This window comes from Pediococcus acidilactici, assembly GCF_016127815.1.
Taxonomy (GTDB): Bacteria; Bacillota; Bacilli; order Lactobacillales; family Lactobacillaceae; genus Pediococcus; species Pediococcus acidilactici.
Map to the genome: position 1 here is coordinate 403,700 of NZ_CP066046.1, position 115,343 is coordinate 519,042.

The 115,343-nt window shown below is 42.8% G+C and carries 113 protein-coding genes, 10 tRNA genes, 3 rRNA genes and 1 other annotated feature (2 of these 127 running past the window's edge); of the genes, 110 read left to right on the forward strand and 16 right to left on the reverse strand.

The window, feature by feature from the left end:
- The 17 genes from ruvB to I6H64_RS02080 form a co-directional block, all read left to right on the forward strand.
- On the forward strand, window positions 1–666 hold the 3' portion of the coding sequence (gene ruvB / locus I6H64_RS02000) for a Holliday junction branch migration DNA helicase RuvB (protein ID WP_002832078.1). Its footprint begins 348 nt before the window's first position; 666 of the gene's 1,014 nt are visible here — the last part of the coding sequence; the start codon falls outside the window, past its left edge; the stop codon is at window positions 664–666.
- Window positions 667–678: 12 nt separating this feature from the next.
- Window positions 679–1,713 (forward strand): tRNA preQ1(34) S-adenosylmethionine ribosyltransferase-isomerase QueA, encoded by a 1,035-nt coding sequence (queA, locus tag I6H64_RS02005; protein ID WP_002832077.1) that lies wholly within the window; start codon window positions 679–681, stop codon window positions 1,711–1,713.
- Between the two features lie 19 nt (window positions 1,714–1,732).
- A complete protein-coding gene (gene tgt / locus I6H64_RS02010; RefSeq protein ID WP_005917623.1) occupies window positions 1,733–2,875 on the forward strand; it encodes a tRNA guanosine(34) transglycosylase Tgt in 1,143 nt (380 codons plus the stop codon).
- 64 nt (window positions 2,876–2,939) lie between these two features.
- Window positions 2,940–3,314, forward strand: a complete 375-nt coding sequence (gene yajC, locus I6H64_RS02015) for a preprotein translocase subunit YajC (protein ID WP_005917621.1) — start codon at window positions 2,940–2,942, stop codon at window positions 3,312–3,314.
- Between the two features lie 230 nt (window positions 3,315–3,544).
- On the forward strand, window positions 3,545–5,032 hold the full coding sequence (gene zwf / locus I6H64_RS02020) for a glucose-6-phosphate dehydrogenase (protein WP_008841156.1): 1,488 nt from the start codon (window positions 3,545–3,547) through the stop codon (window positions 5,030–5,032).
- Between the two features lie 21 nt (window positions 5,033–5,053).
- Window positions 5,054–6,178 carry a DNA polymerase IV gene (dinB, locus tag I6H64_RS02025; RefSeq protein ID WP_005917615.1) on the forward strand — a complete coding sequence of 375 codons (1,125 nt, stop codon included), beginning with the start codon at window positions 5,054–5,056 and terminating at the stop codon, window positions 6,176–6,178.
- A gap of 80 nt (window positions 6,179–6,258) precedes the next feature.
- Window positions 6,259–7,194, forward strand: a complete 936-nt coding sequence (locus I6H64_RS02030; protein ID WP_008841158.1) for a DHH family phosphoesterase — start codon at window positions 6,259–6,261, stop codon at window positions 7,192–7,194.
- A 253-nt stretch (window positions 7,195–7,447) separates the two neighbouring features.
- On the forward strand, window positions 7,448–8,809 hold the full coding sequence (locus I6H64_RS02035) for a DEAD/DEAH box helicase (RefSeq protein WP_056985095.1): 1,362 nt from the start codon (window positions 7,448–7,450) through the stop codon (window positions 8,807–8,809).
- 271 nt (window positions 8,810–9,080) lie between these two features.
- On the forward strand, window positions 9,081–11,726 hold the full coding sequence (gene alaS / locus I6H64_RS02040; protein ID WP_056985097.1) for an alanine--tRNA ligase: 2,646 nt from the start codon (window positions 9,081–9,083) through the stop codon (window positions 11,724–11,726).
- Window positions 11,727–12,039: 313 nt separating this feature from the next.
- Entirely contained in the window at window positions 12,040–12,321 is a 282-nt protein-coding gene (locus I6H64_RS02045; RefSeq protein WP_008841164.1) for an IreB family regulatory phosphoprotein, read from the forward strand.
- Window positions 12,321–12,761, forward strand: a complete 441-nt coding sequence (ruvX, locus tag I6H64_RS02050; RefSeq protein WP_002832059.1) for a Holliday junction resolvase RuvX — start codon at window positions 12,321–12,323, stop codon at window positions 12,759–12,761. Before I6H64_RS02045 ends, ruvX begins: the two co-directional genes overlap by 1 nt.
- Before the next feature lie 9 nt (window positions 12,762–12,770).
- Window positions 12,771–13,052, forward strand: coding sequence for a DUF1292 domain-containing protein (locus I6H64_RS02055; RefSeq protein WP_002832058.1), 282 nt, complete (start codon window positions 12,771–12,773; stop codon window positions 13,050–13,052).
- A 96-nt stretch (window positions 13,053–13,148) separates the two neighbouring features.
- On the forward strand, window positions 13,149–15,506 hold the full coding sequence (locus I6H64_RS02060) for an endonuclease MutS2 (protein ID WP_056985099.1): 2,358 nt from the start codon (window positions 13,149–13,151) through the stop codon (window positions 15,504–15,506).
- 98 nt (window positions 15,507–15,604) lie between these two features.
- Window positions 15,605–15,916, forward strand: coding sequence for a thioredoxin (gene trxA / locus I6H64_RS02065; RefSeq protein ID WP_002832056.1), 312 nt, complete (start codon window positions 15,605–15,607; stop codon window positions 15,914–15,916).
- A gap of 490 nt (window positions 15,917–16,406) precedes the next feature.
- Window positions 16,407–18,806, forward strand: a complete 2,400-nt coding sequence (ppsA, locus tag I6H64_RS02070) for a phosphoenolpyruvate synthase (RefSeq protein WP_056985101.1) — start codon at window positions 16,407–16,409, stop codon at window positions 18,804–18,806.
- Between the two features lie 249 nt (window positions 18,807–19,055).
- Entirely contained in the window at window positions 19,056–19,853 is a 798-nt protein-coding gene (murI, locus tag I6H64_RS02075; RefSeq protein ID WP_008841169.1) for a glutamate racemase, read from the forward strand.
- Between the two features lie 9 nt (window positions 19,854–19,862).
- Window positions 19,863–20,456 (forward strand): XTP/dITP diphosphatase, encoded by a 594-nt coding sequence (locus I6H64_RS02080; protein WP_002832053.1) that lies wholly within the window; start codon window positions 19,863–19,865, stop codon window positions 20,454–20,456.
- 151 nt (window positions 20,457–20,607) lie between these two features.
- On the opposite strand, the gene I6H64_RS02085 is transcribed toward I6H64_RS02080, so the two are convergent.
- Window positions 20,608–21,453 (reverse strand): mechanosensitive ion channel family protein, encoded by an 846-nt coding sequence (locus I6H64_RS02085; protein ID WP_004165409.1) that lies wholly within the window; start codon window positions 21,451–21,453, stop codon window positions 20,608–20,610.
- A 124-nt stretch (window positions 21,454–21,577) separates the two neighbouring features.
- On the opposite strand from I6H64_RS02085, the gene I6H64_RS02090 reads away from it, so the two are divergent.
- Both I6H64_RS02090 and I6H64_RS02095 read left to right on the forward strand, forming a co-directional pair.
- Entirely contained in the window at window positions 21,578–22,000 is a 423-nt protein-coding gene (locus I6H64_RS02090; protein ID WP_002832051.1) for a DUF948 domain-containing protein, read from the forward strand.
- Window positions 22,001–22,351: a hypothetical protein gene (locus I6H64_RS02095; protein ID WP_005917597.1), complete on the forward strand. Its 351-nt coding sequence runs from the start codon at window positions 22,001–22,003 to the stop codon at window positions 22,349–22,351. It begins immediately after the preceding gene.
- A 98-nt stretch (window positions 22,352–22,449) separates the two neighbouring features.
- Here I6H64_RS02095 and I6H64_RS02100 read toward each other — a convergent pair whose 3' ends face one another.
- A complete protein-coding gene (locus I6H64_RS02100; protein WP_008841170.1) occupies window positions 22,450–23,544 on the reverse strand; it encodes a M24 family metallopeptidase in 1,095 nt (364 codons plus the stop codon).
- Between the two features lie 163 nt (window positions 23,545–23,707).
- On the opposite strand from I6H64_RS02100, the gene ccpA reads away from it, so the two are divergent.
- Window positions 23,708–24,709 carry a catabolite control protein A gene (ccpA, locus tag I6H64_RS02105; protein ID WP_002832047.1) on the forward strand — a complete coding sequence of 334 codons (1,002 nt, stop codon included), beginning with the start codon at window positions 23,708–23,710 and terminating at the stop codon, window positions 24,707–24,709.
- Between the two features lie 260 nt (window positions 24,710–24,969).
- Here the strand turns inward: ccpA and I6H64_RS02110 are convergent, their stop codons facing one another.
- Window positions 24,970–25,701 carry an MIP/aquaporin family protein gene (locus I6H64_RS02110; protein WP_002832045.1) on the reverse strand — a complete coding sequence of 244 codons (732 nt, stop codon included), beginning with the start codon at window positions 25,699–25,701 and terminating at the stop codon, window positions 24,970–24,972.
- Between the two features lie 264 nt (window positions 25,702–25,965).
- Between I6H64_RS02110 and I6H64_RS02115 the strand changes: the two genes are divergently transcribed.
- Entirely contained in the window at window positions 25,966–26,796 is an 831-nt protein-coding gene (locus I6H64_RS02115) for a hypothetical protein (RefSeq protein WP_176594873.1), read from the forward strand.
- 90 nt (window positions 26,797–26,886) lie between these two features.
- Here the strand turns inward: I6H64_RS02115 and I6H64_RS02120 are convergent, their stop codons facing one another.
- A complete protein-coding gene (locus I6H64_RS02120) occupies window positions 26,887–27,258 on the reverse strand; it encodes a winged helix-turn-helix transcriptional regulator (protein WP_036685869.1) in 372 nt (123 codons plus the stop codon).
- 127 nt (window positions 27,259–27,385) lie between these two features.
- Between I6H64_RS02120 and I6H64_RS02125 the strand changes: the two genes are divergently transcribed.
- Window positions 27,386–28,225 carry an aldo/keto reductase gene (locus I6H64_RS02125; protein WP_008842326.1) on the forward strand — a complete coding sequence of 280 codons (840 nt, stop codon included), beginning with the start codon at window positions 27,386–27,388 and terminating at the stop codon, window positions 28,223–28,225.
- A 22-nt stretch (window positions 28,226–28,247) separates the two neighbouring features.
- Window positions 28,248–29,042 carry an SDR family NAD(P)-dependent oxidoreductase gene (locus tag I6H64_RS02130; RefSeq protein ID WP_008842327.1) on the forward strand — a complete coding sequence of 265 codons (795 nt, stop codon included), beginning with the start codon at window positions 28,248–28,250 and terminating at the stop codon, window positions 29,040–29,042.
- 88 nt (window positions 29,043–29,130) lie between these two features.
- On the opposite strand, the gene I6H64_RS02135 is transcribed toward I6H64_RS02130, so the two are convergent.
- On the reverse strand, window positions 29,131–30,423 hold the full coding sequence (locus I6H64_RS02135; protein ID WP_036685871.1) for an adenylosuccinate synthase: 1,293 nt from the start codon (window positions 30,421–30,423) through the stop codon (window positions 29,131–29,133).
- A gap of 182 nt (window positions 30,424–30,605) precedes the next feature.
- Here I6H64_RS02135 and purB point away from each other — a divergent pair, with 182 nt between their 5' ends.
- The 19 genes from purB to I6H64_RS02230 all read left to right on the forward strand — a co-directional run bounded on the left by purB (window position 30,606) and on the right by I6H64_RS02230 (window position 44,889).
- Window positions 30,606–31,907, forward strand: a complete 1,302-nt coding sequence (gene purB, locus I6H64_RS02140; RefSeq protein WP_024863049.1) for an adenylosuccinate lyase — start codon at window positions 30,606–30,608, stop codon at window positions 31,905–31,907.
- A 32-nt stretch (window positions 31,908–31,939) separates the two neighbouring features.
- Entirely contained in the window at window positions 31,940–32,494 is a 555-nt protein-coding gene (locus I6H64_RS02145) for a cysteine hydrolase family protein (RefSeq protein WP_002832038.1), read from the forward strand.
- A 287-nt stretch (window positions 32,495–32,781) separates the two neighbouring features.
- Window positions 32,782–33,339 (forward strand): elongation factor P, encoded by a 558-nt coding sequence (gene efp, locus I6H64_RS02150; protein WP_002832037.1) that lies wholly within the window; start codon window positions 32,782–32,784, stop codon window positions 33,337–33,339.
- A gap of 242 nt (window positions 33,340–33,581) precedes the next feature.
- Window positions 33,582–33,755: a hypothetical protein gene (locus I6H64_RS02155; RefSeq protein ID WP_163925361.1), complete on the forward strand. Its 174-nt coding sequence runs from the start codon at window positions 33,582–33,584 to the stop codon at window positions 33,753–33,755.
- Window positions 33,752–35,185: a multicopper oxidase family protein gene (locus tag I6H64_RS02160; RefSeq protein ID WP_008842334.1), complete on the forward strand. Its 1,434-nt coding sequence runs from the start codon at window positions 33,752–33,754 to the stop codon at window positions 35,183–35,185. Before I6H64_RS02155 ends, I6H64_RS02160 begins: the two co-directional genes overlap by 4 nt.
- A gap of 216 nt (window positions 35,186–35,401) precedes the next feature.
- Window positions 35,402–36,139: a YebC/PmpR family DNA-binding transcriptional regulator gene (locus I6H64_RS02165; RefSeq protein ID WP_002832031.1), complete on the forward strand. Its 738-nt coding sequence runs from the start codon at window positions 35,402–35,404 to the stop codon at window positions 36,137–36,139.
- A gap of 142 nt (window positions 36,140–36,281) precedes the next feature.
- Window positions 36,282–37,193: a ribokinase gene (rbsK, locus tag I6H64_RS02170; RefSeq protein ID WP_008842336.1), complete on the forward strand. Its 912-nt coding sequence runs from the start codon at window positions 36,282–36,284 to the stop codon at window positions 37,191–37,193.
- A 295-nt stretch (window positions 37,194–37,488) separates the two neighbouring features.
- Window positions 37,489–38,451, forward strand: a complete 963-nt coding sequence (gene comGA, locus I6H64_RS02175) for a competence type IV pilus ATPase ComGA (RefSeq protein WP_036685874.1) — start codon at window positions 37,489–37,491, stop codon at window positions 38,449–38,451.
- Window positions 38,405–39,436, forward strand: coding sequence for a competence type IV pilus assembly protein ComGB (gene comGB / locus I6H64_RS02180; protein ID WP_005917572.1), 1,032 nt, complete (start codon window positions 38,405–38,407; stop codon window positions 39,434–39,436). Before comGA ends, comGB begins: the two co-directional genes overlap by 47 nt.
- Window positions 39,436–39,744 carry a competence type IV pilus major pilin ComGC gene (comGC, locus tag I6H64_RS02185; RefSeq protein WP_005917570.1) on the forward strand — a complete coding sequence of 103 codons (309 nt, stop codon included), beginning with the start codon at window positions 39,436–39,438 and terminating at the stop codon, window positions 39,742–39,744. The genes comGB and comGC overlap by 1 nt, the downstream gene beginning before the upstream one ends.
- On the forward strand, window positions 39,728–40,174 hold the full coding sequence (locus I6H64_RS02190) for a type II secretion system protein (RefSeq protein WP_008842340.1): 447 nt from the start codon (window positions 39,728–39,730) through the stop codon (window positions 40,172–40,174). The genes comGC and I6H64_RS02190 overlap by 17 nt, the downstream gene beginning before the upstream one ends.
- The gene (locus I6H64_RS02195; protein WP_004166002.1) at window positions 40,155–40,343 is read left to right on the forward strand and encodes a hypothetical protein; all 189 of its coding nucleotides are present in this window, start codon (window positions 40,155–40,157) and stop codon (window positions 40,341–40,343) included. Before I6H64_RS02190 ends, I6H64_RS02195 begins: the two co-directional genes overlap by 20 nt.
- Complete coding sequence (locus tag I6H64_RS02200; protein ID WP_008842342.1) at window positions 40,321–40,755, forward strand: ComGF family competence protein; 435 nt, start codon at window positions 40,321–40,323, stop codon at window positions 40,753–40,755. Before I6H64_RS02195 ends, I6H64_RS02200 begins: the two co-directional genes overlap by 23 nt.
- A complete protein-coding gene (locus tag I6H64_RS02205) occupies window positions 40,715–41,038 on the forward strand; it encodes a hypothetical protein (protein WP_005917559.1) in 324 nt (107 codons plus the stop codon). Before I6H64_RS02200 ends, I6H64_RS02205 begins: the two co-directional genes overlap by 41 nt.
- A gap of 16 nt (window positions 41,039–41,054) precedes the next feature.
- Window positions 41,055–42,059 (forward strand): class I SAM-dependent methyltransferase, encoded by a 1,005-nt coding sequence (locus tag I6H64_RS02210; RefSeq protein ID WP_005917557.1) that lies wholly within the window; start codon window positions 41,055–41,057, stop codon window positions 42,057–42,059.
- A 198-nt stretch (window positions 42,060–42,257) separates the two neighbouring features.
- Entirely contained in the window at window positions 42,258–42,866 is a 609-nt protein-coding gene (locus I6H64_RS02215; protein ID WP_036685877.1) for a metallophosphoesterase, read from the forward strand.
- Between the two features lie 99 nt (window positions 42,867–42,965).
- A complete protein-coding gene (locus I6H64_RS02220) occupies window positions 42,966–43,499 on the forward strand; it encodes a YutD family protein (protein ID WP_002832021.1) in 534 nt (177 codons plus the stop codon).
- Window positions 43,499–44,272, forward strand: a complete 774-nt coding sequence (locus I6H64_RS02225; protein WP_008842344.1) for a TIGR01457 family HAD-type hydrolase — start codon at window positions 43,499–43,501, stop codon at window positions 44,270–44,272. The genes I6H64_RS02220 and I6H64_RS02225 overlap by 1 nt, the downstream gene beginning before the upstream one ends.
- Window positions 44,263–44,889: a TIGR01906 family membrane protein gene (locus I6H64_RS02230; RefSeq protein WP_036667886.1), complete on the forward strand. Its 627-nt coding sequence runs from the start codon at window positions 44,263–44,265 to the stop codon at window positions 44,887–44,889. Before I6H64_RS02225 ends, I6H64_RS02230 begins: the two co-directional genes overlap by 10 nt.
- 26 nt (window positions 44,890–44,915) lie before the next feature.
- Here I6H64_RS02230 and I6H64_RS02235 read toward each other — a convergent pair whose 3' ends face one another.
- Window positions 44,916–45,563: a VTT domain-containing protein gene (locus I6H64_RS02235; protein WP_008842346.1), complete on the reverse strand. Its 648-nt coding sequence runs from the start codon at window positions 45,561–45,563 to the stop codon at window positions 44,916–44,918.
- A gap of 187 nt (window positions 45,564–45,750) precedes the next feature.
- Between I6H64_RS02235 and I6H64_RS02240 the strand changes: the two genes are divergently transcribed.
- From I6H64_RS02240 to I6H64_RS02305, 14 genes are all read left to right on the forward strand, one after another.
- Window positions 45,751–46,125 (forward strand): S1 RNA-binding domain-containing protein, encoded by a 375-nt coding sequence (locus I6H64_RS02240; RefSeq protein ID WP_002832018.1) that lies wholly within the window; start codon window positions 45,751–45,753, stop codon window positions 46,123–46,125.
- A gap of 323 nt (window positions 46,126–46,448) precedes the next feature.
- Window positions 46,449–48,025, forward strand: a 16S ribosomal RNA gene (locus I6H64_RS02245).
- Between the two features lie 221 nt (window positions 48,026–48,246).
- A 23S ribosomal RNA gene (locus I6H64_RS02250) occupies window positions 48,247–51,168 on the forward strand.
- A 96-nt stretch (window positions 51,169–51,264) separates the two neighbouring features.
- Window positions 51,265–51,381: ribosomal RNA gene (gene rrf, locus I6H64_RS02255) — 5S ribosomal RNA — on the forward strand.
- The 16S, 23S and 5S rRNA genes sit together here with 10 tRNA genes alongside, the layout of an rRNA operon.
- A 6-nt stretch (window positions 51,382–51,387) precedes the next feature.
- Window positions 51,388–51,460: transfer RNA gene (locus I6H64_RS02260), tRNA-Asn, on the forward strand.
- 12 nt (window positions 51,461–51,472) lie between these two features.
- Window positions 51,473–51,564: transfer RNA gene (locus I6H64_RS02265), tRNA-Ser, on the forward strand.
- A gap of 13 nt (window positions 51,565–51,577) precedes the next feature.
- A tRNA-Glu gene (locus I6H64_RS02270) sits at window positions 51,578–51,649 on the forward strand.
- A gap of 4 nt (window positions 51,650–51,653) precedes the next feature.
- Window positions 51,654–51,726 (forward strand) — tRNA-Val (locus I6H64_RS02275).
- A 15-nt stretch (window positions 51,727–51,741) separates the two neighbouring features.
- Window positions 51,742–51,815: transfer RNA gene (locus I6H64_RS02280), tRNA-Asp, on the forward strand.
- 25 nt (window positions 51,816–51,840) lie between these two features.
- Window positions 51,841–51,913 (forward strand) — tRNA-Phe (locus tag I6H64_RS02285).
- A 53-nt stretch (window positions 51,914–51,966) separates the two neighbouring features.
- Window positions 51,967–52,040, forward strand: a tRNA-Trp gene (locus tag I6H64_RS02290).
- A gap of 5 nt (window positions 52,041–52,045) precedes the next feature.
- Window positions 52,046–52,118, forward strand: a tRNA-His gene (locus I6H64_RS02295).
- 44 nt (window positions 52,119–52,162) lie between these two features.
- A tRNA-Leu gene (locus tag I6H64_RS02300) sits at window positions 52,163–52,246 on the forward strand.
- A 76-nt stretch (window positions 52,247–52,322) separates the two neighbouring features.
- A tRNA-Cys gene (locus I6H64_RS02305) sits at window positions 52,323–52,393 on the forward strand.
- 171 nt (window positions 52,394–52,564) lie between these two features.
- Here the strand turns inward: I6H64_RS02305 and I6H64_RS10080 are convergent.
- Both I6H64_RS10080 and I6H64_RS02310 read right to left on the reverse strand, forming a co-directional pair.
- A complete protein-coding gene (locus I6H64_RS10080; RefSeq protein ID WP_036686809.1) occupies window positions 52,565–52,786 on the reverse strand; it encodes a hypothetical protein in 222 nt (73 codons plus the stop codon).
- A 51-nt stretch (window positions 52,787–52,837) separates the two neighbouring features.
- A complete protein-coding gene (locus I6H64_RS02310; RefSeq protein ID WP_008841374.1) occupies window positions 52,838–53,293 on the reverse strand; it encodes a hypothetical protein in 456 nt (151 codons plus the stop codon).
- 121 nt (window positions 53,294–53,414) lie between these two features.
- On the opposite strand from I6H64_RS02310, the gene I6H64_RS02315 reads away from it, so the two are divergent.
- The 4 genes from I6H64_RS02315 to I6H64_RS02330 all read left to right on the forward strand — a co-directional run bounded on the left by I6H64_RS02315 (window position 53,415) and on the right by I6H64_RS02330 (window position 56,990).
- The gene (locus I6H64_RS02315; protein WP_002830543.1) at window positions 53,415–54,152 is read left to right on the forward strand and encodes an MBL fold metallo-hydrolase; all 738 of its coding nucleotides are present in this window, start codon (window positions 53,415–53,417) and stop codon (window positions 54,150–54,152) included.
- A gap of 253 nt (window positions 54,153–54,405) precedes the next feature.
- Window positions 54,406–54,804, forward strand: a complete 399-nt coding sequence (gene spxA / locus I6H64_RS02320; RefSeq protein WP_002832011.1) for a transcriptional regulator SpxA — start codon at window positions 54,406–54,408, stop codon at window positions 54,802–54,804.
- Between the two features lie 248 nt (window positions 54,805–55,052).
- Window positions 55,053–55,775, forward strand: coding sequence for an adaptor protein MecA (locus tag I6H64_RS02325; RefSeq protein WP_002830539.1), 723 nt, complete (start codon window positions 55,053–55,055; stop codon window positions 55,773–55,775).
- Between the two features lie 165 nt (window positions 55,776–55,940).
- Window positions 55,941–56,990 carry a competence protein CoiA gene (locus I6H64_RS02330; RefSeq protein WP_036685256.1) on the forward strand — a complete coding sequence of 350 codons (1,050 nt, stop codon included), beginning with the start codon at window positions 55,941–55,943 and terminating at the stop codon, window positions 56,988–56,990.
- Between the two features lie 163 nt (window positions 56,991–57,153).
- Here the strand turns inward: I6H64_RS02330 and I6H64_RS02335 are convergent, their stop codons facing one another.
- Window positions 57,154–57,744, reverse strand: coding sequence for a DsbA family protein (locus I6H64_RS02335; protein WP_008841372.1), 591 nt, complete (start codon window positions 57,742–57,744; stop codon window positions 57,154–57,156).
- A 165-nt stretch (window positions 57,745–57,909) separates the two neighbouring features.
- Here I6H64_RS02335 and I6H64_RS02340 point away from each other — a divergent pair, with 165 nt between their 5' ends.
- The 4 genes from I6H64_RS02340 to mgtE are packed head-to-tail and all read left to right on the forward strand — an operon-like array spanning window position 57,910 to window position 61,579.
- Window positions 57,910–58,524, forward strand: a complete 615-nt coding sequence (locus tag I6H64_RS02340) for a GTP diphosphokinase (RefSeq protein WP_002832006.1) — start codon at window positions 57,910–57,912, stop codon at window positions 58,522–58,524.
- Between the two features lies 1 nt (window position 58,525).
- Entirely contained in the window at window positions 58,526–59,335 is an 810-nt protein-coding gene (locus I6H64_RS02345; protein WP_002830534.1) for an NAD kinase, read from the forward strand.
- Window positions 59,325–60,230 (forward strand): RluA family pseudouridine synthase, encoded by a 906-nt coding sequence (locus I6H64_RS02350; RefSeq protein WP_008841371.1) that lies wholly within the window; start codon window positions 59,325–59,327, stop codon window positions 60,228–60,230. The genes I6H64_RS02345 and I6H64_RS02350 overlap by 11 nt, the downstream gene beginning before the upstream one ends.
- The gene (gene mgtE, locus I6H64_RS02355) at window positions 60,230–61,579 is read left to right on the forward strand and encodes a magnesium transporter (RefSeq protein WP_002830532.1); all 1,350 of its coding nucleotides are present in this window, start codon (window positions 60,230–60,232) and stop codon (window positions 61,577–61,579) included. Before I6H64_RS02350 ends, mgtE begins: the two co-directional genes overlap by 1 nt.
- Window positions 61,580–61,659: 80 nt before the next feature.
- Here the strand turns inward: mgtE and I6H64_RS02360 are convergent, their stop codons facing one another.
- Complete coding sequence (locus I6H64_RS02360; protein ID WP_005918593.1) at window positions 61,660–62,289, reverse strand: copper homeostasis protein CutC; 630 nt, start codon at window positions 62,287–62,289, stop codon at window positions 61,660–61,662.
- A 14-nt stretch (window positions 62,290–62,303) separates the two neighbouring features.
- The gene (locus tag I6H64_RS02365) at window positions 62,304–63,317 is read right to left on the reverse strand and encodes a lactonase family protein (protein WP_008841367.1); all 1,014 of its coding nucleotides are present in this window, start codon (window positions 63,315–63,317) and stop codon (window positions 62,304–62,306) included.
- A gap of 131 nt (window positions 63,318–63,448) precedes the next feature.
- Here I6H64_RS02365 and I6H64_RS02370 point away from each other — a divergent pair, with 131 nt between their 5' ends.
- From I6H64_RS02370 to I6H64_RS02385, 4 genes are all read left to right on the forward strand, one after another.
- Window positions 63,449–63,805 (forward strand): PTS glucitol/sorbitol transporter subunit IIA, encoded by a 357-nt coding sequence (locus tag I6H64_RS02370; protein WP_002830528.1) that lies wholly within the window; start codon window positions 63,449–63,451, stop codon window positions 63,803–63,805.
- A 17-nt stretch (window positions 63,806–63,822) separates the two neighbouring features.
- A complete protein-coding gene (locus tag I6H64_RS02375) occupies window positions 63,823–64,968 on the forward strand; it encodes an AI-2E family transporter (protein WP_008841366.1) in 1,146 nt (381 codons plus the stop codon).
- A gap of 169 nt (window positions 64,969–65,137) precedes the next feature.
- Window positions 65,138–65,656, forward strand: a complete 519-nt coding sequence (locus tag I6H64_RS02380) for a tRNA (cytidine(34)-2'-O)-methyltransferase (protein ID WP_004165988.1) — start codon at window positions 65,138–65,140, stop codon at window positions 65,654–65,656.
- An 8-nt stretch (window positions 65,657–65,664) separates the two neighbouring features.
- The gene (locus tag I6H64_RS02385; RefSeq protein WP_008841364.1) at window positions 65,665–68,016 is read left to right on the forward strand and encodes an FtsK/SpoIIIE family DNA translocase; all 2,352 of its coding nucleotides are present in this window, start codon (window positions 65,665–65,667) and stop codon (window positions 68,014–68,016) included.
- Window positions 68,017–68,293: 277 nt separating this feature from the next.
- Here I6H64_RS02385 and I6H64_RS02390 read toward each other — a convergent pair whose 3' ends face one another.
- Complete coding sequence (locus tag I6H64_RS02390; protein ID WP_002831993.1) at window positions 68,294–68,422, reverse strand: DUF4044 domain-containing protein; 129 nt, start codon at window positions 68,420–68,422, stop codon at window positions 68,294–68,296.
- Window positions 68,423–68,666: 244 nt separating this feature from the next.
- On the opposite strand from I6H64_RS02390, the gene mraZ reads away from it, so the two are divergent.
- The 30 genes from mraZ to I6H64_RS02540 all read left to right on the forward strand — a co-directional run bounded on the left by mraZ (window position 68,667) and on the right by I6H64_RS02540 (window position 101,670).
- Window positions 68,667–69,098, forward strand: coding sequence for a division/cell wall cluster transcriptional repressor MraZ (gene mraZ, locus I6H64_RS02395; protein ID WP_002831992.1), 432 nt, complete (start codon window positions 68,667–68,669; stop codon window positions 69,096–69,098).
- A 5-nt stretch (window positions 69,099–69,103) separates the two neighbouring features.
- The gene (gene rsmH / locus I6H64_RS02400; RefSeq protein ID WP_056985184.1) at window positions 69,104–70,057 is read left to right on the forward strand and encodes a 16S rRNA (cytosine(1402)-N(4))-methyltransferase RsmH; all 954 of its coding nucleotides are present in this window, start codon (window positions 69,104–69,106) and stop codon (window positions 70,055–70,057) included.
- A gap of 6 nt (window positions 70,058–70,063) precedes the next feature.
- Window positions 70,064–70,453, forward strand: a complete 390-nt coding sequence (gene ftsL / locus I6H64_RS02405; RefSeq protein ID WP_004165986.1) for a cell division protein FtsL — start codon at window positions 70,064–70,066, stop codon at window positions 70,451–70,453.
- Complete coding sequence (locus I6H64_RS02410) at window positions 70,450–72,615, forward strand: penicillin-binding transpeptidase domain-containing protein (RefSeq protein ID WP_036685253.1); 2,166 nt, start codon at window positions 70,450–70,452, stop codon at window positions 72,613–72,615. Before ftsL ends, I6H64_RS02410 begins: the two co-directional genes overlap by 4 nt.
- A 15-nt stretch (window positions 72,616–72,630) precedes the next feature.
- Window positions 72,631–73,587, forward strand: coding sequence for a phospho-N-acetylmuramoyl-pentapeptide-transferase (mraY, locus tag I6H64_RS02415; RefSeq protein ID WP_005918608.1), 957 nt, complete (start codon window positions 72,631–72,633; stop codon window positions 73,585–73,587).
- Between the two features lie 12 nt (window positions 73,588–73,599).
- A complete protein-coding gene (gene murD / locus I6H64_RS02420) occupies window positions 73,600–74,994 on the forward strand; it encodes a UDP-N-acetylmuramoyl-L-alanine--D-glutamate ligase (protein WP_008841357.1) in 1,395 nt (464 codons plus the stop codon).
- Window positions 74,991–76,082, forward strand: a complete 1,092-nt coding sequence (gene murG, locus I6H64_RS02425) for an undecaprenyldiphospho-muramoylpentapeptide beta-N-acetylglucosaminyltransferase (protein ID WP_002830517.1) — start codon at window positions 74,991–74,993, stop codon at window positions 76,080–76,082. Before murD ends, murG begins: the two co-directional genes overlap by 4 nt.
- Before the next feature lie 12 nt (window positions 76,083–76,094).
- Window positions 76,095–77,195: a cell division protein FtsQ/DivIB gene (locus tag I6H64_RS02430; protein ID WP_065124254.1), complete on the forward strand. Its 1,101-nt coding sequence runs from the start codon at window positions 76,095–76,097 to the stop codon at window positions 77,193–77,195.
- Between the two features lie 156 nt (window positions 77,196–77,351).
- Entirely contained in the window at window positions 77,352–78,707 is a 1,356-nt protein-coding gene (gene ftsA / locus I6H64_RS02435; protein ID WP_002830515.1) for a cell division protein FtsA, read from the forward strand.
- A gap of 23 nt (window positions 78,708–78,730) precedes the next feature.
- Entirely contained in the window at window positions 78,731–80,053 is a 1,323-nt protein-coding gene (gene ftsZ / locus I6H64_RS02440) for a cell division protein FtsZ (protein ID WP_002830513.1), read from the forward strand.
- 75 nt (window positions 80,054–80,128) lie between these two features.
- Window positions 80,129–80,410 (forward strand): YggT family protein, encoded by a 282-nt coding sequence (locus I6H64_RS02445; RefSeq protein WP_002830512.1) that lies wholly within the window; start codon window positions 80,129–80,131, stop codon window positions 80,408–80,410.
- Window positions 80,403–81,188 carry a YlmH family RNA-binding protein gene (locus tag I6H64_RS02450; protein WP_008841353.1) on the forward strand — a complete coding sequence of 262 codons (786 nt, stop codon included), beginning with the start codon at window positions 80,403–80,405 and terminating at the stop codon, window positions 81,186–81,188. Before I6H64_RS02445 ends, I6H64_RS02450 begins: the two co-directional genes overlap by 8 nt.
- A 23-nt stretch (window positions 81,189–81,211) precedes the next feature.
- A complete protein-coding gene (locus I6H64_RS02455) occupies window positions 81,212–81,940 on the forward strand; it encodes a DivIVA domain-containing protein (RefSeq protein WP_002830508.1) in 729 nt (242 codons plus the stop codon).
- Window positions 81,936–82,152: a binding site (T-box leader), on the forward strand. (Overlaps the previous gene by 5 nt.)
- Before the next feature lie 65 nt (window positions 82,153–82,217).
- Window positions 82,218–85,019 carry an isoleucine--tRNA ligase gene (gene ileS, locus I6H64_RS02460; RefSeq protein ID WP_036685262.1) on the forward strand — a complete coding sequence of 934 codons (2,802 nt, stop codon included), beginning with the start codon at window positions 82,218–82,220 and terminating at the stop codon, window positions 85,017–85,019.
- Window positions 85,020–85,174: 155 nt separating this feature from the next.
- On the forward strand, window positions 85,175–85,387 hold the full coding sequence (locus I6H64_RS02465; RefSeq protein WP_002830506.1) for a cold-shock protein: 213 nt from the start codon (window positions 85,175–85,177) through the stop codon (window positions 85,385–85,387).
- Window positions 85,387–85,926 (forward strand): NUDIX hydrolase, encoded by a 540-nt coding sequence (locus I6H64_RS02470; protein ID WP_002831982.1) that lies wholly within the window; start codon window positions 85,387–85,389, stop codon window positions 85,924–85,926. The genes I6H64_RS02465 and I6H64_RS02470 overlap by 1 nt, the downstream gene beginning before the upstream one ends.
- 8 nt (window positions 85,927–85,934) lie before the next feature.
- On the forward strand, window positions 85,935–86,186 hold the full coding sequence (locus tag I6H64_RS02475; protein ID WP_002831980.1) for a hypothetical protein: 252 nt from the start codon (window positions 85,935–85,937) through the stop codon (window positions 86,184–86,186).
- Between the two features lie 12 nt (window positions 86,187–86,198).
- Window positions 86,199–86,903 (forward strand): 5'-methylthioadenosine/adenosylhomocysteine nucleosidase, encoded by a 705-nt coding sequence (locus tag I6H64_RS02480; protein ID WP_005918628.1) that lies wholly within the window; start codon window positions 86,199–86,201, stop codon window positions 86,901–86,903.
- Window positions 86,900–88,060 carry a cysteine desulfurase family protein gene (locus tag I6H64_RS02485; protein WP_008841350.1) on the forward strand — a complete coding sequence of 387 codons (1,161 nt, stop codon included), beginning with the start codon at window positions 86,900–86,902 and terminating at the stop codon, window positions 88,058–88,060. Before I6H64_RS02480 ends, I6H64_RS02485 begins: the two co-directional genes overlap by 4 nt.
- Window positions 88,061–88,072: 12 nt before the next feature.
- Window positions 88,073–88,414 (forward strand): DUF1831 domain-containing protein, encoded by a 342-nt coding sequence (locus I6H64_RS02490; RefSeq protein ID WP_002830502.1) that lies wholly within the window; start codon window positions 88,073–88,075, stop codon window positions 88,412–88,414.
- A gap of 126 nt (window positions 88,415–88,540) precedes the next feature.
- Window positions 88,541–89,674 (forward strand): tRNA 2-thiouridine(34) synthase MnmA, encoded by a 1,134-nt coding sequence (mnmA, locus tag I6H64_RS02495; RefSeq protein WP_056985188.1) that lies wholly within the window; start codon window positions 88,541–88,543, stop codon window positions 89,672–89,674.
- Window positions 89,675–89,878: 204 nt separating this feature from the next.
- Window positions 89,879–90,553 (forward strand): histidine phosphatase family protein, encoded by a 675-nt coding sequence (locus I6H64_RS02500; protein WP_036686821.1) that lies wholly within the window; start codon window positions 89,879–89,881, stop codon window positions 90,551–90,553.
- Window positions 90,554–90,562: 9 nt separating this feature from the next.
- The gene (locus I6H64_RS02505) at window positions 90,563–91,222 is read left to right on the forward strand and encodes a tetratricopeptide repeat protein (RefSeq protein ID WP_008841346.1); all 660 of its coding nucleotides are present in this window, start codon (window positions 90,563–90,565) and stop codon (window positions 91,220–91,222) included.
- Entirely contained in the window at window positions 91,222–93,732 is a 2,511-nt protein-coding gene (recD2, locus tag I6H64_RS02510; RefSeq protein ID WP_008841345.1) for an SF1B family DNA helicase RecD2, read from the forward strand. Before I6H64_RS02505 ends, recD2 begins: the two co-directional genes overlap by 1 nt.
- A gap of 90 nt (window positions 93,733–93,822) precedes the next feature.
- On the forward strand, window positions 93,823–94,773 hold the full coding sequence (locus I6H64_RS02515; RefSeq protein WP_171461288.1) for a ribose-phosphate diphosphokinase: 951 nt from the start codon (window positions 93,823–93,825) through the stop codon (window positions 94,771–94,773).
- A gap of 96 nt (window positions 94,774–94,869) precedes the next feature.
- The gene (locus I6H64_RS02520) at window positions 94,870–95,922 is read left to right on the forward strand and encodes an AI-2E family transporter (RefSeq protein ID WP_008841344.1); all 1,053 of its coding nucleotides are present in this window, start codon (window positions 94,870–94,872) and stop codon (window positions 95,920–95,922) included.
- A gap of 355 nt (window positions 95,923–96,277) precedes the next feature.
- Window positions 96,278–97,027 carry a DeoR/GlpR family DNA-binding transcription regulator gene (locus tag I6H64_RS02525; protein WP_002831974.1) on the forward strand — a complete coding sequence of 250 codons (750 nt, stop codon included), beginning with the start codon at window positions 96,278–96,280 and terminating at the stop codon, window positions 97,025–97,027.
- A complete protein-coding gene (gene pfkB, locus I6H64_RS02530) occupies window positions 97,024–97,935 on the forward strand; it encodes a 1-phosphofructokinase (RefSeq protein WP_008841341.1) in 912 nt (303 codons plus the stop codon). Before I6H64_RS02525 ends, pfkB begins: the two co-directional genes overlap by 4 nt.
- 10 nt (window positions 97,936–97,945) lie before the next feature.
- Window positions 97,946–99,889 carry a PTS fructose transporter subunit IIABC gene (locus tag I6H64_RS02535; protein ID WP_008841340.1) on the forward strand — a complete coding sequence of 648 codons (1,944 nt, stop codon included), beginning with the start codon at window positions 97,946–97,948 and terminating at the stop codon, window positions 99,887–99,889.
- 362 nt (window positions 99,890–100,251) lie between these two features.
- On the forward strand, window positions 100,252–101,670 hold the full coding sequence (locus I6H64_RS02540; protein WP_008841339.1) for a LysM peptidoglycan-binding domain-containing protein: 1,419 nt from the start codon (window positions 100,252–100,254) through the stop codon (window positions 101,668–101,670).
- 209 nt (window positions 101,671–101,879) lie between these two features.
- On the opposite strand, the gene rnjA is transcribed toward I6H64_RS02540, so the two are convergent.
- Window positions 101,880–103,556: a ribonuclease J1 gene (gene rnjA, locus I6H64_RS02545; protein ID WP_002830488.1), complete on the reverse strand. Its 1,677-nt coding sequence runs from the start codon at window positions 103,554–103,556 to the stop codon at window positions 101,880–101,882.
- Between the two features lie 3 nt (window positions 103,557–103,559).
- Complete coding sequence (locus I6H64_RS02550; RefSeq protein ID WP_002830487.1) at window positions 103,560–103,775, reverse strand: DNA-directed RNA polymerase subunit epsilon; 216 nt, start codon at window positions 103,773–103,775, stop codon at window positions 103,560–103,562.
- A gap of 152 nt (window positions 103,776–103,927) precedes the next feature.
- On the opposite strand from I6H64_RS02550, the gene I6H64_RS02555 reads away from it, so the two are divergent.
- Window positions 103,928–104,386 carry a hypothetical protein gene (locus I6H64_RS02555; RefSeq protein WP_008841338.1) on the forward strand — a complete coding sequence of 153 codons (459 nt, stop codon included), beginning with the start codon at window positions 103,928–103,930 and terminating at the stop codon, window positions 104,384–104,386.
- A gap of 70 nt (window positions 104,387–104,456) precedes the next feature.
- Here the strand turns inward: I6H64_RS02555 and def are convergent, their stop codons facing one another.
- On the reverse strand, window positions 104,457–105,011 hold the full coding sequence (def, locus tag I6H64_RS02560; protein WP_002831966.1) for a peptide deformylase: 555 nt from the start codon (window positions 105,009–105,011) through the stop codon (window positions 104,457–104,459).
- A gap of 82 nt (window positions 105,012–105,093) precedes the next feature.
- On the opposite strand from def, the gene I6H64_RS02565 reads away from it, so the two are divergent.
- The 11 genes from I6H64_RS02565 (at window position 105,094) to holA (ending at window position 115,269) form a co-directional block, all read left to right on the forward strand.
- Complete coding sequence (locus tag I6H64_RS02565; RefSeq protein WP_002830483.1) at window positions 105,094–105,390, forward strand: UPF0223 family protein; 297 nt, start codon at window positions 105,094–105,096, stop codon at window positions 105,388–105,390.
- Window positions 105,377–106,159, forward strand: a complete 783-nt coding sequence (locus I6H64_RS02570) for an inositol monophosphatase family protein (protein WP_005918651.1) — start codon at window positions 105,377–105,379, stop codon at window positions 106,157–106,159. The genes I6H64_RS02565 and I6H64_RS02570 overlap by 14 nt, the downstream gene beginning before the upstream one ends.
- Window positions 106,160–106,236: 77 nt before the next feature.
- Window positions 106,237–108,081 (forward strand): translational GTPase TypA, encoded by a 1,845-nt coding sequence (gene typA / locus I6H64_RS02575; RefSeq protein WP_005918654.1) that lies wholly within the window; start codon window positions 106,237–106,239, stop codon window positions 108,079–108,081.
- Window positions 108,082–108,235: 154 nt separating this feature from the next.
- Window positions 108,236–109,438 carry an FtsW/RodA/SpoVE family cell cycle protein gene (locus tag I6H64_RS02580; protein ID WP_008841335.1) on the forward strand — a complete coding sequence of 401 codons (1,203 nt, stop codon included), beginning with the start codon at window positions 108,236–108,238 and terminating at the stop codon, window positions 109,436–109,438.
- A complete protein-coding gene (locus I6H64_RS02585) occupies window positions 109,439–109,702 on the forward strand; it encodes a YlbG family protein (RefSeq protein ID WP_002830479.1) in 264 nt (87 codons plus the stop codon).
- Window positions 109,699–110,253: a 16S rRNA (guanine(966)-N(2))-methyltransferase RsmD gene (gene rsmD / locus I6H64_RS02590; RefSeq protein ID WP_056985190.1), complete on the forward strand. Its 555-nt coding sequence runs from the start codon at window positions 109,699–109,701 to the stop codon at window positions 110,251–110,253. The genes I6H64_RS02585 and rsmD overlap by 4 nt, the downstream gene beginning before the upstream one ends.
- Before the next feature lie 32 nt (window positions 110,254–110,285).
- Entirely contained in the window at window positions 110,286–110,768 is a 483-nt protein-coding gene (gene coaD / locus I6H64_RS02595; protein ID WP_005921945.1) for a pantetheine-phosphate adenylyltransferase, read from the forward strand.
- A 59-nt stretch (window positions 110,769–110,827) separates the two neighbouring features.
- Window positions 110,828–111,508: a helix-hairpin-helix domain-containing protein gene (locus I6H64_RS02600; RefSeq protein ID WP_008841332.1), complete on the forward strand. Its 681-nt coding sequence runs from the start codon at window positions 110,828–110,830 to the stop codon at window positions 111,506–111,508.
- A gap of 14 nt (window positions 111,509–111,522) precedes the next feature.
- Window positions 111,523–112,005, forward strand: coding sequence for a ComE operon protein 2 (locus tag I6H64_RS02605; RefSeq protein WP_005921939.1), 483 nt, complete (start codon window positions 111,523–111,525; stop codon window positions 112,003–112,005).
- Window positions 111,995–114,253 (forward strand): DNA internalization-related competence protein ComEC/Rec2, encoded by a 2,259-nt coding sequence (locus I6H64_RS02610; RefSeq protein ID WP_008841330.1) that lies wholly within the window; start codon window positions 111,995–111,997, stop codon window positions 114,251–114,253. Before I6H64_RS02605 ends, I6H64_RS02610 begins: the two co-directional genes overlap by 11 nt.
- Window positions 114,250–115,269, forward strand: a complete 1,020-nt coding sequence (gene holA / locus I6H64_RS02615) for a DNA polymerase III subunit delta (RefSeq protein WP_002830472.1) — start codon at window positions 114,250–114,252, stop codon at window positions 115,267–115,269. Before I6H64_RS02610 ends, holA begins: the two co-directional genes overlap by 4 nt.
- A gap of 26 nt (window positions 115,270–115,295) precedes the next feature.
- Here holA and rpsT read toward each other — a convergent pair whose 3' ends face one another.
- On the reverse strand, window positions 115,296–115,343 hold the final stretch of the coding sequence (rpsT, locus tag I6H64_RS02620; RefSeq protein ID WP_002830471.1) for a 30S ribosomal protein S20. It continues 207 nt past the right edge of the window; 48 of the gene's 255 nt are visible here — the last part of the coding sequence; its start codon lies off the right edge, out of view — the gene reads right to left on this strand; its stop codon occupies window positions 115,296–115,298.

Consider the following 115,343-nt stretch of genomic DNA (forward strand, 5'->3'; position numbering starts at 1 on the left):
CGGCTTCCTAAAGTAGTCGAAGAGATGCTTTATTCGGCAATGGAAGATTTCTTTGTTGACATCGTGGTCGGACAAGGACCTACGGCACATCCGATCCACTTTCCTCTGCCACCGTTTACGTTGATTGGGGCAACTACCCGAGCCGGATTGCTTTCGGCGCCGCTGCGGGATCGCTTCGGGATTGTAGAGCACATGAACTACTATACCGAAGATGATTTAGCGAACATTGTCAAACGATCGGCGGAAATTTTTAAAACAAACATTGACGATCAGGGAGCTCACGAAATTGCCCGTCGCTCACGGGGAACTCCCCGAATTTCAAACCGTCTCTTAAAACGGGTCCGTGATTTTGCGGAAGTGGAGAATGATGCCCATATCGACCGCACGTTAGTCCAAACCTCCTTGAAGTTGCTTCAGGTGGACGATCGGGGGTTGGATCAAACCGATAAAAAGGTTCTCACCACGATGATTGAACTATACGGTGGGGGGCCGGTGGGATTAACCACCATTGCCGCTAACATTGGTGAAGAGCCGGATACAATTTCGGAAATGTATGAGCCATATTTATTGCAAATTGGCTTTCTAAAGCGGACCCCTCGCGGCCGGATGGTTACTGAGCGCGCATACGCTCATTTAGGATTAGAAAATTTATATATGAATAAATGAGGAATGGAAAAAATGACATTAACAACCGAAGACTTTAACTATGATTTACCACACGAATTAATTGCCCAAACTCCGATTAAAAAGCGGGACGCTTCCCGGATGCTGGTATTAGACCATAAAACTGGCGAAATGGCGGATAAACATTTTTACGACATTGTTGATCAGCTTAATCCAGGAGACGCGATCGTAATGAACGATTCCCGGGTCATGCCAGCACGGATTTACGGGGTCAAGGAAGAAACTGGCGGCCACCTCGAAGTTTTACTGCTGCACAATATTGAAGGTGACCGTTGGGAAACGTTGGTAAAACCAGCGCGACGTGCCAAAGTAGGTACCAAGATTACGTTCGGAGATGGCAGTTTAACGGCGACCGTTAAAAAGGAACTTGACCATGGCGGACGTGAAATTGAATTTGAATACGATGGCATTTTTATGGAGATTTTAGAAAAACTTGGAGAAATGCCATTACCACCATACATTAAAGAAAAGTTAGATGACCCAGAGCGTTACCAAACGGTTTACTCAAAGGAACCGGGTTCAGCTGCAGCACCTACCGCAGGACTGCACTGGACTAAGGAACTGCTTCAAAAAGTTCAAGATAAGGGCGTTAAGCTGGTTTATCTAACCTTGCACGTTGGGTTAGGAACTTTCCGGCCGGTTGATGAAGAAAATATTGAAGATCATAAGATGCATAGTGAATTTTACCGGTTATCTGAGGAATCAGCCGCTACTTTAAACGAAGTCCGGAAGAACGGTGGTCGAATTATTGCTACTGGAACGACATCAATTCGGACTTTGGAAACGATTGGTACTAAATTTAATGGTGAAATTAAGCCAGATAGCGGTTGGACCGATATTTTCATTAAACCAGGTTACGAATGGAAAGTGGTCGACGCCTTCATCACTAATTTCCATCTCCCAAAGTCAACTTTAGTAATGTTAGTTGCCGCATTTACTGGTCGTGAAACGATTTTAAACGCGTATAAGCATGCTGTTGAAGAAAAGTATCGCTTCTTTAGTTTTGGCGACGCGATGTTTATTAAATAAATAACGAATGGAGAATACTGTGGAACCTGCAATCAAATACCGACTAATTAAAAAGGATAAGCATACCGGTGCCCGACTGGGAGAGATTATTACCCCACACGGCACTTTTCCTACACCAATCTTTATGCCGGTAGGAACGCAAGCAACCGTTAAAGCAATGTCACCTGAGGAACTAGAAGACTTGGGTGCGGATATTATCTTGTCAAACACTTACCACCTCTGGGTCCGCCCTGGTGAAGACATCGTCAAAGAGGCGGGGGGCCTGCATCAATTTATGAACTGGCACAAGGGGATTTTGACAGATTCGGGCGGCTTCCAGGTATTTTCACTAGCGAAGCTGCGCGACATCACCGAAGAGGGGGTCCATTTTCGAAACGAAATTAACGGTGCGAAGATGTTCTTGTCACCCGAAAAGGCCATTCAAATTGAAAATGATTTAGGCCCTGACATTATGATGAGTCTGGATGAATGCCCGCCATTTTTTGAAAGTTACGACTATGTCAAACATTCGGTAGCTCGCACAAGTCGTTGGGCTGAACGGGGATTAAAGGCTCATCGTAATCCTGATACCCAAGGATTGTTTGGAATTATTCAGGGAGCTGGCTTTGAAGATTTACGTCGCCAAAGCGCCCATGATTTAGTTAGCATGGATTTCCCTGGATACTCAATTGGGGGGCTTTCGGTTGGAGAATCCAAAGCAGAAATGAACCGGGTGCTTGAATTTACCACTCCATTAATTCCCGAAAATAAACCGCGTTACTTAATGGGAGTGGGATCGCCCGACGCATTGATTGATGGAGTAATTCGGGGAGTGGATATGTTTGATTGCGTATTACCAACTCGAATTGCCCGGAACGGAACCTGCATGACCAGTCACGGACGACTGGTAGTTAAAAATGCGAAGTATGCGCGAGACTTTACCCCAATTGATGAGCAGTGTCACTGCTACACTTGCCGGAACTTCACCCGCGCGTACGTGCGCCACCTCTTAAAGACGGACGAAACTTTTGGGCTCCGGCTAACCAGTATTCATAACGTTTACTTCTTAGTACATTTAATGAAGGACGTTCGGCAAGCAATTATGGATGATAATTTACTAGAGTTCCGGCAAAACTTCTTTGACGAGTACGGTTACGGCAAAGAAAATAGTAAGAATTTCTAACACCACTGGTTTAGTAGGTATATTTTTGGTACAGTTAATATAAATGAATTAGCGAGGTGAAAAAATGTTATTAGCAGCCGCAAATGGTGGTTTTGGGATGAGTACGATTGTTTTCTTCATCTTGATCTTCGGTTTAATGTATTTCATGATGATTCGTCCACAACGTAAGCAACAACAAAAGCGCCAAGAAATGATGAACCAATTAAACGTTGGTGATGAAGTAGTTACAATTGGTCGTTTGCACGGCGTGGTTGATTCGATCGACAACGAAGCTAAGACGGTTACGTTAGATTGTGACGGGATTTATTTGGTATTTGACCGAATGGCAATCATGCGAGTTGAAAAGAAGCAAAACGTTGCCCCAGCATCAACAACTGAGCCAACTAATGCAGATACAACTGATGATGAAAAATCTGATTCAACTACGGAAGAAAAGTAGTTTTTTAAAAGCTAGGAGCGCTCGTTAAGTGGGTGGAATCCTAGCTTTTTATAGTCTAATAATATTCACGAGCGCTTTATTAGCAAGACGTCGGGGCCAAGAAGTCCTTAGTTAATTAATAGTTGGGCAAGCGGACAATGTTTTGCATGCAGCGGAATGTTTTTACTTGTTCGGTGAGGCAAACTGATTCATAATATAAAACATTGAAGACTGAAAGTGAGGAGTCAAAAATGGAGCAAAAGGCATTATTTATTATTTTTGGTGGTACAGGGGACTTAGCTTACCGCAAGCTATACCCGGCACTTTTTAATCTATACGAAAAAGGGTATTTAAAAGAAAACTTTGCCGTAATCGGAACTGCTCGCCGGCCGTGGTCAAATGATCATTATCATGAAGTAGTCATGAGTGCGATTGAGGATTCGGGTCGAGACGCGGGGCGGACGAATAGTGAACTGCCTCGTAAATTTGCTAGCCATTTTTATTATCAATCTCACAATGTTGATGATGCAGAACATTACGTAGCTTTGCGTGATCTCGCTGATCAATTAGACGAAAAGTATCAATTAAACGGAAACCGGATTTTTTATTTAGCGATGGCACCCCGTTTCTTTGGCACAATTGCGGGCCATCTAAAGGACCAAAAACTCTTGACTGAAGGATCAGGTTTTAACCGGTTAATTATTGAAAAGCCGTTTGGGCGAGATTATCAAAGTGCAAAGGAACTCAATGATTCAATTTCTGGGTCGTTTGACGAAGAACAAATTTTTCGGATTGACCACTACCTAGGTAAGGAACCGATTCAATCAATTGCGGGACTTCGCTTTGGAAATGCCTTATTTAACTCGTTATGGAATAAGGAGCATATTGACAACATTCAAATCACTTTAGCAGAATCACTGGGGGTTGAAGAACGCGCTGGTTATTACGAAACGGCTGGAGCAATGCGGGATATGTTGCAAAACCATATCATGCAAATCGTGTCGTTATTAACGATGGAACGGCCGGAAGTATTTGATTCCAAACATTTGCAAGACAAGAAAATTGAAGCATTAGAAAATATCCAAACGTACAGTAAGGAAGAAGCTGCGCAGAACTTTGTCCGTGGTCAATATGGTGAAGATGTTGCACATACCCAATTAGCCTACCGTGAAGAAGAAGGAACGGCGGATGATTCTAGCATTGAAACCTTTGTAGCTGGAAAATTAATTACCCACAATCCTTCTTTAGATGGGGTGCCAATTTACGTACGGACGGGGAAGCGGTTGGCAAAGAAGTCAACGCAAATTAACGTGGTCTTTAAAAATGACGACCAGAATATTTTCAATAGCGACCCTAACCAAAAACTAGAAACCAACGTGTTGACCTTGCATATTGAACCTGACCAAGGATTTACGCTGCAATTCAATACTAAGAAGGGTAATCAAGGTTACCAACTTTCACCAGTGCACTTACGCTACCGGAAGTCAGCTTCAGAAAAGGCTAAAACCCCGGACGCATACGAAAGTTTAATTCGGGACGCCTTAATGGGTAATAAAACTAACTTTGCCCACTGGCACGAAGTTCGTAAAGCTTGGCAAATCGTGGACGTTATTCGTCAGGTTTGGGATGCTGAAACTCCTGATTTCCCTAATTACGCAAGTGGCAGCATGGGCCCCCAGGCTGCGGATGACTTATTAGTTCGGGACGGCCGGCAATGGATTTTTAACCCCCAAAAATAGCCAAGGTGGGAGGTGACCGTTTTGGCAAACCAGGTGTCAACGCCGCTAATAATTGATGATTCTCGAAAAATTATTCATGTTGACATGGACGCTTTCTACGCTTCAATTGAAATGCGTGATCATCCAGAACTTCGTATTAAACCGCTAGTGGTGGCCCGCGATCCCCGAAAGACTGGCGGTCACGGGGTGGTGGCAACGGCTAATTACGTTGCCCGTCAGTCAGGAGTTCATTCTGCAATGCCAGCTGCTAAAGCGTTAGAACTATGTCCCCAAGCGGTTTTTAAAACTCCTGATTTTGAAAAATATCGGGCGGTGTCGGACCAAATTCACCATATTTTTCACGAATTTACCGATAAAATTGAAACGGTTGCCCTCGATGAAGCTTACCTTGACGTAACCGATGATAAGAAGGGGATGCAAGATGCGGTACTGATTGCCCATGAAATTCAAAAGCGAATTTTTAACCATACTCAGCTGACCTGTTCTACCGGAATTTCTTATAATAAATTTTTGGCAAAAATGGCGTCTGAATATGCTAAGCCAGTCGGGGTGGCAATTATTGAAAAAGATGACGTCGGAGCATTTTTAAAAGAAATGCCTATTGAACAGTTTCGGGGAGTCGGCAAGAAGACGATCCCTAAAATGCACGAATTGGGTGTGTTTAAAGGCGCGGATTTATTAAAACTAAGCGAAAACGACTTGATTCACCATTTTGGTAAATTTGGGTATACACTCTATCGACGAGTACGGGGGCAAGACGACCGTCCGGTTGCTTACCAGCGCGAACGAAAATCAATCGGTAAAGAAGAAACCTACGGCAAACCGTTGGTGACGGAAAACGAAGTCGACCAACGGCTTCGCTTAATTGCCAAGAAACTAGCTCAAGCGGTTACCAAGCGACAAAAGCATGGTAAAACGTTAGTCTTAAAGTTACGGTATAGTGATTTTGAGACTCTTACTAAGCGAATCACTCGTCCGGAATTTTTACCAACCGATAGTGAGACTTACTACTTTTATGCTAAGCAGATTTTTGACGAGATTGCTGATTTTTCGCGTGGGATTCGTTTGCTGGGAATCACCATTACCAACCTTTCTGATCAGAGTTTCCAAGAAGTTTCTTTACCGCTGTTTAAGCATGAGGACTGATTTTATGGTATGCTTAAACACGCGAGTAAACAGACTGAGCCGGGGGCGGCTTAGTTGAGATATAGTGAATGAGGTTAAAAATGGATACACAGGAAAAAATTTTAGCACAAATTAAAAAGTACAACCGGATTGTGATTCATCGACACCAACGTCCGGATCCGGATGCAATCGGGTCACAGGTTGGGCTAGCAAAGATTTTGCAAGCATCCTTTCCCCACAAACAAATCAAGGTCGTGGGAAAACAGATTGATGGATTAAGCTGGCTAGGGCAAATGGACGACGTTGACAATGATTTTTTCGATGACGCTTTGGTAATTGTCATCGATACGGCGAATGCTCCCCGAATCGATGATCGGCGGTTCGATCAAGGAGCCTATTTAATCAAAATTGACCACCATCCTAATGACGAACCTTTTGGGGACTTAATGTGGGTGAAGGAAGCTGCTTCCAGTAGCTCGGAGCTAGTTTATGATTTTTACAATCAGTTTAAGGCAGAGCTAGTATTGCCCCAAGATGCTGCTAGTGATCTATATGCCGGAATTGTGGGTGATACGGGACGCTTTATGTATTCAGCAACGAGCGCCCACACTCATGAAGTGGTGGCTGGCTTAATGACGACCGGTTTTGACATGGTCAAAGTTAACCAAATCCTGGACGAAATTCCGGTTTCGGTTGCCCATTTGTCAGCCTACCTTTATGACCATCTCACGATTAGTGAACAAGGGGCGGCCCACTTAGTACTAACCAAGGAAATCTTGGAAAAATTCGACTTGAAAGACGCCGGAACGGCGGGAATTGTGCCGTTACCTGGACACATTGCGCAAGTTAAATGCTGGGCAATCTTTGTTGAACAAGATGACCACTCCTTCCGGGTGCGGTTACGTTCGAAGGGTCCGGTCATCAACGAATTAGCTAAGCGGCACCACGGAGGCGGCCACCCGCTCGCCAGTGGCGCAAAGGCGGCGGATCGTGATGAGGTTGCTCAAATCGTTAAAGAATTAGAAGAATTAGTTTAAAAGTTTGTAAAGCGGTAGAAAACTCGGATATCTTCGGTGAACGCCAAAAATACATTTTGGGTTTGTGAACTTTAGTAAGACCAGAACGTATGCCACAAATTAGTTTGGCTTAATTCAAAATCGGCTGTTATGCCAGATTCAGGCATGATGGCCGATTTTACGTTAACGCTCAAAATTACCTGACTTAAGCGTACCTTCTGTAAGGATGCCCGAACGCTTACCGCTTTCTGCAATAATATAGTAAGGAGCTAGTATGAACGAATTTCAAAAGTTTAATCTAAAACCATTTCTCATGCAGGCTTTGGATCAAATTGGTTTTGTGAAACCGACTCCGGTCCAAGAGCGTGTCATCCCGCTAATTGCGGAGGGCCAAAGCGTAGTGGGCCAATCCCAAACCGGAAGCGGGAAAACCCACGCGTTTTTGCTACCGATTTTTAACCAAATCGATCCGGACAAAAACGCGATTCAAGCGGTAATCACCACGCCTAGTCGGGAATTAGCTTACCAAATCTACGAAGCGGCTAAGCAGTTAGCAGCCGCTTCAGAAACCCCAATTGAAATCGGTAATTACGTTGGGGGGACCGACAAAAAACGTCAAATTGCTAAATTAGAACACCACCAGCCGGCAATCGTCATCGGTACTCCGGGACGGGTGCTGGATTTATTACAAGCCCGGGCACTTAACTTTCGGCAAGTTCGGTATCTGGTAATTGACGAAGCGGACATGACTTTGGACATGGGCTTTTTAAGTGCCGTCGACCAAATTGCGGCAAGTATGCCCGAGGACTTACAGATGTTGGTCTTTTCTGCTACGATTCCACAGCAATTAAACGTCTTTTTACAAAAATATATGAAGCACCCGGCAATTGAAGAAATTCCGGTGGCGACTACGATTAGTCCCACGATTAAAAATATTTTGATTTCTACCAAGAGTCAGGATAAAAACAACTTGATTTACCAGTTGTTGACGATGGGGGAACCGTACTTAGCCTTAGTATTTACTAATACAAAGGAACGGGCGGACGAATTAACTAACTACCTTAAGTCGCAAGGACTACCGGTGGCTAAAATTCACGGTGGAATTCCGCCTCGGGAACGGAAACGAATCATGAAAGACATCCACCGCTTACGTTACCAATACGTGGTGGCGACCGATTTAGCGGCGCGGGGAATTGATATCGAAGGGGTCTCGCTAGTAATTAACGACGACATTCCAACTGATTTAGAATTCTTCATTCACCGGGTAGGGCGGACCGGCCGCAATGGTTTACCAGGGACGGCCATTACGTTGTACATGCCTAACGAAGAAGCCGAAGTAGCGGAAGTTGAAAAAATGGGGGTTAAGTTTATTCCCCAACAATTGCGTAATCACGAACTGGTGGATACGTACGATCGTCAACGGCGGCAAACCCGGCGGCTAAGTCAGAAAAAACTGGACCCTACTTTGGTCGGGTTAGTTAAAAAGAAAAAGAAAAAAGTTAAACCAGGTTACAAACGGCGCATTAAAAAGGCGATCTCTGAAAAGGCAATTCGCGACCGGCGGATGGAACAGCATCAAGCAGTTCGCGAAGCGAAGAAAGCTAAAATGCGGCAATCGCGTTCGAAGCGAAGATAAATTGACAATCTTAATTTGGTTTTCTATAATTAGCTGTGATATTTAGAATCATTAGGGACATGTGGCCGCGCAATGCTTAGTGTAGAGACGTTCTGGTTGGTGAAAAGAGCGAAGCGTCGTGGTTGTGCTACCCGATTAATAATGAATCGTCTTCTCAGCGTTAATGAGACTCAAGAGGTATACGATCTAAACATCGTTGCAAGTAAAGTGGTACCGCGTTTCGGCGTCTTTATTTTACGAGCAACGGTGTTTTTTATTTTAGGAGGAAAAAATGGAAAGAAAATCAAGTAGTGAAATTCGGCGCATGTATTTAGATTTCTTCAAAAGCAAGGGCCACGTGGTGGAACCTAGTGCGTCGCTAATTCCAAAGGACGACCCCACTTTGTTATGGGTTAACTCCGGAGTTGCCACAATGAAAAAATACTTTGATGGTAGCGTAGTTCCCGAAGTTCCCCGGCTAACTAGTTCACAAAAGAGTATCCGGACTAACGATATTGAAAACGTTGGCCACACTGCGCGACACCACACGCTTTTTGAAATGTTAGGAAACTTTTCGGTTGGCGACTACTTTAAAGAAGAGGCCATCCACTGGGCGTGGGAACTTTTAACTTCTAAAGAATGGTTTGACATGGATCCGGAAAAGCTTTACGTGACGGTTTACCCGAAGGATGAGGAAGCAAAGAAGATCTGGTTAGAGACTGGCGTAGATCCAAGCCATATTGTGGAAGCGGAAGATAACTTCTGGGATATTGGGGAAGGTCCTAGTGGTCCCGATTCTGAAATCTTCTACGATCGCGGTGAGGAGTTCAATAACCTTGCCGATGATGACCCAGAAAACTACCCTGGTGGAGAAAATGAACGCTGGTTGGAAATCTGGAACATCGTCTTTTCTCAATTTAACCATAAGCCGGACGGAACCTACGAACCACTCCCACATAAAAACATTGATACGGGGATGGGCTTAGAACGGGTGGTTTCCGTATTCCAAGATGCACCGACTAACTTTGAAACGGACCTCTTCTTGCCAATTATTCACGAAGTAGAAAAGCTCAGTGGTAAGAAATACGGCGTTGATAAAAATGACGACGTTTCCTTCAAGGTGATTGCTGACCATGCGCGGGCAATTACGTTTGCAATTGGGGACGGTGCCATTCCGTCTAACGAAGGTCGCGGATACGTAATTCGGCGCTTACTCCGGCGGGCAGTTATGCATGGTAAGAAGTTGAACATTAATAAGCCATTCTTGTATCAAATGGTGCCAGTAGTCGGTAAAATTATGGAAGACTACTATCCGGAGGTACTTGCGGACAAGGATTACATTGAAAAAGTAATCAAGTCAGAAGAAGACCGTTTTAACGAAACGCTAACGGATGGTTTGGAATTATTAAATTCAATCATTGCTGACACCAAAGCAGACCATTCTAAGGTAATCTCTGGTAAGGATGCTTTCCGGTTATTCGATACCTACGGATTCCCATTGGAATTAGCGAAGGAATACGCGGAAGACCAAGGAATGGAAATTGACGAAGCTGGTTTTGCGGACGAAATGCAAAAACAAAAGGAACGGGCTCGTTCAGCACGTTCTAACGCTAAGTCAATGGGCGTGCAATCCGACCTATTAACGGACTTGAAGACGCCAAGTGAATACGTTGGCTACGACACCTTGAAAGTAGACGCTGCAGTGCTTAAAGATATTATCCAAGACGATCAGCTAACCGATACGGTAAATCCGGGGGAAGCTCGCGTACTATTTGACGTAACCCCATTCTATGCGGAAATGGGTGGTCAAGTAGCTGACCAAGGGGTAATCGAGGACGCTGACGGCAACGTGGTAGCCGAAGTTGTGGATGTGCAACACGCTCCTAACGGACAAAACTTGCACACCATCAAGGCTAAACGAGAAATGCACACCGGTGAATCGTTTACCCTCATTGTGGACCGGGCTTTCCATTTGAAGGTGGAAAAGAACCATACCGCGACCCACTTGCTCGACCAAGCGCTCCGGGATGTTTTAGGGGAACACACTCACCAAGCCGGTTCCTTAGTTGAACCAGGCTACTTACGGTTTGACTTTACCCATTTTGGACAGGTTACTGACGAAGATTTGCAAAAAGTCGAAGAGATTATTAACGATAAAATCTACGATGAAATTCCCGTAACCACCGTCGAAACGGACTTAGAAACCGGTAAGAAAATGGGTGCCATTGCCCTGTTTGATGACAAATATGGTAAAAAGGTTCGGGTAGTTAGCGTTGGTGATTACTCAAGAGAATTCTGTGGTGGTACCCACGTAAAGAACACTAATGAAATTGGTTTATTCAAGATTGTCTCTGAATCTGGTGTGGGAGCTGGAGTTCGGCGGATCGAAGCCGTTACTTCCCAAGCGGCACTAGAGTTCTTAAACGGTGAAGAAGCGCTCTTACAAAAGGCAGCGGGATTGCTGAAGAGTGCTCAAATGAAGGATGTTCCTGCAAAAGTTGAACAATTACAAGCACAAGTTAAGGATTTGAACCAAACGATTAACCAACTCGAAGCTAAGATTGCTCAAGCTGAAGTTGCCAACATCTACGATCAAGTACAAGAAATCAACGGAATTCGGTTAATTACTGCCGAAGTGCAGGTTTCCGGCATGGACCAATTGCGGCAAATGGCGGACGATTGGAAAACTAAGGACCAATCTGACGTATTGGTCTTAGGTGCTAAGATTGGTGAAAAGGCTAATTTAATTGCTGCCGTAAAGGATCCGCTCGTAAAGGAAGGCTTGAAGGCTGGCGATTTGATCAAAGCAATCGCACCGAAGGTTAACGGTGGTGGTGGCGGCCGTCCAAACATGGCCCAAGCCGGTGGTTCTGCGCCAGAAAAAATTAACGAAGCGTTGCAAGCTGCTAGCGAATGGCTAGAGACCCAAGGTAAATAATTTTAAATCCTACTAGCAGTAAAATTTGCAACATAACTAAAAGGGTTTCTCAAGAAATGATAGTTCTTGGGAAATCTTTTTAATTTGGTTACTTTAAGGATTGGTAAGTCGTAAACCTGAAGTTAGTTTGTGCGGCTAATTTAAAAAGCATTTGCAACTACCGTTTATATGCGTCAAAAAAGACACATTTGCCAAAAAACGCCCCTAATTTGGTAGTTGAATATTACACTTCAGTTACGAGCGGCCCCTTTTATTGTGATTTTGCGGTTAATCAAGTAAAATTAATCATAGTATGTGAAGAGGGGTGCTAACAGTGGGAAAACTTGATGAAACCATGTTCTTCGATTTTGGCGATAATAAGCCAAATGACGTTCGGGGAACGTTAAAAACCGTATACGATGCTCTTGAAGAAAAGGGTTATAACCCAATTGATCAAATCGTGGGATATTTGATTTCTGGTGATCCAGCTTACATCCCGCGGCTAAACGATGCGCGGAATTTAATTCGTAAGCATCAAAGAGACGAAATTATTGAAGAATTAGTAAGATACTATTTAGCAGATCAAGTTGCTGGTGGCAAGAAGGAAAAGAATTAATGCGGTTAATGGGAATGGACGTTGGATCACGAACCGTGGGAATTGCGGTAAGTGACCAGTTAGGTTGGACAGCTCAGGGAGTAGAAATTATTCCAATTAACGAGGACGAGGGCGAATTTGGCATTAGTCGAGTTAAGGAGTTAGTCAGCCAGTACGAGGTAGCCGGTTTTGTAATTGGCTTACCTAAAAATATGAATAATACCGAGGGCCCCCGGGTGGAAGCTGCGCGTAATTATGGTAAACTACTAACGGAAACGTTTGGGTTACCAATTGATTTTCAAGACGAGCGTTTGACCACTGTGGAAGCGGAACGTATGTTGATTGAACAAGCGGATACTTCGCGCTCCAAGCGCAAGAAAGTAATTGATAAATTAGCAGCTAGTTTGATTTTAGAGAACTACCTCAATGGTCACGGTAAATTAATCGATAAATTAAAGTGAGGGCACGCAATGGATAACGAAGAACAAAAAATTACCCTAGTAGACGAACACGGCAACGAAGAACTATATAACGTATTGTTTACGTTTGATTCAGAGGACTATGGTCGTTCGTACGTCCTACTTTATCCGGCTGAAGCAGAAAATGATGAAGAAGTGGATATTCAAGCTTACGCCTTTGAACCTGATGAAAATCACGATTTAGGCGAAGGTGAATTAATCCCAATTGAATCTGATGAAGAGTGGGATATGGTTGAAGAAGTCTTAAATACCTTCTTAGGTGACCAAGACTAAGTTTTATAATCCAAGTAACGGCCGCGGTTTGGTGTGCAGATATAATGTCTGACCACCAAACGGGCCGTTTTTGATTTGAAATGAAATGAGATTATGATGAACAGTAAAATTTTAGAAGTTTTAGAATATGAAAAAGTGAAAATTGCGGTTAAACAGTTCATTGCGACCGAAAACGGGGCCAAGGAGCTTCGCCAATTAGTTCCAATGACGGATACCGCCAAAGTACAAAACGCCCTTAAGGAAACTCTGGACGCGGTTAACATTTACCGGGTGAAAAGTGGAATTCCCATTCCGCGTTTAGAAGATATTGACGAACCATTGCAACGTTTAAAAATTGATGCAATCCTCAACGGTCGCGAAATTGCGCAAATTGGGCGAGTGTTGCGAGCAACCCGGGAAGTAATTAATTTCTTTGCGGATTTACCAGATACGGAAGTAACGGTAGAAACCTTGAACGGCGTAGTGGATCAGTTAGAAACGATTCCAGAAATTGAAGAACGGTTAAATAGTTCAATCGAAGGAAATGGACATTTATTAAACTCCGCATCAAGTGAGTTGCGGCGGATTCGGGCCGCAATTACGCGGGTGGAGGGTGAGATTCGGCAGCGAATGGAAAAGTTTACCCGGGGAAGTCAAGCAAAGTACCTAAGTGAACCCATTGTCACGATTCGAAGCGAACGGTACGTAATTCCGGTTCGAGCCGATTCCCGGTCCCGTTTTGGCGGGGTGGTACATGACCAAAGTTCCTCGGGGCAAACCCTCTATGTGGAACCCGAAGCGGTGGTTGATTTAAATAATCAGCTTCGGCAAGAACAGGTTGCTGAGGTACACGAAGAACAGCGAATTTTGCAAGAACTCAGTGCGCTGATTGCTCCGTATGTGGACACGTTAAAAGATAATAGCAAGGTGCTTGGTCACCTTGACTTGCTTAACGCTAAGGCGCAATACGCGCATAAGTTAAAGGCTACGGAGCCACAGATTTCAACGAATAACCGGATTAATTTGCGACAGGCCCGGCACCCCTTAATCGATCCAAAAAAGGTGGTTCCTAACGACATCAGGCTGGGTGGGGAGTACTCCACCTTAGTAATTACCGGACCAAATACCGGTGGGAAGACCATCACTTTAAAAACCGTGGGCTTGCTCCAACTAATGGCCCAATCGGGAATGTTTATCCCGGCCAACGAGAATAGTACGGTGCGAGTTTTTGAAGAGATTTTTGCTGACATTGGTGATGAACAATCCATCGAACAGAATTTGAGTACCTTTTCGTCACACATGGATAACACCATTCATATTTTGGAGCACCTTAACGAACGTTCGCTAGCGCTCTTTGACGAATTAGGCGCAGGAACCGATCCTAAAGAAGGAGCGGCCTTAGCAATCGCGATTTTAGACCGGGTGCGACAAAGGGGCGCGGCTTCGATTACCACCACCCATTATCCAGAACTGAAAACGTATGGGTACGAGCGTTCAGGAACGATTAACGCCAGCATGGAATTTGACGTAGACACGTTGCAACCCACTTATAAGTTATTGCTGGGAATCCCTGGACAGAGTAACGCTTTTGAAATTTCACGACGTTTAGGCTTAGACGAGGACATCATTACTCAAGCACGAGGGGTGGTAGACCAAGATAGTCAAGATTTAAATAACATGATTAAGGATTTAACTACCCGGCAAAAACGGGCCCAGAAGTTAAACGAGCGGGTCCAAACCTTGTTGTCACAAACTGAAGAGTATAACGATACCCTGGTTAAGGGGGTGGAGCGGCTTAGTCAACAAAGGGACCGTTTGTTAGAAAGTGCCAAAGAATCAGCTAACCAGATCGTTAACGATAGCCGTAGCAAGGCCGACCAGATTATTAAACGGTTGCGGCGCCTAGAAAAATCGGCGGGAAACTTCAAAGAAAACGATTTGATCGAAGCTAAGAGTAAGCTGAACGCCTTACACCAAGATACTAACTTGAAGCGCAACAAGGTGCTCCGTAAGGCTAAAGAGGCACAGAAGCTCCACGTTAACGACGAAGTGATTGTGTTAACCTACGGACAACGCGGTGAGCTATTACGGCAAGTGGACGCTCATCATTGGGAAGTCCAAATGGGGATTTTGAAAATGAAGGTGGCTACCGACGAATTAGAAAAGGTTAAACCAGAACGGACCACTAAACCAGCTAGCCACAACGTGGTTCACCGGACCAAATCTGCTGGGGTGAAAACTAGCTTGGATCTCCGCGGAAAACGCTACGAAGAGGCAATTACCGAAACTGACCGTTATATTGACGCGGCACTGTTGGCTGGTTACGACGAAGTCACCATTATCCATGGTAAGGGAACTGGAGCGTTACGAAGCGGCATTACAAAGTATTTAAAACAAAATCGGCGAATTAAAAGTTTTGAGTATGCCCCGGCTAATGCGGGAGGTAATGGCGCTACAATCGTGCATTTACGATAATTCTTATTATTCGTAAGCAAAATAATTCAATTTTTGATTGAAAACTGCTATAGTTACTATATCAACATGGTTACTTTTTGAGAAAGAAGGTTAAAAATATGGTTGAAGCAATTACGGACGCAAATTTTGAAGAAAAAACTGGTACTGGCGTAACGTTGACCGATTTTTGGGCGACTTGGTGTGGTCCATGTCGGATGCAGTCCCCGGTAGTGGAACAATTAGCCGACGAAATGGGCGACCAAGTTAACTTTACGAAGATGGATGTTGACCAAAATCCGGAAACTGCCCGGAAATTTGGGATTATGAGCATCCCTACGCTAATGGTAAAGAAGGATGGCGCGGTAGTTGATACTATCGTGGGTTATCATTCTAAAGAACAGTTAGCAAAGATTTTAAATCAATACCTATAATTAGGTGAATGATTAAGGGGCTGTGATAAAAGTCTCTAAACAAAAAAACGGTTCATGAGGTGAAACTTCCTCATGAATCGTTTTTTTTGGTTAATGTTCGCAAACTATCCGACTTTTGTCGCACTCTCTTTTTAGTTAAATGGGCTTATTAAGACGACTGGCCCCGATTATTAAGTTAATCAGATCTACTAATAATTAGGGTGGTTTAGCAAATGATTGTGTTATTTTTCACTTTAATAAATTAACGATGCCAACGCCAGTTGCTTACTAGCTTCGAACGGCTAAATCCTTGAATTAATGCGAGTTAACGTCCCTTGACGAGCATTAGTAAACGCTGATATTCAACATACTAAATTTAAAAAATTGCCAGGAACTCTTTTACTTTGTGCAGAAATGAACTACAATATAGGCGTAGAATGTAAACGCTTCCATCGATTATTTAGAATTGTTTGATTAAAGTTAAGTTTCTGTTGATGAGGAGGTAATTTTTATGAGTAGCCGTGAAAATGCAAATGTATTGTGGTTTGACGAACTGCACCGTGAAGACGTAAATCTGGTTGGTGGTAAATCATCATCATTAGGGGAAATGACGTCGGCAATGGACGTTCCGGTGCCGTATGGTTTTGCAACTACTGCGCGGGCGTACCGGTACTTTATGGAGCAGACGGGCTTAAATGATCAAGTTAACGAGTTGCTAGAAAGTATTCAGGATTACGAAAATTCTGAAGAATTGCATTCAGCATGCGAGCAAATCCGGAATTTAATTGTTAACGCCACCATGCCTGCAGATTTGGCAAAGGACATTGAACAAGCGTACGCGGATTTGGCCAAAAAAGTTGACCAAGACGCCCCCTTCGTTGCGATTCGTTCTTCCGCAACGGCCGAAGATTTACCTAATGCGTCGTTTGCTGGCCAGCAAGAAACTTACTTAAATATTAAGGGGGCTGCCGACGTTGTTAACCGGGTCCAACTTTGTTATTCTTCGCTCTTTACCGACCGGGCAACCTACTACCGGCATAAACAGCATTTTCCGCACGAAAAAGTTGCCCTTTCAGCAGCGGTTCAAATGATGGTCTTCTCTAAAGCTTCGGGGATTATGTTCTCGGTTAACGTCGCTGATGGAGACGACTCTAAAATTGTGATCGATGCGATTTATGGTCTTGGTGAGTACGTTGTTTTAGGAAAGGTAACACCGGATCACTTTGTAATTGACAAAGAAACGATGAAAATTGTTGAAAAGAACATTATTAAGCAACCAATTCAGCTAGTCCGGGTTGCCGATGGGGGAACGGTGGAAGAAAAGGTTCCCGAAGAACTTCAGGGGCAACCAGTTTTGTCAGATAGCCAAGTAATTGAGTTGGCGGGTTATGCGAAGGCAATTGAAGAGCATTACGGCTGCTACATGGATATGGAATTTGCTTTGGATGCCAATACCGACCGCTTATGGATTGTGCAAGCACGGCCTGAAACAGTTTGGTCCCAACGGAAGGCGGCGGATCACGCGGATGAAGAAGATGCCGACGTGGTCAAAGAAGCAGATGCTAAGGTTGCAGTTCGGGGCCTTCCAGCTAGCCCGGGATTAGCAAGTGGCGTAGTACACGTCATTGACAATCCTAAAGACATTGACCAATTTAAACAAGGCGAAGTCTTGGTAACGGTGATGACCTCCCCAGACTGGGTTCCAGCGATGAAGAAGGCGACCGCGATCATTACTAATGACGGTGGGATGACCTGTCATGCAGCAATTGTTTCTCGGGAAATGCAGATTCCATGTATCGTAGGAACTAAGAGTAAAAATCTGGCTGCCACCGACGCCCTTAAGACTGGAGACGTGGTTACGATTGATGCTAAAAATGGGGTGGTTTACCATGGCAAAGTCGCCAGCATGTTAAAGAAATCTGCCTCCGCACAGCAGGAGGGCAACCAAATGGTAGCGGCCGAGACCTTTGCACCAACCGCTACCCGAGTAATGATGAACCTTGGCGATCCTGAGTTAGTTGAAAAGTACTCTAGCTTACCGGCTGACGGAATTGGTTTAATGCGTGAAGAATTCCTCTGGACCACTTATATTCACGAGCATCCGCTATACCTAATCGAGCAGGGCCACCCCGAAAAAGTGGTTAACATGCTCGCAGAGGGGATTGCTAAAGTAGCCCGGACAATGGCACCTCGGCCAGTAGTGCTCCGATTATCCGATTTCAAGTCTAGCGAATACCGGAAACTAAAGGGCGGCGATAAATATGAACCGCACGAACCTGCAGATTTGTTGGGGTGGCGGGGAGCTTCCCGGTACTACGATCCAAAATACATTGACGCCTTTAAGCTTGAACTAGCGGCAATCAAGAAGGTCCGTAATGAATTTGGGTTGAAGAACCTGAACGTTATGATTCCATTTGTACGGACGGTTGACGAAGCGCAAAAGGTCACCGAAATTATGCAAAACGAAGGGTTAGTACGGAGTGCGGACTTTAAGGTTTACATGATGGCAGAAATTCCATCCAACATTATTTTAGCTGACCAGTTTAACCAGTTCATAGATGGATACTCAATTGGTTCAAACGACTTAGCAATGTTGATTTTAGGATGTGACCGGAATAACGACACGGTTGCGCGACTCTTTGACGAGCGGAATTTAGCAGTTAAACGTGCAATCCATCACCTGATTGAGGCTGCCCATAAGGATGGTAAGACGGTTTCAATTTGTGGGCAAGCACCATCTGAATTCCCAGAGTTCACCAACTTCTTAATTCAAAGCGGAATTGATTATGTTTCAGTTAACCCCGATATGGTTAAAGAAACTAAGCGAAACGTGGCCCACTTTGAACAACGGATTATGTTGGATAAAGCAACCGGTCGGGGAATTCAAGATTCTACCGATTACGATTGGTAGAAAAACGGGTTAACTAATAATATTAATAGACGTACACTAAAAATCAGTTTTTTCCCTTAACCCCCAAGCGATCATTATGCCAAATTAGGCGTAATGGTCGTTTTTTAGTTAATCCGCACAACCTATCCGACTTTTATCTCATACGCTGGTTTGATACTTTTTTAGTTTCTTACGGAGCGTTTTTTCCTTTTTTATCCAAAATTTAGTATTATAGACAATGTGTAATTGATTTGTCTGGGGGTAAAGAACATGGATAATCGTCCAATTGGATTTATGGATTCCGGAGTCGGCGGATTAACCGTGGTAAAGGCGGCTAAGGAACTAATGCCTAACGAAGCAGTCGTTTTTATTGGGGATGAAGCTCGGGTACCGTACGGGCCACGTCCCACGACGGAAGTAATCAAGTTTTCGCAACAAATGGCGGATTTCTTAATCAAACAGGATGTTAAAGCGTTGGTAATTGCGTGCAATACGGCTACGAACGCGGCTTTTCAGATTTTAAGTACAACGTTACCAATTCCAGTGATTGGAGTTATTCAACCGGGAGCGCAAGCCGCAGTGGCAACTACACGTAACAATCGGATAGGAGTAATTGCGACTGAGGGAACCATTAAATCACAAGCGTATTCAACAGCGTTAGCAGCTTTAGCACCACAAACAGAGGTTTTCCCGGTTGCTTGCCAATCATTTGTGGAATTGGCGGAACATAACCAGTTGACGACACCCGAAGCTTTGGAGGTGATTGATCAACAACTTGTCGGATTAAAGAACCAAGGGATTGATACATTGGTCCTAGGATGCACCCATTTTCCACTCTTAGCGAAGGGAATTCAAACAGCGGTAGGCGACCAGGTTAAACTAGTCGATCCAGGTGTAGCAGTGGTTCAGCAATTAAAGGACGTTCTTGAACGACAAGGTCTTCTACGAGAAGCCACTAGTACACCTGATGAACAGTATTTTGCTACGGCAAATATTGCAAGTTTTCGGACCATTGCTCAAAACTTCCTCGCTCCGGATATACAAGTAAATTTAGCAAAAATTGATTAGGAGATTAAAATGAGTAATCAAATTTTAATAGCGACCAAAAATGAAGGTAAATTAAAAGAATTTAAACAGATTTTTACTGCGAAGGGAATTGAAGTTCTGTCGTTAAAGGACGTTGATGAAGATGTTGACGTTCAAGAAAATGGTTTAACATTTGAAGAAAATGCGCGTCTTAAGGCAGATAGCTATGCTAAAACTATTGGAATTCCGGTCCTCGCAGATGATTCTGGGTTAGAAATCGATGCACTTAACGGCCGCCCCGGAATTTTCTCGGCACGGTATGCTGGGGACCATAACGATGCTGCTAATAACGCCAAAGTGCTTACTGAATTGGGAGGGGTTCCTGACGAAAAGCGGACCGCAACCTTCCACACCACCGTGGTGGTTCGGAAACCGGATGGCACCGAATTAGTGGCTAACGGGAACCTCCGTGGTCGGATTCTGAGCGTTCCACGCGGGGACAACGGTTTTGGCTACGACCCGCTTTTTTACGTTGAAGAAAAGCAAAAGACGTTGGCTCAAATGACCCGGGAAGAAAAAAATCAAATTAGTCACCGGGCGTTAGCCATCCAAGATTTATTAACTAAGTTTGATAAATTCTGGTAATTTAAAAAGCAATCTCTAAGGGGCTTCCTTAAAGATTGCTTTTTTTGGTAATAAAAATCAACGTACATTTTACTGTTGAAAATTGATGATGAAGAAGTACTTAGTTTTCTGAAGGGAAATTTCCGGTCATATAATCAATGAAAAAGTAGCGTTAGTTTTCCACTTCAATTTGAGCTTCCCGTAGAATTTTCAAGGTCCGGTCAAGAATCATCGTTTGCATCGCTGCTTGATAGCCGGGTGCCACCTTCGTGGAGATTTGGACTCCGAGGTAACCATGGCTTTTTTCGGCAACCGGAGCTTGGATAACGATTCCCGCCTTCAGTTTGGTGGTGTGGTGTTTAGCTTTGGGTAGTTGATCTTGTAGCAAGTCCTTGGCTTCATCAATCCTAAACGGATCTTTGATCCGCAAGAAAATGGTAATATTCTGGTTTTCTTGCGAATGGTTAGAAATGGTTGTAATGCTCCGGTTCGGCAAATAATGCAAGGTGCCGTCTAAGGCTCGCAGTTCAATGGTCCGTAACCCGATGGAGACCACCGTTCCATCAATGCTTTGGATGGTTACGCTGTCGCCTACCCGTAATTGGCCCTCAATCAAGATGGTCAAGCCGTTAATTACGTCAGAAACCAGCCCTTGAGTTCCTAAACCAATTGCCACACTAAGGATTCCAGCTCCAGCAACCAGTGTACCAACCGGGACCCCCAAGTTGGAAAGAATCGTGTAAACGTAGAAAAACATTACGGAATATTTGAAAATGTTTCTTACTACTACGAAAATGGTCTGAGAACGAGCAGATTGCTTTTCAGGGGCTTGATAGGGACCGAAACTTTTGTTAATTAAGTGTTTACCAATCCGGTTAATCACCCAAAAAATAATACTGATGAGAATTATTTGTAAAAAATGTTTAAGAAAATTAGCGCCAATTTGACTCCAATCAATCCGCGATAATTCTCTTTGGAGCGGCTGAAAAGCAGCGCCGATAAGTAAGGTTTGGGGCATGTTAAAAATCCTTTCTGGTTCGGTTAAGTAAGTTTATTTTACCAGAGATTAAGGGTGTTTTCATTGCACATCATGGGCCACAATGCTATTCTGGAGACATAAACTAACGGGAGGGGATTATTGCATGACAGGAGGCGGAATTGCAGCCATCATCGCGGCGATCGCGTTGTTGATTTTGGTATTGTTTATCGGCTTAGTGCTGGTGAATGCTTCAAAGACCTTGGCAGAAATAAATCGTAGTTTAGCAATCATTACTAGAGATGTGGATTTGATTTCACATGAAGCAGAAGGCATTATGGCTAATGCAAACGAGTTGCTGGAAGACGTTAACGGTAAGGTCGCAACGATTGACCCACTTTTCCAAGCGGTTGCGGATTTGAGCGAGAGTACCTCGGACCTAAACCAAGCTACCCGGCGACTTGCTGGGAAAGTCAACCATACCGCAAAAACTAAAAAAACGGGAAAGGTTGCCACAGCTATGAACGTTGGCAAAGGTGCGGTTAATTTATACAAAAATCGGCAAAAAAACAAGCAGGAGGTTAAATAAATGTCAAAAAGTAGTTTCTTATTAGGTGTAATCGTAGGTGGAGCAGCGGCTACAGCAGCAGCAATTAAATTAACGGACACGACTCCGGCAGAATTAAAGGAAGCCGCTATGAAAAAAGTTGACGGCTTCATGGAAGCTAACGACTTTGATATGGCGAGCCTTAAAGAACAGGCAGCAGCTTCGGTAGACGAACTTAAGCAACGGGGAATGGACTTAGCTAACCGTGCTAACGAAAAGTTCAATGGTGATGATGAAATTGCTGAAGAAGAGGACGTAATCCTCGACAAAATGGCAACGGCACCTTATGAAAAGCCAACTGAGGTTTTCATGCCCCATAAACTAGAAGATTAATTGTTTACGTAGCATAGTAGTAAAAAAGTGGGAACTAGAAATTATGAAACAGATTTCTAGTTCCCACTTTTAGTCTAAGCTGGGTAAATATTCAAATTTTATAGGTATTTTAGTTCTTTAGAAGTATGGGTAAATGGTTCACAGCCATCCTTGGTAATGTGAACACAGTCTTCAATTCGAACTCCGGCAAAGCCGGGGATATAAATTCCTGGTTCGATGGAGAAGCACATGCCTTCTTCAAGGACTAAATCATTTCCTTCCATAATTGAAGGGAATTCATGCTCGCCCATGCCCATTCCATGGCCTAAACGGTGAATAAAGTATTCGCCGTAGCCAGCTTTATCAATAATGTCACGAGCTACTTTATCCAAACTAGCAGCTGTAATTCCTGGCTTAGCGTAGTCTTGCGCCGTTAATTGCGCTTCAAGACATACCTTGTAAATGTCAGCCTGTTTATCGCTTAGTTGTCCTAAGGCAACCGTCCGCGAAGCGTCACTGATGTAACCATCATGTACGGTTCCAAGGTCGAAAAGAATTAATTCGTTATTTTCAATCTTGTTCATGGCAGTTGCTCCATGAGGTTCGGCAGCGTGCGCACCCGCCTGGATAAGGGTGTCGAAACTCATTTCCATTACACCGCGTTTTTTAAGGGCGTATTCTAGTTCAGCAGCCACTTCAGCTTCAGTTTTACCCGCAGCAACGGCATCAAAACCAACTTGGAAAGCAAAGTCAGCTTCAGCACCGGCAGCCTTTAGCTTTTCAATTTCATCCGCAGTTTTCACCATTCGTAATTTTTCAAAAACGGGGGTGAGATTTGCTTCAAATTTAGCATTTGGAAACTCAGAACGTAAAACTTCGTACCGATCTACGGTGAGATTGTCTTCTTCAATGCCCCAGTGGACCGGGTTGGCGTTACGTTCCCGAATATAGTTTGCAATTAAATGGAAGGGTTGTTCATGGTCGAGGTAGCCATAAACGGGGTACTTCCAGCCGGTGTCTTTAATTGCTTCAACTTCCAAAGCGGGAGCAAATAAGAATGGATCTTGGTCAGGGAAAACAAATAACGCGAGAACCCGTTCAATCGGATCACTCCCAAAACCTGTCAAATACTTGATACTTTCAAAATTACTGATGTAAGCAACGTCCAATCGGTGATCAGCAACCCACTTTTGGACTTTTTCTAGTTGTGACATTTGATCGCTTCTTTCTTTACTTAAGGTACTTCGATTATATCACACAAAAAAATTGGGCTACAGACGAAAAAAAGCTTGCAAGAAGGTACAAAATTTGATAACGTATTCATGGCGTTGAAAACAGTATGAAAACAAATCAAATCAATATGGAGAGGAAATTATCATGTCAAAACAAACTATTACAATTTACGACGTTGCTCGTGAAGCCGGCGTTTCCATGGCAACCGTTTCTCGGGTAGTTAACGGAAACCCTAACGTTAAGCCCGACACCCGTAAGAAGGTTAACGAAGTAATCGAACGCTTAGATTACCATCCTAATGCGGTTGCGCGCGGATTAGCAAGTAAAAAATCAACCACTATCGGGGTTATCTTACCTGACATCACCGAAATGTTCTTTGCTGCATTAGCACGGGGGATTGACGATATTGCTTCAATGTACAAGTACAATATCATTTTGGAAAATTCTGATGAAGATGTCGATAAGAAAGTGGAAGTACTTGAAAACTTGCTTGCCAAGCAAGTTGACGGTGTTATTTACATGGGGAACGCAATCGACGATCGGTTACGGGAAGCGTTGAAGTCAGCACGGACTCCCGTGGTTTTTGCGGGTTCCGTTGATGACAAGCATGCGTTACCGTCCGTTAGCATTGACAACGAAGCGGCCGTTTACGAATCAGTTCGAAAACTAATTGAAAATAAAAACAAGAAGGTTGCTTTTGTTTCTGGACCACTTTCACAACCGGTAAACGGAAAGTTCCGGATCGAAGGATACAAGCGTGCTTTAGCTGAATCAAACATTGACTTTGATGAAAGCCTCGTATTTGAAACTACTAACACTTACGAAGACGGAATTAAGTTAGCTTCGCAAATTGCTTCAAGCGATATCACGGCTGCTTTCGTTGCTAACGACCGTTTAGCAGTTGGACTTTTAAATGGGTTACAAGACCTTAACGTAAAAGTACCTGAAGAGTTTGAAATCATGACCAGCAACAATACTAACTTAACTAAGATGGTGCGCCCACAAATTAGTTCAATTGGCCACCCAATGTACGACACTGGGGCGGTAGCAATGCGGCTATTGACTAAGTTAATGAACAAAGAAGAAGTTGAAGAACGGAACATTACTTTGCCATTTGACATGGTGTTCAGACAATCAACTAAATAAGCTTAAAACGAGCGGGTGTAGAAAGTCGGGGAGTTTGGGAAAGTTAACGGAAATTTAGCGTTACGCTAGGTTCGGGTTAAGCAGAATAAACCAGCTTTGACCCCTAAGTAAAGCAAATCAAAATGCTTTTCAAGAATTTTTAATCCTTGAAAAGCATTTTTTATTTTAATTAAACCAAAAAAGGTGAAGATTGTTTTTCATTACGAAAATAACAATCTTCACCTTTTTAATATTATATGGACTATTTATGTATAAGTCTTTTATAAGAAAATCCCTTTGTATAACGCTACGGCACAGATTCCCGCTAAAATAGGGGCAATTACTGGAATTGGTGCGTAGTTCCATTGGGAAGAACCCTTATGTTTAATTGGTAAAATAGCGTGGACTAACCGTGGACCTAAATCCCGTGCGGGGTTTAAAGCTGGACCAGTTGCACCACCAAGTGAAGCAACCAAAGTTCCTACAAGGAAACCGAGGGCGATAAATACCGAGCTCATGTTTTCCTTGAAATATGGGGCATGCGTAAAGGCAGTTGCACCGAAGAAGAGGATGAACGAACCAACAAACTCGTTAACAAAGCCGTTCCATAAGCTATCACTTGCATCAATGGTACCAAAAGTTCCTAAAATTGATTCTGGGTCAGTGGTTTGATCGTAATGTGGTAAGTAAGCCCAGTAAACAACTAGTTGACCAATAATCGCACCCAGCATTTGAGCAATTATAAATGGGATAACTTGTGACCAGCTAAACATTCCGGAGACGGCTAACCCAATTGTAAATGCGGGGTTGATTTGGGCTCCTGACACGGTTCCAAACATTAATGCCGGAACCATGACTCCACAACCGTAACCAACGGCGATTACAAGCCAGTCACTACCGTTTCCCTTAGTTCCTTTAAGTTCCACGTTGGCAACCGAACCATTTCCTAAAATGACTAAAATAGCTGTACCCAAGAATTCAGCAGCTAATTTAGCAAAAAAACTATATTCCATCATCTAACTCCCTTAAAAAGTATTTTAATGAGACACACTGTTTAAAAGTATATCTTATCTAAAAGGGGATATGCAATACCAATTTTGCAAGCTTTCGGAGGAGTTTTCAAAAATAAAAATAAATTACATCTGCTTTCATTGAAGAAAAAACAGGCGAAATGATAAACTAAGAAGTGGATGAAGCTGTTAACCAATGCAAAGCGTTGAAAACGCACGTTTAATTATGATTGAGAAGGGGAAGTGGTTAAAATTCAAGAAACCAGGATGAGCAGGCAAAGTCATTTAGCAGAAAAGAAAGTTGATCAAACGGAGGTGCCCGTTCGACCGCCACGCCTTGTGGTAGCAAGGGTGTTAATGATTTTATTTGGGTTATTCTTCTTTGGCGCGGTTTCGGCTAAACAGACCGTGTTTAATGCAAATTACGTACAGCAGCAAATTGAAAAGTCTAGTGCTGCCGAAGTAATTAATCAACAGTTGGATACCCAGTTACAGCAAGCGGGGATTAACCAAAGCAACCTAATTCCAGATGATCTAGTTAACGACGAGTTAAAAACGATGGTTCAGCAATTTTACGATGGGCAGCAAGTGCACATTGACGAAAATATCATTACTAACGCAATCAACCAAAGCACCCAAGCTACGGGGGCTTTCCAACAAATGGTTAACGCAATGGTAGTTAGCAAAGTAGTGGCCGTTTTTAATAGTCAGCTAGATACCCAGAAACTTTCCCGATACGCCGGCCAGGTGCAAAAATTATCGCGGATTGACCAAACCGTAATTTGGGTTAGTGGCGTGGGGCTAGTTTTGACATTGGCATATGCGTTGCTACGTAAACGACTGCTCAGTACCATCAGTTCTACCTTGCTAGTAGTCGGCGGATTTGTAGCCATTATTTGCGGAATTGGATACGTAAGCAACGTATTGAGTAATTTACCGATTCAGTACCCAGTGGTTAAGCAAATCGTACAGACTGCTGGACAAGATTTATTGGTACGAGAATTTACGATCGCGCTAGGGCTATTCTTATTGGGCGTTATTTTAACGGTGTTTAGCACAGGACTTGCTAAAGTCCAGCAACGGCTTACTCGACGGTAAACTAAACAAGCTCTTGACTAGTAATTCAAAGAATTAAATTTATAAAAACACGGAGCTGGATCGCACTGACGACGATTCAGCTCCGTGTTTTTAATTTCTGCCAGAGATGCCGGTTGAGTTTAGTTTAACATCTACGCCATTTTTCTGTAAAGTCTGCACGTGCATTTCCCCCCACGAACATAACTGGTCTAACAGAGTGGACAAAGTCTGTCCATAGTCGCTAAGGTAATACTCTACCTTGGGAGGAATTACGTTGTAAGTTTTCCGGTTGACGATGTGGTCACGTTCTAGTTCGCGTAATTCTTGAGTGAGCATTTTTTGGCTGATGCCAGAAATTTGCCGACGCAATTCGCTTGGGCGTTGTTTCCCGTGGCGAAGGTTGCACAGGATAATTGGCTTCCATTTTCCGCCAATCACGTCCATCGTTGCTTCAACCCCGATATTGTATATTTTTTTCTCCATTAATTGCACCCCTGTAGTTATTAAAAGTAACTTTTAGGCAAGTATAGCACAATAAAGTCGGTACTAGATTAAATGAAACTTTGTTTCTATAATTGCTTTACTAATTTAATTAAGGAGCATTGTTAATATGATTAAATCTTTAGACGATCGCGTAACTTTAAACAACGGCACGACCATGCCAGGTTTGGGGATGGGAGTGTTTCAGATTCCTAATGAGCAAACTGCGCAAGTGGTTGCCGAAGGAATCAAAGCGGGGTACCGCTTGATTGACACCGCCCAAGTATACGACAATGAAGCGGGGACCGGAGCCGGGATTAAAGCCGGCTTGGCCGCAACCGGGCTAAAGCGAGAAGACTTATTCATCACTTCTAAGGTGTGGAATGACCATCTTTCTTATGATGAAACGCTCCGGGCTTTTCAAGATAGCTTGGCTAAATTGGACTTGGATTATCTTGATTTGTATTTAATCCACTGGCCGGGTCAAGACGCTTTCCGGGATTCTTGGAAGGCGTTAGAAAAACTTTATCACGACGGTAAAATCAAGGCGATTGGGGTAAGTAATTTCCAAATCAGCCATTTAAAAGAGCTGGCTGAATTTGCGGAAGTCATGCCGGTGGTTAACCAAGTGGAGACCCACCCTAAGCTAAGCCAAACGGAGTTGATCGAATTTGCGACCGCCCACAACTTGAAAATTCAAGCTTGGTCGCCGTTAATGCAGGGAAAAATTTTGAATAATCCTGTTTTGATCGAAATTGCGCAAAACCATCAAAAGAGCGTTGCTCAAATTATTTTACGGTGGGACATCCAACGGGACGTTTTGTTGGTAGTTAAATCGGTCAAGCCCGCCCGAATTAAGAGTAACGCGGAAGTCTTTGACTTTGAACTAACCGCCGCCGAGATGGCTAAAATTAATGAGCTAAATGAAAACTTACGGGTTGGTCCCGATCCGGACACGTTTGATTTTTAATTTGGAAAGCGAGGATAATTAAATGGAACTACATTTAGATGGTAAATTAGCGTTAATAACTGGTTCAACTAAGGGAATTGGAAAAGCAATTGCGATGGAAATGGCCCGGGAGGGGACTAACGTAATTATTAATGGTCGTCGAGCTGCTGACGTGCAGAAGGTAGTCGATGAAATTAAAACACAGTTTCCTAAAACCCATCCGCAGGGAGCGCCTTTCGATATTACTGATGATAAAAGTCGGCAAGTGTTGTTTGAAAAATTTCCCGAAGTCGATATTTTAGTGAATAACATGGGGATTTTTGGCACCATGGAGTATTGGAATATTGATGATGAGACTTGGGAACGTTATTTCCGGACCAACGTTTTGGCTGGCAATGCACTAGCTAAATTTTACATGCCCCACATGCTAAAACAAGACTTTGGTCGGGTAATTTTTATTGCTAGCGAAGAAGCCGTTATGCCTTCGGGAGAAATGCCCCAGTATAGCATGACAAAGACCATGAACTTATCTTTGGCAAAGAGCCTATCGAACCTGACCGTGGGTACTCACGTAACGGTAAATACGGTGATGCCGGGTTCAACCCTTACGGAAGGTGTTCAAAAGATGCTTACCGAAATGTATCAGGATAGCGGAATTCCTGAAGAACAATGGGAAGCAGACTTCATGAAGAACCACCGCTCTAGATCACAAATTCAGCGTCTTATTCGTCCTGCAGAAATTGGACGGTTCGTAACCTTTGTGGCTAGTCCGGATTCGTCATCATTTTCTGGAGAAGCTTTGAGAATTGACGGCGGACTAGTACCGACTATTTTTTAAATTAAAAAAGGCCTTGCAACATCCTGGTCGGGTGTTACAGGGCCTTTTTACATGGTTTATTTTTACTATTTATGGTGGTTAATAAAGCTTAATCCCACATATCATTTACTACTACGGTTTGTTCACGGTCAGGACCGATTGAAAAGGCACTAACTTGTACGCCAGTAATTTCTTCGATCTTCTTAAGATAATTTTTCGCGTTGGCAGGTAATTCATCGTAAGACTGCATTTGGGTTAAATCTTCTTGCCAACCTGGTAAAGTTTCGTAAATTGGGGTTAAGTTTTCGAGTTCCTTTTCAGAAGCTGGGTAATAATTAATTACTCCGTGATCGGTTTGGTAACCGGTACAAATTTTCACTTCGTCGAAGCCGGACAAGACATCGAGACAGTTGACGACTAAGTCAGTCAAGCCGTTGACGTCGGCAACGTACTTCATCAAAACCCCGTCAAACCAACCAATCCGCCGCGGACGGTGGGTAACGGTACCGTATTCGTGAGCAACTTCGCGAATGCGATCACCAATTTCGTTAATTTGTTCGGTTGGGAAAGGACCTTCACCAACTCGAGAAACGTATGCCTTACATACGCCAATGACGTGCTTGATTTTAGTTACCCCAATTCCAGAGCCGGTAGCAGCACCACCAGCCGTCGGATTTGAGGAGGTAACGAATGGGTAGGTACCATGGTCAATATCAAGCATGGTTCCTTGGGCGCCTTCAAAAAGAACCCGTTTTTGTTCGTGCAATTTAGTGTTGATTAAGTAACTGGTATCGGTGATGTAATCTTTTAGGATTTGTCCGTATTCAGCGTATTGCTTTGTAAGTTCATCCACGCTTGGTAATTGTTCCCAAAGATCGTCATCTAAAACCCGTTGCTTTTGAGCTAGGTTGAAGGCAATCTTTTCTTTTAATCCTTCAGCGTCAAGCAAGTCGACGGCCCGGATCCCGATCCGTTGCATCTTATCCATGTATGCCGGACCAATGCCCTTATTGGTAGTACCAATTTTTTCGCCGTTTTTAGAGCGATCCCGTTCTTGTTGTTGATCTTGCAAGATGTGGTAAGGGAAAATGATGTGTGCCCGGTCAGAAATTCTTAAGTGGTCGGTGTTTACGCCGGCTTGATTTAATTCTTTAATTTCGTCTAATAGGGTGCGTGGGTTAACCACGGTTCCGTTGCCAATAATGCAAATTGAATTAGGTGCCAAAATTCCGGATGGGATTAGTCGCAAGGCAAGCTTTTGATCGTTAACGACCAAGGAATGACCTGCGTTATCTCCACCAGAGTAACGAACGGTAACATCAGCGTTTTGTCCCAAAAAATCAATGATCTTACCCTTTCCTTCGTCGCCCCACTGGCTGCCGATTACTACTGTAGCTGTCATCTTCATTCCTCCATTTTTATCAATACACAACTTCCTGATAATAACATAAAATAGGGTAAATTTAAATGAGTCGACCCGAATTATTGGAAGGGTTAAGCATTTGATAGTTCGCGTTTATTAATTAGGGAGAGTTTGATAAAATAGGTTAGTAAATAATTTTTTTAGGACGAGGGGTAATCTAAATGATTGATCGTTATACACGACCTGAAATGCAAAAAATATGGAACCGGCAAGCGCAGTTTGACAGTTGGCTAGAAGTTGAAATTGCGGTAGTCAAAGCTTGGAATAAGGTCGGAAAAGTTCCGGATGAAGACCTAGCACTAATTGAGAAGAATGCGCGTTTTGATATTGACCGAATTGATGAAATTGAAAGTCAGACTCACCATGACGTGATTGCCTTTACAAGGGCGGTTTCCGAATCTTTAGGTGAAGAACGGAAATGGATCCATTACGGTTTGACCAGTACCGACGTGGTTGACACTGCACAATCGTTGCGGATTAAAGCAGCTAACAAAATCATCGCAGCTGATTTAGAAAAGCTCCAAGCAACTTTGAAGGAAATGGCAATCAAGTATAAAGACCTGATTACGGTAGGGCGGACCCACGGGATTCACGCGGAACCAACTACGATCGGTTTGAAATTCCTACGCTGGTATTCCGAAATCAACCGCAATATTGAACGCTTCAAGCAGGCTCGCCAACACATTGAAGTGGGTAAAATCAGCGGTGCAGTAGGAACGTTTGCTAATATCACTCCTCAAATTGAAGAGTGGGTTTGCGAAATGTTGGGAATCCGGCACCAAGAAATTTCCACCCAGATTTTGCCACGGGATTTACACGCCGAATACTTAAGCGTGCTAGCACTGATTGCTTCCCAAATTGAAGAAATGGCAACTGAAATTCGGCATTTACAACGTACCGAAGTTAACGAAATGCGGGAAGGCTTTGCCAAGGGTCAAAAGGGTTCTTCCGCAATGCCTCATAAACGTAATCCGATCGGCTCAGAAAATGTTTCTGGTTTAAGTCGGGTGGTGCGTGGCGAGATGGTTACGGCCTTTGAAAACATGAATTTGTGGCACGAACGTGATATTTCGCATTCTTCGGCAGAACGGGTAATTTTACCGGACGCGACTTCCTTGGTGGACTATGTATTAAACCGGATGAACCGGATTTTAAATAACCTGGTCATTAACGAAGACGAAATTAAAAAGGATTTGGAAATGACCCACGGGTTGATTTTCTCACAACAAGTCATGTTGAAGCTCATCGATAAAGGTTGGACTCGGGAAGAAGCTTACGACACTGTTCAACCAATTGCCATGGAAGTTTGGAATACTGGGCAGCATTTTATGGACTTACTGCTTAAAGATAGTAAAATAAAGACGACGTTAAGTGATGAAGAAGTTAAATCAATTTTTAACTATCGCTACCACTTGAAGAACGTTGACGCGATTTACCAACGTTGTGGAATTAACGTAGAATAAGCAGGTGCAAAACCAGGAAGCGAGGAATTAAAATGGGGGCAAACGAAGCTTTACTGATTATTGATTATACAAATGATTTTGTTGCTACGAACGGAGCGTTAACGACTGGCAAGGTGGGCCAAGCAATTGAACCAGCCTTGATTAAAGCCGCTAATCGGGAACTTCGCGAAGGTGGTTGGGTAATGCTACCAACGGATCTACATGTTGAAAAGGATCCCTACCATCCCGAAACCAAATTATTTGATGCGCATAATTTAGAAGGATCCTGGGGACGGGAATTGTATGGCCAATTAAAGGACTGGTACGAATTGAATCAGGATAATCCGCGGGTCCGGCAGTTTGCTAAAACTCGTTATAGTTCCTTTGCGGGCACAGATTTAGACATTCGTTTACGTGAACGTCACGTAGATACTTTGCGATTAGCAGGGGTTTGTACGGATATTTGTGTCTTGCATACGGCAGTTGATGCCTATGACCTGGGTTACCAGTTAATTATTGACCCAACGACGGTCGCAACGTTTACCGAACACGGTCAAGAATGGGCGTTGTCCCATTTTAAAAATGCGTTAGGGGCGACGATTGAATAGCTGATTTAAAATAAAATTGAGTATCTAATAAATTTAGAAGTGTAGTGCTAGCTTAGTGGATAAGTGGGCGTTGCACTTTTTTTATAGCTAAATGCTTTTTAGCCCCGCTAGAGAAGCCGTCCATTTAAGCGCTTTTTTATGCTAGAATGGAGATAAACAATAAATCGCGGAGGGCGCAGATGAGCTTTACTCTAAAAATCATGCGAAGCATTTTTTCAATCCCTCCTAACTAAGTTTTTAGGGAGGATTCCATATTTATTGTAAATAACTTAAAGGAGATTGATTAAATGGTTGAAGCAATTAATTTAAAAGCAGGAATGACGTTTATTAAGGATGGTAAGTTGATTAAAGTTCTTGAAACGAACCACCACAAGCCTGGTAAGGGAAACACGGTAATGCAAATGAAGCTTTATGACGTACGTTCGGGAGCTACCGTGCAAACTACGATGCGGCCAACCGAAAAAGTTGAGCAAGCAATTGTGGATACTAAGGAAGCCCAATACCTATATCGGCAAGACGATACGGCGATTTTCATGGACACGGAGACTTATGAACAATACGAACTACCAATTTCAAGTATTGAACAAGAAATGAAATACTTACTAGAAAATACGGAAGTGAAAATCAACTTCTATGGTGACGAAGTGATCGGGATTACGCTTCCAACTACGGTAGAACTCAAGGTTGTGGAAACTTCACCTTCCATTAAGGGGGCAACGGTAACCGGTTCTGGTAAACCAGCCACTATGGAAACCGGTTTGGTAGTTAACGTTCCGGATTTTGTCCAAGAGGGCGAAACGTTAATTATTAATACCGAAAAGGGTACTTACACAAAACGGGCGTAATTGTGCAGTCTTAGAATAGAATAATTAATCTACTTTTCGCAGTTAGACGACGTTGCGAGGAAATGCTTGAAGCTGGGAATTTTTCCCAGCTTTTTTGTTTCCGTGGGTGGAAGCGGTTAACGTAGTGGGAAAGTTAACCGCGATAAAGTTGAGTGCTATTTTAGACTTTTAGGGAAACCTTTACATTTTCGGCAATTGGGTGTACTTTATAATTGTTCTAAAGTAGAAATGGGGGTTAGTTGATGATTAAGTCTAAAATTGGGTCGATATTTTTTGTATTGCTCTACGTGTATTTGTTTTACTTGGTGGCTACTAACCAAATGATGCCCGCAATGTACGTAATGGCGGGCGGAATGCTGTTGGAGTCAGTAATATGCTTGATACATAACTTTAAAATGGGAGGGAAATCAAAATGATTACAAAGTATCTATATGATGAAAACGCCTATGATTATCATGACGGTGGGTACCGCCCGTTAAAAAAGGCGCCTGGAGAAGAACACCCATTGAACGTTCCGGCTTTTTTGAAACCTGATCGAATAGAAGGAAATGAAATTTATTATACGGTAACTGCTCAAGCTGGAGAAACGAAGATTTTGCCTGGCAAGCCAACGCACACTTGGGGATACAACGGTAGTATTTTAGGTCCGGCAATTCAGTTTGAAACTGGTAAGACCTACCACGTCACTTTAAAAAATGAATTAGACGAGGTTACTACTTTCCATTGGCATGGATTGAATATTGTGGGACCCTACGAAGATGGGGGTCCTCATGCGCCAGTCTATCCGCACGGGGAACGTAAAATTACGTTTACGGTCGACCAACCGGCGGCTAACATTTGGTTGCATCCGCATCCATGTCCAGAGACGGCGCGCCAAGTTTGGAATGGGCTGGCAGCACCGGTAATTATTACCGATGGACACGAACAAAGCCTTAAGCTTCCACGGCGCTGGGGAGTTAATGATTTTCCAGTGGTATTGCAGGATCGTAGCTATCACGATAATCAACTAGATTACAAAGCCGACTACGATGTGGACGGAACCTTGGGCGATTACGCGTTGGTTAACGGCACGGTCAATCCGGTGGTTAACGTTACTAAGCCAATTGTCCGGTTACGTTTCTTGAATGGTTCTAACCGGCGAGAATGGCGGCTTCACTTTGCGGATTATCATCCCTTCACCCAGATTGGTAGCGACGGGGGACTGTTGCCGGAAGCCGTTGAAATGGATCGCATTATGCTGACCTGTGCGGAACGGGCCGACGTATTGGTTAACTTCTCCGATTACCAACCGGGACAAGAGGTAATTTTGCAAACTGACGACTTCGACCTAATTAAATTCAAAATTGGCGACATTAAGAAGGAAAATATGCTGCTACCGTCACCATTGGCAGAAATTCCAGCATTGTCCGTTGACGAAAATACTCCTGTCTTCAAAACGGTGATGTCCGGGATGGATGATCAAGTGCGGTTGGATGGCAAGTTGTTTGATATGCAACGAATTGACACCCGCCAGCAAGTTGATCAAACCCAAATTTGGGAAGTTTCCAACACTAACGACATGGAAGGTGGGATGATTCACCCGTTCCACATCCATGGCTGCCAATTCCAATTGATTGATCGCAACGGGCACGCGGTTAATCCCAATGAGCACGGTTGGAAAGATACCATTGGAGTTAACCCTAACGAAACGGTTCGGATTAAGGTTAAATTTACCAAATTAGGAATCTTTATGTACCACTGCCACATTTTGGAACACGAAGATACCGGAATGATGGCCCAAATTGAAATTTTTGATCCAGATCACCCAATTGAATATCATCTAATGCCAATGAACCATAAAATGTAGGAATTAGAGAGTGTTTTACGGTTAAGGTCAACAAGTTAACGTGCATTAGCGGTCGGCAATCAATCGGAATAACTTCCAGTTAGAAACTTGGCGGATTACGGACGCGGAAGCGATCTTGGATGAGCACGAACTTCCGTTGACAAGCATATTTCGGAAGCGTATTATATTAAGCGTCTATGAATACGATAAATATAATATGAAAGAAGGAGTTCGGAAATGTCAGGACATTCAAAGTGGCATAATATTCAAGGCCGTAAAAACGCCCAAGACGCAAAACGTGGTAAAATTTTCCAACGGATCTCCCGGGAGATCTACGTGGCAGTTAAAGCTGGGGGTCCGGACCCTTCTGCCAACCCTCAACTTCGCTTAATGATGGATAAAGCTCGTGCAGCTAACATGCCAAAAGATAACATTAAACGTGCTATTGATAAGGGTAGCGGTACTGGTGGAGCTAACTACGAAGAAATTACTTACGAAGGTTATGGACCAGCAGGAACCGCAATTATCGTTTCTGCTTTGACTGATAATAAGAACCGGACGGCTGCAGCTGTTCGTTCTGCTTTCACTCATCATGGTGGTTCACTAGGAGCTACTGGTTCAGTTTCGTACATGTTCGACCGGAAGGGCTACATCGTTATTAAACGCGAAGGTTTGGATAAAGACGAAGACCAAATGATGGAAGATGCTATCGAAGCAGGTGCGGATGACGTACAAACTTCTGATGAAGTATTCGAAATCTACACGGATCCTAAAGAATTTGCTGCCGTTCGTGATGCACTTGAAGCTAAGGGTTATGATTTGGCAAATGCTGAATTAACCATGATTCCGGAAACGGAAACTCAAGTTCCTGCTGATAAAGTAAAGCAATACACGGGATTAATCGACGAATTGGAAAACAACGACGACGTTTCAGAAGTATACGAAGCTGCTGTTTTACCAGATGACGCTGAATAATAATGAATTTCAGAACCAACCCCATTTTATGCGGGTTGGTTTTTTTGTGCCTTTTTAGTAAAAGAAAGTTTCAATGGTGGTAGGCGGGCGTAAAACCGGTGTGGTAAAATCATTGCATACGTAATGATAATGAGGTGGCAAAATGACTAATAAAGTAGTTGTGCTAGGTAGTTTAAACGTGGATCGAATTTTACAGATGGATCGGGTCCCCGAACCTGGCGAAACATTAGCATTAAATAATCAAGACATGGCTGGTGGCGGTAAAGGAGCTAACCAGGCAATTGCTGCTGCTCGCTCTGGTGCGCAAACGAGTTTTATTGGCCGGGTCGGCGCAGACGAAAACGGTAAGTTCATGCTGCAACAGTTGGTTAATAGCGGAGTTACTACCGACTTGGTAGCGGTAGATGAGGATGCAGGTACTGGACAAGCATTTGTGATGGTAGAAAAGAGTGGCGAAAACCGAATTTTAATTTATGGCGGTGCCAATGCGCAATTATCCGCCGCGGACGTGAAGAAGGCCCAAGCACAAATTGCTGCAGCAGATTTAATGGTTGCCCAACTAGAAACTCCTGTAGAAACAACGCAATTTGCTTTCCAAATGGCTAAAGAGTTGGGAGTTAAAACCATTTTGAATCCCGCACCAGCGGTGGCTAAGTTACCAGCAGAGCTACTAAAAAATACGGATGTGATCACCCCGAATGAAACGGAAGTCGAAATTTTAACTGGAATTGCCGTGACTGACGAAGCGGCAATGTTAAAAGCAGCCCAACGCTTACACGACCTAGGCGTGGCAACCGTAATTATCACCCTAGGAAGTAAGGGTGTGTTCTACGATGATGGTGCGCAACACGGAATCGTTCCGGCATTTAAAGTCCAGGCGGTGGATACAACGGCAGCGGGAGATACTTTCTTAGGTGCTTTAAGCTCGGAATTAAATCCTGATTTAAGTAATTTAAAAACCGCCATTGAGTATGGTAACAAGGCATCTTCGTTAGCAGTCCAGAAGATGGGGGCGCAACCTTCAATTCCGACTCGGAAAGATATTCTGAAATAAATTTCTATTTCGGTAGGTAAAAAACATTTAGTTGTAAGAAAGTCAAAGTGGGTTGTCCGTTAAGTAAAGCTAATTAAGCTTGCAAATACGATTTATTACCAGAAAAGGTGACCAAGTTAAAGGAACCTCTTAAGAATCGAAAAATTCTTAAGGGGTTCCTTTTTAGTTTTTTAAGGTAGTTAAGGTTAGCAGTTTTACTCACCGCGGTGATAACAAATTTACTAATTAAAAAATGGTTTAAAAAAATAAATTTGCCGACTTTTCGTATCTACATGATGAGGAGGCGAAATGAGTAGTGGATATAACAAACCAATTAAGTCGAATTATGCAAGAAAGCATTGTTCATCATGATAGTGATTTGTTTATTATGCCCCGTAACGATAAATACCAGATGCTTTATCGAAATGTGCAGGGATATCGCAAGTCTACGCACATCGAACAGCGGGAAGCCGAACAAATTATGTCATATATTAAGTATCGCGCAGATATGTCAATAAGTGAACGACGTCGACCCCAAAGCGGCGCCATGACCTGGTTGGCAGCCGATGGTCAGGTGGTGAATTTACGAATTTCAACGGTAGGGGACTTTTTAGACCGCCCTTCGATGGTGGTTCGCTTTATTTACGAGTTGAAGCAGCAACATGAAATTTTAGACCCGGTCAGCCTGCAAGATATTGAAGCGGCGGCGCGTTTAAGGGGGATGATTGTTTTTTCTGGGCCAACTGGTTCGGGGAAGACTACGTTAATTTACGAGATTGCTAAAAAGTTAAGTGGTTCAAAACTCGTAATGTCGATTGAAGATCCGGTAGAAATTCAAGAAAATAACTTCCTGCAATTACAGGTTAACGAGAAGTCCGGAATGACCTACCAAGCATTGTTAAAAAGTGGACTACGAAACCGGCCAGATATATTTATTATTGGCGAAATTCGGGATAGTAAAACAGCCGAAATCGCGGTTCAAGCTGCGCTGAGTGGTCACTTAGTATTAACTACTTTGCATTGTAAAAGCACGGAAGGGGTTTGGGACCGGTTGCTAGAGTTGGGAGTGCAAGAAGATTATTTAAAGGAGGCGCTAACCGCCACCATTTACCAACGGATTATTCCAATTAAAAATGGTTCTATCCGAATTCTAGCGGAAATGAAGTCATTCCACCCGTTGTTAAAAACTAAGTCACCAAGGTGGCAGACCAAGTTAGAGGAGTGGAAAAACAGTGGCCAAATTACCAACGAAGTATATCAGGACTACCAGTACGGGTAAAATACCTTTAGCAGACCAGGCGTTTATCTTCTCCACGATGGTGGATTTGTTAAAAATGGGCATTTCGCTAAGAAAAAGCGTAGATTTTATTCGTATTATGCGACCCTCGATTGCTAAACCGATGCAAAACGTGATTGAACAGCTGCAGCGCGGGCAATCTTTTTCGGCCGCCTTTCAGCCTTACGTAAGCACGAACATTTATTATCAACTGGCAATTGCAGATCAGCATGGGGGCCTTGTTAGGACGCTCAACACGATTGCCCAAATTTTCACCAGTCAGGAACAGCAACGAAAAAAACTACGGTCAGTGATCCAATATCCGTTATTTTTGCTATTGTTTTTAGGACTCATGATGGTGGGGATGCGGATTTACATCATGCCAGAATTAGCAGACTGGAATCGGGGAACTAAAAGTTGGGATAGCCAATTGATTAAGGCAGGGTGGGTAGCGGTCTTTTTGGTTGCGGTAGCAGCGCTAGGATATTATTTCTGGAAATTCAAACGTTCCAGCATTACTAACCAAGTCAACCTTCTTTGTCGTTTACCCATCATTGGGCCGCTTTACCAAAATTATTGCCACTATTATTTATTAGCAAACCTATCTTTTCTAATTGCCAACGGGATGTCTGTGGGAAGTATTTGTAAATACCTTAACCAGTTAGATTCAAAATCGTTGTTGCACCAAATTGGGCGAAAGGTTGAACACAGCATTGCGAACGGCCGGCAGGTGGATCAAATTATTCAAAAGGCTGTTTATCTGCCAACCGAACTAAGTTTGGTAATCCAAAAAGGAAGTCAAAAAGATGCCTTAGCAACGGAAATTTACGCGTTGTCAATGATGAAGTATAAAAACTTAATTAGTCGGATTGAACGTTTGATTTTAGTAGTTCAACCAATTTTATTTGGCATTATTGGGATAGTAATTGTAATTATGTACTGGAACCTATTGATGCCAATGTATAACTCAATAAAGGAAGTGTCGTAATGAAAAACAGAATTAAGAAAGCGTTTACATTAATCGAAATGACAGTCGTGTTGTTTATCATTTCATTATTAATCCTAATTATTTTACCAAACGTAACTAGTCAAAAACATAATGCTCGCAACATCCAGGGCGATGCACTTACCGAAGTTGTTCAAACTCAAGTGGACTTGTATGAAAATGAATACAATCATTTACCGGAAAGCTTAGATGATTTAAAGGAAAAAGGATACTTATCGGATAAGCAAATGGACCAAGTTAATCAGGACGGGATTAAAGTAGATAGTAGCGGTCATGTTAGCCGTAGTTGACGTCCGGAAAGCGGGATTTACCCTTTTAGAAAGCATTGTGGTATTGTTAATCACTTGTAGCACAATTGGAATGGGGCTGATTAATTTTCGGGGAGCCCATAGTGAACAGCAGGAGAAAATATTTTTTAAACGTTTCGAAATGGGTTGGCAGGAAATGGAACGGTTGGCAATGTATGAAGGTTGCCAGGGCTCGGTAATTTTTATTAAAGACGATCACAGCGTGATGTTTCATTGGCAGCACGGACGGGAGCGACACTCTAAATATTTAGATTTACCTCCTAACTTAGAGCCGTATACCGACCGGACCATTCGGATTGGTCGAGATGGGATTGTTACCCCCACGACGGTGGTTTTACAGGAGAATGGTCAAAACAAATACCGCTTAGCAGCACAGTTAGGATGGGGTGTTTATGAAATTACCCGGGTGTAAAAAGACTGGCACGTTGCTTTATGAAGGAATCGTGGGACTATTTATTCTGGGAAGCTTTTTAGCAGTTATGATGAACACTTGGCATAGTTGGCAGGTTAGTATTAGGGAAAACCGAATCGAGCTTAATCAAGAACGGGAAGTTTTAAATGAACTCAGGCAAAAATTATAAATACGGATTTACGTTGGCTGAAGCAATTTTAGCATTATTAATTATGGTACTGATGGTTAACTTAACAATCATGGCAGTCAAAGCAACTAAGCATAAAGCTGAAGCTGATTTTGAAGACAAAATTACCGAGGTTGTTCAAGATTTAGAATCAAAGCGGCACGATTTTCGTTTGAAAGAAGTTCGCCCTAATCGCTTGATCTTGTATTCAGAAGCGCAAAAGAAGCGTTACGAGCTGGAGTACTATTCGCGAAAAAATATGCTGCGTTATACTCCCGGGCATATGCCGTTAATGCCGGGGGTGCGTGCGGTTTCTTTCAAACGGGTCGGTAATTTAGTTCAAATTAAAATGAAGGTTTATGGAGGCAACTATAGTGCGTACGCGTTTATTCCACCAGCCGAAAAAGAAAGCTAGCGCGATGATTACCGCTTTGTTTGTATTAACGTTTATGGCGGGAATTAATCTGTTTTTGAATGACCAAGCACGACAAACAATTTTGCGATTAAAAAATGAACAAGCGACCACCCAAGTTAAAATCTTGGCCAACCAGTTTTTATTACGTTACCGAGAAAAAGAAATTAAAAAGTTGACTAATAAAAAACTGGGTACGGTAGAATTAAATCAGGATCAAAACTTGACGATAAAACTCAAGAAAGGTAATACTGTAAAGGTTAGATTTAACGAAAGTGGATATTAGTGAGGAAGGATCGCAAATGGATACAGAAAAAATTGAAAAAATATACCGTGTTTTTAAGGAATCAACCGAACTATTACAAAAAAATTTGGACGTGGATTTTTTAGACGCGTTCATTGAAACGGGGGATAACTTAATTACGGGAGAAATCCAAGTTGAAGACGGTAAACCAGATCAAGTAACGGTACAAAAATTAAAGCAAGTTTACGCAGATTTTAACTGGCAGGAATATGAACCTGAAGAGCTTCGCAAGGCCATCCAATTGGTGATGATCCAAGCAAACCGGGTCGAACGCATCCAAGCTAATCACCAATTCACTCCGGAAGCAATTGGAATGCTTTTTAACTACATCATTGAGAATTTGCCGTTATCCCAAGATCAAGTATCAATATTCGACCCGGCAGTTGGCACGGGGAACTTGCTATCAACCATTTTGAATTATTTTCAAGATCACCAAGTTAAATTCAACGGGACGGGAATCGATAATGACGATACTATGCTTGCGATTGCAAGTATGTCCTTTATTTTCGAGCATTTAAAAGTGGATCTCTACCATCAAGACAGCATCGATAATTTGTTGGTTAAAAATGCTGATATTGTAGTTTCAGATTTGCCGGTTGGATATTACCCAATTGATGAGCGAACGGTTGGTTTTGAGACGCGTAGCTCGGAGGGACATTCCTTTGTACACCATTTATTAATTGAGCAATCAATGAAGGCGGTACGGCCGGGTGGCTTTGGAGTTTATTTAGTTCCAAGTAACCTTTTTCAAACGGAAGAGGCCAAAAAGCTACTAGCATTTTTCCACGACAAGATTTATTTACAGGCGATTTTAAACTTGCCAAGTAAGATGTTTAAAGACGCTAAAGCACAAAAATCGATTTTAATTCTGCAAAAGGTGGGTCAGAATGCTAAACAGGCTGATCAAGTTTTGTTAGGTGAATTTCCAGACTTTAAGGAGCAAAAGGAAATGGTGGCGTTCCTCAAGGATTTCAAAAAATGGGCGCAAAAAAGTTTGAAATAATTGTTTGAACCGCTTAATTATTTTTAAGCACAGTTACCCCCGATAATTTCGATGCCGCAGGCTGGAGACCTCTGATAGAGGTTTCCAGTTTTTTGCGTAGAGGGAAATTGTACAAAGTTCTTATAGCCGCGGTACAATTAAAAATGATTCTTAGTTAGAATGAAAAAATCAAGGGAAAGTAATGAAGAGGATGATAATTTGAATTTTTTTACGGCAGATACCCATTTTTTTCATAAAGAGCTACTAAAAGACCATGACTTTGCGCCACGTGATTTTACTAATATTAATGCGATGCACGAAGCAATAATTAAAAATTGGAATCAACGGGTGACGGATCAGGACGTGGTTTATCATTTAGGCGACATTGCGTTAAATTTTGTGCGCCCAGAAAAAAAGGCGCATGAAGAGGTGTACGAGCTATTAAAACGGCTTAACGGGCGACTAGTTTTAATTAAGGGGAATCATGATTCGCGGAGTTTATTTAAATATTTATCTAAACATAATTACTTAGTGAATGGTAAGCCGAAATTTGAATTTCATTCGGTAGGAACAATTATTAAAATGAATCACCGGCAGTTAATTATGAGCCACTACCCAATTATGCTAGGGATTGTCCAGCAAGTGATTAATTTGCATGGGCACATCCATCATTATAGCGTGAATATTAAGGAAAATATCAATGTGGGGGTCGACACTCCTGAAAAGGATTATTTAGATTACCAAATTCCGTTTGGCGCCCCCTTTTCTGAAAGTGATATTGAACAAATGATTGACGGAAAAAGAATTGACTTTAAAAAACGGCGTTAAGCTGTAGGCTATGGAAAAGTTACGGTAATTAAAGTAAGATATTGACCTGTACGTTCCTTTTAATTTAGGATGGTGCTATACAATAAGCGGGGAATAGTGATGAATAAAAAAACAAATGAAGAGTTGGCGGAAATGCGACGTCCGGTGGTTAACCGGGTCGTTCAAGTCAATACAGACGAGGTTCTAATCAACGATCACGAATATCGTTTAGAAAAAAATTATCGCGATGCGTTTGATGAAGAATTGATGGCCGAACGCTTTGTCGGGTTGCTGAGTCGGTACGACTTTATTGTTGGGGATATCGGTTCGGGACAACTACGGCTGAAGGGCTTTTTTGCAGATGAAGAAAAGGTGCCTAACGAATTAAAAATCAGTCGTTTCGAAGACTACCTTTTTGAAATTTGTAGTTTTGGGTGTCCATACTTTATATTACGTAATATGCAAGTTAATGAGCGTTCAAAGCGACGCTGGATTAAAGAATGGCACCGCGCAGAAACTAAACATAAAGCAAAACGGCCGGTTTCGAAGAAGGCTAAATCACGCAAGCCAGTCGCAAAACGACGTAACGAAGTGGTGGGTACCGGTAAAAAGAAACGACAAAAAACTTTTAAAATAAGGGAGAAAAAGAAGTAATGATTGAAAATTATGGTGGATATATGATTGATTTAGACGGAACGATGTACCGGGGAAAAGAGAAGATTCCGGCAGCTAAGCGGTTCGTCGAACGGTTACAGGAAAAGCAGATTCCGTTTTTGTTCGTAACTAACAATACGACTAAAACTCCAGAAGACGTAGCAAAAAATTTGACGGAAAACCATGATATTAAAGTGAAACCGGAAAATGTTTATACGGCTGCTTTGGCTACTGCAGATTATTTGGATGGAATTGCTGACAAAGATCATCGCAAAGTCTACATTATCGGTGAAATCGGGTTGAAACGTGCAATTTTAGCGAAGGGGTTTGAAATGGAAGAAGACCACCCCGACTACGTGGTTGCCGGGTTGGATTACGATGTTACATATCATAAATTTGAGGTAGCAACCTTAGCAGTAAAAAAAGGTGCTAAATTTATTGGCACCAACGCGGACACTAATTTGCCTAATGAACGGGGATTAGTACCGGGTGCGGGCTCTGTAATTGCTTTGCTAGAGCGTTCAACGCAGCAAAAGGCCTTTTATATCGGAAAGCCAGAAACCATTATTATGGAAAAGGCATTAAAGGTAATGGGGTTGCCAAAGGATCAGGTAGTTATGGTGGGAGACAATTACATGACTGACATTTCCGCTGGAATCAATTTTGGCATGGATACTTTATTGGTGTATACGGGGGTTTCAACGCCTGAATTGGTGGCAAAGCAGGCGGTTAAACCTACGCACGAAATTAATAGTTTTGATGAATGGCAATAAAAATGCGCAAACTAATGGCAGCTTTATTGACAATTTGGGTTGGAATTAGTGGTGCAATTTTTCTTACAATCAATTCGCCCTGGTTGTTTCATTGGTCATTAACGGCGCGAACTGTTCACACAACGGGTTTAACTACTGCGCAGGTCATCAAAAATTACCACCAACTATTAGCGTACTTAGAATTGCCCTGGGTGAAACGTCTTAACTTGGCGGATTTCCCTTTTTCTAAGGGAGGGTTAATTCATATGGCGGCGGTAAAAAATCTATTTTTATTAAATTCCATTACGTTGGTATTGGCAATCGGCGGACTACTATTAATTTGGCACCGAATTTTTAGAGAAAAACAGGAGTGGCAAATGTTGCGTTTCTTTCAGATTGCCATTGTGGTAACTCCGTTAATCATTTTTTTCTTGGCAGTGGATTTTAACCGTTATTTTATTATTTTTCACCAAGTCTTTTTTAGGGATAATTATTGGATTTTTGATCCAAAAACGGATCCGATTATCAACGTATTAACGGATCGGTTTTTCGCGCTTAGTTTTGCCTTAATAGGAATTCTTTTTGAAATGTACATGATCATTTTTTATCGAATAATAAAAAAACAGGTCCTAACGTAGACCTCCGTTTAATGAGCGGGGTTACGTTAGTTGACCTGTTTTTTTGATTTTGACTTGATGAACGAAATTATTGCAGGAATTAGGGAAACGACGATAATGCCAATTACCACTAATGAAAAATGCTCTTTTACAAATGGGATGTTGCCAAAGAAGTAACCAGCACCACAGCAAACGGCTACCCAAGCAAAATTCCCCACGATGTTATAGCGGATGAATGATCGGTAAGGCATGTTAGCTCCAGCAGCAACAAAAGGAGCGAAAGTTCTAATGATGGGCATGAACCGTGCTAGGGTGATGGAAATGTTACCATGCTTCTCGAAAAAATGCTGAGCTTCGTCCATTTTTTCGTCACTGATAAACTTACCAAAGAAGGGATGCCTGCGCAGTGCCATTCCGACGTGCTTTCCTAAAAAGAAGTTTAGGGAGTCTCCCAATAAGGCTGCAAGAGAAAATAAAATGATGAATGCCCAAACGTTTAGCCCGTATTCAGGTTTAGCAGAAAGAGCAGTAGCTGCAAATAAAAGGGAATCACCTGGTAGAAACGGGAGAATTACGGCACCAGTTTCAATAAAGATAATGGCAAATAGAATTAAGTAAGAATAGTTACCGAAGTTATTTACAATAGTTACCAAGTGTTCGTCAATGTGAAGAACAAAGTCAATTAGAGTTTGCAAAGAATCATTCCTTATCTAAAAATTTAGGTATCATATATTGAGGATTTAACTTTCACCGTCTAGAAAGCCTTGTTTTAATCCCGCTTTTCTTGAATCCGCAGTCTATATTATCATACAGTTAGAGAAGGAACTTTGCTTTTTTAAAAGATTACCTTAAAATTAAACTTTTAGAGGGGAGCAGAGCAATATGTATAAACTAGGAGAAATACTTGAAGTAAAAATCGTTGGCATCCGGGATTACGGTCTTTTTATTCAGGATAAAAAGGGACGTAAGGGGTTGATACATGTTTCAGAGTGTGACAATCAGTATATTAGAAATATGCACCACGCTTTTGATATTGGAGAAAAAGTTCAAGCGGTGGTAATGGAAGATGATGGCAATCGACGCTTTGCGCTGTCAATTCGTGCTTTAAAGGAAACCAAGGGTAACTTAAGTAAGTACCCTAGGCCAATTAATTTTTATGTTAATCATAAGCATTTTTGGACAAAAAGCCACTATGATGCAGGTTTTAAGCCGTTAGCAGAGCACTTGGAGGGGTGGAAAGCGGAAAAATTAAAATAATTTAGAAAAATGGGTTGACGTACCCGTATAAAACTTGGTACTATATTTGAGCGGCGTTAAGGAAGACGTCGTTCATGAGATTTCAAATTAAAACAATTTAAAAAAGTTGTTGACAATTGATTCTCATGATGATATATTTAAATAGTTGTCAAAAACGTTATAAACGTTGATACGACAACGCTGGTAGACCTTTGAAAACTGAACAAAATTTTGACAAACGATCGTGTGAGGACTCGCAAATCAAATTGATTTAGTGAGAACAAACATGCGAAGTCAATTCGCAAAAACAAACAATTAATGAGCTTGAAAAAGACTCATCATTTTAATATGAGAGTTTGATCTTGGCTCAGGATGAACGCTGGCGGCGTGCCTAATACATGCAAGTCGAACGAACTTCCGTTAATTGATTATGACGTGCTTGCACTGAATGAGATTTTAACACGAAGTGAGTGGCGGACGGGTGAGTAACACGTGGGTAACCTGCCCAGAAGCAGGGGATAACACCTGGAAACAGATGCTAATACCGTATAACAGAGAAAACCGCCTGGTTTTCTTTTAAAAGATGGCTCTGCTATCACTTCTGGATGGACCCGCGGCGCATTAGCTAGTTGGTGAGGTAACGGCTCACCAAGGCGATGATGCGTAGCCGACCTGAGAGGGTAATCGGCCACATTGGGACTGAGACACGGCCCAGACTCCTACGGGAGGCAGCAGTAGGGAATCTTCCACAATGGACGCAAGTCTGATGGAGCAACGCCGCGTGAGTGAAGAAGGGTTTCGGCTCGTAAAGCTCTGTTGTTAAAGAAGAACGTGGGTGAGAGTAACTGTTCACCCAGTGACGGTATTTAACCAGAAAGCCACGGCTAACTACGTGCCAGCAGCCGCGGTAATACGTAGGTGGCAAGCGTTATCCGGATTTATTGGGCGTAAAGCGAGCGCAGGCGGTCTTTTAAGTCTAATGTGAAAGCCTTCGGCTCAACCGAAGAAGTGCATTGGAAACTGGGAGACTTGAGTGCAGAAGAGGACAGTGGAACTCCATGTGTAGCGGTGAAATGCGTAGATATATGGAAGAACACCAGTGGCGAAGGCGGCTGTCTGGTCTGTAACTGACGCTGAGGCTCGAAAGCATGGGTAGCGAACAGGATTAGATACCCTGGTAGTCCATGCCGTAAACGATGATTACTAAGTGTTGGAGGGTTTCCGCCCTTCAGTGCTGCAGCTAACGCATTAAGTAATCCGCCTGGGGAGTACGACCGCAAGGTTGAAACTCAAAAGAATTGACGGGGGCCCGCACAAGCGGTGGAGCATGTGGTTTAATTCGAAGCTACGCGAAGAACCTTACCAGGTCTTGACATCTTCTGCCAACCTAAGAGATTAGGCGTTCCCTTCGGGGACAGAATGACAGGTGGTGCATGGTTGTCGTCAGCTCGTGTCGTGAGATGTTGGGTTAAGTCCCGCAACGAGCGCAACCCTTATTACTAGTTGCCAGCATTCAGTTGGGCACTCTAGTGAGACTGCCGGTGACAAACCGGAGGAAGGTGGGGACGACGTCAAATCATCATGCCCCTTATGACCTGGGCTACACACGTGCTACAATGGATGGTACAACGAGTCGCGAAACCGCGAGGTTTAGCTAATCTCTTAAAACCATTCTCAGTTCGGACTGTAGGCTGCAACTCGCCTACACGAAGTCGGAATCGCTAGTAATCGCGGATCAGCATGCCGCGGTGAATACGTTCCCGGGCCTTGTACACACCGCCCGTCACACCATGAGAGTTTGTAACACCCAAAGCCGGTGGGGTAACCTTTTAGGAGCTAGCCGTCTAAGGTGGGACAGATGATTAGGGTGAAGTCGTAACAAGGTAGCCGTAGGAGAACCTGCGGCTGGATCACCTCCTTTCTAAGGAATAATACGGAACCGCACACGAGTCAAAGTTTTGTTTAGTTTTGAGAGGTCTACTCTCACTTTTGTTCTTTGAAAACTGAATAATATCTATAATTTTCTGATTTTAATTAATCATAATTAAACCGAGAGAAAACCGCGTAATTTTAAAGAGTTAAACAAGATTAGTTCAAAATAATCGCAATACTCAATTAATCGCTTTACCGTAGGTAAAGTTAGGTTAAGTTAGGAAGGGCGCATGGTGGATGCCTTGGTACTAGGAGCCGATGAAGGACGGGACTAACACCGATATGCCTCGGGGAGCTGTAAGTAAGCTTTGATCCGGGGATTTCCGAATGGGGCAACCCAATAGTTTTAATCGACTATTATCCGCATCTGAATTCATAGGATGTGTGAAGGTAAACGTGGGGAACTGAAACATCTCAGTACCCACAGGAACAGAAAGAAAATTCGATTCCCTGAGTAGCGGCGAGCGAAACGGGAACAGCCCAAACCAAGAAGCTTGCTTCTTGGGGTTGTAGGACTGAACATTTGAGTTACCAAAGAGCTTGATAGCTGAAGGGCCTGGGAAGGCCAGCCAGAGAGGGTGACAGCCCCGTAAGTTAAATCAAGCTCCCTCAGTTCAGGATCCTGAGTACGGCGGAGCACGTGAAATTCCGTTGGAATCCGGGAGGACCATCTCCCAAGGCTAAATACTACCTAGTGACCGATAGTGAACCAGTACCGTGAGGGAAAGGTGAAAAGCACCCCGGAAGGGGAGTGAAATAGTTCTTGAAACCATGTGCCTACAAGAAGTCAGAGCCCGTTAATGGGTGATGGCGTGCCTTTTGTAGAATGAACCGGCGAGTTACGTTCGTATGCCAGGTTAAGTTGAAGAGACGGAGCCGAAGCGAAAGCGAGTCTGAAGAGGGCGAATTAGTATGCGGATGTAGACCCGAAACCAAGTGACCTACCCATGTCCAGGTTGAAGGTGCGGTAAAACGCACTGGAGGACCGAACTCGTGTACGTTGAAAAGTGCTGAGATGAGGTGTGGGTAGCGGTGAAATTCCAAACGAACTTGGAGATAGCTGGTTCTCTCCGAAATAGCTTTAGGGCTAGCCTCGGAATTAGGATCGTGGAGGTAGAGCCACTGTTTGGACTAGGGGCCCGTCATGGGTTACCGAATTCAGATAAACTCCGAATGCCATCGATTTATGTCCGGGAGTCAGACGGTGAGTGATAAGATCCATCGTCGAAAGGGGAACAGCCCAGACCACCAGTTAAGGTCCCTAAATATATGTTAAGTGGAAAAGGATGTGGAGTTGCATAGACAACTAGGATGTTGGCTCAGAAGCAGCCACCATTTAAAGAGTGCGTAATAGCTCACTAGTCGAGTGATCCTGCGCCGAAAATGTACCGGGGCTTAAACATATTACCGAGACTGTGGATGCCACCATTAGGTGGCGTGATAGGAGAGCGTTCTAAGGGCGACGAAGGCAGACCGTGAGGACTGTTGGAGCGCTTAGAAGTGAGAATGCCGGTATGAGTAGCGAAAGATAGGTGAGAATCCTATCCACCGTATGACTAAGGTTTCCTGGGGAAGGCTCGTCCTCCCAGGGTTAGTCGGGACCTAAGCCGAGGCCGAGAGGCGTAGGCGATGGATAACAGGTTGAGATTCCTGTACTAGTTAAACTTGTTTGAACAATGGAGGGACGCAGGAGGCTAAGGAATGCACCCGATTGGAAGTGGGTGTCCAAGCCGTAAGTCTGAAGTCGAGTCAAATGCTTGATTTCTTAAGGACAAGCGGTGATGGGGAGTGAAATTTAAGTAACGAAGTTCCTGACGTCACGCTGCCGAGAAAAGCTTCTAGTTAGAGTTTAACTACCCGTACCGCAAACCGACACAGGTAGTCGAGGAGAGTATCCTAAGGTGAGCGAGAGAACTCTCGTTAAGGAACTCGGCAAAATGACCCCGTAACTTCGGGAGAAGGGGTGCTGATCGCAAGATCAGCCGCAGTGAAAAGGCCCAGGCGACTGTTTATCAAAAACACAGGTTTCTGCAAAATCGTAAGATGACGTATAGGGGCTGACGCCTGCCCGGTGCTGGAAGGTTAAGGGGATGAGTTAGCGTAAGCGAAGCTTTGAACTGAAGCCCCAGTAAACGGCGGCCGTAACTATAACGGTCCTAAGGTAGCGAAATTCCTTGTCGGGTAAGTTCCGACCCGCACGAAAGGCGTAACGATCTGGGCACTGTCTCAACGAGAGACTCGGTGAAATTATAATACCCGTGAAGATGCGGGTTACCCGCGACAGGACGGAAAGACCCCATGGAGCTTTACTGTAACTTGATATTGAGTGTTTGTACAGCTTGTACAGAATAGGTAGGAGCCGTAGAATCCGGAACGCTAGTTTCGGAGGAGGCGCAAGTGGGATACTACCCTCGTTGTATGAACCCTCTAACCCGCGCCACTAATCGTGGCGGGAGACAGTGTCTGGTGGGCAGTTTGACTGGGGCGGTCGCCTCCTAAAAGGTAACGGAGGCGCCCAAAGGTTCCCTCAGAATGGTTGGAAATCATTCGCAGAGTGTAAAGGCAGAAGGGAGCTTGACTGCGAGACAGACAGGTCGAGCAGGGACGAAAGTCGGGCTTAGTGATCCGGTGGTTCCGTATGGAAGGGCCATCGCTCAACGGATAAAAGCTACCCTGGGGATAACAGGCTTATCTCCCCAAGAGTTCACATCGACGGGGAGGTTTGGCACCTCGATGTCGGCTCATCGCATCCTGGGGCTGTAGTCGGTCCCAAGGGTTGGGCTGTTCGCCCATTAAAGCGGTACGCGAGCTGGGTTCAGAACGTCGTGAGACAGTTCGGTCCCTATCCGTCGCGGGCGTAGGAAATTTGAGAGGAGCTGTCCTTAGTACGAGAGGACCGGGATGGACACACCGCTGGTGTACCAGTTGTTCCGCCAGGAGCATCGCTGGGTAGCTATGTGTGGATGAGATAAACGCTGAAAGCATCTAAGTGTGAAACTCGCCTCAAGATGAGATTTCCCATTGCCTTCGGGCAAGTAAGACCCCTGAGAGATGATCAGGTAGATAGGCTAGAAGTGGAAGTGTAGCGATACATGGAGCGGACTAGTACTAATCGGTCGAGGACTTAACCAAGTAGAACGTGGCAAGTAACTCGAAAGAGAATGTAGATATTATTCAGTTTTGAGAGGACAAAAGTTTTCTCAAGTGATAACGTAAGTTAGCACAGAGTGTGGTGACGATAGTGAGAAGGATATACCTGTTCCCATGTCGAACACAGAAGTCAAGCTTCTTAACGCCAAGAGTAGTTGGGGGATCGCCCCCTGCGAGGGTAGGACGTTGCCATGCGATTATTCCGGCATAGCTCAGTTGGTAGAGCATCTGACTGTTAATCAGGGTGTCGACGGTTCGAGTCCGCCTGCCGGAGTTTCATTTATTTGGAGAGTTGTCCGAGTTGGCCGAAGGAGCATCATTGGAAATGATGTAAACGGGTTAAAGCCTGTTTCAAGGGTTCGAATCCCTTACTCTCCGTATAATATGATCTGACCCGTTGGTCAAGTGGTTAAGACACTGCCCTTTCACGGCAGTAACATGGGTTCGAATCCCGTACGGGTCATTTTGGAGGATTAGCTCAGTTGGGAGAGCATCTGCCTTACAAGCAGGAGGTCACAGGTTCGAGCCCTGTATCCTCCATTCCAAAAGTGTTTTGGTCCTATGGTCTAGTTGGTTAGGACGCCTGCCTGTCACGCAGGAGATCACGAGTTCGAGTCTCGTTAGGACCGTTGCACCATTTTATATATATTATTTGGCTCGGTAGCTCAGTCGGTAGAGCAATGGATTGAAGCTCCATGTGTCGGCAGTTCGATTCTGTCCCGCGCCATTGTGAACAGTATAGTTCACTTGATTTAATAACAGTCACTTATTATCAATGATAGGGATATAGTTTAATGGTAGAACTACGGTCTCCAAAACCGTCAGTGTGGGTTCAACTCCTACTATCCCTGCCATGATGGCGGTAGTGGCGAAGTGGTTAACGCACCGGATTGTGGCTCCGGCACGCGTGGGTTCGATTCCCACCTACCGCCCTTTGAGTTCGTAATTGGAACTCAGTTTGTTAGATTTTTTAGTTGCCTCTGTGGCGGAATTGGCAGACGCGCTGGACTCAAAATCCAGTTCCTTCACGGGAGTGTGGGTTCGACCCCCACCGGAGGCATTAAAATAATTAAAGTTTGTTTCGTGTAATTATCGTGTATTTTTTACACGGGTGATTACACTTTTTTATTTGTTATGGCGGTATAGCCAAGTGGTAAGGCAGAGGTCTGCAAAACCTTCATCGTCGGTTCAAATCCGTCTACCGCCTTTTGGTCGAATACGATAAGAGCTTGACTCATTTTGGGTTAGGCTTTTTTGTTTGGGTTGCGGAGTAATCCTGTTTAGGAGCATTTGGTAAGATTACAGTTGGTTAGTTAGCAAAAAAATCCCTCCCTAAAGACATAATAATCGATAGGAAGAGATCAGTTTTTAAAATGCATTATTTATGTTTATTACGCCGACGTTGTTCAAGAAGTAATTTGATACTAAAGAACATATCGGTGAAATCATAAGCTGCAAAAGCCATTAAAATAACACGTAGAAAGGTTGACAAATTTGCAGAAACTTTCAAGTAGTAGACAAAAAAGATTCCTACAATCAAGTCAAATATGATGTTATAAATAAGAATTTGTGGTTTCTTGGTAGGAAAGATTAGTTTCAACTCCCTTCGTATTCAATATACCAGTATACTGTAAAAGTAATAAAATAACACCTACCCGACAACCTGATAATTGGTTTTATAATAATTTTGATTATGGTATTTACTTATAAGAGCTTGTAGGGACTCCGGGACCGCACTATTTTGGGAGATTTCTAAAATTGCTCGATTATATGGTTTTTGATCAAGCGGCTTTAAATTCAGTAGGGTAGTGGCGGTCTTGCCTGCAAGGTTATCAATCTGACTATCGAAAGCATCTAACGCATCTGTACTAAGTTCGAAAAAGTGGTACGTAAAAATTGAATTCTTTTGTATTGAATCAAAAGAATTCAAGACGGTGTAGCGCTGGGGAGCTTTAAAAATCGTCGGTTGATTTGAAAAATCGACTAACTGAAAGCTATCGTTATCGTTCTGATTAGCTAGTAGTAGTAACTTTCGCGAAGAATATTTTTTTTGAATCGATTTTAAAACGGCAGAGCTGCCGAAAGAAGTAGTAATTGTTTTAAACATTGAAACACCTCCAATTTTATAACCATTATAATGCTACAATGGACAAACTAAAAATATTAAAGTTCGATAAGGATATTAATTTGCGTTAAAATGGGTTAATGATGTCACATGGAGGGATTTTATGAAGATTACAATTTTAGGATACTATGGTGGTTATCCAAGTAAAAATACGGGGACTACCGGTTACCTAGTTCAAACCAAAGATACTAATTTATTGCTCGATGCTGGATCGGCTACTCTCTTAGAATTAGAAAAGCATCTCGATCCACTAGACCTAGACGCGGTTTTACTCACACATTATCATCACGATCATACAGCCGATCTAGGTGTTTTACAGTACCGTTGGCAATTGAATGAGAAGAAAAAAGTTGCAACGTTGCCGATTTATGGACATACAGAAGATCCGCTAAATTTTGGTGCACTAACCTGGCCCAATGCGTCCAAGGGAATTAGTTATCAAGTAAATGATGTAATTAAAGTAGGGGGATTGAAGATTTCCTTTGAAAAAACACAGCATCCGGTAGCGGCATTTGCCACCAGAATTGAGGAAGTTGCCACGGGTAAAGTCTTTACCTTTACGTCGGATACGCGTTATTTCGCGCAATTAGCTGATTTTGCGCAGAATAGTGATTTATTAATTACGGATACGAACTTTTTGAGTGATTATCAAGGAGTTAAATGGCACCTGACAACTAAAGAAACTGCGCAATTGTTTGATAACGCACATGCCCAACGTTTAATAATTAGTCACTTGTCGCCAAAGATTGATCCAAAAATAATGTTAGAAGAAACGCAACATTTTTCAGCAAATCCAACAAAAATTGAATTACCGGCTACCGGAAAAGTTATCGAATTATAAGGGTTTTATTATAAGTAAAAGTATTTTGTTGGTATAAGGTTATGTTTAAAAATAGCTCCTTCGTGTATTGAACACTTTTACTTTAAAAGTATTATAGGTCGATAAGTAAAAACTTTAATCCCGAATTAAGAATTATTTTTAGTTATTTTTTATAAGTAAATTTAAAAATAGTTCTAGATAAACACCCGGTAAAACTGTATAATATTAACCATAAGGCAGGTAATATTTAACGACGTTAAGGGGGACATACGTTATGGTTAATTTATATACTTCACCAAGTTGCACATCTTGCCGGAAAGCTAAGGCATGGCTTGAAGAACATGGTATTCAATATAAGGAAAGAAATATTTTTTCTGAACCATTAAGTGCTGCAGAGATTAAACAAGTTCTGCAGTTAACTGAAAACGGTACAGAGGAAATCGTTTCTCGGCGCTCAAAGGTTTTCCAAGAATTAGATGTCGATTTAGACGATCTTTCTTTAAAACAATTAATTGATTTAATTGAAAAGAACCCTGGGTTACTTCGGCGTCCAATCTTAGTAGACGACAAGCGTCTACAAGTGGGATACAATGAAGATGAAATTCGGCGCTTCTTACCACGTAAGGTAAGACAGCTTGAATTGGCAAGGGCACAAAAGATTGCTAATTTATAATGATTAATTAGGTATGTCGGTTCGCTGACGAGATCTTAAAAAGAATAGGTAAAGTTCAAACTAAGGGGCTAGGAAAATACTTTTTCCGGCCCCTCTTCATTTTTACTTGATTACAGACTAAAAATGGTTGAATCAGCTATGAAAGTGGAATTTTTAATGAATTTATGGGATAATCGTGGGGAACCTAATATATACTAATATTAGTGGGTTCTTTTCATTCAGTTTCGTTAAACTGGAGGTGCTGCTTAATGGAAATGGAACGAATTAATGAAGATACCATTCGAGTCAAGATCAGCTCAGAAGATTTGAGCGAAAGGGGAGTTACCTTCCTAGACTTGCTTGATAATCACAAAGAAATAGAAAACTTTTTTTATTCTGTATTAGAAGAAGTAGATACTGATCATCAATTTGCTAACAATGATGCAGTAACTTTCCAAGTTTTACCAAATCGTAATGGCTTAGAATTGTATATTAGTAAAAACCCCGCTAACGGAATGGAAGAGGCAATGAAATCAGTAGCGAAGAACGAATCACCTAGTAACGAAGAACTGGATGAAGTCTCTGATTTCTTGAAGAAAAAGCTTGCTGAAACTGATGGACAAGATGCCAATATGAGCAATCCGAGCCGTGATGCAGATCCGGCAGACTTTAATAGTTATGGCAGCGATAGTGACGACACCCAAACAAAGGTAATTAAACTTAACGATTTTGAAGGCTTACCAGGAATTGCGGCCGCGATTAGTGATGTGAACGGTCTGGATTCGGTCCTTTACCGCTATAAAGATAGTTACTATTTAGAGTTGGTTTTCTATATGAGTGAAAATACTCCCGAGTTGGTCAAGGATAATTTAGCTTTGGCGTACGAGTATGGCGATCAAACGTCAATTACTAGCGAAGTACTTCGTGAACACGGGAAAACAATTATTGATAGTGCTGCTTTAGAGTTAGCCAAACACTATTTTAAAGCGTAACGATTAGCTAGAAAACGGCTTTGAGGTTAGGGAAATCTGAACGGATTTTTCCTTAACCTCTTTTTTGTGGAAAAGTAGCTGCTATTTTTATGAAAATGCGTAAAAACATTTACTTCCGCGAATAATCTCTTTTAGCTTGCGTATTTGCTAATAGAGGTGAATTTAATGAAGGTTGCATTAACAGAAACGGGGAAATTGGTGAAAGCCGCTACTGCAATTGCTAAGGGCAGATACTATTGCCCACAATGCCACCGGCCATTACGACTATGTGCAGGACGTTATCGAAATAAGTATTTTGCTCATGTAGCTGAGAATAAGCCAAAATTAGGGAGCGAAGAAAGTCGACGGCACAAAATTGGAAAAACACGACTTAGAGATTACTTTATGAAATTAGGCTTAGAAGTGCAGACGGAATATTATTTTCCAGGCATTAAACGGCGTGGAGACGTGGTGGTGCGGGCACATGGCGAAATCTACGTGATTGAATACCAGTGTAGTCCCATCACGGTTTCGGAAATTCGCCAAAGAACGTACGATTACCAGCAAGTTAGTAAACATGTTTACTGGATTGCAGGACCGCAACACTGTAAGGAAAAGGGACTGCTAGCGACGATGCAAAAGTTTGGTCGGTACGCCACGCGCTACGGGTGGTGGTTTTTAGCGTGGGATGCTTTAGTCGATAATACGCCGTGGTTGTTTTATCAAGTTTACCGGCAACTATTTGGCAAAATCACTTACTTAAAACAGCCCCTGCTAGTAAATGATTCTAAAATTAGTATTCAAACTAAACCAGATTCTTTAACTAATTCAACGAACTTAATTAGGGAAGTTCGCCAACTTGAAAGACACGTGTTGGGAACAAAAATTGATCAACGTTATCTTAAGGTGCAACAGCTTTGTTATGAAAAGGGCCATTCTTTACTAGGGTGTCCGTGGGTGGTACACGTTCCCCAAAACTGTACGGATTTTTGGCATTTGAGTCCGCCAATTTTAAATCGTATTTGTATTTTACTTATGCTGGAAGAACCAAACGGTGTTAATGGTTGGATTAGTGAAGAGGTGGATCAAGAATTTTGGAATTACTTAGTTAATCATCATTGGATAGTTAAACGGGAGCAACGGTGGCAGTTTCGAGGGGAGGCAGTTACTTGGTTTCCGGATGCATCTACCAAAATGAATGCTTTGAAAGGTAATCTTAATGAATTGAGAAAGTAAATTGCTGGAAAGATTTTACAAAAAAGGCTGGAACTTAATCCAGCCTTTAAATTTGCTGTGGTATGAGAATAAGTCTGGCTAAATAAATTTCAAGACAACTCCCTGAATAGAATTTGTCTTGAAATTCTATTAATCAGAAAAATAATTTCGGTGCTCTAACAAGCTAAAGTGTCTCGGGAATAAATGAATTATCGTCATCAGATGCTAGTTTCAGTTTACAAACTGAAGCGAGGGTCTGGTAATCATAATGATCCATTAAAATGCCATATTCCTCATCTTTTACGTTAAAGGTTACCGCAGCGGGGATGCTTTCGGCACCCATTTCATGGGCCAATTGTTGGTCATGTTTAAATTCCTTTTGGACCATTTCAGAACGTCGGTCATCTTCAAACATGGTTAAGTCTAAACCAACTTGTTGAGCAAGTTGACTGCCTAGTTCGATAGAATAGCTTTCGCCCTTGTCGATTACTGCCTTTTGCATGGCAACTAGGAACTGGCGGCCCTTAGCACGCCCTTGGTAACAAGCAGCCTTGTAATCGAGGCAAGTTAAATACATGCGGTTAAATAGGTCGTTGTAATTACCATTTTTGACTTGGTTATGCTTCATATAGTTTAAGACAACCTGCATATTTAAAACCGGGAAGATTTTTAAATCTACTTTTTCCTCAGCACGGCCAAAATAGCGAATGGTCTCCTTTTCACATTTGAAGCATTCATCACCCCACGGAGTGATGAAAAGGTATGTTTCCAGCATTTAAATTCCTCCAAAGAATACGTAAGTCAAACTGATTATACTTTAACAAATTATGGCATAAAAGCAATTATTTTGCTTGAAAAACTCTGGAGAATGTTTAAAATAGTTGAGCGTGTTTCTATGATAAAATAGAAGAGGTTGTTAAATTGATTCGGGGGGATCCGTATGATTGAAGATTGGAATAGTTTTTTATTGCCGTATGCACAGGCTGTTTCAGAGCTAAAGGTTAAGCTAAGAGCAATGCGCACACAATTTTTAAGAAGTGACGAAGAAAGTCCAATTGAATTCGTTACTGGGCGTGTGAAGCCGGTAGATAGTATTAAAGAAAAGATGGTACGGCGCCAAATTTTAGAAGAACGAATCGAACAGGATATGCAAGATATCGCGGGCGTGCGGGTAATGTGTCAGTTTGTAGAAGACATTTATCAGGTGGTTGACCTGATCCGAAAACGAACCGACATGACCGTGATTGAAGAGCGGGATTATGTGGAAAATGAGAAGCCGAGTGGGTATCGGTCATACCACATCGTGATTGAATACCCAGTTCAAATGTTAACCGGGCAAAAGAAAGTCTTGGCTGAAATTCAAGTCCGGACTTTAGAAATGAATTTCTGGGCAACCATCGAACATTCGCTAAATTACAAGTTTAACGGTAATTTCCCTGCAGAGCTACGAACTCGCTTGCAGAAGGCATCCGTTAAGTCGTACGAATTAGACAAAGAAATGTCAGACATTCGTAAACAAATTTTATTAGCACAAAGGGAACAACGTGATGAATAAAATGAAAATAGCAATCTACCATTCGGGTGACGAACACTCAATCGAAGTCGGCCAAGATTTGAGCCAAATCTTACGGGAAAATCACATTGCTTTGGATGATCAAGACCCCACGGTGGTAATCACAATTGGCGGCGACGGCACTTTACTATCGGCAATCCAGAAGTACTTACCAATTATTGATCGAGTTCGCTTTGTGGGCGTTCATACGGGACATTTAGGTTTTTATACCGATTGGCGAGATTATGAGTTAGACGACTTGGTTAAGGCGCTGAAAAGCGATGGATGTTCCGAGATTGGGTATCCGTTATTAAATATTGACGTGATCCATACCGACGGAACGAAGGCTAATTATAAGGCGATTAACGAATCTACGTTACGGAAATTAAACGGTACTTTAGTTGCGGACGTTTTAATTGGGGATCAATTATTTGAGCGTTTCCGGGGGGATGGACTTTGTATTTCGACCCCGACCGGATCAACCGCATATAACCGGTCGGTTGGCGGAGCAATCGTGCACCCGCAGTTAGAAGCAATGCAGATGGCGGAGATTGCTTCGATTAACAACCGGGTTTTCCGGACGGTGGGAGCTGCGCTAATTTTAGCGCCAAATGAGACCGTTACGATTCGACCTTTACCAAGTTATCACCGAACTTACAATTTTACGGCAGATCGGCTAGGTATCTTAGATAAAAACGTGCAATCCGTACATTATGGAATTGCGGTTCCTAAGGTAAAGTTTCTTAAATACCGGCACACTGGTTTTTGGAACCGGGTGCGGAATTCGTTTATTGGTCAAATAGATGAAATTTAGTTGGCAAGTTCAAGATGAGTCCCCTCAACATCTACGAACTTTTTTGACACGGAAACGGATTTCCCGAGCACTATTAAAAAGTATTAAATTTAATGGTGGAAAAATTTTAGTTAATGAGCAGCCGAAACGAACTAACGCGATGGTGACTGCTGGTGACCAAGTAACCGTTGAATTACCGCCAGAGCCAGGGAACCCTCACGTGGTTCGGTCTCGTCAACCAATTGATGTGATTTACGAGGACCAGGACTATTTAGTGGTAAACAAGCCGCCATTTTTGCCAACGGTGCAGTCCGCCCGAAATCAAACGGATACCCTAGTAAACCGCGTTAAGAATTATTACGCGGAAAGGGATTATGAAAGTCAGGTTGTTCACGTGGTGACCCGACTTGATCAAGATACTTCGGGGCTAGTTTTGTTTGCCAAACACCGGTTTGCACATACAATTATGGACCAAGATTTACGACAACACCGGGTGCAAAAATATTATTTAGCAATGGCGACGGGAAGGTTTGCACAAAGTCACGGTTTAATTGACGCCCCGATTGAAAGGGACCCAGCTTCCTTTATTAAGCGCAGGGTGGCCAGCGCTGGCAATGGGAAACCTTCAAAAACAGAATATTGGGTGCTGGAGCAGAATGCTACGGATTCCCTATTGAAAGTGCAGTTACACACTGGGCGAACCCATCAGATTCGGGTTCATTTTAGTGAACTTCACCATCCGTTGATTGGGGATCCGCTTTATAACGAAACTTCCTTTAGGAACTTACAAAGGCAGGCGCTGCACTGCTTTTCATTGAAGTTTGAGAATGTGTTTAGAGGAAAGAAAATTGACGTACAAGCGCCAATTCCAAATGACATGCTTGAATATTGGAAGAAAGAAAAGGATAAAGAATAATGGATAATACTCAAGCGATTTTTGATAAATTAAAATTAGAATTAAATAAAGAAGACGCAAAGAGTTTCAAGGAAGATTTCCTTGACTTACATAATTATGATCAGGGGCGTTTTTTTGGGGAGTTAACCGGTCCCGAACGGCAACTGGTTTATCAATACCTCAGCCCAGATGAACTGGCAGACGCCTTTGACGAAATCGATGATGAGCCGGATTTGATTGCGGAATACTTAGATGAAATGACTCCGCGATATGCGGCAGCGTTGTTGAACGGGATGTATGATGATAACGAAGCCGACGTATTGGGGGCGGTTCGCAATGATAAGTTGCACAAGTTACTATCGTATATGCAACCCGTGGATGCGGCTCGCGTTCGGCAGCTGCTAAAATACGAAGATAAGACGGCGGGAGCGTTGATGACTACCGAATTTATTTCGGTAGCGGTCGATGCCACGGTTGGTTCCGCAATGAACCAGGTTAAGCAAGAAGCCCAGTATGCGGAAACTATTTCGTACATTTACGTAGTAAACGAATCTAACCAACTAATTGGGGTAATCTCCGTTAAGGACTTGATTGTTAATCCTGACGACGTATTTATTAAACGGATTATGAATACTAACGTGGTGTCGGTATTGGATAACGAAGACCAAGTTGAGATTGCCACTCAAATTCGGGACTACAATTTTATTGCGATACCGGTAGTCGATAAGAACAATAAAATGTTGGGAATCATTACCGTTGACGACATCATCGACGTAATTGACGAAGAGTCCGCCCAAGATTATTCACGGTTGGCCGGGGTTGGTACGGAAGACCTGTCGGAAAATCCTTGGGCAGCTTTCAAGAGCCGGATGCCTTGGTTAGTAACTATGTTATTCTTGGGATTGATCAGTGCGGTCGTAATTAGCCAATTCCAAGGGGTTCTTGACCGATTTGGCGTACTGGCAGTTTTCATCACTTTGATTACCGGGACGGCTGGTAACGCAGGTACTCAAAGTTTGGCGGTCGCAATGCGCCGGTTGGCAAATGATGAAGATGATAATAGTGGATTTAAAATTATTTTAAATGAAATTCTAACGGGACTTTTAACTAGTGTACTTACTGGTTTAGTGATTTTCGTCGTAGTATTGCTTTGGCAACACAACTTAATGCTTGGCATAATTGTTGGGGCAGCCATGTGGGGAGCTATTTTTATCGCTAATTTGGTAGGTAGTTTAATTCCGATTATTCTGGAAAAGTTAGGTCAAGATCCAGGGGTAGCTAGCGGACCACTGATTTCCACCGTTAGTGATATTATTTCAATTTTAATTTACTTTAACATTGCGACAATTTGCTTAGCGAACTTTCACTAGGACAGGTTAATTAATAGTATAAAAAGCATCGTGATAATTCCATGAATCAGGGGAATTACCACGATGCTTTTATTTTAGGATTAAACTAATTTCGAGCCGTGTAGTTCGGGAACGTGAAGTTGTTCAGCAATTTCAGCAGCGTTATCAACGGTGACGCCACCACCCGGCATTACGATGATGCGGCCCTTAGCGTATTCAACGGTTTCCTTGAGGTGGCTAAGCGTATCTTCAATGGGTTTAGTTAACGGACCACCATGGGTTAAGATCCGATCCACGTCGTGGTCAATCAGCCAATCAATACTAGCGGCTTGGTGCTCTACCGGAATCGCGTCAAAAGCCATGTGGAAGGTGATTTGCATACCACCGGCAGCGCCGATTAATTGTTCCATTGCCTCTTCGTCAATGGTTCCTTGGGGAGTCAATGCACCGAAAACTGCACCGTCAACGCCAAGCTGTTGTGCTTGGAAAAGGTCGGCTTCCATCATTTTTAATTCAATATCGTTATAAACAAAGTTGCCGCCCCGGGGCCGGATCATAGCCATAACCGGAATGTGATGTTCGCTAGCGTATTTCTGGCTTTCCGCCATTACCCCGTGACTGACGGTAGTGCCGCCCACCGCTAAGTTGTCACAAAGCTCAATTCGATTAGCCCCGTTGGCAATTACCCGGGGAATGTCAGTGTAATTTTCTACTGGAACTTCTTTAAGCATAATTAACCTCGTTTTTATTTAAAGTAGACGCAAACCACTTCTGGAGCGGCAAAGTCTTTTTGAATAAGTTTAAGTTTACCATTCTCGGAATTTCTTTCAAATAAACTCAAGTTATTGGTGATCTGGTTGCCACAAACAAGAAAACGCTCGTCAGCATTTAGGGCAAAATCACGGGGGAAGCTACCTGCAATGGCACAATTTTGGATTAGTTCGAGGGTGCCATCGTCATTAACCGCAAAAACGGCGATTGAATCATGGCCCCGGTTGGATACGTAAACGAAACGGTTGTCGCTAGTAATTCTAATTGCGGCGGCTCCATTATGTTGCTCCCAGTCGTCGGGAATGGTTTTTAGCGTTTGAACGTGACGAAATTCACCATTGTGGTAATTAAGCACTTCTACTTCACTTGCCAATTCACCAACTAAATAAGCCGTGTTTCCTTGTTGGTTAAATACAACGTGCCGCGGGCCAAACCCTGGAGCAGTTTCGTACTTAGAAACCGTTTGGAAGCCGGTGGCTGCATCATAATCTAAAATAAATACTTCATCACAACCTAAATCACAGACCACAAGGTGCTCATCGGGAGTACGATCAACGTAATGGGGATGGGCTTCACTTTGTTCTGGACGCGGGCCGGAGCCTTGATTAGTAAAGGTGTGTGCTAAATTAAGGGTTCCGTCGGCTTGAATTTGATACGCATGAACGGTGCCTTCGTGATAATTAGCGTCAAAAACTAGGTGACGTTGTTCGTCTACGGTTACGTAAGCAGGCGGGGTTCCCAGCTGTACTAAATGTTGTAAAACTTGAGAACGGTCGCCTAGTTGAGTTACCGAAACACCTCCTTGATCTTGGTAACGATCGACAGCATACAGCATTTGCTGTTGACTTACCGTTAGATAGGTTGGGTTTTCTACTTTGGCAACTAATTGTAAGTTTTGGAGTTGTTTTTGGGTTGTATCAAGTTCAACTTGATAGATTCCTTCACTGGTTTGTTTGGTGTAGGTACCTAATAAAATGGTTTCAATCATAGCACTTGTGCTCCTCTCTAGGTAAAACTCACCGTTAAGTATAGCATATTTCACGGATTGAATACGTTTTCTGAAGGTGTGAGAACCCCACTATGGTACAATAAAATCATAATGAGTAAGGGGTGTGTTAAATGATTTCAGCTAAGGTAAAAAGTATTGGACCAGAGGCAATTGCTAAGCAAGATCGGTTAGCAATTTTGTTTGACGAAACCGCAACGCCAGATTTAAAGAAAATTGCGGTTGTCCAAGAAATTGAAAAAGATAATGATCAGCAATTTAACTTAAAAGCGGGTTCACAAATCGTAATTGGTGAACAAACCTATGACGTTAAATTTGTTGGTAGTTTGGTAAATCAAAATTTGCAAAGCATTGGTCACACGACGCTGGTTTTTAAAGAGGTACCTGAACAGCCGTTGGCGAGCGCAATTTACCTTAGCCCGGATGTTTTTCCCGATTTTAAAGTGGGGGAAACTATTCAATACAAGTGATTGGACGGTGAAAGTTGATGGAACGCAAGCCTAAAGTACCTAGGTGGAGAACGTGGTTTAACCAGTTAGTACTCAATAACCGGCCGGTCGTTAGTTTGATCATCGTGTTATTAGTGTTACTAATTTTATTTATGTTTTCAAAAGTTACCTGGATTTTCAAGCCGCTGGAAGACTTCTTTAAAATTGTGGGATTTCCCATTATTTTAGCGGGCGTTTTGTATTACTTGTTGAATCCGTTGGTTGATCGGTTAGAAAGTCGCTTTAAAATGAAACGGGTGGTTTCCATCAGTATTATTTTTGTCGGGGTGGCTATCTTAATCGTTGCTGGAGTAGTGGCGGTGATTCCCGTGATTCGAGAACAAACTGCAGCGCTAATTCAAAACTGGCCAGATTATTGGAACGCTGCTATAGAAAAAATCAATGGTATCTTAAATGACCCACGCTTAGGTGATTTTCAAAAGCAATTCCACGGAGTTAGTAGCGAAACTATTCAATCGTGGACAAAGAAAGTAACGAGCGTTGCCAATAATACGGTCACTTCGTTGGGAAGCGTATTGAGCTTAATTACGAAGGTGGTGATTGGCATCATCACCATGCCGTTTATCCTGTTTTACTTATTGCGGGATGGACATGACCTTCCAGAATACCTAGCGAAGGCTTTTCCTGTACGGTATCGGCCCCAATTTCTCCAGATCCTTGGTGAAATTAATACCCAATTAAGTCAGTATATCCGGGGACAATTAGTGGTCGCATTCTTCGTGGCCCTGATGTTTTTTATTGGTTACTTAGTAATTGGGCTAAAATTTGCACTTACCCTCGCAGTTGCGGCAGGATTTTTAAATTTAATTCCTTACTTGGGGTCGTTTTTAGCAATGGTTCCTTCCATAGTAATTGGCGCGTTCATCTCGCCAGTGATGTTGGTCAAGGTGCTGATTGTTTTTGCAATTGAACAAACGTTAGAAGGCCGTTTCATTTCACCATTAGTTTTAGGAAGCAACCTAGCGATTCATCCGGTAACTATTTTGGTGGTTTTACTAGCGTCGGGACAAATGTTTGGTTTGGTTGGTGTGATTTTTGGGATTCCTGCTTATGCAGTGCTAAAGGTACTGTTTATCCACGGTTTTGAACTTTTCAAGCGTCGGGTAGGCGGTTACGAACAATAGCTAATTTGCAGAATGAAAAAAGTAGTGTTAGTATGCGGATGGAGCCCGTGTTACGCGGATATCGAAGGGATTTCGTTTGAAACGATTCGGGGACTTCACGAACGTAGATACTCGCCGCGCAATACCGAGTGTCTACGTTTTTAATTTTAAGACTAAATGGAGATTAAAAATGACAAATCATATTGTATTATTTGAGCCGTTAATGCCGGCTAATACCGGAAATATTGCCCGAACTTGTGCGGGAACTAACGCGGTATTACATTTAATTAAGCCACTGGGTTTTGAAATCAGTGATAAGACTTTAAAACGGGCCGGCTTAGATTATTGGGACAGCGTTAAGGTGGTTTACCACGATAACTTACCTGATTTTTTAGCGACCGTTAAGGATCGAAAACGACTTTTTGTGGTTTCTAAATTTGCTTCAAAAGCTTATACTCAAGCTGATTATACTGGAGCTGAAGACGACGTGGATAACTACTTTCTTTTCGGGAAGGAAACGACTGGACTACCGGAAGCCTTTATGCGCCAATATGCGGATTGTGCAATCCGTATTCCGCAAAATGACCAACATATTCGGGCATTGAACCTATCAAACTCGGTAGCAATTGTGATATACGAAGTTTTACGACAACAGGAGTTTCCTAACTTAGAAATTAGTCATGAATACGAAAATGATAAATTGAAATAGGGTTAGATATGGCAAAAGCAAAGAAAAGGCGTAAAACAACGCGCAAACGAAAGAAGCAACAAAGCCTCCCTACCCAAAATTTATTGGGGCTGGCGTACGTACTGGTTGCCCTTTTAGGTTATTTTGGCCGGGGATTCTTAGGAATGCTGGTTGCCAATATGTTTCGGATTTTTGTGGGGAGCCTAAGCCCGCTGGGGTTTGTATTGCTATTTTTTTACGGGCTCTACCTGCTATTTATGGGACGGGAACTACGGTTTAAAGGCGCTAGCGACCGGGTAATCGGGCTTAGCTTAACCATGATTGGTTATTTGCTTTGGGTCGAGTACCGGTTTGCAAGCGGACTAAATTTGGAAAGTGGGTTTGTTGCCCGGACCGTTGAGGGAATCGAACGATCCTTTTTAGAACAAATCACCACTAACGATATTGGAGGCGGTTTGCTAGGGGCGGTCTTCTATAGCGGCACGCACTTCTTGTTGAGTGAGATTGGCAGTGCCATTTTAGCAATTGTTTTGATGACGGTGGGCTTAGTAATCCTCTTTGGCATTCCTTTTGATGAAGTTCTATCAAAGACGGGTCTCGCAATTCTTTGGATTACACAGCGGTTAATCGAAGGAATTCGGGCATTAACCCGCGGCGTTTTGGACTGGTGGGAACAGCTGGACTTTACGATTAGCAAACCGGATGTTAAACGAACCCCCATGGAGAGGAAGCCGCCGGAGGATGGTGCTACTAAACAGCCCGTTAAGTCAGAAAGGACGCGCGTAGAGCCAACTACCGAAGAACCGGTGGTCGATGGGACTCGTGGTATTGAACACCCCGCGGAGCCTAAGATTGAGATTTCAACCAATAACCAACGAAATCCGCGGAAACCTAAGAATCAGGAAAAGCAACCAACCGCTAACCCGGAAGTGGGATTTGAAAGCGAGAATAAGTTGAATCCTAACTATCGGTTGCCATCTTCAACCTTGTTAACCGAAATTCCGCAAGCTGACCAAAGCTCAGAATACGATTCAATCAAAAAGAACACCCAAATTTTACAGGACACTTTGAATAGTTTTGGGGTGGACGCCTCGGTAGAAAGCGTGAAAATGGGGCCATCAGTCACCGAATATGAAATTCATCCGGCAATTGGGGTGAAGGTTAGCAAAATCGTTGGTTTGGCGGACGACTTAGCTTTGGCTTTGGCTGCTAAGGATATTCGAATTGAAGCACCCATTCCAGGAAAATCACTGGTTGGAATTGAAGTCCCTAACCGGACGATATCAACGGTTTCGTTCCGTGATATCATTGAATCCCAACCAGCGCACCCAGATGATCCGTTAAAAGTACCCATTGGGCGTGACGTTTCGGGTAACCTAGTTGAAGCTAACTTAGTTAAGATGCAACATTTGTTAATTGCCGGGGCAACTGGTTCAGGGAAGTCGGTAATGATTAACGTAATTATTACCGGGTTGCTAATGAATGCCCGACCTGACGAGGTTAAGTTGATTTTAATTGATCCTAAAAAGGTTGAGTTGGGAATTTACAACGACATTCCTCACTTATTAACTCCGGTAGTTACCGATGCGCGAAAGGCTGCTAAAGCATTACATAAAGTGGTTGCAGAAATGCAGCACCGCTATGATTTGTTTGCGGAAATGAATCAGCGTAATATTAAAAGTTACAACGAATTCATTGAGGAACAAAATGCAGCGGACGGTGGAAAACGGCCAAAAATGCCGTACATTGTTGTAATTGTGGATGAGTTAGCGGACTTGATGATGGTGGCTTCTAACGAAGTGGAAGATGCGATTATTCGGTTAGCTCAACTAGCGCGCGCTGCTGGAATTCACATGATTATCGCTACCCAGCGGCCTTCGGTTGACGTGGTAACGGGATTGATTAAGGCTAACGTACCTTCCCGAATTGCATTTGCCGTAGCCTCGGGAACCGATTCACGAACCATTATTGATGCTAACGGTGCTGAAAAGCTCCTTGGCCGAGGAGATATGTTATTCTTCCCAATGGGCAAGAACAAGCCAGAGCGGGTTCAAGGAGCATTCATCTCGGATCACGACGTTAAGGAAATCGTTGATTTTGTTAAGCAGCAACAAACTGCAGAATACGATGATCAACTAAACGTTACGGATCAAGAAGTTGCCGAAACTGAAGCTACTGACGGATTGGATGAATATTATCCGGAAGCCGTTGAGTTAGTAACGGAAATGCAACGAGCAAGCACGTCTATGTTGCAACGGAAGTTTCGAATCGGTTACAACCGGGCGGCGCGGATCATTGACCAGCTTGAGGAAAACGGGGTGATCGGTCCGCAAGAAGGTAGTAAGCCGCGTAAAGTTTACCGTACTAAAGATGAGCAATAGGTGTCCTTAGTGTTTTGAGGACAATTTCAAAAAGACGGGACTGTGCCAAAAGTCTCTAAACAAAAAAACGGTTCATGAGGTGAAACTTCCTCATGAACCGTTTTTTATTTTGGCATTTTGACTTCAATAGAGCCAAAACGGGTGCCAAAAGCAGTTGGTTCCGCTTAACCAAAAAATTGATCATCATGCCCAATTCAGGCATCATGGTCAATTTTCAGTTAATGCTCGCAAACTACCCGACTTTTGTCCCACGCTCGTCTCTTTTATATCTAGATGTTTAAGCACCCAGGAGTTGGGCAAGGGGGGCGTAAAGTACGCTGCCCAGGGTCAAGATAATCATAATCCAAACAAAGACCATGATGACCTTTTGCAGACCGCTCTTTTTCTTCTTTTTATTATTATACATTTAAAAACACTACTTTCTCATGATTTACAGCAATTCTACAATAAGTAATTTTTTTAGGCAAATCCAGGGATGAATCCCCCACTTTTTTTCCACCTCGTAAAACAAGTGAAAACCCTGTTCGTATCAAGCTTTTACAGAATGTTTAAATTTAATAAAAAATTGGGAAAAAACATTTGTAATTAAGTGGTGGAAAGTGGGGGGAAGTGGTAATATTGTTATAGATTTAGTTGACGGAGGCGGTTTCATGTTCATGGGTGAATTCGAACATTCATTGGACAACAAGGGACGTTTGATCATACCATCTAAATTCCGCGATCAACTAGGCGAGGATTTCGTAATTACGCGAGGGCTAGATGGATGCTTATTTGGCTATCCCTTGAGTGAATGGAAACTCGTCGAAGAAAAGCTTAGTCAACTACCATCTAATAAGAAAAATAATCGGGCGTTTGTTCGTTTTATGTTTGCTGATGCAGCCCAATGTAACTTTGATAAGCAGGGAAGAATTATCATTCCTAAAAAGTTGCGGGTCCACGCAGATTTGCAAAAAGAATGTGTTTTAGTAGGGGTTTCTAACCGAATTGAAATTTGGAATAAGGCCCGCTGGGAAGCTGCTATCGAAGAAACTGAAGCGAACTTTGACGATATTGCCGAAAATTTAATTGATTTTGGATTGTGATATAAATGACAGAATTTAAACATACCACCGTGCTATTGGAAGAAACCGTTGCTGGATTGAATATCCGCAAAGACGGCGTTTATGTGGATTGTACCCTTGGCGGGGGCGGCCACAGTCAGTTGATTTTATCTAAGCTGGGCTCTACAGGTCATTTGTATTCGTTTGACCAAGATCAAACAGCGATTGATTACAATCAAGATCATTTGGCACCATACATAGCAAATCAGCAAGTAACCTTTATTAAGGCTAATTTTAGAAACTTAAAAAATGAATTAAACCAACGAGGAATTGATCACGTTGATGGGATCCTATACGACTTAGGGGTTTCCTCACCGCAATTCGACGATGCCCAGCGAGGCTTCAGCTATCGCTATGACGCACCGCTTGATATGCGCATGGACCAGAGTCAAGAATTAACGGCCCAAACGGTAGTCAACGAATGGTCGTACAACGATTTGGTCCGGATTTTCTTCCGTTATGGAGAAGAAAAGTATGCAAAGCAAGTTGCACGGCGAATAGAAAAAGTCCGCGAGCAACACCCCATTGTAACTACCGGGGAACTAGTCGAGATTATTAAAGAAGCAATTCCGGCGGCAGCGCGCCGTACGGGCGGTCACCCCGCTAAACGGGTGTTTCAAGCAATTCGAATTGCGGTCAATGATGAGTTAGGGGCTTTAGAAGAATCATTGGAACAAGCCCTAGATTTGTTAAACGACAACGGCCGGATTTCAGTGATTACGTTCCAATCGCTGGAAGATCGCTTAGTAAAACGCATGTTTAAAGAAAAGACAGAAATTGGTGATTTACCGGCTGGACTACCAGTTATTCCAGCTGATAAAAAACCACATTTTAAATTGGTTAATCGTAAACCAATCGTTCCTTCTGAGGACGAACTAAAGGAAAATCGTCGAGCACATAGTGCAAAATTAAGAATTATCGAAAAGTTACAGGAAGGGTAGACGCCAATGGCTCAAAATAATGATTATGCTGGTCGTTCAAGAATGATTAACGAACCAACTTCAATTGCCGGAGTAGGGAAAAAAGAATTAAAAAAAGCCCGGGAGGTTGTAACTGCTCGACAACTGCCCTTGTCGAAGTTTGAAAAGTTTTTGATAACATTTTGCGGATTTATTTTGGTAGGGTTAATGCTTACCGTTGTTTCTGGTAAAATAAGTTTATCTAATGCACAGCATAAACTTGAAGCAACACAAGAGAAGACAACGGCCTTATCAAGCAAAAATACAACTATGAAACAAGAGGTTAATCAGTTATCCGACCAAAATCGGTTAAATAAAGTTGCTAAAAAGGCAGGCCTTTCTCTTAATTCAGAGAATATAAGGAATGTAAATAAATGATGAACCCAAAAAAGCGAACGACTAATACTACGGAAACTCAGCACAATCGGATGATGTTTGGAAAATGGTTTTTATTGATTGTAGCAGGAGTATTTATAGTGATTGTTGGGCGCTTTTCTTATATTGCCATTAATAAGACGATTGAAAGCGTCAATCTCAGCAGTCAAGCCAAACGGCTATACACGGACAATAAAACTATTAAGGCTAAACGAGGTTCCATTTTAGATACCAATGGGAACCCGATTGCCGAGGATACTAGTACATATTCGATTTACGCGGTGGTAAGTAAAAAGCAGGTGGGCCCAAATCGCCAACCGCTGTACGTAACCGATAAAAAGAAAACGGCGCGTGTATTGAGCAAGTATCTACCAATTAGCTACAAAAAAGCGTTAAAAACTTTGAGTCCTAGTAATCCCAAGACTTTCCAAGTGGAATTTGGGAGTGCGGGAAATAACATTTCCGTAGCAACTAAGGAAAAAATTGAAAAATACAAATTAACCGGGATTAACTTCGTTTCCTCCGAAGCGCGCTTATATCCTAACGGGGTTTTCGCCTCAAACTTAATCGGCTTTGCCCAACAGTCTCAAGAAAAGGGTAGCGATACCACGCAACTTTCAGGAGTTATGGGGCTCGAAAAGATGTTGAACAAGCAGTTGACGGGAACCGATGGGGAAAAATCCTTACAAAAGGATAAGTTTGGTTACCAATTGCCGGGATCACAGGTGGAACGTCCAGCGCGGGATGGAAGCACGGTCTACACCACCTTGGATCAACGGTTACAAACCATCATGGAAAGCACGGTCAGCAAAGTACAGTCTCAGGCACATACTGAGTCGATCGGGGCAACTATCATGAACGCTAAGACCGGGGCAATTTTAGCAACTACCCAACGTCCAACGTTTAACGCCTCCACTAAGAAAGGCTTGTCCAAAGCTTGGAATAACGGTTTAGTACAGGATACTTATGAACCGGGCTCAACCATGAAGATTTTCACCACCGCTGCTGCAATTGATAGTGGTAATTTTGACCCAGATGAGTTGTATAAGTCGGGTACCTACGAAATCGATGGACAGGTAGTGCCCGATTGGAAGCGGGAAGGCTGGGGATTAATTTCCTATGAAAAGGGATTTGCCCTTTCTAGTAACGTGGCAATGGCCCATTTGGAACAAAAGATGGGTGCCAAAACTTGGAAGAAGTATATTAAACGATTCCACCTACTCGAATCAACTAACTCTGGTTTAGAAGGCGAATCCAAGGGTAGCATGCAGTTTGACTATCCAATTGAGCAAGCGGACACCGCCTTTGGGCAAGCAATTAACGTGACGGCCATGCAAATGTTGCAAGGTTTCACCGCGATTGCTAATAATGGACAAATGGTGAAGCCACAGTTTGTTAAAAAAGTGGTGAACCCCAACACGGGAAAAACGACCTACCAAATGAAAACCAAAAAAGTGGGCCGTCCAGTGAAAGCTAAAACTACTAAAGAAGTCCGTAAGCTAATGCAAGATGTGGTTTATAAACCATACGGAATCGGGAGCGACTTTAAGCTGAAGGGTTACCGGATTGCGGCAAAAACCGGTACGGCGCAAGTTGCAAGTAACGGGAACTACGCTTCTGGTGACGACAGCTACCTGTATTCGGTAGCCGCGATGGCTCCTGCAAAAAATCCGAAGTACATCATGTACATTACGATGAAAAAACCAAACTTGCCTGCGGATAAGACGGCAACCCAGTTACTAGATGAAATTTTTGGACCAGTGATGAAGCAGGCCCTTGAACAAGATAAATCCACTGCGAATACGGACATTGATAGTTCCATTGAAGTACCAAACGTGGTTGGTAAAGATGCTGACGACGCGGTGAAGGAATTGGGTAAAAATAACGTAGCTGTGGTTCGGTTAGGTAATGGAAGCCGGATTTTGGCACAATCGGAATCGGCCGGTAGTAAGTTGTTAGTGGGCCAGCGGATTCTTTTGAATACCGGAGGAACGGTTACCATGCCGGACCTTACGGGATGGTCCAAAAACGACGTGATTAAACTTGCTAAAATGTTTAACATTGAAGTTAAGTACCAAGGTAAAGGTTTTGTAGCCGGTCAGTCGGTCGCCAAAGGAACTACGCTTCAATCAGGAATGACCATGACGGTAACACTCAAAAAATAGCATAGGAGAAGAAAAATGAGTAACTTGTTAGCGGGCGGCTTAAGTGCCGTAATTACTTTAATAGGGATGCCCAGTTTTATCCATTATTTCCGGGCACGGAACGAAGGGCAAATGATCCGAGAAGAAGGCCCCAAGTGGCATCAAAAGAAATCTGGGACACCCACGATGGGAGGACTAGTTTTCATCGTGGCCATTATCGTGGCTGCGATCATCAGCGGGTTGGCGTTCCATTTATTGACCACCAACCTAGTGATGCTCCTCTTCGTTCTTTTAGAATTCGGTTTGATTGGTTGCTGGGATGACAGTATTAAATTATTAAAGCGGCAAAACGAAGGTTTTAAAGCTTGGCAAAAGCTGCTTGGTCAAATCATTGGCGGATTGATTTTTTACTGGGTCATTAAAGAAACTGGCGTAGCCTTGCAATTATCAATCCCCGGAATCGGAATTTGGCATCTTGGCGGTTGGTACGCACTATTTGTAATTTTCTGGTTAGTTGGCTTTTCCAATGCAGTCAACCTTTCGGACGGACTGGATGGTCTAGTTGCTGGTTTATCGACGATTGCGTTTGCTACTTACGCAATTATTGCTGCGAAGCTCAATCAACCTGCAGTGATGCTATTTTGCTGGGCGGTGGTTGGCGCAATGTTAGCCTTTCTCGTATTTAACCACAAACCAGCCAAGGTCTTTATGGGAGACATGGGTTCCTTAGCATTGGGCGGCGCCTTAGGGGCGGTTTCCATCATTTTGAATCAAGAATTGTCACTACTACTGGTGGGAATCGTATTCGTATTGGAAACCCTCAGCGTAATTTTACAAGTGCTGTCCTTTAAGCTAACCGGACGCCGAATTTTTAAGATGAGTCCCATTCACCATCATTTTGAAATGTTAGGTTGGAGTGAATGGAAAGTCGACACCGTCTTTTGGATTGTTGGATTGATCGGTGCGCTAATTACGTTAATTAGCATTTGGTAGGGAGATTATAGAATGAAAGCATTAGCAGAGATAAAGGATTTAGCAAATAAGAATATTCTCGTTTTGGGGATGGCAAAGAGCGGAGTTAGTGCCGCTCTTTTGTTGCGTAAACTGAATGCGCAGGTATTAGTAAATGACGCAAAAGCAGAACAACCGCAAGAACTGATTGAACAACTTAAAAAGGCTGACGTCCAAATGATTTTAGGCAGTCATCCAAAGGGAATCTTGGCTCAGCATCATATTGAATTAATCGTCAAGAATCCCGGAATCCCGTATACAAACCCAGTTTTGGTAGCTGCTAAGGAGCAAAACGTGCCAATCATTGCCGAACCTGAGTTGGCATACCGGGTGATGGACAGCGAATTAATTGGGGTGACCGGTAGTAACGGAAAAACAACCGTTACCACGATGATTCAACTAATGCTAGATCAGCAAGATCATCATGCAGCATACGTGGCGGGAAATATTGGGGTTCCTGCGACTACGGTAGTGCAAAAAGCTACTGCTAACGACCGGGTCGTAATGGAGCTATCTAGCTTTATGCTCGCCGGGATTGACCAGTTGCACCCCCACATTGCCGTGGTTAACAACATTTTCTCTAACCACTTAGATTGGCACAAAACTCGGGAAAATTACGTTAATGACAAGATGAGGATCACGGAGAACCAAACCAAAGATGATTATTTTGTCATTAACTGGGATAATCCTGAATGGCAACAATTAGCGCAACGGACTGCGGCGCAGGTCGTTCCGTTTTCCCGCCAAGGTTTAGTTGAAAACGGGGCCTACGCCAAGGATGGTCAATTATATTTCAAAAATGAACGGATCATGGCGGCCGATGAAATCGGGGTGCCTGGGGACCAAAACGTTGAAAATGCGCTCGCGGCAATTGCCGTGGCTAAGATTGAAGGGGTTGCTAATAAACATATTAAGCAGGTTCTCCAAACTTTTAGCGGGGTCAAACACCGGATTCAATACGTAAAAACCTTAGCCGGCCGCCAATTCTATAATGATTCAAAAGCAACCGACATCGAAGCAACGCAGGTGGCTTTAAAGGCCTTTCAACGGCCAATCATCTTGATTGCGGGAGGTTTAGACCGGGGAGACGACTACACCCGACTGGTGGCTGATTTGAAGCCCCACGTTAAGGAAGTGATTGTTAACGGGCAAACTGCTGCGCACATGCAGGAAGCTGCACAGACGGCGGGCGTTAAAGTCGTTAAGGACAGCCCGCGGGTTAAGAATTCGGTTGCCATCGCCTTTGAAGACAGCCAACCTGGAGACGTAATTTTACTTTCACCAGCTGCAGCAAGTTGGGATCAATACCAAACTTTTGAAGAACGGGGCGATGAATTCATCACCGCCGTAGAAAATTTATCGAAGGAAAAAGGAGATGTCACTAAATGAGACTGATGGTTTCAGGAGGCGGAACTGGCGGCCACATTTACCCAGCACTTGCCCTTATTAAACAAGTTCGGGAAGTCGAACCCGATTCAGCAGTACTGTATGTGGGAACGCATAAGGGACTGGAAAACAAAATTGTTCCCAATGCGGGGATCGATTTTAAAACGATTAAAATTCAAGGATTTAAACGTTCATTATCATTAGAAAACTTTAAAACAGTGGGACTGTTTTTGAGTAGCGTGGTTAAGGCGCGTAAAATGATTAAGGAGTTTAAACCAGACGTTGTACTAGGAACTGGAGGATACGTCAGTGGGGCGGTAGTATTTGCCGCCAGCATGATGGGGATTCCAACGGTGATCCACGAACAAAATAGCGTGGTGGGGGTCACCAATAAGTTCTTAAGTAAGTTTGTTAAGAAGATTGCAATTTCCTTTGAAGCAGCAGCGGACCAATTTCCTAAAGAAAAAGTGGTTTTAACCGGGAATCCGCGAGCAACCGAAGTAGTTAAAATTACTCCGCAATCGCTAAACCAATTTGGCTTAAAAGATGACGTGCCCACCGTGTTAATTTTTGGCGGTAGCCGTGGAGCAGAAAAAATTAACGAAGTAACCATGCAATCTTTGAATGAATTAGTAAAACGTAATTACCAAACGATTTTCGTAACTGGGCGAGTTCATTTTGATAACTTAACTAAGGACGTTGACCTAACTCCTTATAAAGGAAAAGTGGCGGTGCTACCGTACATTGCTGATATGCCGGCAATGCTTCCTCGAATGGCAGTCGTGGTAGGTCGCGCGGGAGCAACAAGCTTAGCCGAACTTACTTCCCTGGGAATTCCGTCAATTTTAATTCCAAGTCCGTACGTCACAAATGATCACCAGACTAAAAATGCGCGTAGTTTAGTCGATCAACACGCTGCAGAAATGATTACGGAAAATGAGTTAACTTCAAAGACTCTGTTAACTAAGTTGGATGATTTGATGCTCGATGACCAAAAACGTAAGCAGATGGCCGAAAATACTAAAAAATTGGGACAGCCGCAAGCAGCAGAAAAATTGTACGCCGTTTTGAAATCAGTAATCAAAGCTTAACGGGTGATGCCAATGAAAAAGAAAAAAGATGATGAAAATCTAACCCCGTGGGCCCGTTATCAAAAAGAGCATAACCAACGTAACCGGACTAAAAAGAGTTCTAAATTAGGTGGCGCAAAGCGTGGTACTGCAAAAAAGCACCCGGGGAAAAAGCGTAATAAGTTAACTCAAAAGAAAGTCCGCCAGCCTTTACACATTGGTAAAGGAATTAAAATTGGTTTGCTTAGCTTGATTGGGATCTTGATTTTAATTACGATCTACCTCTGCGCCCCCATTAGCCGGGTGCAAACCATTGCCGTGCAGGGGAATAAACGGGTGGAAAAAAGTGACATTTTAAAGAAAGTAACCGTAAGGAAAAATGACGTGATTCCGGCGACCTGGTTTAAGGAACGGGGCGACGAAGCGCGGCTAATTCACAAGCTACCGGATTTAAAGGATGCTCAAATCTCGGTCTCGTTATTAGGTAACGTCAAAATTAAAGTGCGTGAAAACGCCGTAATGGGATACGTGGTGCGCAACAAATACTACTACGCAGTTCGACAAGACGGCACGGTATCTAAAAAAAGTGCTACCCAACCAGATGGTGATTACCCGGTTTTCCGCCAGTTTAAAGATAATCAGGTTTTGAAACGTTTCCTGAGCGAATACGCGAAGTTACCTAATGAAGTGCAAAACGACGTTGCAGAAGTTGACTATACGGCAACCAAAAAAGAACGACACCAGTTGCACTTCTTTATGAATGACGGTAATGAAGTATATGCGGTTTTAAATACCTTTGCTAAGAAAATGAAGTACTACCCGGAAATTTCAGCAAGCATGAAAAAAAGGGGAATTGTGGACCTACAAGTCGGTGCATACTCGTATCCGCGGGGGCAAAGTGATGAATCGTCAACTAGTTCGACGTCGACTGACCCGACGGAAGAGGGAAGTCAATCGTCCGGTAGCGAAAAAAATTCATTAAGTGTTGAATCCTCCGCGAAGAGTAAATCAGCAGATTCATCAAGTAGTTCTTCAATTGACAACGTTGACTACCAAACCCAACAACGACGGGCTACGCAAAATAGTGTGCAAGGTTTTACAGCGACTGATGAAGAGAACCCAGATGGAAACTAAGAAGACTAAGAACCATTTTGACCGGCAATTAGTTGAAATAAGCTGTAATTTTAGTGGAATTCTGCGTTCTAAATAAAGAATGAATATGGTAAACTAATTAATATATGTGATAAGTATATAAATGAAACAGTTAAACGACTAGGAGGTTCCTTTATTATGGATAATTCAGGAATTTACGTTGGACTGGATATTGGAACCACCTCAATAAAAGTTATTGTTGCTGAATATGTCAAAGGACAAATGAACGTTATTGGTGTGGGAAGAGAGCCCTCAGATGGAGTCAATCGTGGTGTAATCGTTGATATTGATAAGGCAGCGATTGCCATTAAGCGGGCTATTGAAACTGCAGAGCGCAAAGCAAATATTCAAATCCAAGATGTAGTGGCTGGTATTCCAGCTAATTTATTAAGAATCGAACCCGTACGGGGAATGATCGCTATCTCAGATAGTTCACGCGAGATTAATAATCAAGATGTGATTGAAGTTTCTAATGCGGCGTCTGTACATAATTTACCTCCGGAACAAGAAGTGGTAGATGTGCTTCCGGATGAGTTTATTGTGGACGGTTTCGACGGTATCAAGGATCCAAGAGGGATGGTAGGGGTTCGCCTGGAAATGAACGGCGGATTGATTACCGGACCTAAAACAATCATCCATAATTTGAAGAGTGCGGTTCGTCAAGCGGGATTGAACTTGGTGGACGTTGTAGTTAATCCACTAGCACTGGGTAAAACAATCTTAAATGATGGTGAACAAGATTTTGGTACAATTACGTTAGACTTAGGCGCAGGCCAGTCGACGGTGGCAGTGATTCATGACCACCACCTCAAGTACACTTTTGTCGAACAAGAGGGTGGCCAATTTGTAACCAAGGATATCTCAGTGGTATTGAACACCTCTTTAGATAACGCGGAACAAATTAAACAACAATACGGTTACGCGGTTGCTAGCGAAGCCGGTAAGGAAACCTTCCCGGTTAACGTGGTTGGCCAAAACGAGCCGGTTGCGGTTGATGAAGAGTACTTGAGTGAGATTATTGAAGCACGTTTGGAACAGATTTTAACTAATATCAAGAAGCAATTAGATAAAATTGGTGCACTGGACATGCCAGGTGGAATCGTGATTACCGGTGGAGGGGCAGCCCTTCCTGGAATCGAAAAGTTAGTTGAAAGAATTTTCGAAACTAACGCTAAATTATACGTTCCTGACCAAATGGGATTGAGACACCCCGCCTTTGCGCAGGCGCTAGCTATCCTAAATTACGAAGGACGGATGAGCGACGTTGATATCTTAGCGAAAAATGCGATGGTTTCAAGTGAACGGACAGTTTCAGAGACGCCACAAGAAGAAGTTGTGGATGAGAAACCTAAATTTAAACGTGCTCAAGCAACGGTAAAGCACCCTGAACCAACGCAAGAACGCTCTAAGCCGGTTGAACGTAATTCATCACCAAAAGCGACATCCAATCGCTTCGATGGAATCAAAAAATGGTTTAGTGATTTCTTTGACTAACATTAACGATGGAGGAATTAAACATGGAATTTTCAATGGATGATAACAAGAGTAAAGGCGCTAACATCAAAGTTATTGGTGTTGGTGGCGGTGGTGGTAACGCCGTAAACCGGATGATTTCTGAAGGAGTCAAAGGGGTACAATTCATCGTTGCTAACACCGACGTGCAAGCTTTACAAGCGTCAAATGCGGACGTAAAGATTCAACTAGGACCGAAATTAACTAAGGGACTAGGTGCTGGATCAACTCCTGAAGTTGGTGCTAAAGCTGCTGAAGAAAGTCAACAAACAATTGCTTCAGCTTTAGAAGGCGCAGATATGATTTTCGTTACTGCCGGAATGGGTGGCGGTACTGGTACCGGCGCTGCACCAATGGTAGCCAAAATTGCTAAAGAACAAGGTGCCCTTACCGTGGGGGTAGTTACCCGTCCATTTACTTTCGAAGGCCCAAAACGTGCGCGTTTTGCTGCTGAAGGGGTAAGCAACCTTAAAGAACACGTAGATACTTTAATTATTATTGCAAATAACCGCTTGCTTGACTTAGTTGACAAGAAGACGCCAATGATGGAAGCCTTCAACGAAGCCGATAACGTTTTGCGTCAAGGTGTGCAAGGTATTTCTGATTTGATTACGTCACCAGGTTACGTTAACTTGGACTTTGCTGACGTTAAGACAGTTATGCAAAACCAAGGTTCAGCTTTGATGGGAATTGGTTCCGCAAATGGCGAAAACCGGACCGAAGAAGCAACCAAGAAGGCAATCTCTTCACCATTGTTGGAAACATCAATTGATGGTGCTGAACAAGTCTTGCTTAACATCACTGGTGGCCCAGACCTTTCCTTGTTCGAAGCCCAAGCAGCTTCACAAATCGTTACAGAAGCGGCTAACGATGACGTTAACATCATCTTTGGTACTTCCATCGACGAAGAGTTAAAGGATGGCGTTCGGGTAACGGTTATCGCTACTGGGATTGATAAAAAAGCTGGTAGAGCGTCTTTACACCGTCAACCAGCACGCACCTCTTTTGAGAACCCAAGTAGTGTAAACACTGCGAATACAAACAACATTTCAGCAAACACTGAAATGCGCGGGGCTGGTTCGACTGATAACCTTAATAATAATGGAGCAGCGAATAACCAAAATACACAAGCTGCAAACGATCCATTTGGTGATTGGCAACTTCGGCAATCAAATAACTCTTCTACCGTTCGCCCTTCATCGCCAAGTGATGATGAATTTAAGAACGTGGAAAAGAAAGAGTTTAACGCGTTTAACGATAATAACAATACAAGTTCTGACGATGAATCATTGGATACACCTCCATTTTTCAAACGTCGTAGAAAATAATTTGTATTTAAATGGGTTTGAGCAGGGCTCAAGCCCATTTATTGCATAATGACAAGAAATGAGTGATTAAAAATAATGATTGCGTTAATTTTTCAATTACTACACTGGGCAATCCAAATTTACATGATGCTGATTTTTATTTGGGTATTGATGTCCTGGCTTCCAGGTGCCTATCAATCTGCATTTGGCCAGTGGTTGACTAAAATTTGTCAGCCATACATGAGCTGGTTTAGATTTATCCCACCAATTTTGGGAATAGATTTTTCGCCAATTCTGGCTCTGTTAGTATTAGAATTGTGTTCTAACGGGCTTACCTACATTGAAGCACTGTTATTTGGTGTGACGGTTTATGGATAATCCGATTGGTCAGCACTTCCGTCCGGATGAACAACCGTTAATTGAAGAATTCAGTGCGCTGGTGCAAGAAGCCAAGGATCAAAACCGGTCCATTTTAACCAACTTTTTAAATCCAAGGCAGCAGCACATTTTAACGACGCTGGTTAACCGGGATGAAGAATTACAATTGTCCTTTTTTGGTGGATTTACCAATGCAGAAAACCAGCGGGGCTTGATTTACCCCCAATACTTTGTTCCGGAAAAAGCGGATTTTCTAGTTAAAATATTTGAAATTGATTATCCGGTTAAATTCGCGGAATTGGAGCATCGCCAGATTTTAGGCACGTTAGCGAATTCTGGGATTCAACGGGATACGTTTGGCGATATTGTTCATTACCAAGACCGTTGGCAAGTGGCCACGAACGGTGAATTAGAGAAGTTCTTTTCAAATGAGATTACGCGAATTGGCCGGATTAAAGTGCGGATGCAGCTGGCAGCCCCATCCGAGATTCTTACACCGGTTAATGACTGGGAAAGAACGCAAGTGACGCTTGCGTCGTTACGACTGGATTCGATAGTGGCCACCGCCTTTTCGATCTCTCGTCACCGTGCCAAGGAGCTGATTGAGCACCGCCAAGTCCAATTAAACTGGATGATTGATGAAAAATCAGACACAATAATTGCGAGAAATGATGTCATTTCAGTTCGAAAATATGGTAGGATTAAGCTTGTGGAAGTTTTAGGTAAAACAAAAAAAGATAAGCTAAAAACCCAACTAGATTTAATTAAAACTAGGTAGCGATTTACGGAGGTTTTATTCAGATGGCAATTGAACCACAAGATATACAACAAAAACACTTTTCCAACAAAATGCGCGGGTATAACCCCGACGAAGTTGACGAATTTTTAGATGACGTTGCTTTTGAACAACGGCGTTTGCATGATGAAATTGATTCGTTACGGCGCCAATTAGCCGAAGCCAAGAGCCGGGTGGAATATTTCGACGAGATGAAGGAATCCTTGAACAAGTCGATTATGGTAGCCCAAGATGCCGCGGATAAGGTTAAAATTAGTTCTAAACGGGAAGCGGAATTCACTGCTAAAGAAGCTCAAAAAGAAGCTGAAGTAGTAGTCAAAAATGCGCACAAAAAAGCGGACGGCTATATCGGCGAAGCTGCTGGCAAAGCTCAAAAGGTTATTGTGGCAACTGACGACTTGAAGAAACAAGCCCGTAGTTTCCGGCAAAAGCTGGAAGTACTTCTTGAATCACAATTACAAATGATCAAGGGACGCGATTGGGATAACTTATTGAGTTCTGATGAATTGCTAACGATTGGTGAAATCAAGGAAGCAATGCGGAATAGCGGAGCGCTTGACATCATTCAGGAAAACAGTGTACACTCAGAAGAAGTTGGGAAAATTGATCCGGACACACCTGCTGTAGAGCCCAAAGAAGATGAGCTAAAAACGGTGGTGGTCTTTCCAGAAGATCAACCTAACGAACAGGGGAAACCCACTGACCAAGGGTTCCACGTAAATCCTAAAAAATAAAACGTAAAAAAAGAGGGACTTCTAGCAATCAGCAGTTCAGCGAGCTAACGTTGGTGTGAGGTTAGTCTGCTAGTTAGAAGGACAATCACTTTTGAGTGCAGCGTTGAAGTATTTAGTAGACGCTGTCGGTTTCCACCGTTATGGGAAAATGAGGAGGACGTTTTTAACGTCCTTGAATTTGGGTGGTACCACGATTTGACTTCGTCCCTAGTAGGGATGGAGTCTTTTTTATTGTCTAAAATTTCAAGAATAATACTTAGGAAAGCGAGTGATTTTAGTGCGGGTTAAAGATACTTTAAATCTAGGAAAAACCAAGTTTAAAATGCGCGGAAATCTTCCGGTAAACGAAAAGAAGCGCGAAGACGTTTGGTTTGAAAACAAAGTTTATGAACAACGACAAAAATTAAATGAGGGCAAGCCAAGTTTTGTTCTTCATGACGGGCCGCCATATGCCAACGGAAACATTCACATGGGCCACGCGATGAACAAGATTTCTAAGGATATTATCGTCCGATATAAATCAATGAGTGGTTTTCGGAGCCCATACGTTCCGGGTTGGGATACGCATGGTTTACCGATTGAACAACAATTAACTAAGGAAGGCCACGACCGTAAAAAAATGTCGACGGCTGAATTCCGTAAATTATGTCGCGATTACGCCTTAAAACAAGTTGACAAGCAACGCGAAGACTTCAAGCGTTTGGGAGTAGCTGCCGAATGGGATAACCCATACTTAACTTTGCAACCATCTTTTGAAGCAGAAGAAATTCGGACTTTTGCTAAAATGGTTGAGTTAGGCTTGATTTACCGTGGTAAAAAGCCCGTATTTTGGTCATGGTCTTCCGAATCGGCAATGGCAGAAGCGGAAGTTGAGTATCACGACGTTACTTCGCCATCTGCTTTTTATGCGGAACGAGTAAGCGATGGGAAGGGCGTCTTGGATCAAGACACTTACTTCGTAGTTTGGACAACGACTCCATGGACCATTCCGGCTTCAGAAGGAATTACCATTGATGCTGGTTTTGATTATTCCGTTGTGAAACCCGCGGGTGACGACCGCAAATTTGTGATTGCCACGGACCGGTTGAGTTACGCTGCTGAACAATTTGGGTGGCAAGACGTTGAAACCATCAAGACGGTTCGCGGGCAGGAGTTAGAAAACATTACGGCGCTCCACCCATTTGATAGCGATCGCAAGCTAGTGGTTATGTTAGGGGACTTCGTAACCTTAGATTCCGGAACGGGATTAGTTCATACGGCACCTGGCTTTGGGGAAGACGATTTCCGGGTTGGTAAAGAATACGGCCTCGATATTTTTGTACCAGTCGATGATCGTGGTTACCTCACTGCTGAAGCGGGTCCTGATTTTGAAGGGGTCTTCTACGAAGATGCTAATGAAATTGCCTTGAACAAGTTAAAGGCAACTAACGCTTTGCTTAAGCAGATGGATTACACACATAGTTATCCGTTTGATTGGCGGACTAAGAAGCCAATTATTTTCCGGGCTACTCCACAATGGTTTGCTTCGGTAGACAAAATTCGTGATCAAATCTTGGACGCGTTAAAAGACGTTAAGTTCCTCCCAGAATGGGGTCAAAAACGACTCCACAACATGATCCGGGACCGTGGCGACTGGGTAATCTCTCGTCAACGGGTTTGGGGTGTGCCACTACCAATCTTCTACGCTGAAGACGGTACGCCAATCATGAATGGGGAAACGATTGAACACGTTGCGGAACTATTTGAAAAACATGGTTCTGATATCTGGTTTGAATGGGATGCTAAGGACTTGCTACCAGAAGGCTACACTAGCGAACATTCACCAAACGGAACGTTTACCAAGGAAACCGATATTATGGACGTTTGGTTCGACTCCGGTTCTTCACATCAAGGGGTTTTGGCAAAACGCGATTACTTGAAGTATCCGGCTGACCTGACTTTGGAAGGTTCTGACCAATACCGCGGTTGGTTCAACTCTAGTTTGATTACTAGTGTAGCGATGTCGGGTCACGCACCATACAAGCAGGTGATTTCGCAAGGCTTTACCCTTGACGGACAGGGCCATAAGATGAGTAAGTCCTTAGGTAACACAATTGTGCCAGCAGACATCATTAAGAAGATGGGTGCTGAAATCATTCGGTTATGGGTACTTTCCATTGATTCATCGTCTGACGTGCGGGTTTCGCAAGATAACTTTGTAAAGATTTCAGATTCTTACAAGAAGATCCGGAATACAATCCGTTACCTATTAGCAAACACGGCGGACTTTGATCCTCAAGCTAATACCGTAGCTTACGCTGACTTGCAACCAGAAGATCGTTACATGTTAGTCCGGTTTAACGAATTGGTTAAGGAAATTCGGCAAGATTACGACCAATATAATTTCATTGAAATTTACAAGGCGTTGATGAACTACATCATTACGGATCTTTCCGCGTTCTACCTCGACTTTGCGAAGGACGTCGTTTATATTGAACCGGAAGATAGTTTGAAACGCCGGTCAATGCAAACCGTCTTCTACCAAATTTTAGTCGGTTTGACGAAGTTAATGACGCCAGTTCTACCACACACTACGGAAGAAATTTGGCAGTTCCTCTCTGAACCGGAAGAATTTGTCCAGCTTGCTGAAATGCCAGAAGTGCAAGAATTATCCGGGGCAGCAGACCTGTTGGCTAAGTGGCAAACCGTCAAGAAGTTACGGTCTCACGTCTTAAAGGCTCTTGAAGAAGCACGGGACCAAAAGATGATTGGTAAATCAATGGAAGCAAAGGCAACCTTGTACCTTGACGAAGCTACTAAGCAAGTTGTTGACGAATTAAACGTCGACTTGCGGTTGATCTTGATTGTTTCGCAATTAGAAGTTCGGGACCTCGCAGAAGCTCCTGATGATGCGGCAAGTTTTGACGGTCAAGTTGCGGTTCAAATCACACCTGCTGACGGAGAAGTTTGCGAACGGTGCCGAATGACGAAGACGGATGTTGGTAGTGACGAACACTTTCCAACCTTATGTGCTAGCTGTGCGGCAATCGTTACAAAGTACTATCCGGAAGCAGTTACCGAAGGTTTTGAAGAAAAATAGGGCGCCGTTAGATTTAAAAGGGCGGGTATATTTGAAAAAATTTGCCCGTAACTAACGCTCTAAAATTAGAGGCTGAAAAATTCAGTCTCTTTTTTAATTTACAGAAGTAGTTCTCACGATTATGATGGTATTAAATAATAAAAGGAGTGGGCAATTTGGAAACTGGTACGGTAACAAGCTTTGATAAAACCAAAGGTTACGGCTTCATCGAGCTTGACAACGGGGAAAAGGCTTTTGTACATTATAGTGCGGTACAATCCGATGATTTTAAAACTTTAGATGAAAACGAGGTCGTCCAGTTAATGGTGGCTGAGGGTCCCAAAGGATTGGTGGCTGTAAAAGTATTTCGTAAGGGAGAACAGGATTAATGGATTTAGAAGAAAAAGTAGTTAAGTCAGTTTCCCGGTATAAGGGAGAAATTGTTGATGTTTACCAACAAACGGTAGAGTTACCGGATGGCACGTTGGCTAATCGAGACGTAGTCAAACACCAGGACGCAATTGCAATCTTGGCGCTGACTGCAGACGGCAAAGCCCTTTTTGAAAAACAATGGCGGGCACCAGTTGCTAAACCAACGATTGAAATTCCCGCTGGCAAAGTGGAACCAGGTGAAGATTTTTTAGAAACCGCTAAGCGTGAATTAAACGAAGAAACGGGCTACGCTGCCGGAAAGATCGAAAAAATGGTCGGCTTTTATTCCGCGCCAGGCTTTACGGACGAATACATGACGGTTTATAAGGCAACTGATTTAAAACCGGTGGAAGATAAATTACCGCGAGACCAAGGTGAAAACTTAAAAGTTTTTGAACTTTCACTATCCGAAGCGCTAAAAGCAATCGAAGACGGTAAAATTGAAGATGCAAAAACGGTGCTTGCAATTTACCATTGGCAGGCGACCACAAAGTAGGTGATTTTTTGGACGAAAAGAATCAAACCCGTGCGGAATACCAAAAAAAAATTCACGCACAAAAGGCGCCGGAGGAAACTTCTGCAAATGAAGATTCTAAAAATGAATCACGGTTACGGACGAGTCGCGAACAGCGGTTTAGTACCGACGAGATTGCTGAAGAAAAAAGTCGCGCTTTAGCAAAGAAACTCAACATTGCAATTGCACTTTTAGCGGTGGGAATTGTATTAGTATTTCTCGTTTTATTTTTTATAGGATAGGTGGAAAAGAAGATGAAGTATGGCGTAATTTGCGCAATGGAAGAAGAAATTAAGGCGCTTAAGGAAAATCTTGAGCTAACTAAACAAACGGATATTAACGGGGTCATTTTTTACGAAGGCCGTATTGAAGATGTCGAAGTTGTGCTAGTCCGCTCTGGAATTGGCAAAGTTGAAGCTGGGATTACTGCTGCAATTTTGATTACTAATTTTAAAGTCGATGCGTTAATTCATTCCGGTTCTGCTGGTGGAATTGGACAGGGGCTTGCGGTAGGCGACGTGGTGTTGTCTGCGGAAGTTGCCTATCATGACGTGGACGCAACTGCGTTTGGGTACGCTTACGGTCAATTACCAGAACAAGATGTTGCCCGTTATGCAGCGGATTCAGCGTTAATAGAAAAGTTTAAACAAGCAGCTCAGGATACTAACTTAAACGTGAAAACTGGATTAATCGTCACGGGAGACCAATTTATTGCCAGTCAAGAAAAGGTCCAAGCAATTTTAGGCCATTTCCCCGATGCATTATGTTGTGAAATGGAAGGGGCAGCCATCGGACAAGTTGCCCACCAGTTCCATAAGCCGTTTATCGTGGTCCGGGCAATGTCTGACACGGGGGATGACGAAGCTGGAGTATCCTTTGATGAATTTATCATTGAGGCAGGAAAACGTTCTGCCAACATGCTAATTGATTTATTTAAGATGGAAGGGAAGCAAGCGTGAAACAAGTATATTTAGATAACGCGGCGACTACACCGACTGCTCCTGAAGTAGTGGATGTCATTGCTGACCAACTCAAGAATAACTGGGGCAATGCCTCCAGTTTACATGGCTTTGGTCGACAAGCGCGGGCCCAGTTGGACGAAGCGCGTCACGTAATCGCTCAAAGTATTAATGCAAACGATGATGAAATAATTTTTACCAGTGGCGGAACCGAAAGTAATAATACCGCCATTACGCAGGTGGCTTTACGTAACCGTAAGCTTGGTAAGCGGGTCATTACCACTAAAATTGAACATCCGTCGGTACTAAAACCGATGGCTCATTTAGAGGAAATGGGCTTTGACGTAGTTTATTTAGACGTTAACGAAGACGGGGTAATTAGCTTAGATCAGTTTAAGGAAGCTCTTAACGACCAAACCATCTTAGTTAGCATTATGATGGGGAACAACGAAGTGGGAAGCCGGATGCCAATCCATGAAATTGGTGAAATCTTAAAGGATCATCAGGCGGTTTTCCATACCGATGCGGTTCAAGCTTACGGGTTGTTAGATATTGACGTGAAGCGGGATCATATCGACCTTTTGTCCACTTCGGCACACAAGCTCAACGGACCCAAAATGACTGGTTTTCTGTACAAAAATGAAGCAGTTAACTTTGATAGTTTTGTTCGCGGGGGTGAACAAGAAGATAAGCGTCGTGCTGGTACGGAAAACGTTGCTAACCTTGCGGGGTTTGCTAAAGCGGTAAGTTTGCTGGATGAGCAGACTAAAGCAGATTTACAAAAACGCTACGCCGGCTTTAAGCAACAAATTATTCAGCAGCTTAAAGACCACGACGTTAATTTTGCAATTAATGGCTCACTTTCGCCAGATAATTTACAACACGTCTTTAACATCTGGTTGAAGGGGATGTCTACCTACGTGATGCAAACTAATTTGGATTTGGCCGGAGTTGCAATTTCCGGCGGTTCAGCTTGCACGGCGGGGAGTTTGGAACCTTCCCACGTACTCACGGCGATGTACGGAGCTGATTCACCACGCATCGGGGAATCAATCCGGATTAGTTTTGGTAAAAACACCACCACGGAAGATGTAGACTACTTGTGTGAGCAGATTATTGCCATTGAGGAGCGTTTAAAGCACCTAAAACAAAAGTAAGGAGATGTAGGCATGGCATTTACTAAAGAAGTTACCATTGCCGGAGACCCCCACGTTTACCGGCTTAGCGAAAACTTGAAGCGTTATACGTTAACTGACTTAGGATTCACTACTAAAAACAACGGAACCTTTATTTTGGAACGGTCGTTGGATGCTACTTCGCCGTACAACCAGGGCATTAAGTTAAAAATAATGATTAAACCTGATTTTTCAGCATTTAAAATGAGTACGGTGACCGCTAACGGAATGCAAAAAGCAAACATCTTTAAGCGCGAACAGGACCAACCCTTAGTGGAGCAATACCACTTCATTATTGACCAACTATTGGAACGGGAAGTCCTCGTGCAAGAATAATTTTTACTAACTTTTTGTTAACGGTGGAATTTCCGAATTGATTGTTATAGAATGTAATTTACTGGATTTATTGCGACCTTCAATCGTAAGATTCTCCAGAATCTCTAGAAATGATGGTGATATATAATGACAGACAACAGCAAGACGCGTGTTGTAGTCGGGATGAGCGGCGGTGTCGACTCATCCGTAGTAGCCTATTTGCTTAAAAAGCAGGGTTACGACGTCGTTGGGGTGTTCATGAAAAATTGGGACGACACTGACGAAAATGGATACTGTACTGCTACCGAGGATTACAAGGACGTGGCTAAGGTAGCCGCTAAGATTGGGATTCCTTATTATTCCGTTAACTTTGAGAAGGAATACTGGGATCGGGTCTTTACCTACTTCTTAGACGAGTACAAGAAGGGCCGAACGCCTAATCCCGACGTAATTTGCAATAACGAGATTAAGTTTAAGGCTTTCCTAGACTACGCAATTAGTTTAGGAGCTGATTACGTGGCAACGGGGCACTACGCACAAGTGGAGCGCGACGAAAATGGTCATCAGCACCTTTTGCGCGCTACGGACAGTAATAAGGATCAAACCTACTTCTTGAGCCAACTTAGTGCTGAACAGCTTGACCGGGTTATGTTCCCATTGGGGGGCATGGTTAAGCCAGAGGTCCGCGCAATTGCTAAGGAAGCTGGTTTGGCAGTTTACGATAAGAAGGATTCGGTGGGAATCTGCTTTATTGGTGAGAAAAACTTCCGTGAGTTCTTAAGCAACTACCTTCCTGCAAAGCCTGGTAAGATGATGACCCTTGATGGCGAAGTTAAGGGCGAGCACGCTGGATTGATGTACTACACCATCGGTCAGCGTCGCGGACTCGGAATTGGGGGCGGTTCTAAGAACAACGAGCCTTGGTTCGTGGTTGGTAAGGACCTTTCCAAGAATATCCTGTACGTTGGTCAAGGATTTGATAATCCGCACCTTTACGCCGCTAGCTTGGACGCTTCCGACATGCATTTTGTAAACCGGTTGGGCGAAGAGCGCGGCCATGACTTCCGGTGCACGGCTAAGTTCCGTTATCGTGCTAAGGATGTTCCAGTGACGGTGCATTTCAGCGACGATTTCTCGAAGGTTACCGTTGATTTTGACGAGCCTGCTCGGGCAATTACGCCAGGCCAAGCCCTCGTGCTTTACGATGGTGAAGAGTGCATCGGTGGCGGAATTATTGATGCTGCCTATAGCGAGAGCAATCAACAATTGCAATACGTTTAAAAATGGGTTCGCTGATTTTTCCGTGTTTGATAACGCAAGTTTAGCAAAGACGACTTTCAGTACAATTAAAAAGAATACCAAATAGGGTCGGGGGAAAATTTCCCCGGCCTTTTTCTTTGCCGTTAAAAGGCTAGCGTTACTATTACCAATTTAGCGTTTAATGTTAAAATAGTGGGTAAACACATTGATAAAGGGACGAGAGATTTGACAAAATTATATTTTGTAAGACATGGAAAGACCGAATGGAATTTAGAAGGGCGTTATCAAGGAGCAAAGGGGGACTCTCCGCTTTTAAAAGAGAGCTACGCGGAAATTAAGCAATTAGCCGCTTTTTTAGCACCCCAGCAGTTCCGCCACATATATGCCAGCCCGCTTCGTCGGGCACGGGTGACGGCCACCACTTTGCAACACGAACTGGATGAATTGCAAGGTCACGCAACCCCTTTAACAATTCTCAGTCGTCTACGGGAATTTGATTTAGGCGTGATGGAGGGAATGAAATTTGTCGACGTTGAAAAGAAATATGCTGAAGAAGTGGATGCTTTTCGTAACCACCCCGAACGCTATTTCCCCGCCCGAATTAAGGGAGAGACCTTTCAACACCTCATTGAACGAATGCGTCCAGCAATTTTACGGATTTGTGAATCCAATCCTGGCGACGATGACCAGGTAATTATTGTAAGCCACGGAGCCGCGTTAAACGCGATTATTAACGCGTTATTAGAGGTTCCGTTACCCGACTTACGCAAACGGGGCGGCCTCGCCAACACTAGTACCACTATCCTAGAAACCCAGGATCAGGGAAAGACGTACCGGCTCTTGGACTGGAACGATACTAGCTACTTAACTAAAAAAACGGATCCTACAGACGTGATTTAAGGTGAAAAGATGACGGAAAAAAAAGAAAATGAAGAAAACCAAAATTTAGTTCACGAATTGATTCAAAAAATTGATCAAGATCCACACAATGCCCAAAACTATTATGCTTTAGCCACGGTTTTGGTTAAACAGCAAAGTTTTGATCAAGCTGAAGAACTCCTAGTTAAAGCACGGGGACTTTTTAGTGATCAACCTAGCCAAGATTTACTTACTTACGGGCTCGGCAATGTTTATTACGCAACAGGGCTTTATGAGCGGGCCAACGCTACATTTCAAACCGTTAAAGATCCTCAATACCGGCACGACGCTAACCTAATGATTGCCCAAGGGTATTACGCACAAAGTCAGTATAAGCTAGCCTTTGCCTTTGCATTGACTGCGCTAGAACAGCATCAGCAAGATCCAGAGACTAATGAATTAATGGGCGATATCAATTTAGCAATGGGAGAGGCTCAAGCGGCCCAAAAATATTACGACGTGGCGTTGAAAAATAAAAATACTGCGAAATTATTATTTAACCGGGGAGTGGTCGAAATGACCTTGACCCAGCAACCAGATAACGATTACTTTGCCAAAGCTAAACAAATTGATCCCGAATTTTTCAGTAAAGCAAAGCAACGCCTAGTCGATATTGATAAACTATTGCATTCGTCAAAGGAAGCGGATTAATGGCATTTGAGAAACTAAACCTTTTTGGTGATGAAGGTTCAGCAGCACCTCCAAAAAAAGCAACTTCCATGAATAAAATGGTGGAGTTAACCGGGACGGTTAACGCCGTCTTTTTTGAAAGTCCCACTAGTTTATTTAAGGTGGTTTTGATTGACGTGGTTGATCAAGACTTTGATTGGAAGGAACCCCAAATTGTGGTAACTGGCAACATGGCGGAAGTTCAGGAGGGAGCTAAGTACCAATTTAAGGGCAAATTGGTGGAACACCCCAAGTACGGAACCCAGATTCAATTAAGCCAGGCTAGTCGGTTAGGACCAGATACTAAGGAAGGGTTAGTTGAATATTTTGCGGGCTCGCAATTTAAGGGAATTGGAAAGAAAACTGCTGAAAAGATTGTTAAACAACTGGGAATGGACGCCATTGACGTAATTAAGGATAATGCCCAGGTGCTTAGGGATATCGGACTATCAAGCGCGCAGGCGGACGTGATTGAAACGGTGCTAGCTGAATCCAATGGGATGGAGAAGATCCTGATCAAACTCGCGGATTTGGGGATTTCAGGCAAAACCGCCGATAACGTAATTGCAAAATATCGCGAAGATACCTTGAAAATTATCGAAGAAAATCCGTATCAGTTAGCTAATGACATCGAAAATATTGGATTTAAGCGTGTCGACGCAATTGGCCAGCAGCTAAATTTTTCGGTTGATTTTCCAGGACGCTTACAAAGTGGTATTTTAGCCACGATTCAAGAGTGGTGTAACAGCACCGGAGATACTTACATGGTTGCGGAAGTAATGCTGCAAAGGGCACAGCAACTATTGGGAAACGAAATTAATGCTGAAAAGATTGCTGAACAAGTACTTGAGTTGGGTAAACAAGGACGGGTGGTTGGAGAAAACGGTCAAATCTATTTAAAATGGCTTTACCAAGCGGAAGAAGCGATTGGCTACCAGCTCCAGCATCTGCTTAAGAATCCTCCTAAGGTTAACGAAAAAGCGGTTGACCGGGCAATTAAACGCGCGGAAGAACATCTTGCGCTCGAGTATGACGAAACTCAAAATAACGCAATTAGAATGGCGCTGTATCACGGAATTACCATTATTACTGGGGGGCCTGGTACTGGTAAAACCACCATTGTAAAGGGACTAATCAATAGTTTTGCGGAACTGCACGATCTAGATCTTGACCCCAACGCCAATCCGGACCAGGATTATCCCATTCAACTGGCTGCTCCCACTGGTCGGGCTGCAAAGCGGTTGAGTGAAGTTACCGGTGTTCCCGCTAAAACCATCCATCGTTTATTGGGCTTGAACGGGAATGACGATTTACACGACGAACAAATCCAGGAATTACGGGGAGAACTTCTCGTGGTGGACGAAATGTCCATGGTGGATACGGGGCTGTTCAATACCTTGATTTCAGCGATTAACGCCGAAATGCAAGTTGTGTTAGTTGGTGATAAGGACCAGTTACCGTCGGTGGGACCGGGACAAGTTTTTAGTGACTTGATTCGTAGTCAAAAAATTCCAACAATTTCATTAACTAAAATTTATCGGCAAGAGCAGGATTCTTCAATTATCCAAATGGCGCACAGCATTCAAAACGGAGAAATGCCGGATGATTTTACCCAAAATCGTCCTGACAAATCGTTTATTAAGGCGAGTGCTTACCAAGTTGCGGATGCAATCGATCAAATTGCGGAACGCGCGGTGGCTCGGGGACTGTCTAAAAACGACCTCCAAGTTTTAGCGCCAATGTACCGCGGAGCCGCAGGGATCGATGAAATCAATCGTCATTTGCAACGGGTGCTTAACCCCCCGCAAACTGATCACCCTAAATATTTAGAAGCAAATCACCAGCAATTTCGGATTGGTGATAAAGTTTTACAGTTAGTTAACGCACCTGAAAATAATATTTTTAACGGGGATATCGGGGAAATAACTGGAATAGTTACCGAAAAAGCGGGAAAGGGTCACGCACAGTTAATTGTTGATTATGATGGCAACGAGGTTACCTATGGAAAAAATGATCTAAACCAGTTGACGTTAGCTTACTGCGTTTCGATTCATAAATCGCAAGGAAGCGAGTTTCCGGTGGTGATTTTACCGATGGTACGCCAGTATTACCGGATGTTACAGCGCAACCTTTTGTATACGGGGTTAACCCGGGCGTCAGACTCCATCATTTTACTAGGTGAGGTAGAAGCTTACCAACGGGCTGTACAAAACGAATCGGCTAACCGGCAAACTGGCTTAGTTAAGCGACTTAATCCGGAAATTGCCATAACGGAAAAGCCAATTGCAGAAAAGTCTGAACCCAAAACGACTTCGGAAAAAAGCGAAGCAGGGGAACCTCAGCGTAAGTCGATCCTTACAAAGCCAGAAGTTACGGAAACTTTCGCAACTAGCGGGGATGAACCAACTCTTTTGACTAAACAACTGGTAGAAACCGGAAAAATCGATCCGATGATTGGGATGGACGGGGTGACTCCCCGGGATTTTCTTTAAGTATTTGTTGAAGTTGATAACTAAAGATGGCTATAATAGCGGTAGATAAAAATTGGAGGTTTAGCCGTGGAAAGCAAAGCAAAAAGAAGAATGAAAATATTCTCTTTAAATTCGAATCGGGCGTTAGCAGAAAAAATTGCAAACGAAGTAGGAATTCCATTAGGAAAGGCAACCATTAAGCAATTCAGCGACGGAGAAATTCAAGTTAACATTGAAGAAAGTATTCGGGGAGCGGAAGTGTACGTGATTCAATCAATTTCGGATCCGATTAACGATTCTTTGATGGAGCTGTTAATCATGGTTGATGCATTACGGCGGGCCAGTGCTCGGCAGATCAACGTAGTGATTCCTTATTACGGCTATTCCCGTCAAGATCGCAAGGCTCGTTCACGGGAACCCATTACGGCAAAATTAATTGCTAATTTGTTGGAAGATGATGACATTACGCGGGTATTAACTCTAGATTTGCATGCTCCGCAGATTCAAGGATTCTTTGATGTTCCAGTCGACCATTTGGCGGCGGCGCCTTTGTTAGCAAGCTATTTCCAAGAACATAATTTTGATTCTGAAAACCTCGTGGTCGTTTCTCCAGACCACGCGAGTGTCTCTCGGGCACGGAACATGGCGGAATTATTAGGAACTCCGATTGCGATTATTGATAACCGTAACGAAGAATCGGCGGAAAACCTCAACGAAATTCCTACGGAGATCATCGGTGACGTTAAAGGAAAAGTTGCCTTAGTGATCGACGATATGATTGATACGGGAACCCGGCTGACAATTTCGGCCGAAGCTTTGCATAATGCTGGTGCTACTGAAATTTATGGTGCAGCTACCCACGCAATCTTTTCGCGGAACGCACCCCAAATTTTACAAGCTTCCAAGCTATCTAAAGTGATCGTTACCGACTCCATTAGGATTGGTGAGGAGAAGCGCTTTGAAAAGTTAGTCGAATTATCAGTGGGACCTTTATTAGGGAACGCAATCAAGATGATTTACAACAACGAACCGCTCGCACCGCTATTTAAAAGCAAAAACTAATTAAATAACCATTAAATATTAATAAATATTTTCCAAAAGGGCCTGCAACAGATTATAATTTGTGCAGGCCCTTTAAGATATAATTGGAGGAAAATAATGGACGTTTTAGTAAGGATTTGGCAAAAGAAGTCGGTACAACTCTGGACAACGTTGGCGGCTCTGCTATTAATTGTGTATCTTTTACGCGGGTTTATGTCGCAAATTTTGCTGATTGTCATTTTCTCGTTTGTTGCCCACGTGGGTATTAAAAATATTCGAAAGTATCTGCATGTCAATCAACCGCTCGGTACCTTGATTTTTTACTCGGTATTGTTAGCGTTTGCGGCCGTGGTATTTTCTTTCACCGCTTCAATGCTTTATGACCAATTAAAGGGGATCCCCGCGTTGATTGGGCAAGCGATTAACAGCGATGCTTTTAATAACAAATATTTTCAAGGAATCATTAATGAAATTGCAAAAAACACCACGGCGGTTAAGGGCAGCCAGCACCTTGCCATGTCGGGATTGAACCAATTAGGCCGGATTGGGATTGCGGCTGAACACGTGATGATTGCGTTATTCTTAAGCTTAGTTTTCAACTTAACTTACAACCACTTACGGGAGTTTGGACACGCGATTTTACATAGCCGATACCAAGGGCTATTTAACCTTATATATTATTTGTTACGAAAGTACGTTTTAATTTTAGGGACCGTGATTGAGACGCAGCTAATCATTTGTAGCATTAATACCGGACTGATGGTGATTGGTTTATGGATAATTGGGATTCCTAAACTCTTGTTGATGGCCATCATTGTTTTTGTTTTAGGCTTGATACCGGTCGCGGGGGTGTTGATCTCCTTAATTCCGTTGAGTATTGTGGCTTTTTCGGCAAATGGATTGGTTTCAGTAGTCGAAGTGTTAGCGTTAGTGGCGGTAATCCACTTTTTCGAATCGTATTTCCTACATCCTCGACTAATGGCGGGAGCCACAGATTTACCAGTGTTTGTCACCTTCATTACGTTAATCATTGGCGCAAAGATGATTGGAACGTGGGGGCTAATCGTGGGAATTCCTACGGTGGCCTTCTTTATTGATCTGTTAGGAATTAAGATCAAAAGACGCCGGCCAAAGGATCCTAAAGAAGCTATTGAAGAGGAATTTGAATAATTTAAACTAATAGTTTATGGAAAATAAAAGACGGCTAGCTTGTGCGTCTTACCTAATAAACGACTATTATGCCTAAATTGGCATATGGTCGTTTTTTGTTAAGCGGAACGGGTTGACTTTTGACGCTATTAAAGGCAACCCGTTAAATTTTTTATAGTTTCACCCTAAAAAGGATTTTTTAGTTTTCCCGGGTCACTTTTTTGCACGTAACTTTGTAAAGAATCCGATACCAGAGGATGAAAATATAAAAATCCACGCTCGTTTGAATCTTTTTGAACAAAAATGAATTATTTTGAACAATTTTGATTGATTTTGGCGAAAAATGATGATATATTCTTTTAGGGAGTTGATGAAAATGCTTACAGAACTGCGTGAGAAAAACATTTTGCGAATGTTAAAAGAACGTCAATTCGTTAAGGTTAATGAAATTATGCAAGAAAACGACGCTTCTATCTCCACTGTTCGGCGAGATTTAAAACGCCTAGAAGCAGCCGGAAAGTTGAAGAGGATTTATGGAGGAGCTCGTTTAGAAACCAATTTACAAGATGAAACTGATTTTCGAGTAAAGTCCAAACTGAACTTACTAGAAAAGAATGAAATTGGTAAACGGGCCGCGGAACTTGTCCAAGACAACGAAGTGATTTTTTTGGACGCTGGTACTTCTACCGCTTCAATGATTGCTTATTTAGCGGAACTCAAGGGTTTGCTAGTGGTCACGAATGGCTTATCGATTGCTAGCTTATTGTCTGATTTTGATATAAAGACTTACTTAGTTGGCGGACAGCTAAAAAACAAGACCCGAGCGTTAATCGGCGCTGAAGTGGTCGATCGGTTGCGTACTTTCCGTTTTGACCGCTGCTTTATGGGAACGAACGGAATCGACCGTGTTCAAGGGTTAACCACTCCGGACATTCAGGAAGCGCAAATTAAATCCACGGCAATTGAACAAAGTCGAGACGCATATGTTTTGGCAGACTGTAGTAAATTTGATCAGACTTCTTTTGCAAGGTTTGCTGATTTACAGGACGTAACCATCATTGCTGACGAATGTCCAGAATGGTTAAAAACTGATCAGCAACTAAATTACTTGGAGGTTCAAAAATGATTTATACAGTAACGCTTAATCCCTCAATCGATTACGTAATCAGCTTAGACGAAATGCAAGTTGGGCTAGTTAATCGATTGAAGTCTGCAAGTAAGTTTCCTGGGGGGAAGGGGATCAACGTTTCCCGGATTCTTAATGAACTAGATGTGGAAAATACCGCCCTTGGATTTTTAGGGGGATTTACCGGGCAATTTGTGGCTACCGCCTTGACGGAATTAAGAGTCCATTCCGATTTTGTTGGCATTAAGGAAGACACCCGGATTAATGTGAAAATTCACGCTCAACAAGAAACGGAATTAAACGCGTTGGGGCCTAATATTGACGATGAAGAGCTAAGCCAATTCATGGCCAAGTTCGACCAGGTTGGGGCAGGCGACGTAGTGATTTTCTCCGGTAGTGTTCCCGCAAACTTACCACAAACTTTGTACGATGACATTATCAAGAAAATCGGCCAAAATGGAGCGAGCTTCGCGGTTGATACAACGGGACAAGGTTTGTTAGATACGTTGGATAGCCGTCCGCTGGTCGTTAAGCCTAACAATCATGAGCTCGGAGATTTATTCGGGGTAAAGCTAACTTCCGATGACCAAATTGAAGAATATGGTAAAAAGCTAATTGAAATGGGCGCTCAAAATGTAATGATTTCAATGGCTGGCGAAGGAGGGATGCTCGTTACTGAGGATCAGGTTTTCCGCAGTTTTGCACCTAAAGGCACCGTTGTTAATTCGGTTGGGGCAGGTGATTCAATGCTTGCTGGATTTGTTGGAGAATTGGTTAAATCCCACGATAAGCAACGGGCCTTTAAACAAGGCTTAGCTTGTGGTAGTGCAACGGCCTTTTCACTAGACATTGCCACCAAAGCTAAGATTGATGAAGTTGCTAACGCAATTGAAATTTTTGAAAAGTGAGGCATGAAGGATGAAAATTAAGGATCTACTCAAACCAAATTTGATGATTCTAGATTTAAAAGCTGATTCAAAAGAAGCAGCGATTAACGAAATGATTGATAAGTACGTGGCTGAAGGAGTCGTTACCGATCGTGCGAAGTATCTTAAAGGGATATTAGATCGGGAAGCAGAATCCACCACCGGAATTGGTGATGGGATTGCTATGCCACATGCTAAAACTGATGCGGTTAACCAAGCAGCCGTGTTATTTGCTAAGAGCAGTCAAGGCGTTGATTTTAATGCCTTAGATGGACAACCAGTCCACCTCTTCTTTATGATTGCAGCTCCTGAGGGCGCGAATAACGCCCATTTACAAGCGCTGGCAAAACTTTCCAGTTTGTTAATCAACCCGGACCTAGTTGCGAAGTTGAAAAAAGCGGAAAGTGCTGACGACGTGATTAAATTGTTTGAAGAAGCGGAAGCGGCGAAGGATGCCGAAGATGCTGCAGACGCTCAGGAAGAAGCTCCTGCAACGAATGCGGCTCCTGCAACTGAAGAAACTTCAGCAACCCAAAAACCATTTATCGTTGCGGTTTCAGCTTGTCCTAACGGAATTGCCCACACTTACATGGCGGAAGCAGCTTTGAAAAAAGCAGCTAAAGATAAGGGAATCGATATTAAGGTTGAAACTAACGGTTCCGAAGGGGTAAAGCATCGTTTAACTAAGGAAGATATTGAACGTGCAGACGGAGTAATTGTCACTGCCGATAAAAAGGTTGAAATGGCGCGTTTTAATGGGAAACCCTTGCTAAATCGGCCGGTAATTGATGGGATCAACAAAGCTGATGAATTAATTGAAATGGTCGAAAATCATCAGGCAAGCACGTTCCATGCAAGCCAAGCCGATGGCGATGATGCTGCTGATGAATCTAAGGGCGGTTTTTGGAACGAAGTATATAAGGACTTGATGAACGGAATTTCTCACATGCTACCATTCGTAGTTGGTGGTGGGATTATCATGGCGATTTCGTTCTTTATTGAACGATATACTTCGGCAACCAGCTTATGGTTCACCTTCCCAAACGATATCGGTAATTACGCCTTTTCGTTCTTAATTCCAATTTTAGCTGGGTTTATTGCTCAATCAATTGGTGATTTACCTGCGTTAATGCCCGGGGTAGTTGGTGGTTACATGGCTACCCAATCGGCGGCAAGCATTATGCATACTAATAGTGTTTCAGGTTTCATTGGTGGATTGATCGCTGGTTTTGCGGCTGGTTTAATTGTCAATGCGCTAAAGAAGTTCTTCCGCTTCATTCCTAAATCATTAGAAGGTTTGAAACCGATGCTATTCTACCCAATTGTCAGTTTATTGTTAGTTGGGGCCTTAATGTTCTTCATTATTAACCCGGTATTTGCGGCGGTAAACGCTTGGGTAACTGGCGTTTTGGAAGGCATGGGTACTGGTAATGCAGTCCTCTTAGGAGCTGTCTTAGCCGGAATGATGTCGATTGATATGGGTGGTCCGTTTAATAAAGCGGCTTACGCATTTGCGATTGCGGCCTTTACGTCAACCAAAAATGGTGATCTAATGGCGGCCGTAATGGTAGGTGGGATGGTTCCACCATTAGCAACGGCTATTGCGACAACTTTCTGGCCAAAGAAGTTCACTGAACAAGAACGCGAAGCGGGGATTTCTAACTGGGTATTAGGAATTTCCTTCATTACCGAAGGGGCAATTCCATTTGCTACGGCTGATCCGCTCCGAGTAATCGGCTCAAGTATTGTAGGTTCAGCAATTGGTGGTGGACTAAGTCAGCTTTGGAAAGTTAGCGTTCCTGCACCACATGGTGGCCTTTGGGTAATTGCGTTAGCGGATCACAAGCTCTTCTACGTCCTATCAGTCTTAATTGGGGCAGTAGTTGCAGGGTTCATTATGGGAATCTGGAAGCCACGGCGCACTACTAATAACTAATAAATATTCATTTTATGCATAAAAATAGTTAATGCAATAAAGCATATTGTTACAAGGTTTGTAACAATGTGCTTTTTTTGTAACAAAACTGTAACGCTAGCTAAATATGCTTGAAATTAAGCTTTTTATCAAAAAAGCGGGACAAAAAAATTTGAATTTATTAAGTTTTGTTAAACACCGTATTGAAGGGGTTTATAAGAATTCCTAAAGAAAAATTGAATATCTGATGTATAAATAGTGTTTTCAAAGTTGGCGAAAAATGCTAATATTATAGACGTGCAAAACCAATTATAATTTATTTTGAATAAAGTCGAATGAAATAATATATAAATCGAAAACTTTAAGGAGTGGACAAACTTATAATGGTATCTAAATCTAAATCAAATGCGTCCAAATTATTGCTTGCCGGAGTAGCCGGTGCGGGATTACTTGTTGCTGGCGGTTCACAAGCAGTTGCGCATGCTGATTCTGTGAAGGTTCAAAAGAACGACACAGTTTGGGCACTTTCTCAAAAATACGGAGTTTCCATTAAGAGTATTGAATCCTTGAATAACATTAATCAAAACAGTCACTTGATTTTTGTTGGTCAAGAAATCAATATTCCAGAAAAGAACAACGCCGAACCCAAAACAAGTGTTAGTGACAAAGTAAAGGCTGACTCGGTTACGGTAAAGAGTGGCGACAGTCTTTCAGTAATTGCTCAGCGTTATGGTGTTTCAGTTAACGCTTTAATGCAAGCAAACCACTTGACTAGCTCATTAATTCTTGTGGGACAACAACTTAACATTCCTAGCGGAAATACCGTTTCAACACACAGTACATATGTAGCACCTGCAGCACCAGCAAGTTCAGCTGCTAAGCCACAAGTACAAACTCCAACTTCGCAAGCTACTCAATCAGCAGCTTCCAATAGTGCAGCAGTTTCTTCAGCGGTACAAAGCAGTTCTGCAGCTAGCCAAACTCCAAGTAGTGCAGTTACTTCGAGTGCAGCAAGCTCTGTAGCTCCAAGTTCAGTTGCTCCAAGTAGTGTAGCAACAGCTTCTTCTACTCAAGCAAATAGTGCAGCAAGCCATAGCTACAGCAAACCTGCTTCTGCAGCAAGCAGTGCTTCGGTTGCTACTAATGCAAACCAAGCAGCAAGTTCAGCTGCTCCACAAATTAGTAAGCAACAACAAGCTGCTTCATCAGCGGCACCATCAAGTGCTCCTGCAGCAACAAACCATGTCGCTTCATCAGTAGCACCATCGAGTGCTCCTGCAGCTACAAATCATGTCGCTTCGTCAGCAGCACCATCAAGTGCTCCTGCAACGACTAATCATGTCGCTTCATCGGCAGCACCATCGAGTGCTCCTGCAGCTTCAACAAACCACGTCGCTTCATCAGCGGCACCATCAAGTGCAGCAACTAGCAACGTCCAAAACACAGGATCAGTTACCGGTTTGGCTACTTCGTTAGCTAACAACACCATTCCTTACGTTTGGGGCGGTAAGACACCTGCAGGATTTGACTGCTCTGGTTTTGTATCTTACGTATTCCAACATGCTGCAGGGATTAGCTTACCAAGCTACACCGTAGCAATGGAATCATACGTTAACAAAGAGTCAGTTTCAGCTGCTCAACCAGGTGACTTGTTATTCTGGGGTACTCCAGGAGCAACTTACCACGTTGGTATTTACCTTGGTAACAACCAATACGCAAGTGCACCAACCTTTGGTCAAAACGTTAAAGTACAAACAATTTCATCATACTTCTACCCAAGCTTTGCTGGGAGAGTTAAATAAGATTGACTAACAGTCGTCTTCTCAAGGCTCCGCTTTTACTAGCGGGGCCTTTTTGTATGTTCTCGTTAGCACGGAATCAATTTTCAATAGTGAAATTTAGCAGGATTGTTGCGTAGGGGTAGGCAAGTTAAGTGGAGTAGTTAAGCCGCATTGCAAGCGTTTGGATATTAAAAAACACCGCTAATTTTGATTTAGCGGTGTTTGAAATTTTAATCCATAATTAACATTGGAATGATTACAGGGTGACGTTCGGTCTGGTCGTACAGGAATTTTTGTAAATCATCAATGATTGCCCGGTTAATTGAAGCTTCGTTAGCGTGGGGGTTGCGCATGGCTTGCCGAATCGTGGCAAACATTCGCCGCCGTCCTTCATTAATGAGTTCCCCAGATTCACGCATGTAAACAAACCCACGCGATAATAGATCTGGTCCTGATTCAATCATTTTGGTCTTGAGGTTAATGGTGGCTACGACGACCACTAAACCTTCTTCAGAGAGTAATTGACGATCACGTAAAACGACGTTACCAATGTCGCCAATGCCATTACCATCAACATAGACGTCCCCGGCATTAAAATGACCGCAACGCCGAGCAGAGTCTTTAGTTAAGGCTAAGACGTCCCCATTGGACATGATAAAGCTATTTTCGAAGGGGATGTCACAGTCGTGAGCTAATTCGGTATGCAATTGAAGCATCCGGTATTCGCCATGGATTGGCATGAAGTATTTAGGTTTCATTAAACGGAGCATTAGTTTTTGTTCATCTTGGCCACCGTGTCCAGAAGTGTGGATGTTGTTGACTTTACCATGAATAACTCGTGCTCCGGCTTCTTCCAATTCGTTGATTACGTTATTTACACTGATTGTGTTTCCAGGAATCGGATTACTTGAAAATACAACTGTATCACCAGGTTCAATCGAAATTTGTCGGTGAGTCCCGTTAGCGATTCGGCTTAGGGCGGCCATTGGCTCACCCTGCGAGCCAGTACACATAATCAATACTTTATCAGCGGGGAGGTGCCGGATTTCTTCAGCATTAACCAACGCTTCGTCAGGAATATCTAAGTAACCTAGTTCACGTCCGTTAACTAACGCTGCTTCCATAGAGCGCCCAAAGACCGCAATTTTACGGCCGTGCTTCAGCGCAGCCTCGGCGGCCATTTGAATCCGGGAAATATTGGAAGCAAAGGTCGCAAAAATGATGCGTCCTTGAACTTCTTCAAAAATTTTACGGATTGATTTACCAACCCAGCGTTCGGATTTAGTAAATTCGTCACGTTCAGCATTCGTACTATCGGACATCAATAACAGTACGCCTTCGTCACCTAACTTAGCCATTTTTTGTAAATTAGGCGGCTGGTGGGTGGTAGGGGTGAGATCGAACTTGAAGTCACCAGTTTCCACAATCACGCCAGAAGGGGTGTGCACCGCTACTCCGAGAGTGTCCGGAATAGAATGGGTGGTCCTAAAGAAGCTTACGCTAGTTTTAGGGAACTTAATCACGGTATCTTCGTTAATTTCGTGAATTTCGGTAGTTTTTAACAATCCGTGCTCTTCAAGTTTGCCCCGGATTAAGGCGGCAGCTAGTGGACTAGCATAGATTGGCACGTTAATTTGTTGTAGTAGAAACGGGATTCCACCAATGTGGTCTTCGTGACCATGGGTGATCACTAAAGCCTTTATTTTTTGTTGGTTTGCGACTAAAAATTGATAATCGGGGATGACGTAATCGATTCCTAAAAGTTCGTCTTCAGGGAATTTGATACCGGCATCTACAACAATAATTTCGTCTTGAAATTGGATTCCATAGGTGTTTTTTCCAATCTCATTTAGACCACCGATTGCATAAACGGCCGTCTCGTTATTTTTTATATTAATCTTACCCATCGCTTAGTACTCCACAAGCTTATAGTTTACCCCTTGTTGTTCGTATTCAAGGGCTTTCCCCTCTAAAACTTCAATTTGTTCGAGGTTAAAATCGGGATTGTGGTCTTCGACACGCTTAATTGCTTCTGGTTGAGAGTCAGCTTCAATATATAGTGAGCGTGTGTTCTCCCGGCGTGGCATTTCTTTTTTTGATTCTTGATAATAAATTTTAAAGATCATGTTTTTTCCTTCCTTCTTCAATAAAAATGTGTTCCAATAAAAATAAAGTTTTTCCCGTTCAATAAGTTGTATTGCTACAACGCATCTTAGAATATTTTATCACAGCGGTACTTATAAGTATAGAATTAGGGTTTTGAAAGGACGGACGTTCAATGAAATTAATCATTTTGGGATTGTTGCTTGTGCTGGCAGTGTTAGCGCTAATGGTTTATATAAAACGGCGTAGGGTTTCGAAAGCAGCGACGATTGTCCGTAACTCAGGCGAAACCATCGTTGATGAGGCCATGGGATTCGTGGCTGAGCAAATGCGTTCTCAGGGTTTTGTATTGGTTACTAAGCGCGGTACGTCTGTAGCAGATGTTTGGGGACAGGCAGTTGTGGGGTTTAACTACAAGATTAAACTTAACGACCAGGGCAATTTTAGAGATGTGGGTGACCGAATTGATTATTGGCTAACACAGTATTGTCAAAGGAAAGATTTAATGGAAAACCAAGAACCGATGTTGCGTGTTTCAGATTTATGGGCAAACAAAAACATTTTAGAGGTTGATGTAGTTTACCTGATTAACGAGCAAACTAAAAATTACTTAAAGGACTTAAGCAAATTATAGAAAATAAAAAGACGCAGGGCTTCTCCTAAAATAATGGAGAAACCTGCGTCTTTTGTCATTCTTATGATCTTTAACCAATCAAAATGGCGTTATCGTCAATTGAAAATGGATCCTTTTTGTTAATGTGATCATAGAATAGGGTTCCCTTAAGGTGATCGATTTCATGTTGACATACGATTGCGGGGTAATCACGTAGTTTTATAGTTTTTTCTTCACCTTCAACGGTTTGGTACCGAATGGTGATCCGGTCGTAGCGGGGAACGTAGCCAGGGACTTCTTTGTCTACTGAAAGGCAACCTTCACCTTCGTCGAGTGCAGCAACTTGAACGGACTGACTGACGATAACTGGATTTACGAGGGTTTCTTCAAAGATAATCTCGTCATCTGGTCCGGGAACCAAAACTGAGGCCATTTGGATTGATAGGCCAATTTGGGGAGCCGCCAAACCAACGCCCGCTCTTAAATGATATTTTTGAGCGATTTTAGGATCTTGGCTGTTTTTTAGGTATTCCATCATTTCGTCAGCAACTTTAAGATACTTGGGATCGAGAGGAAAAGTCAGCTTTTCGGCCCGTTTGCGCAAAACTGGATTACCATCTCGCGTGATATCATTCATTTTAATCAAGATAAAAACCTCCAATTTGTCTGATATTAAGTATAATATAGATTAAAGAGAATACAAAATAAATCTTTAGTGAGGTAGCATTGTGGGAATTAAGGAAAATTTTAGCTATCCGTTGGACGAACGGTGGAATGTTCAAGAGATTACGGACGTAGTAGATTTCTTTACTAAAATTGAAGAAAGCTATCAAAAGGGCGTTAAAAAGCAAACGTTAAAGAACGCCTACGACAAATTTCGGCAAGTGGTTCCGAATAAAAGTGAAGAGAAACGAATTTATCGTGAATTTGAACAAAATTCAGGAATGCAGCCGTTTCAAGCAGTTAAACAACTTCGTGATGAAGGTGTAAAAATTATTAAGGTGACCGAAAATGGATATCACTAAAACCCAATTAGAACAAATTGATCAACAAATTTGTGATTTTTTGCGGCAGGATCGCCAATTTATTTTAGAACAAATGCAAAAACATTATGCTGTTGGACAAAAAACGGGGCGGCGTGATTTAGTAACTTCGCTAGATAAAGAAAACCAGCAAAGGATCATTGCCTTCTTAGAACCGTTATTGCAGCCAGCTAAAATATTGGCAGAAGAAACTGAACGTCAAATCACTGATTCTACTGGTTTAGTGTGGGTAATCGATCCGATCGATGGTACCATGAACTTTGTAAAACAGGGTGAAGACTTTGCCGTAATGGTTGCGTTGTATGAGGACGGACACCCAATTTTGGGTTATATTTACGACGTGATGCGTGACCGATTGCTACATGGAGGGCCAGGACTGGGTGCCGCCTATTGTAACGAAGTGAAACTAACCTCGCCGGAAAATCTGCCGTTAGCAGAGGGATTGGTAGGGCTAAGCGGTCCGATGTTAATTGCAAATAAATTTAATTTTCAAACAATTGAGGCACAAAGCTTAGGTTCACGGGTCTTAGGAAGTGCGGGAATTGAATTTAGCCGAGTGATTTTAGGTAAGCAAGTCGGCTATGCATCCACGCTTAAACCGTGGGATTTTGCGGCTGGAAACGCTTTAGCGATGGTATTGGGACTCATGGTTGACCGTATTGACGGAAGCCCACTTAATATGCTAAAATCGGGCGTTGTACTAGTTGCTACGAAAAAGGCATTTGCTACTATAATGAACATAGTAAAATGAGCTTGTGCTGTGACCGAACAATGAGTCACAGGTTTTTTTATGTAAAGCCATTGCAAAACGAAAGGGAGAAACAAATTTTGAAATTAAGAGACGATATTAGAAATATTGCGATTATTGCTCACGTTGACCACGGTAAAACAACGTTAGTTAATGAATTGTTAAAACAATCGGACACGTTAGATGAACACGTTCAAATCGAAGATCGGGCGTTAGACTCCAACGCAATCGAAAAGGAACGTGGAATTACCATTCTTTCTAAGAATACGGCTGTTCGTTATGGCGACAAGCAAATTAATATCTTAGATACTCCAGGACATGCGGACTTCGGTGGTGAAGTAGAACGGATCATGCGCATGGTTGACGGGGTTTTGTTAGTTGTGGACGCATTTGAAGGTACCATGCCGCAAACCCGGTTCGTATTGAAGAAAGCTTTGGAACAACACTTAACTCCAATCGTGGTAGTTAACAAAATCGACCGCCCCGGTGCTCGTCCTGAAGAAGTAGTTGACGAAGTTTTGGACTTGTTCATTGAACTTGGTGCTGACGAAGATCAACTTGAATTCCCAGTGGTTTACGCTTCAGCTTTGAACGGAACTTCAAGCTTCTCCTCAGATCCTGCAGAACAAGAACACACGATGAAACCAATTTTTGACACGATTGTGAAGACCATTCCTGCTCCGGAAGATACTTCTGATCAACCACTTCAATTCCAAGTAGCAATGCTTGATTATAACGATTTCGTGGGTCGGATCGGAATTGGTCGGGTATTCCGCGGTACCATTAAGGTTGGCGATAACGTTACCGTAATGAAGTTGGATGGTAGTAAGAAGAACTTCCGGGTTACTAAGCTATTTGGTTACTTTGGCTTGAAACGGTTGGAAATTAAGGAAGCTAAGGCCGGTGATTTAATTGCCGTTTCCGGGATGGAAGACATTTTCGTTGGGGAAACCGTTGCAGATGCCGAACACCCAGAAGCATTGCCAGTTTTGCGGATTGACGAACCAACTTTGCAAATGACCTTCAGAACTAACGATTCGCCTTTTGCTGGTCGGGAAGGAAAATTTGTTACTTCACGTCAATTGGAACAACGTTTGAAGCAAGAATTGCATACGGACGTTTCCTTACGAGTTGACGATACTGATGATCCCGGTGCTTGGGTTGTTTCTGGCCGTGGGGAACTACATCTTTCAATCTTGATTGAAATGCTTCGTCGCGAAGGCTACGAACTACAAGTTTCTCGTCCAGAAGTTATCCTTAAAGAAGTTGACGGTAAGATGTGCGAACCGTTTGAATCAGTTCAAATTGATACTCCTGATGAATATACTGGTTCAGTTATCGATTCACTTTCACAACGTAAAGGTGAAATGAAGAACATGGAATCAACCGGAAACGGACAAACTCGGTTGACTTTCTTAGCTCCTTCACGCGGATTAATCGGGTACTCAACCGAATTCCTTTCAATGACTCGGGGATACGGAATTATGAACCATACTTTCCAAGAATATCTACCAGTGATTAAGAATTGGAACCCGGGTCGTCGTAACGGTACTTTGGTATCCATTAACTCAGGTAAGGTAACCACATACGCAATCATGGCAATCCAAGATCGCGGGGTAATCTTTACTGATGCCGGAACCGAAGTATACGAAGGAATGATCGTTGGTCAAAACAGCCGGGAAAATGATATTTCAGTAAATATCACCCGGGGACGGAACCAAACTAACGTCCGGGCTGCTGGTTCTGAAGATATTGCTAAGGTTAAAGCACCATTACACATGACGCTTGAAGAATCCCTTGAATTCTTAAATGAAGATGAATACTGTGAAGTTACACCAGAAAATATTCGTCTCCGTAAGCAAATCTTAAATACTAACGAACGTGAAAAAGCGGCTAAGAAACGTAAAATGGCTGCTAAAAAATAATAAATATCAGGTTTACGTAAACACGTTAGAAAATAACGCTGTTTAAGTTCTTCTTAAGAAGGGGTCGGGAAAAATTTTCTCGGCCTCTTTTTAATTTTCCGGAGAAAATATAGGATATAATAGAACAGTATTATTAGGATAAAGGTGGATAACAATGCAAAGCATTATCAATTGGCTGCCGCAAAAATTAAAGCGGCGGCTTCCAGACCTAGATTTATGGGTCGTTTTTCCATACGTGTTGCTAAGTATTTTTGGGATCATTATGGTATATTCGGCCAGTGCAGACTACTATATTCAAAATGGGATTAGCGCTAAAAGCTATTTGCTGAAGCAAGCGGTGTGGGTAGCCGTTGGATTTGTGATTACCTTGCTAGTCTTTTTGATGAACAAAAAAGTTTTTCGAAATAAGAAAATTTTGATGTTCGCATTTGTGGCACTATTTTTGGCGTCAATATACTTAATTTTCTTTGGCCCTAACACTAACGGAGCCACTGGTTGGATTTATATTGGTTCGTTTGGGATCCAGCCGGCTGAGTACTTAAAACTGTTCATCATTCTTTACTTAGCTAATATCTTGTCGTTGCACCAGCACCGCATGGAATTAGGTGACGAGATTTCAGCGAAGACGACCTGGAGCCCGGCCGTTATTGTATTCGGGCTAATCGTACTAAATTTTTTGGAACACGATTTAGGGGGTTCCACAATTAACGCAGCGATTGCAATTGTGCTCTTCTTGGCAGCTGGGAAAAATTATCGGCAAAGTGTTGCAATAATTTTTGCGGGTTTGGCAGTCTTTTTTGGGTTGTTGACGACGGTAGCTTCTAAAATTGACGTCAACACCTCCAATTACATGCTGCAAAGGTTGGTCGGCTTTGCACACCCGTTTGAGCTATCCAAAGGAGCCGGAAACCAATTAGTTAATTCTTATTACGCGCTCGGTAATGGTGGGATATTTGGTGTTGGCTTAGGAAATAGTATTCAGAAAAAAGGATACTTGCCAGAAGCAAATACCGACTTCATCATGTCCGTGGTAGCTGAAGAGTTAGGGTTAATTATGGTGATTATCATTATTTCGGTGCTCTTCGTGATTATTTTCCGGGCAATTATCTTAGGTACCAAGTCAAACCGGATGTACGATACGTTAATTTGCTACGGAATTGCGACTTATTTAGTAGTTCAAACCTTTTTCAACGTTGGTGGAATTACCGGCTTGATCCCGATTACGGGGGTAACTTTTCCCTTTATTAGCTACGGGGGGTCGAGTATGATTGTTTTATCTGCCACCATTGGCGTTTTGTTAAATATTAGTGCTTCACAAAAAAGAAGCCAAAGAATAGAGCAAAGGGAAGCAAAATAAATGGAGATAACTGAACGGCAAAGCATCGTAATTTTCTTTAGTCACCTAAAAAAAGTTACGGCTTTGAAGAAGCTAGGGGATATTAATTATTTGTCCAAAGAGATGCATTACTTGATTTTGTATGTTAACCGAGCTGACGCAGCGGAAACGCTGAAAAAAATTCGCAGTTTTAATTTTGTGCGTACGGCGTATATTTCACCACGCGCTGATTTGCGAGTCAACTACGATGAGGACTATACGATAACAGAGGAAGATGAACAATGAGAATTATTTCTGGTGATTTTGGTGGCCGACGGTTAAAGGCGGTCCCAGGGATGAAAACCCGGCCCACGACTGATAAAATTAAGGAAAATGTATTTAATATTATCGGGCCATATTTTACCGGTGGCGCCGTTTTAGACATGTATGCTGGTAGCGGCGGGCTCGCTATTGAGGCGGTCTCGCGGGGCATGGAACAAGCAACCTTGATCGATAAGCAAATGGCGGCAATTAAGACTATTCGGGATAATGTACAGGTAACGAAACATTCGGAGCAGTTTCAGATAATTAAAGGTGATACCAAAAAAGTGATTCATAATTTAGCGAAGCAGGCGGTATCGTATAACATGGTCTTTTTTGACCCGCCATACGCGTTGCAAACCATCGCCCAAGATATTGTGTCCCTGATGGAGCTAGATTTACTTGCTAAAGACGTCACCATTGTCTGTGAAACTAGTGAAGAAGTCGAATTGCCCGCCCAAATTGGCTGGTTAGCTAAAACACGTGAGCAACGCTACGGTATTACTAAGATTGTTATCTACAAGGCGGGTAGCTAGATAAAATATTTTAAGTAAGGAAGCAAAACATAATGACGAAGGCACTTTATGCGGGAAGTTTTGACCCGGTTACTAACGGACACGTGGATTTGATTCGCCGTGCTGCGCAAATCTTTGATGAGCTGGTGGTAGTGGTCGCTATTAATACTAATAAGCAGCCGTTATTTTCTCCTCAAGAGCGGGTTAACTTGTTGACGATGGCGATGCAGGACTTGGAGAACGTGAGCTTTACCACGTCTAGAGGGTTGACGGTGGATACTTTTAAAGAATTAAATGCGGACGTTTTGGTACGTGGCGTCCGGAACGCCGCCGACCTTGATTTTGAGACACAAGTCGCACAAATGAACCAATTTTTAGCCGAACAAGTTGAAACCGTCTTTTTGCCAGCTGATCCTAAATGGAACTTTACCTCTTCAAGTTTAATTAAAGAAGTGGTGAAAATGGGTGGTAGCATCCACGGGTTAGTACCGGAAGCAGTGGAGCTACAGCTTAAAAGTCGACTAAAAAATAAATAAACTAAAGACTGGAAGAAATTCCGGTCTTTTTTTGTATATATAGTTGAGGAGGGGTGAAAATGTGGGAAGAAATTTGGGAAAAATACCAAAAACCAATTATAATAGGAAGCATCTTGATGGCGGCTATTTTGTTAGTTGTTAGTTTGCTACGGCCGAAGAATACTGTGCAGTCCCCACAAGAAAACTCAGAAGTGATGATGGCGGGTTCGGAAGCTCAATCTAGCTCTGTAACTAGCAACCCTTCGACTGATAGTGTTCAAAAATCAGCTGGTAAGCAGAAGCTAATGGTGGACGTAAAGGGTGCGGTTAAAAAACCGGGAGTTTATGAAGTAAAACCGGGGATGCGGGTCGTCGACGGAATTGAACTGGCTGGCGGATTGACTGAATCTGCGGACCGCAAAAACATTAATATGGCTTTACAATTAAGTGACCAACAGGTAGTGTACATACCCATTAAAGGAGAAATTAAGGACTTTGATCCTAAGCAGTTAATGGGAACCGCTGGCAATGCTGGAAATGAAAGCCTGGCAAGTTCTTCATCGGCTGGTGAGTTAGTAAACATCAATACGGCTGATAAAAATGCTTTGTTAACGTTAAACGGGATTGGAGATAAAAAGGCGGATCAGATTATTAGCTATCGGGAAGAACAGGGTGGCTTTAAAACCATTGATGATTTAAAGCAGGTTCAAGGAATTGGTGATAAAATTTTTGCAGGTTTAAAGGATTCAATTACGGTTTAAAAAGGATGGTTAAAATGGATAAAAGAATTGATTGGGACCAATATTTCATGACACAGGCACTATTATTATCGCTACGGAGCACGTGCAAACGGCTTTCTGTCGGAGCAATTATTGTCCGCGACCGGCGCGTAATTGCTGGAGGATACAACGGATCGGTTAGCGGCGACGTGCATTGCTTAGACGAAGGATGCTACTTAGTTGATGGCCATTGCGTGCGGACAATTCATGCTGAAATGAACGCGGTGTTGCAATGCTCTAAATTTGGCGTGGCAACTGACGGAGCGGAGATTTACGTTACCGACTTTCCGTGTCTGCAATGTACCAAAATGCTTTTACAAACGGGCATCGTGAAAATTAATTATTTACGAAACTATAATAACGACCCTTATGCAGTAGCACTTTTGAAACGTAAAAACGTTGCCGTTAAGCAAATTAAGTTTACGGACGAAGATTTAGCTAAAATCGATATCAAAACTTTATTAAAGGATGGAAAGTAGTAGTTCTTTAATTTGGGCAACGGTGACGATCTTTTTGCTGGCGGGATACGTTTTTACTCGTTCAATAGTTTTTTTAGTATTGCTATTTGTTTGGTTTGGCCGGGTTTGTTGGTTGCGGCAGCTTTTCCCAGTGATACAAGTTGTGACGTTGGGATTGCTTTTTGGGTGGCATTTTAGTCACGTGAGTCATTTTATCGGGCAACATCAGAAAAGTTATGAAAATGTGCGGATAATCTTAAACGTGCACCCTGATGAGGTCAAAATTCGAGAAGATGGGATCAGCATCCGAGCGTTTAATAATAGTTTTGATCACCAAGGAGTTCAGGCTTTTATCCCGCTGGAGTCCCCCAAATTACAGCAAAGCTTCCAAAATAATTCGCAAGATTTACAACTAGAAGTTGCGGGAAATCTGGGACCGTTAGCGCAACCAACCAACGTGAACCAATTTGATTTTCGCCGCATTATGTACGGTAAAAAGGTCTACTATAACTTAAACAAGACGCAGCTGATCAATGTTCGACAACTCCCCTTAAAGAGTTACCAAGCATGGATGCACCACTGGCGGAAGAAGTTATTAGACCGCTGTCAGCAGTTTGCAGAACCGTTGCGTAGTTATTGCGCGGGAATCATTTTGGGCGAGCAGACCGATTTTCTAAAAGAAAATAGTGAAAAACTGCGTAATTTAGGTATTATTCACTTATTTTGTATTTCGGGATTACACGTTTTTTACTTCATCAAGTTGATTGAAAAAATAGGAATCTGGTTGCGAATCGATCGGGAAACTTTGTTTACCATACAAATGGTAGTTTTACCGATTTATTTCGTGCTTGGAGGAGGAAGTACAAGCCTTTTTCGGGCAGTCACACTAATTTTAATTAAGCTGGTGGCACAACGACTACGGTTGGATTTTGGGGGTGGCGTAGAGGCCTGGTGCATAGTTTTATTGATTAATCTATGGCTGAATCCATTCGTGCTGCTTCAAATGGGTGGTCAGCTAAGTTACTTGCTATCCCTAGTTTTGATTAGTCAAAGTACCACTAGCAGTTTAAAAATTTCATTTAAACTATTTTTGATAGAAATACCGATTATCCTCTTTTCGATGTACAAAATTCACCTTTTGACGGTCCTTTTTAATTTACTATGCGTACCGCTTTTTTCAAGCTTAGTGATCCCGGCTGTTTTAATAGCTTTTTGTTTCCCACTCACTGCCAGCGTGATTAATCAGGTGATTATCGGGATAGAGTGGGGATTGCAACGGTTAGATCAGCTTCCAGGACTTTTACTAATCGGAAAGCCTAGTCGCTGGTTGGTGATGTTTCTTTTAGTGATTGCACTTAAAATTGTATCCACGGATGCACAGACCTTGAAGAAACGACTTTTTAAAGTTTATTGGTTAACTTGGATAGCGACGGGAGTTTATTTTCGTTTACTGCCTTTTGGAGAGGTTACGTTCTTTGACGTCGGTCAAGGAGACAGTATTTTAATTCGGGAGCCTTTTAACCGATCGGTAACCATGGTGGACACGGGTGGTAAGTTACGGTTTGGCTCCCGGCAAAAGCAGACCTCTACAATTGCTAAGAATAGTTCAATTAATTATTTACAAAGCATCGGCATTAGTAAGATTGATACACTTTGTTTGACCCACCAAGACGTTGACCACATTGGAGAAGTAAAGGCGGTTTTGCAAAATTTAAAGGTCCAACAGCTGCTCTTTCCCGCCGGGGTAGAAAAAACGGATAACTTCCGTTACCAAATTTTGCCCTATCTCCACCAAACCCGGATCGTTGAGGTTTTAAAAGGTGCTCAAGTTTCCCGACTACCGCTGCAAATTTTATATCCGGAACGGCCGGGGAAGGGCGCAAACGAAGATTCTTTAGTGCTGGAAGGTAAATTTGGCGGAAAAAGAATTTTATTGTCTGGTGATTTAGACATTAGTGGTGAACAGAAACTACTACAAAATCCAGAATTGGTTGGTAAGGTGGACATTTTTAAATTGGGACACCATGGCAGCAAGACTGCTAATTCGCCTGAATTGTTATCCGCAATTTCCCCTAAATTAGCGGTCGTTTCGGCGGGACGAAATAACCGGTACGGCCATCCAAATGCGGAAGTGATTGAGCGCCTGCAACGATTACGAATTCCGGTCGTTTCTACCCAAGATTACGGGATGATTTCTTATAGATATTTTTTTAATGGTATGGGAAGATGGAAGGTAGGAATTGATAAAAAAGGAAGCATTGTTCAATGAAACTTACTGATTTAAAAAAGGATGTTGCTAAAGGTAACCTTCAGCCAATCTATTTGATTGAAGGGCCGGATAACTACATTCAAAACGCAGCCAAAAAAATACTAACCGCGCTAATCCCAGAAGACCAGCAAGTGATGAATGTTGGAACGTATGACTTAGAAAATACCGATTTAGGCTTGTTATTAGACGATGCGCAATCCTCACCATTTTTTGGGGACTATCGGCTGGTGATTGCTAATAATCCGGTTTTTCTAACTGGTGAAAAAACTAAAGTTAAGTTTAATTTGGACGGCTTAATTAATTACTTGAAGCAACCCGAACCCACGACTATTTTAGTGTTTGCTGCTAAATATGAAAAATTGGATGGCCGAAAAAAAATCGTCAAAGATTTGAAAAAGCAGGCCACCGTTATTGACGCTAACCCGCCCAAAGAGGCTGATACTCGGCAGTTAATTCAACAGTTTGTTAACGAGCGTCAAATTCAAATTGCCAGCCCGGCAGTCGAAGAATTGATTTTACGAACGGGAAATAATTTAGCGCAAGTGATTAATGAATTGGAAAAATTGACCGTTTACGCAGCGGATTCGAAGCACATTGACCTAGAGGCGGTACAAAAACTCGTTCCCAAAAGTCTGACCCAAAATGTTTTTGATTTGATTAAGGTGTTGATGAAGGGGGATGTGCGACAGTCGATTGCGGACTATTCCGTCTTGTTGCTTAACCAAGAGCAACCATTGCGAATTAACGCCGCCTTAGTTAGTCAATTTCGGTTACTCTTACAGGTTAAAATTTTAACGGAACGGGGATTTTCTCAAGGTAAACTTGCTCAAGAATTAAAGGCCCATCCGTACCGAATTAAATTAGCTATGCAGGCGGTGCGCCAATTTGATATGGCTAGCCTCAAACGTGCTTTTCTCGGATTGCTTGATTTAGAAGAGCAATTAAAAACAACCCAAAGACCCCCGCAGGAACTCTTTGAGTTGTTTCTAGTTAAATTTAAAAATGGATGGCAATAAAAAAACACCGGATCACCGGTGCTTTTTTATTTAGCAAGCATTTTTGCTAAGCGAGACTTCTTACGTCCAGCGTT

Coding starts and splice junctions, on each gene's coding strand:
- I6H64_RS02610 (WP_008841330.1), top strand. CDS start 111,995: ATGGAAAGTAGTAGTTCTTTAATTTGGGCAACGGTGACGATCTTTTTG.
- queA (WP_002832077.1), top strand. CDS start 679: ATGACATTAACAACCGAAGACTTTAACTATGATTTACCACACGAATTA.
- I6H64_RS02335 (WP_008841372.1), bottom strand. CDS start 57,744: ATGCTGGAAACATACCTTTTCATCACTCCGTGGGGTGATGAATGCTTC.
- I6H64_RS02220 (WP_002832021.1), top strand. CDS start 42,966: ATGAATAAAAAAACAAATGAAGAGTTGGCGGAAATGCGACGTCCGGTG.
- I6H64_RS02370 (WP_002830528.1), top strand. CDS start 63,449: ATGATTTCAGCTAAGGTAAAAAGTATTGGACCAGAGGCAATTGCTAAG.
- I6H64_RS02240 (WP_002832018.1), top strand. CDS start 45,751: ATGTATAAACTAGGAGAAATACTTGAAGTAAAAATCGTTGGCATCCGG.
- holA (WP_002830472.1), top strand. CDS start 114,250: ATGAAACTTACTGATTTAAAAAAGGATGTTGCTAAAGGTAACCTTCAG.
- I6H64_RS02210 (WP_005917557.1), top strand. CDS start 41,055: ATGGATACAGAAAAAATTGAAAAAATATACCGTGTTTTTAAGGAATCA.
- ruvX (WP_002832059.1), top strand. CDS start 12,321: ATGCGGTTAATGGGAATGGACGTTGGATCACGAACCGTGGGAATTGCG.
- I6H64_RS02505 (WP_008841346.1), top strand. CDS start 90,563: ATGACGGAAAAAAAAGAAAATGAAGAAAACCAAAATTTAGTTCACGAA.
- I6H64_RS02525 (WP_002831974.1), top strand. CDS start 96,278: ATGCTTACAGAACTGCGTGAGAAAAACATTTTGCGAATGTTAAAAGAA.
- I6H64_RS02470 (WP_002831982.1), top strand. CDS start 85,387: ATGGATTTAGAAGAAAAAGTAGTTAAGTCAGTTTCCCGGTATAAGGGA.
- I6H64_RS02130 (WP_008842327.1), top strand. CDS start 28,248: ATGGAACTACATTTAGATGGTAAATTAGCGTTAATAACTGGTTCAACT.
- I6H64_RS02390 (WP_002831993.1), bottom strand. CDS start 68,422: ATGTATAATAATAAAAAGAAGAAAAAGAGCGGTCTGCAAAAGGTCATC.
- I6H64_RS02055 (WP_002832058.1), top strand. CDS start 12,771: ATGGATAACGAAGAACAAAAAATTACCCTAGTAGACGAACACGGCAAC.
- I6H64_RS02605 (WP_005921939.1), top strand. CDS start 111,523: ATGGATAAAAGAATTGATTGGGACCAATATTTCATGACACAGGCACTA.
- I6H64_RS02195 (WP_004166002.1), top strand. CDS start 40,155: ATGAAATTACCCGGGTGTAAAAAGACTGGCACGTTGCTTTATGAAGGA.
- I6H64_RS02350 (WP_008841371.1), top strand. CDS start 59,325: ATGAAATTTAGTTGGCAAGTTCAAGATGAGTCCCCTCAACATCTACGA.
- I6H64_RS02410 (WP_036685253.1), top strand. CDS start 70,450: ATGATGAACCCAAAAAAGCGAACGACTAATACTACGGAAACTCAGCAC.
- zwf (WP_008841156.1), top strand. CDS start 3,545: ATGGAGCAAAAGGCATTATTTATTATTTTTGGTGGTACAGGGGACTTA.
- trxA (WP_002832056.1), top strand. CDS start 15,605: ATGGTTGAAGCAATTACGGACGCAAATTTTGAAGAAAAAACTGGTACT.
- I6H64_RS02315 (WP_002830543.1), top strand. CDS start 53,415: ATGAAGATTACAATTTTAGGATACTATGGTGGTTATCCAAGTAAAAAT.
- I6H64_RS02135 (WP_036685871.1), bottom strand. CDS start 30,423: ATGACAGCTACAGTAGTAATCGGCAGCCAGTGGGGCGACGAAGGAAAG.
- I6H64_RS02580 (WP_008841335.1), top strand. CDS start 108,236: ATGCAAAGCATTATCAATTGGCTGCCGCAAAAATTAAAGCGGCGGCTT.
- I6H64_RS02455 (WP_002830508.1), top strand. CDS start 81,212: ATGGCAATTGAACCACAAGATATACAACAAAAACACTTTTCCAACAAA.
- I6H64_RS02550 (WP_002830487.1), bottom strand. CDS start 103,775: ATGATCTTTAAAATTTATTATCAAGAATCAAAAAAAGAAATGCCACGC.
- mraZ (WP_002831992.1), top strand. CDS start 68,667: ATGTTCATGGGTGAATTCGAACATTCATTGGACAACAAGGGACGTTTG.
- purB (WP_024863049.1), top strand. CDS start 30,606: ATGATTGATCGTTATACACGACCTGAAATGCAAAAAATATGGAACCGG.
- mnmA (WP_056985188.1), top strand. CDS start 88,541: ATGACAGACAACAGCAAGACGCGTGTTGTAGTCGGGATGAGCGGCGGT.
- I6H64_RS02030 (WP_008841158.1), top strand. CDS start 6,259: ATGGATACACAGGAAAAAATTTTAGCACAAATTAAAAAGTACAACCGG.
- I6H64_RS02325 (WP_002830539.1), top strand. CDS start 55,053: ATGGAAATGGAACGAATTAATGAAGATACCATTCGAGTCAAGATCAGC.
- ppsA (WP_056985101.1), top strand. CDS start 16,407: ATGAGTAGCCGTGAAAATGCAAATGTATTGTGGTTTGACGAACTGCAC.
- I6H64_RS02330 (WP_036685256.1), top strand. CDS start 55,941: ATGAAGGTTGCATTAACAGAAACGGGGAAATTGGTGAAAGCCGCTACT.
- mgtE (WP_002830532.1), top strand. CDS start 60,230: ATGGATAATACTCAAGCGATTTTTGATAAATTAAAATTAGAATTAAAT.
- rsmH (WP_056985184.1), top strand. CDS start 69,104: ATGACAGAATTTAAACATACCACCGTGCTATTGGAAGAAACCGTTGCT.
- alaS (WP_056985097.1), top strand. CDS start 9,081: ATGGAAAGAAAATCAAGTAGTGAAATTCGGCGCATGTATTTAGATTTC.
- murI (WP_008841169.1), top strand. CDS start 19,056: ATGGATAATCGTCCAATTGGATTTATGGATTCCGGAGTCGGCGGATTA.
- I6H64_RS02385 (WP_008841364.1), top strand. CDS start 65,665: ATGGCAAAAGCAAAGAAAAGGCGTAAAACAACGCGCAAACGAAAGAAG.
- I6H64_RS02115 (WP_176594873.1), top strand. CDS start 25,966: ATGAGCAGGCAAAGTCATTTAGCAGAAAAGAAAGTTGATCAAACGGAG.
- I6H64_RS02380 (WP_004165988.1), top strand. CDS start 65,138: ATGACAAATCATATTGTATTATTTGAGCCGTTAATGCCGGCTAATACC.
- I6H64_RS02520 (WP_008841344.1), top strand. CDS start 94,870: ATGGACGTTTTAGTAAGGATTTGGCAAAAGAAGTCGGTACAACTCTGG.
- I6H64_RS02310 (WP_008841374.1), bottom strand. CDS start 53,293: ATGTTTAAAACAATTACTACTTCTTTCGGCAGCTCTGCCGTTTTAAAA.
- ftsA (WP_002830515.1), top strand. CDS start 77,352: ATGGATAATTCAGGAATTTACGTTGGACTGGATATTGGAACCACCTCA.
- yajC (WP_005917621.1), top strand. CDS start 2,940: ATGTTATTAGCAGCCGCAAATGGTGGTTTTGGGATGAGTACGATTGTT.
- I6H64_RS02155 (WP_163925361.1), top strand. CDS start 33,582: ATGATTAAGTCTAAAATTGGGTCGATATTTTTTGTATTGCTCTACGTG.
- I6H64_RS02570 (WP_005918651.1), top strand. CDS start 105,377: ATGGATATCACTAAAACCCAATTAGAACAAATTGATCAACAAATTTGT.
- comGC (WP_005917570.1), top strand. CDS start 39,436: ATGAAAAACAGAATTAAGAAAGCGTTTACATTAATCGAAATGACAGTC.
- I6H64_RS02490 (WP_002830502.1), top strand. CDS start 88,073: ATGGCATTTACTAAAGAAGTTACCATTGCCGGAGACCCCCACGTTTAC.
- rbsK (WP_008842336.1), top strand. CDS start 36,282: ATGACTAATAAAGTAGTTGTGCTAGGTAGTTTAAACGTGGATCGAATT.
- I6H64_RS02160 (WP_008842334.1), top strand. CDS start 33,752: ATGATTACAAAGTATCTATATGATGAAAACGCCTATGATTATCATGAC.
- I6H64_RS02450 (WP_008841353.1), top strand. CDS start 80,403: ATGGATAATCCGATTGGTCAGCACTTCCGTCCGGATGAACAACCGTTA.
- ccpA (WP_002832047.1), top strand. CDS start 23,708: ATGTCAAAACAAACTATTACAATTTACGACGTTGCTCGTGAAGCCGGC.
- efp (WP_002832037.1), top strand. CDS start 32,782: ATGGTTGAAGCAATTAATTTAAAAGCAGGAATGACGTTTATTAAGGAT.
- I6H64_RS02225 (WP_008842344.1), top strand. CDS start 43,499: ATGATTGAAAATTATGGTGGATATATGATTGATTTAGACGGAACGATG.
- I6H64_RS02200 (WP_008842342.1), top strand. CDS start 40,321: ATGAACTCAGGCAAAAATTATAAATACGGATTTACGTTGGCTGAAGCA.
- rnjA (WP_002830488.1), bottom strand. CDS start 103,556: ATGGGTAAGATTAATATAAAAAATAACGAGACGGCCGTTTATGCAATC.
- I6H64_RS02535 (WP_008841340.1), top strand. CDS start 97,946: ATGAAAATTAAGGATCTACTCAAACCAAATTTGATGATTCTAGATTTA.
- murD (WP_008841357.1), top strand. CDS start 73,600: ATGAAAGCATTAGCAGAGATAAAGGATTTAGCAAATAAGAATATTCTC.
- I6H64_RS02365 (WP_008841367.1), bottom strand. CDS start 63,317: ATGATTGAAACCATTTTATTAGGTACCTACACCAAACAAACCAGTGAA.
- I6H64_RS02060 (WP_056985099.1), top strand. CDS start 13,149: ATGAACAGTAAAATTTTAGAAGTTTTAGAATATGAAAAAGTGAAAATT.
- I6H64_RS02120 (WP_036685869.1), bottom strand. CDS start 27,258: ATGGAGAAAAAAATATACAATATCGGGGTTGAAGCAACGATGGACGTG.
- ftsZ (WP_002830513.1), top strand. CDS start 78,731: ATGGAATTTTCAATGGATGATAACAAGAGTAAAGGCGCTAACATCAAA.
- I6H64_RS02555 (WP_008841338.1), top strand. CDS start 103,928: ATGAAATTAATCATTTTGGGATTGTTGCTTGTGCTGGCAGTGTTAGCG.
- spxA (WP_002832011.1), top strand. CDS start 54,406: ATGGTTAATTTATATACTTCACCAAGTTGCACATCTTGCCGGAAAGCT.
- I6H64_RS02445 (WP_002830512.1), top strand. CDS start 80,129: ATGATTGCGTTAATTTTTCAATTACTACACTGGGCAATCCAAATTTAC.
- I6H64_RS02110 (WP_002832045.1), bottom strand. CDS start 25,701: ATGGAATATAGTTTTTTTGCTAAATTAGCTGCTGAATTCTTGGGTACA.
- I6H64_RS02430 (WP_065124254.1), top strand. CDS start 76,095: ATGAAAAAGAAAAAAGATGATGAAAATCTAACCCCGTGGGCCCGTTAT.
- I6H64_RS02230 (WP_036667886.1), top strand. CDS start 44,263: ATGGCAATAAAAATGCGCAAACTAATGGCAGCTTTATTGACAATTTGG.
- I6H64_RS02480 (WP_005918628.1), top strand. CDS start 86,199: ATGAAGTATGGCGTAATTTGCGCAATGGAAGAAGAAATTAAGGCGCTT.
- I6H64_RS02125 (WP_008842326.1), top strand. CDS start 27,386: ATGATTAAATCTTTAGACGATCGCGTAACTTTAAACAACGGCACGACC.
- I6H64_RS02600 (WP_008841332.1), top strand. CDS start 110,828: ATGTGGGAAGAAATTTGGGAAAAATACCAAAAACCAATTATAATAGGA.
- ftsL (WP_004165986.1), top strand. CDS start 70,064: ATGGCTCAAAATAATGATTATGCTGGTCGTTCAAGAATGATTAACGAA.
- I6H64_RS02190 (WP_008842340.1), top strand. CDS start 39,728: ATGTTAGCCGTAGTTGACGTCCGGAAAGCGGGATTTACCCTTTTAGAA.
- I6H64_RS02360 (WP_005918593.1), bottom strand. CDS start 62,289: ATGCTTAAAGAAGTTCCAGTAGAAAATTACACTGACATTCCCCGGGTA.
- I6H64_RS02515 (WP_171461288.1), top strand. CDS start 93,823: ATGAAAATATTCTCTTTAAATTCGAATCGGGCGTTAGCAGAAAAAATT.
- mraY (WP_005918608.1), top strand. CDS start 72,631: ATGAGTAACTTGTTAGCGGGCGGCTTAAGTGCCGTAATTACTTTAATA.
- I6H64_RS02035 (WP_056985095.1), top strand. CDS start 7,448: ATGAACGAATTTCAAAAGTTTAATCTAAAACCATTTCTCATGCAGGCT.
- I6H64_RS02540 (WP_008841339.1), top strand. CDS start 100,252: ATGGTATCTAAATCTAAATCAAATGCGTCCAAATTATTGCTTGCCGGA.
- I6H64_RS02080 (WP_002832053.1), top strand. CDS start 19,863: ATGAGTAATCAAATTTTAATAGCGACCAAAAATGAAGGTAAATTAAAA.
- I6H64_RS02145 (WP_002832038.1), top strand. CDS start 31,940: ATGGGGGCAAACGAAGCTTTACTGATTATTGATTATACAAATGATTTT.
- I6H64_RS02345 (WP_002830534.1), top strand. CDS start 58,526: ATGAAAATAGCAATCTACCATTCGGGTGACGAACACTCAATCGAAGTC.
- I6H64_RS02585 (WP_002830479.1), top strand. CDS start 109,439: ATGGAGATAACTGAACGGCAAAGCATCGTAATTTTCTTTAGTCACCTA.
- I6H64_RS02100 (WP_008841170.1), bottom strand. CDS start 23,544: ATGTCACAACTAGAAAAAGTCCAAAAGTGGGTTGCTGATCACCGATTG.
- coaD (WP_005921945.1), top strand. CDS start 110,286: ATGACGAAGGCACTTTATGCGGGAAGTTTTGACCCGGTTACTAACGGA.
- I6H64_RS02165 (WP_002832031.1), top strand. CDS start 35,402: ATGTCAGGACATTCAAAGTGGCATAATATTCAAGGCCGTAAAAACGCC.
- I6H64_RS02375 (WP_008841366.1), top strand. CDS start 63,823: ATGGAACGCAAGCCTAAAGTACCTAGGTGGAGAACGTGGTTTAACCAG.
- I6H64_RS02340 (WP_002832006.1), top strand. CDS start 57,910: ATGATTGAAGATTGGAATAGTTTTTTATTGCCGTATGCACAGGCTGTT.
- pfkB (WP_008841341.1), top strand. CDS start 97,024: ATGATTTATACAGTAACGCTTAATCCCTCAATCGATTACGTAATCAGC.
- I6H64_RS02095 (WP_005917597.1), top strand. CDS start 22,001: ATGTCAAAAAGTAGTTTCTTATTAGGTGTAATCGTAGGTGGAGCAGCG.
- recD2 (WP_008841345.1), top strand. CDS start 91,222: ATGGCATTTGAGAAACTAAACCTTTTTGGTGATGAAGGTTCAGCAGCA.
- rsmD (WP_056985190.1), top strand. CDS start 109,699: ATGAGAATTATTTCTGGTGATTTTGGTGGCCGACGGTTAAAGGCGGTC.
- I6H64_RS02085 (WP_004165409.1), bottom strand. CDS start 21,453: ATGCCCCAAACCTTACTTATCGGCGCTGCTTTTCAGCCGCTCCAAAGA.
- I6H64_RS02090 (WP_002832051.1), top strand. CDS start 21,578: ATGACAGGAGGCGGAATTGCAGCCATCATCGCGGCGATCGCGTTGTTG.
- murG (WP_002830517.1), top strand. CDS start 74,991: ATGAGACTGATGGTTTCAGGAGGCGGAACTGGCGGCCACATTTACCCA.